General features: G+C 68.8%; 70 protein-coding genes, 3 pseudogenes and 1 riboswitch. Of the genes and pseudogenes, 26 read left to right on the plus strand and 47 right to left on the minus strand.

What is annotated here, in order from left to right; all coding sequences use genetic code 11:
* Positions 1-509 precede the first annotated feature (509 nt).
* From VQ042_RS10205 to VQ042_RS10225, 5 genes are all read left to right on the plus strand, one after another.
* A complete protein-coding gene (locus VQ042_RS10205; protein WP_331818798.1) occupies positions 510-854 on the plus strand; it encodes a DUF2147 domain-containing protein in 345 nt (114 codons plus the stop codon).
* A 175-nt stretch (positions 855-1,029) separates the two neighbouring features.
* The gene (locus tag VQ042_RS10210) at positions 1,030-1,368 is read left to right on the plus strand and encodes a DUF2147 domain-containing protein (RefSeq protein WP_331818800.1); all 339 of its coding nucleotides are present in this window, start codon (positions 1,030-1,032) and stop codon (positions 1,366-1,368) included.
* A 135-nt stretch (positions 1,369-1,503) separates the two neighbouring features.
* Positions 1,504-1,704 (plus strand): hypothetical protein, encoded by a 201-nt coding sequence (locus VQ042_RS10215; RefSeq protein ID WP_331818802.1) that lies wholly within the window; start codon positions 1,504-1,506, stop codon positions 1,702-1,704.
* A gap of 45 nt (positions 1,705-1,749) precedes the next feature.
* Positions 1,750-3,252, plus strand: a complete 1,503-nt coding sequence (locus tag VQ042_RS10220; protein WP_331818804.1) for an AMP nucleosidase — start codon at positions 1,750-1,752, stop codon at positions 3,250-3,252.
* Between the two features lie 9 nt (positions 3,253-3,261).
* Positions 3,262-4,263 carry an endonuclease/exonuclease/phosphatase family protein gene (locus tag VQ042_RS10225; protein ID WP_331818806.1) on the plus strand — a complete coding sequence of 334 codons (1,002 nt, stop codon included), beginning with the start codon at positions 3,262-3,264 and terminating at the stop codon, positions 4,261-4,263.
* 81 nt (positions 4,264-4,344) lie between these two features.
* On the opposite strand, the gene VQ042_RS10230 is transcribed toward VQ042_RS10225, so the two are convergent.
* The 3 genes from VQ042_RS10230 to VQ042_RS10240 all read right to left on the minus strand — a co-directional run bounded on the left by VQ042_RS10230 (position 4,345) and on the right by VQ042_RS10240 (position 7,602).
* Complete coding sequence (locus VQ042_RS10230; protein WP_331818808.1) at positions 4,345-5,313, minus strand: calcium-binding protein; 969 nt, start codon at positions 5,311-5,313, stop codon at positions 4,345-4,347.
* Positions 5,314-5,477: 164 nt separating this feature from the next.
* Positions 5,478-5,870 carry a lysozyme inhibitor LprI family protein gene (locus VQ042_RS10235; protein WP_331818810.1) on the minus strand — a complete coding sequence of 131 codons (393 nt, stop codon included), beginning with the start codon at positions 5,868-5,870 and terminating at the stop codon, positions 5,478-5,480.
* Positions 5,871-5,928: 58 nt separating this feature from the next.
* Positions 5,929-7,602: an electron transfer flavoprotein-ubiquinone oxidoreductase gene (locus tag VQ042_RS10240; RefSeq protein ID WP_331818812.1), complete on the minus strand. Its 1,674-nt coding sequence runs from the start codon at positions 7,600-7,602 to the stop codon at positions 5,929-5,931.
* Positions 7,603-7,831: 229 nt separating this feature from the next.
* Here VQ042_RS10240 and VQ042_RS10245 point away from each other — a divergent pair, with 229 nt between their 5' ends.
* From VQ042_RS10245 to VQ042_RS10255, 3 genes are all read left to right on the plus strand, one after another.
* Entirely contained in the window at positions 7,832-8,161 is a 330-nt protein-coding gene (locus VQ042_RS10245; RefSeq protein ID WP_331818814.1) for a DMT family transporter, read from the plus strand.
* A gap of 49 nt (positions 8,162-8,210) precedes the next feature.
* The gene (locus VQ042_RS10250) at positions 8,211-9,131 is read left to right on the plus strand and encodes a uracil-DNA glycosylase (RefSeq protein ID WP_331818816.1); all 921 of its coding nucleotides are present in this window, start codon (positions 8,211-8,213) and stop codon (positions 9,129-9,131) included.
* 124 nt (positions 9,132-9,255) lie between these two features.
* On the plus strand, positions 9,256-10,665 hold the full coding sequence (locus VQ042_RS10255) for an MFS transporter (RefSeq protein WP_331818818.1): 1,410 nt from the start codon (positions 9,256-9,258) through the stop codon (positions 10,663-10,665).
* A gap of 149 nt (positions 10,666-10,814) precedes the next feature.
* On the opposite strand, the gene VQ042_RS10260 is transcribed toward VQ042_RS10255, so the two are convergent.
* A complete protein-coding gene (locus VQ042_RS10260; RefSeq protein WP_331818820.1) occupies positions 10,815-12,803 on the minus strand; it encodes a PhoX family protein in 1,989 nt (662 codons plus the stop codon).
* A gap of 262 nt (positions 12,804-13,065) precedes the next feature.
* Here VQ042_RS10260 and VQ042_RS10265 point away from each other — a divergent pair, with 262 nt between their 5' ends.
* Together VQ042_RS10265 and VQ042_RS10270 are read left to right on the plus strand one after the other, a co-directional pair.
* The gene (locus tag VQ042_RS10265; protein WP_331818821.1) at positions 13,066-13,992 is read left to right on the plus strand and encodes a class I SAM-dependent methyltransferase; all 927 of its coding nucleotides are present in this window, start codon (positions 13,066-13,068) and stop codon (positions 13,990-13,992) included.
* A complete protein-coding gene (locus VQ042_RS10270; protein ID WP_331818823.1) occupies positions 13,989-14,738 on the plus strand; it encodes a pseudouridine synthase in 750 nt (249 codons plus the stop codon). The genes VQ042_RS10265 and VQ042_RS10270 overlap by 4 nt, the downstream gene beginning before the upstream one ends.
* Positions 14,739-14,789: 51 nt before the next feature.
* On the opposite strand, the gene VQ042_RS10275 is transcribed toward VQ042_RS10270, so the two are convergent.
* Both VQ042_RS10275 and VQ042_RS10280 read right to left on the minus strand, forming a co-directional pair.
* Positions 14,790-15,743: a DMT family transporter gene (locus VQ042_RS10275; protein ID WP_331818825.1), complete on the minus strand. Its 954-nt coding sequence runs from the start codon at positions 15,741-15,743 to the stop codon at positions 14,790-14,792.
* A gap of 61 nt (positions 15,744-15,804) precedes the next feature.
* Complete coding sequence (locus VQ042_RS10280) at positions 15,805-18,105, minus strand: xanthine dehydrogenase family protein molybdopterin-binding subunit (RefSeq protein ID WP_331818826.1); 2,301 nt, start codon at positions 18,103-18,105, stop codon at positions 15,805-15,807.
* 220 nt (positions 18,106-18,325) lie between these two features.
* Here VQ042_RS10280 and pepN point away from each other — a divergent pair, with 220 nt between their 5' ends.
* Positions 18,326-20,971, plus strand: a complete 2,646-nt coding sequence (pepN, locus tag VQ042_RS10285) for an aminopeptidase N (protein WP_331818923.1) — start codon at positions 18,326-18,328, stop codon at positions 20,969-20,971.
* A 227-nt stretch (positions 20,972-21,198) separates the two neighbouring features.
* Positions 21,199-23,454 carry a PAS domain-containing sensor histidine kinase gene (locus tag VQ042_RS10290; protein ID WP_331818827.1) on the plus strand — a complete coding sequence of 752 codons (2,256 nt, stop codon included), beginning with the start codon at positions 21,199-21,201 and terminating at the stop codon, positions 23,452-23,454.
* An 85-nt stretch (positions 23,455-23,539) separates the two neighbouring features.
* Here VQ042_RS10290 and VQ042_RS10295 read toward each other — a convergent pair whose 3' ends face one another.
* The 25 genes and pseudogenes from VQ042_RS10295 to VQ042_RS10415 all read right to left on the minus strand — a co-directional run bounded on the left by VQ042_RS10295 (position 23,540) and on the right by VQ042_RS10415 (position 46,612).
* Positions 23,540-26,557, minus strand: a complete 3,018-nt coding sequence (locus VQ042_RS10295; RefSeq protein ID WP_331818828.1) for a bifunctional [glutamine synthetase] adenylyltransferase/[glutamine synthetase]-adenylyl-L-tyrosine phosphorylase — start codon at positions 26,555-26,557, stop codon at positions 23,540-23,542.
* Positions 26,526-27,959, minus strand: a complete 1,434-nt coding sequence (locus VQ042_RS10300; RefSeq protein WP_331818830.1) for a sensor histidine kinase — start codon at positions 27,957-27,959, stop codon at positions 26,526-26,528. Before VQ042_RS10300 ends, VQ042_RS10295 begins: the two co-directional genes overlap by 32 nt.
* Positions 27,960-27,965: 6 nt before the next feature.
* A complete protein-coding gene (locus VQ042_RS10305; RefSeq protein WP_331818925.1) occupies positions 27,966-28,643 on the minus strand; it encodes a response regulator transcription factor in 678 nt (225 codons plus the stop codon).
* 176 nt (positions 28,644-28,819) lie between these two features.
* Positions 28,820-30,325, minus strand: coding sequence for a Do family serine endopeptidase (locus VQ042_RS10310; protein ID WP_331818832.1), 1,506 nt, complete (start codon positions 30,323-30,325; stop codon positions 28,820-28,822).
* 150 nt (positions 30,326-30,475) lie between these two features.
* A complete protein-coding gene (locus VQ042_RS10315) occupies positions 30,476-30,964 on the minus strand; it encodes a cytochrome c-type biogenesis protein (protein ID WP_331818834.1) in 489 nt (162 codons plus the stop codon).
* The gene (locus tag VQ042_RS10320) at positions 30,961-32,952 is read right to left on the minus strand and encodes a heme lyase CcmF/NrfE family subunit (protein ID WP_331818836.1); all 1,992 of its coding nucleotides are present in this window, start codon (positions 32,950-32,952) and stop codon (positions 30,961-30,963) included. Before VQ042_RS10320 ends, VQ042_RS10315 begins: the two co-directional genes overlap by 4 nt.
* Positions 32,949-33,446 carry a cytochrome c maturation protein CcmE gene (gene ccmE, locus VQ042_RS10325; RefSeq protein WP_331818838.1) on the minus strand — a complete coding sequence of 166 codons (498 nt, stop codon included), beginning with the start codon at positions 33,444-33,446 and terminating at the stop codon, positions 32,949-32,951. The genes VQ042_RS10320 and ccmE overlap by 4 nt, the downstream gene beginning before the upstream one ends.
* A complete protein-coding gene (gene ccmI, locus VQ042_RS10330) occupies positions 33,443-34,630 on the minus strand; it encodes a c-type cytochrome biogenesis protein CcmI (protein ID WP_331818840.1) in 1,188 nt (395 codons plus the stop codon). Before ccmI ends, ccmE begins: the two co-directional genes overlap by 4 nt.
* A gap of 133 nt (positions 34,631-34,763) precedes the next feature.
* Positions 34,764-35,168: a hypothetical protein gene (locus VQ042_RS10335; protein ID WP_331818842.1), complete on the minus strand. Its 405-nt coding sequence runs from the start codon at positions 35,166-35,168 to the stop codon at positions 34,764-34,766.
* An 81-nt stretch (positions 35,169-35,249) separates the two neighbouring features.
* Positions 35,250-36,638: an ATP-binding protein gene (locus VQ042_RS10340; protein ID WP_331818844.1), complete on the minus strand. Its 1,389-nt coding sequence runs from the start codon at positions 36,636-36,638 to the stop codon at positions 35,250-35,252.
* Complete coding sequence (locus VQ042_RS10345; protein WP_331818846.1) at positions 36,616-37,290, minus strand: response regulator transcription factor; 675 nt, start codon at positions 37,288-37,290, stop codon at positions 36,616-36,618. Before VQ042_RS10345 ends, VQ042_RS10340 begins: the two co-directional genes overlap by 23 nt.
* Positions 37,291-37,374: 84 nt before the next feature.
* Positions 37,375-37,692 carry a hypothetical protein gene (locus VQ042_RS10350; RefSeq protein ID WP_331818848.1) on the minus strand — a complete coding sequence of 106 codons (318 nt, stop codon included), beginning with the start codon at positions 37,690-37,692 and terminating at the stop codon, positions 37,375-37,377.
* A gap of 340 nt (positions 37,693-38,032) precedes the next feature.
* Positions 38,033-38,242 (minus strand): hypothetical protein, encoded by a 210-nt coding sequence (locus tag VQ042_RS10355; protein ID WP_331818927.1) that lies wholly within the window; start codon positions 38,240-38,242, stop codon positions 38,033-38,035.
* Between the two features lie 53 nt (positions 38,243-38,295).
* Positions 38,296-38,642 (minus strand): annotated as a pseudogene (locus tag VQ042_RS10360) (gene transfer agent family protein).
* A gap of 2 nt (positions 38,643-38,644) precedes the next feature.
* Positions 38,645-39,058, minus strand: coding sequence for a phage major tail protein, TP901-1 family (locus VQ042_RS10365; RefSeq protein WP_331818850.1), 414 nt, complete (start codon positions 39,056-39,058; stop codon positions 38,645-38,647).
* Positions 39,059-39,173: 115 nt separating this feature from the next.
* Complete coding sequence (locus VQ042_RS10370) at positions 39,174-39,584, minus strand: DUF3168 domain-containing protein (protein WP_331818852.1); 411 nt, start codon at positions 39,582-39,584, stop codon at positions 39,174-39,176.
* A gap of 417 nt (positions 39,585-40,001) precedes the next feature.
* A complete protein-coding gene (locus VQ042_RS10375) occupies positions 40,002-40,334 on the minus strand; it encodes a phage head closure protein (protein WP_331818854.1) in 333 nt (110 codons plus the stop codon).
* A gap of 28 nt (positions 40,335-40,362) precedes the next feature.
* Complete coding sequence (locus tag VQ042_RS10380) at positions 40,363-40,614, minus strand: hypothetical protein (RefSeq protein WP_331818856.1); 252 nt, start codon at positions 40,612-40,614, stop codon at positions 40,363-40,365.
* A 25-nt stretch (positions 40,615-40,639) separates the two neighbouring features.
* On the minus strand, positions 40,640-40,906 hold the full coding sequence (locus VQ042_RS10385; protein WP_331818858.1) for a head-tail connector protein: 267 nt from the start codon (positions 40,904-40,906) through the stop codon (positions 40,640-40,642).
* Between the two features lie 71 nt (positions 40,907-40,977).
* A pseudogene (locus VQ042_RS10390) lies at positions 40,978-42,220 on the minus strand (phage major capsid protein).
* 218 nt (positions 42,221-42,438) lie between these two features.
* A complete protein-coding gene (locus tag VQ042_RS10395) occupies positions 42,439-42,768 on the minus strand; it encodes a DUF6107 family protein (RefSeq protein WP_331818860.1) in 330 nt (109 codons plus the stop codon).
* A 557-nt stretch (positions 42,769-43,325) separates the two neighbouring features.
* A pseudogene (locus tag VQ042_RS10400) lies at positions 43,326-44,363 on the minus strand (phage portal protein).
* A 167-nt stretch (positions 44,364-44,530) separates the two neighbouring features.
* Positions 44,531-45,451, minus strand: coding sequence for a terminase large subunit domain-containing protein (locus tag VQ042_RS10405; RefSeq protein ID WP_331818862.1), 921 nt, complete (start codon positions 45,449-45,451; stop codon positions 44,531-44,533).
* On the minus strand, positions 45,439-45,942 hold the full coding sequence (locus VQ042_RS10410; protein WP_331818864.1) for a hypothetical protein: 504 nt from the start codon (positions 45,940-45,942) through the stop codon (positions 45,439-45,441). The genes VQ042_RS10405 and VQ042_RS10410 overlap by 13 nt, the downstream gene beginning before the upstream one ends.
* Before the next feature lie 193 nt (positions 45,943-46,135).
* Positions 46,136-46,612 (minus strand): YcgN family cysteine cluster protein, encoded by a 477-nt coding sequence (locus tag VQ042_RS10415; RefSeq protein WP_331818865.1) that lies wholly within the window; start codon positions 46,610-46,612, stop codon positions 46,136-46,138.
* 140 nt (positions 46,613-46,752) lie between these two features.
* Between VQ042_RS10415 and VQ042_RS10420 the strand changes: the two genes are divergently transcribed.
* The 3 genes from VQ042_RS10420 to VQ042_RS10430 are packed head-to-tail and all read left to right on the plus strand — an operon-like array spanning position 46,753 to position 50,142.
* Positions 46,753-48,906, plus strand: a complete 2,154-nt coding sequence (locus VQ042_RS10420) for a transglycosylase domain-containing protein (RefSeq protein WP_442880065.1) — start codon at positions 46,753-46,755, stop codon at positions 48,904-48,906.
* Positions 48,907-48,938: 32 nt separating this feature from the next.
* Positions 48,939-49,523 carry a DUF1214 domain-containing protein gene (locus VQ042_RS10425; RefSeq protein WP_331818867.1) on the plus strand — a complete coding sequence of 195 codons (585 nt, stop codon included), beginning with the start codon at positions 48,939-48,941 and terminating at the stop codon, positions 49,521-49,523.
* Positions 49,513-50,142, plus strand: coding sequence for a DUF1254 domain-containing protein (locus VQ042_RS10430; protein ID WP_331818869.1), 630 nt, complete (start codon positions 49,513-49,515; stop codon positions 50,140-50,142). The genes VQ042_RS10425 and VQ042_RS10430 overlap by 11 nt, the downstream gene beginning before the upstream one ends.
* Positions 50,143-50,214: 72 nt before the next feature.
* Here VQ042_RS10430 and VQ042_RS10435 read toward each other — a convergent pair whose 3' ends face one another.
* Positions 50,215-50,382 (minus strand): hypothetical protein, encoded by a 168-nt coding sequence (locus VQ042_RS10435; RefSeq protein ID WP_331818871.1) that lies wholly within the window; start codon positions 50,380-50,382, stop codon positions 50,215-50,217.
* A 227-nt stretch (positions 50,383-50,609) separates the two neighbouring features.
* Here VQ042_RS10435 and VQ042_RS10440 point away from each other — a divergent pair, with 227 nt between their 5' ends.
* Positions 50,610-51,629, plus strand: a complete 1,020-nt coding sequence (locus VQ042_RS10440) for a hypothetical protein (RefSeq protein ID WP_331818873.1) — start codon at positions 50,610-50,612, stop codon at positions 51,627-51,629.
* Between the two features lie 17 nt (positions 51,630-51,646).
* Here VQ042_RS10440 and VQ042_RS10445 read toward each other — a convergent pair whose 3' ends face one another.
* From VQ042_RS10445 to VQ042_RS10455, 3 genes are read right to left on the minus strand one after another with little or no spacing between them, the layout of a single operon-like run.
* Entirely contained in the window at positions 51,647-51,979 is a 333-nt protein-coding gene (locus VQ042_RS10445) for a DUF1491 family protein (protein ID WP_331818875.1), read from the minus strand.
* 16 nt (positions 51,980-51,995) lie between these two features.
* On the minus strand, positions 51,996-52,745 hold the full coding sequence (locus VQ042_RS10450) for a peptidoglycan-binding domain-containing protein (protein WP_331818877.1): 750 nt from the start codon (positions 52,743-52,745) through the stop codon (positions 51,996-51,998).
* Position 52,746: 1 nt separating this feature from the next.
* Positions 52,747-54,498 (minus strand): sensor histidine kinase, encoded by a 1,752-nt coding sequence (locus VQ042_RS10455; RefSeq protein ID WP_331818879.1) that lies wholly within the window; start codon positions 54,496-54,498, stop codon positions 52,747-52,749.
* A 429-nt stretch (positions 54,499-54,927) separates the two neighbouring features.
* Here VQ042_RS10455 and VQ042_RS10460 point away from each other — a divergent pair, with 429 nt between their 5' ends.
* Both VQ042_RS10460 and VQ042_RS10465 read left to right on the plus strand, forming a co-directional pair.
* The gene (locus VQ042_RS10460; RefSeq protein WP_331818881.1) at positions 54,928-55,500 is read left to right on the plus strand and encodes a DUF5330 domain-containing protein; all 573 of its coding nucleotides are present in this window, start codon (positions 54,928-54,930) and stop codon (positions 55,498-55,500) included.
* 110 nt (positions 55,501-55,610) lie between these two features.
* Positions 55,611-56,033, plus strand: coding sequence for a SufE family protein (locus VQ042_RS10465; protein ID WP_331818883.1), 423 nt, complete (start codon positions 55,611-55,613; stop codon positions 56,031-56,033).
* A 77-nt stretch (positions 56,034-56,110) separates the two neighbouring features.
* On the opposite strand, the gene VQ042_RS10470 is transcribed toward VQ042_RS10465, so the two are convergent.
* The gene (locus tag VQ042_RS10470) at positions 56,111-56,641 is read right to left on the minus strand and encodes a DUF6456 domain-containing protein (protein ID WP_331818885.1); all 531 of its coding nucleotides are present in this window, start codon (positions 56,639-56,641) and stop codon (positions 56,111-56,113) included.
* Entirely contained in the window at positions 56,638-57,099 is a 462-nt protein-coding gene (locus tag VQ042_RS10475) for a helix-turn-helix domain-containing protein (RefSeq protein WP_331818887.1), read from the minus strand. Before VQ042_RS10475 ends, VQ042_RS10470 begins: the two co-directional genes overlap by 4 nt.
* A 212-nt stretch (positions 57,100-57,311) precedes the next feature.
* On the opposite strand from VQ042_RS10475, the gene VQ042_RS10480 reads away from it, so the two are divergent.
* From VQ042_RS10480 to VQ042_RS10510, 7 genes are all read left to right on the plus strand, one after another.
* Positions 57,312-57,815 carry a hypothetical protein gene (locus VQ042_RS10480; RefSeq protein ID WP_331818889.1) on the plus strand — a complete coding sequence of 168 codons (504 nt, stop codon included), beginning with the start codon at positions 57,312-57,314 and terminating at the stop codon, positions 57,813-57,815.
* A gap of 116 nt (positions 57,816-57,931) precedes the next feature.
* Complete coding sequence (locus VQ042_RS10485; RefSeq protein ID WP_331818891.1) at positions 57,932-59,158, plus strand: ABC transporter substrate-binding protein; 1,227 nt, start codon at positions 57,932-57,934, stop codon at positions 59,156-59,158.
* Positions 59,159-59,353: 195 nt separating this feature from the next.
* Positions 59,354-60,577, plus strand: a complete 1,224-nt coding sequence (locus VQ042_RS10490) for an ABC transporter substrate-binding protein (RefSeq protein WP_331818931.1) — start codon at positions 59,354-59,356, stop codon at positions 60,575-60,577.
* 86 nt (positions 60,578-60,663) lie between these two features.
* Complete coding sequence (locus VQ042_RS10495; RefSeq protein WP_331818893.1) at positions 60,664-61,428, plus strand: ABC transporter ATP-binding protein; 765 nt, start codon at positions 60,664-60,666, stop codon at positions 61,426-61,428.
* Positions 61,421-62,149, plus strand: a complete 729-nt coding sequence (locus tag VQ042_RS10500; RefSeq protein WP_331818895.1) for an ABC transporter ATP-binding protein — start codon at positions 61,421-61,423, stop codon at positions 62,147-62,149. Before VQ042_RS10495 ends, VQ042_RS10500 begins: the two co-directional genes overlap by 8 nt.
* A 5-nt stretch (positions 62,150-62,154) precedes the next feature.
* Positions 62,155-63,042 carry a branched-chain amino acid ABC transporter permease gene (locus VQ042_RS10505; RefSeq protein WP_331818898.1) on the plus strand — a complete coding sequence of 296 codons (888 nt, stop codon included), beginning with the start codon at positions 62,155-62,157 and terminating at the stop codon, positions 63,040-63,042.
* A 1-nt stretch (position 63,043) separates the two neighbouring features.
* Positions 63,044-64,051 carry a branched-chain amino acid ABC transporter permease gene (locus VQ042_RS10510; protein ID WP_331818900.1) on the plus strand — a complete coding sequence of 336 codons (1,008 nt, stop codon included), beginning with the start codon at positions 63,044-63,046 and terminating at the stop codon, positions 64,049-64,051.
* Between the two features lie 125 nt (positions 64,052-64,176).
* Here VQ042_RS10510 and pbpC read toward each other — a convergent pair whose 3' ends face one another.
* The 4 genes from pbpC to VQ042_RS10530 form a co-directional block, all read right to left on the minus strand.
* The gene (gene pbpC / locus VQ042_RS10515; protein WP_331818902.1) at positions 64,177-66,246 is read right to left on the minus strand and encodes a penicillin-binding protein 1C; all 2,070 of its coding nucleotides are present in this window, start codon (positions 66,244-66,246) and stop codon (positions 64,177-64,179) included.
* A 44-nt stretch (positions 66,247-66,290) separates the two neighbouring features.
* The gene (locus VQ042_RS10520) at positions 66,291-71,777 is read right to left on the minus strand and encodes an alpha-2-macroglobulin family protein (RefSeq protein WP_331818904.1); all 5,487 of its coding nucleotides are present in this window, start codon (positions 71,775-71,777) and stop codon (positions 66,291-66,293) included.
* 216 nt (positions 71,778-71,993) lie between these two features.
* A complete protein-coding gene (locus VQ042_RS10525) occupies positions 71,994-72,653 on the minus strand; it encodes an alpha/beta hydrolase (protein ID WP_331818906.1) in 660 nt (219 codons plus the stop codon).
* A gap of 9 nt (positions 72,654-72,662) precedes the next feature.
* Complete coding sequence (locus tag VQ042_RS10530; RefSeq protein ID WP_331818908.1) at positions 72,663-73,613, minus strand: ring-cleaving dioxygenase; 951 nt, start codon at positions 73,611-73,613, stop codon at positions 72,663-72,665.
* A gap of 200 nt (positions 73,614-73,813) precedes the next feature.
* On the opposite strand from VQ042_RS10530, the gene VQ042_RS10535 reads away from it, so the two are divergent.
* A complete protein-coding gene (locus VQ042_RS10535) occupies positions 73,814-74,446 on the plus strand; it encodes a nucleoside/nucleotide kinase family protein (RefSeq protein ID WP_331818911.1) in 633 nt (210 codons plus the stop codon).
* Positions 74,447-74,504: 58 nt separating this feature from the next.
* Here VQ042_RS10535 and cobO read toward each other — a convergent pair whose 3' ends face one another.
* From cobO to VQ042_RS10565, 6 genes are read right to left on the minus strand one after another with little or no spacing between them, the layout of a single operon-like run.
* Entirely contained in the window at positions 74,505-75,113 is a 609-nt protein-coding gene (gene cobO, locus VQ042_RS10540) for a cob(I)yrinic acid a,c-diamide adenosyltransferase (protein ID WP_331818933.1), read from the minus strand.
* 41 nt (positions 75,114-75,154) lie between these two features.
* Positions 75,155-75,622: a GNAT family N-acetyltransferase gene (locus tag VQ042_RS10545; protein ID WP_331818913.1), complete on the minus strand. Its 468-nt coding sequence runs from the start codon at positions 75,620-75,622 to the stop codon at positions 75,155-75,157.
* Between the two features lie 31 nt (positions 75,623-75,653).
* Complete coding sequence (cobN, locus tag VQ042_RS10550) at positions 75,654-79,679, minus strand: cobaltochelatase subunit CobN (RefSeq protein WP_331818915.1); 4,026 nt, start codon at positions 79,677-79,679, stop codon at positions 75,654-75,656.
* A gap of 11 nt (positions 79,680-79,690) precedes the next feature.
* The gene (cobW, locus tag VQ042_RS10555; protein ID WP_331818917.1) at positions 79,691-80,776 is read right to left on the minus strand and encodes a cobalamin biosynthesis protein CobW; all 1,086 of its coding nucleotides are present in this window, start codon (positions 80,774-80,776) and stop codon (positions 79,691-79,693) included.
* Positions 80,777-80,780: 4 nt separating this feature from the next.
* Complete coding sequence (gene cobU, locus VQ042_RS10560) at positions 80,781-81,317, minus strand: bifunctional adenosylcobinamide kinase/adenosylcobinamide-phosphate guanylyltransferase (RefSeq protein WP_331818919.1); 537 nt, start codon at positions 81,315-81,317, stop codon at positions 80,781-80,783.
* Positions 81,307-81,948: a HupE/UreJ family protein gene (locus tag VQ042_RS10565; RefSeq protein ID WP_331818921.1), complete on the minus strand. Its 642-nt coding sequence runs from the start codon at positions 81,946-81,948 to the stop codon at positions 81,307-81,309. Before VQ042_RS10565 ends, cobU begins: the two co-directional genes overlap by 11 nt.
* Positions 81,949-82,075: 127 nt before the next feature.
* Positions 82,076-82,331, minus strand: a riboswitch (cobalamin riboswitch).
* Positions 82,332-82,596: the final 265 nt, after the last annotated feature.

Consider the following 82,596-nt stretch of genomic DNA (forward strand, 5'->3'; position numbering starts at 1 on the left):
ATGCAGAAGGACGGCTCAAAGGAATCCTTGAAGGGGAAATTCCAAAGGGCAGGCTGGGACAATGCATTCCTCTCTCGCCTGCTCAGCCTGTTCTGAAATGCGATTGCCCTGGGATGTCGATGTGAGCCATTGTCTTTCGCGTCCCTGTCGCTGTTGATCGGTTGCTGTCCGATGGCCCGAGAATGGCGCCTTCGACTGAAGGCCTGCTTAAAGTTCTCGCTTAATTTGCATTAAATGCGAACGATCTCCCGCCGGGCCGGAGATCCGGCATGGCATTGATCCCAAAAGCAGAAATCGGATTTCTTCAGGACTTGACGCTTCGGCAGATTCAGGTCCCGCTAACCGCGAATTCGCATTGCCTGCCCCATGGGTAGCGTCGCGTGCCTTCCCGCCCCCTGGTCGGCCCGGCCACCGGGCATTGCCATTTCCCGCGGCTCGTTTACTCTTACGTGAAGGGAAGCATCACGGCGCCGAGGAGAGCGTCGGCTGGCCCTGATGGGAGCGAGAACATGAAACGACTGATACTGGCCATGGCACTCGGCCTCGGCATGGGCGGCGTCGCGCAGGCCGATCCGATCGAGGGCAACTGGAAAATGCCGTCCGGCTACAATGCGAAGATCGCCGGCTGCGGCGGCGCATTCTGCCTGACCTACACGACCGGCCCCCACCAGGGAAAAACCTTCGGGCAGCTGCAGCCCTCCGGCAACGGCCGCTATGCCGGCACGGTCACCGACTATACCAAGGGCGGCAAGGAATATTCCGGCAAGGGCAGCCTGTCCGGCAACACGCTGTCGGTCTCGGGCTGCGTCCTCGGCGGCCTGATCTGCCGCTCGCAGAGCCTCACCCGGCTCTGATCCGCCCCCGCGGGCAGGTGCCAGTCCCTGCCCGCACGCCCCGAGAGGTGCGAAATCCGCGCGCCCGGTCACCGGCGCTCAAGCAATCGTCAACGTTGGCCCCGGACATGCGGCAACCTTGCCGTGGGCCGCGCGTTCGCTCTGTTTGACCCGAAACAGACGATTGGAGCCTTCCATGAAGACGATCCTGCTGGCGGCCGCGGCCGCCGTAGCCCTCGGAACCTCCGCAATGGCCGCCGAGCCGATCGTCGGCAAGTGGCGTGCGCCCGGCGGCGGGATCGTGCAGGTGTCCGACTGCGGCGGCGCCTATTGCGCCGAGGTCATCTCCGGCCAGCACAAGGGCAAGTCGGTCGGTCGGATGTCGGGAAGTGGCGCCCAGTATGATGGCGAGGTCACCGATCCGCGCGACGACCGCACCTATAGCGGCCGTGCCGTTATCCAGGGCGACCGGCTGGAACTGACCGGTTGCGCCCTGAAGATCTTCTGCAAGACCCAGGTCTGGGTGAAGATCTGACCCGGCAGCCTTCGCCGCCCGCAGCAGGGCGGCGCCTCGCCGGTAGGCCCTGTCACGGCCCGGCCCGCCAAGTGTCACATAAGGTTCAAACCAGCGCCCTGTGCAATTATGGCGAAAATGCTGTAGGGCGTAACCATGATGACACGATTGACCGCGCTGACGGTCCTGATCGCCGGTATCGGCGCCGTCCTGAGCCTCCTCGCGCATGATGCGGGTGATCGTCCGGGCAGTGCCTTCGGCACGGTTTCCGGCGGCGACTGCAATTATCGGACCGGCATCGTCTGCACGCTCGTCCGCGACCCCCTCGTGGTCGAGGACACGACCAGCGGTTTTTGATCGCCGCCGTCTTCTCCCTGCCTTGGCGGGAAGCTAGACAGGGGCATGACCGAGTTCGCTCCCAAGCCGGCCGAGAGCCGCATCCTCACCCCCGAGCCCGCCGAGCGTCGTCCCTTCTGGGACGCCAAGGACGCCGTGGCGGAACTCATCCGCCTGTATGGCCGCTCCGTCGCCTTCCTGTCCGACAGCTTCGATGCCGTCCTGAAGGATGGCGAGCTCGACCATCGCTACCGCGCCTATTATCCGGAGATCTCGCTGGCGACGACGACCCATGCGCGGGTCGATTCGCGGCTGGCCTTCGGCCATGTTCCGCGTCCCGGCCGCTATGCTGCGACGGTCACGCGGCCCGATCTCTTCGAGCGCTATCTGGTTGACCAGATCACCCTGCTCATCCGCAATCACGGCCAGCCGGTCTCGATCGGTGATTCCACCACGCCGATCCCGCTGCATTTCGCCTTCGGCGAAGGCACCTATGTGGACGGCAGCATGGCCGACCGGCTCGACAGGCCGCTGCGGGACGTCTTCGACGTGCCGGACCTGGAGGCGACGGACGACCGCATCGTCAACGGCAATCACGAGACGCCGCCCGGCGAGGACATGCCGCTGGCCCCCTTCACGGCCCAGCGCGTCGACTATTCATTGCACCGGCTGTCCCACTACACGGCGACCCATCCGGAGCATTTCCAGAACTTCGTCCTGTTCACCAACTACCAGTTCTACATCGACGAATTCTGCATGATGGCCCGCGAGACGATGATGCGCGGCGGCGAGGGCTATGCCGAATTCGTCGAGCCGGGCAATGTCGTCACCAGCCCCGGCGAGGCCAAGCCGCATCACGGCATCGCGCCGCTGCGCCTGCCCCAGATGCCGGCCTATCACCTGAAGCGCGCTGACGGCCACGGCATCACCATGGTCAATATCGGCGTCGGCCCGTCCAACGCCAAGACGATCACCGACCATATCGCGGTGCTGCGCCCCCATGCCTGGCTGATGCTCGGCCATTGCGCCGGCCTCCGGAACAGCCAGGAACTGGGCGACTACGTCCTGGCCCATGCCTATGTCCGCGAGGACCACGTCCTCGACGCCGACCTGCCGGTCTGGGTGCCCATCCCGGCGCTCGCCGAAGTGCAGGTGGCGCTCGAGAAGGCCGTGGAGGAAGTCACCGGCCTGTCCGGCTACGAGCTGAAGAAGATCATGCGCACCGGCACCGTGGCGACCATCGACAACCGCAACTGGGAACTGCGCGACCATCGCGAGCCGGTCGAGCGCTTGTCCCAGTCGCGGGCGATCGCGCTGGACATGGAATCGGCGACCATCGCGGCCAACGGCTTCCGCTTCCGCGTGCCCTACGGCACGCTGCTCTGTGTCTCCGACAAGCCGCTGCATGGCGAATTGAAGCTGCCCGGCATGGCGACGGAATTCTACAAGCGCCAGGTCGCCCAGCATTTGCGCATCGGCATGCGGGCGCTGGAGCTGATGTCCGAGCTGCCCTTCGAACGGGTGCATTCGCGCAAGCTGCGCTCCTTCTTCGAGACGGCGTTCCAGTAGGCGATGGCCGTGGGCGAGCATCCGACGTCACGCGGCCGCATCGCCTGCACGCTTCTTGTTGCCGTCAGCCTGCTGGCGGGTCTGGCGCTGGTCGCGGGTTTCTTCGGCGAGATCGTGCCGTTCTTCGATTCGGTGGCGCATTTCCGCGCCCATCTGGCGGGTGTGCTCCTGCTGGCCGGGGTGCTGCTGCTCGCGGCCCGCCCGGTCGCGGTCGGGCTCCTGGCCGCAGCTCTCGGCGGGATCGCCCTCGTGACCGTCGCCCCCCACATGCTGCCGCAGACCGCGCCGCAGACGGAAAAGCCTGCGGCCACCTACACGCTGCTGCAGATGAACCTGCGCTGGAACGCCGAGGACAGGGCGGCGGCGATCCGCCTCATCGGCCGTCTGCAGCCGGACGTCGTCGCACTCGAGGAGGCCAGCGCAGAGTGGCGCCCGATGCTCGCGTCGCTGGAGGGTCGCTACCCGTACCGCGTCGACTGCGGCGGGCCGGACACTTTCGGCAAGCTGACATTGCTGTCGCGGCGCAACTTCCTGCCAGGCGACGCCGGCACGTGCGACGCCGACAACGGCTTCCTCAGCCGGGCCGTGAGCTTCAATGGCAGCCCCGTGACCATCGCCGTCCAGCATCTGCGCTGGCCGTGGCCGGGGCCGCAGTGGCGGCAGATCCGGCGCCTGGAAAGCCGGCTCGAGGCCCTCGCCGCGCCGACCCTGATCGCCGGCGACTTCAACGCCGCACCGTGGAGCGCGGCCCTGCAACGCTACGCCATGCTCTCCGGCACGACCATCGTCCCTCAGGTCGGCCCGACCTGGCTGCCACGCCCGCTGACGGCATGGCTCGCAGCCTATGCCGGCCTGCCGATCGACCATTTTCTCGTCGGCGACGGCGTCGAGATCGTCGACGTCGCCCGGCAAGAGGCCACCGGTTCGGACCATCTCCCGGTGCTCCTGACCTTCGCCGTCCCTGCCGCCGAAACGATCGACCCGGCGTTGGAGACGGCGGGGCGCGACTAGGTGTCCATTCGGCGATGCCTCTGGTCGTCGACGTCTTGCGCCGGCATCCGCATCTGGATCAGTTCTTGACGAGCCCGCATTCTAGTAAAAGATGAAGTCGGAGGCATCGAGGTTTCCCGAGTTGAAGTTCACAAGCACGATGATGTCGCCATTGCCTGCGTCGATGAACGTGTTGGCACCCTGCTGTGTTGTCGCCGCCTGGATTTCGGCAAAGTTCGAAAAGACGCCGCGCGAGATGACAAAGCGATCGATGCCGTTTGTGAAATCGAAGATGGCGTCCTGCTGAAACCCGGTCGTGTCGAAGAGAAAGGAGTCGGCACCCGCGCCGCCCATCATGTAGTCGAAGCCGGACTCGGCCTTGAGCGTGTCGTTGCCATCGTCTCCCTGAAGGTAGTCGCCGCCCGCCCCGCCAAAGATGACGTCGTCGCCACCGTTGCCGATCAGGATGTCGTCGCCGTCGCCTCCGTCGATCGCGTCATTTCCACCGACGCCGGGATTGCCGTCGTCGCAGTAGATGGTGTCGTTGCCTTCCTCCCCAGAAATCACGTCGTTGTCGGCGCCGCCGGTGACAGCGTCATTCCCGTCGCCGGCCTTGATGGTGTCGTTTCCTGCGTTGCCGGAAATCTGGTCGTTGCCCTCGCCGCCGGTCGCCGCATCGTTGCCAGTGCCAAGGACGAAGTAATCTTCCCCGCGACCGCCATCGGCAAAATCGTTCCCGGAACCGCCGAAAATGGAATCGTTGCCCTCGCCGCCAATCAGGACGTCATTGTCGCTGCCGCCGTCCAGCAGATCGTCGCCACGCCCGCCGTCGAGATAGTCGTCACCACTGCCGCCGCGCAGCCCGCCGGTCGATGACGTCAGGAAAATGCCGCCGGCTGAAATATTGACGCTGTTGTGGTCATTGCCATCACCACCATAGATGATGTCGTTGCCGGCGCCACCATTGAGCGAGTCAGAATCCTGACCTCCCTCAATATAGAGGTAATCCGCGCCTTCAAGTGGGAGCGATCGACGCCAGGGTTCGATGGAGAGCCGCGGGAGGTTTCGCATGGCACGGCCGTCATGCTTGTGTGCCCCGCATAACGGATGGCGGACTCCGAGGATTCCAACAGCATCGAGGATCCGCGGGGAGCGGCTCCTCTCCCCCCGTTCCGGCCGTCGAGAAGGGCATCCCGTCCCACGACGTCCCGAACGGGACAGCCTTGGTCTTGCCCCTACATCGGGGCGACCGACGCCAGGATCTCGTTCAGCGCCTGGGTGCGCTGGGCGATGATGAAGGCGCGGCAGGACGGATACGACAGGTGCCGTCCGATCTGGCCGTATTCGACCGGATCCAGGTAGAACAGGCAGGTCTGGTCCCGATAGGTCAGCCACGCCCGCTGCTCGTCGCGCAGCATCGGCTGGCTGTCCTCCGGAAGTTCCGCCAGCAGCGCCTGCCAGGCGTCGTTGAGGCGCGCATCCTCGCGCTCCACCCACGCACCGCCGCACGCGCCCATGTCCTGCATGCTGGCATCGGCCTCGCGCAGGCAGGCATCATAGGCGTCATCGGCGCGCGCCGGCAGCGCCAGCAGCGGCAGGACGAGGATCAGCGGCAAGGCCAGGCGCATGGCGGACTCCCTTCACGGCACGACGGGCAACACCGCGCTCTCCGGCGCGGCGCCGGGGTCACATCACCTGATAGACCGGCCCCTCGCCGCCCTGCGGCGGCACCCAGTTGATGTTCTGGTTCGGGTCCTTGATGTCGCAGGTCTTGCAGTGGACGCAGTTCTGGGCGTTGATGACGAACTTCTCCTCGCCGCCCTCCTGCACCCATTCATAGACCCCGGCCGGGCAATAGCGCTGGGACGGGCCGGCATAGACCGCGAATTCGGAATCGTGCTGCAGCTGCGGGTCCTTGACCTGCAGATGCACCGGCTGGTCTTCGTCGTGATTGGTGTTCGACAGGTATACCGAGGACACCTTGTCGAAGGTCAGCACGCGGTCCGGCCTCGGATAGTCGATCGCCGTGTGCCGGGCCGCCGGCTCCAGGCAGGCATGGTCCGGCTTGCCGTGCTTCTGGGTGCCGAAGAAGGAGAAGCCGAACAGCGAGTTCGTCCACATGTCGAGGCCGCCCAGACCGATGCCCAGCAGTGTGCCGTATTTCGACCAGAGCGGCTTGACGTTGCGCACCGGCTTCAGGTCCCGGCCGATCGGCGAGGCCCGCCATTCGTCGTCATAGGCCGACAGGACGTCGTGGGCGCGTCCGGCCTTGATCGCCTCGGCGGCCTTTTCCGCCGCCAGCATGCCCGACGTCATGGCGTTGTGGACGCCCTTGATCCGCGGCACGTTGACGAAGCCGGCCGAGCAGCCGATCAGCGCGCCGCCGGGGAAGACCAGCTTGGGCACCGACTGCCAGCCGCCCTCGGTGATGGCGCGCGCGCCATAGGCGATGCGCTTGCCGCCCTCCAGCAGTTCGGCGATGTCCGGATGGGTCTTGAAGCGCTGGAATTCCTCGAAGGGCGACAGATACGGGTTCTTGTAGTTCAGGTGGACGACATAGCCGACATAGACCTGGTTCTCGGCCAGGTGATAGACGAAGGAGCCGCCGCCGGTGCCGCTGTCGAGCGGCCAGCCGAAGGAGTGCTGGACGCGCCCCGGCTTCGACTTGGCCGGGTCGATCTCCCACAATTCCTTCAGGCCGAGGCCGAACTTGGGTGGCTCGCGGCCCGCATCGAGGCCGTAGCCGCGGATCAGCTGCTTGGCCAGCGAGCCGCGCACCCCCTCGCCGATCATCACGTATTTGCCCATCAGCGCCATGCCGCGCTGGTACATCGTGCCGGGCTCGCCGCCGCGCGTGACGCCCATGTCGCCGGTGGCCACGCCGATCACCGCATTGCTCTCGTCGTAGAGGATCTCGGACGCCGCGAAGCCGGGATAGATCTCGACGCCCAGCGCCTCTGCCTTCTCCGCCATCCACTTGCAGACGAGGCCGAGGGACACGACGAAATTGCCGTGATTGTTCATCAGCTTCGGCATCAGCATGTTGGGCAGCCGGAACGAACCGCCGGAGCCGTAGAGATAGAAGCGGTCCTCCGTCACCTTGGTCTTGATCGGCGTCTCCTCCTCGCGCCATTCCGGCAGCAGCCGGTCGAGCGCCGAGGGATCGAGGACATTGCCGGACAGGACGTGGGCGCCGACCTCGGCGCCCTTTTCCAGCACCACGACCGACAATTCGGGGTCGATCTGCTTCAGGCGGATCGCCGCCGACAGCCCGGCAGGCCCCGCGCCGACGATCACCACGTCGAATTCCATCGACTCGCGTTCGGGCAGGGCTTCGGTCTGGCTGGCGGTATCGCTCATCGTCACGGGGTCCTTTCGCTGGCGCAGGCACATGCCGCGCGCGCTCGATCCTGTTTGCGCGCCGTGCCGTCGTCCCAAAGACTAGGGCACGGGCCTGTCTGGACGAGTTCTAACCGGATTGACGTGTCCGTCAAACAGCGCGCATCGGGCCGATCGTCTCGGGGGCGCGCCCTTGACGGGTGGCCCTGCCGGGGATCAGACAGGCGCGGCTCGAAACGGGGAGACCGGCTTGAACGCGCTCTATCTCGGTATCGCGATTCTCTGCGAGATCGTCGGTACCACGGCTCTCAAATCCACCATGGGCTTCACCAGGCTGCTGCCGTCGCTGGTGACCGTGGTGTCCTACGTGCTGGCCTTCTATTTCCTGTCGCTGCCGCTGCGCACCATGCCGGTCGGCATCATCTACGCCATCTGGTCGGGCACCGGCATCGTGCTGCTGGCACTAATCGACCTGTTCTGGTTCCGCATCGCCATCGATCTTCCCGGCTTTCTGGGGTTGGCGCTGATCGTCGCCGGCGTTCTCGTGATCAATCTCTACTCCCAGTCGCTGGGCCATTGACGCTCTGACCGCCGTCGCGCGGCGCGCGAAAATCGGCTAGGGAAAGGCCATGAACGCCGAGCCCAATCCCATCGACCGCGAGGCGGCGATCGTCCTCCTCGAATGGTATCGCGCCGCCGGCGTCGATGCGGTGATCGGCGACGTTCCGCGCGACCGGTTTGCCGAGACCAGGGCCGAGACCGCCGCCCGCAAGGCAAGGCGCGGCCAGCCCGAGGCAGCACCGCCGCCCGCAGCCGTTCCGGCGCGCCCGGCATCGCGTCCCGCCGCCACCGCCGCCCCGAGTTCCGCACCTGCGGAACTGGCCGGCGAAGGCAGCTTCCCGGCGCCGCGCATCGCGGTTCCCGACGACATCGCCGTCGCCGATGCCCGCGAACGCGCCCGCTCGGCGGCGACCCTTGCCGAACTGCGTGCCGCGCTCGACGATTTCGACGGCTGCAATTTGCGCATCTCGGCCCGCTCGACGGTCTTCGGGGACGGCAGCGAGACCGCCGACCTGATGCTGGTCGGCGAGGCCCCCGGCCGCGAGGAGGACACCGCCGGCGTGCCCTTCGTCGGGCGGTCCGGGCAGCTCCTCAACCGGATGCTGGAATCCATAGGGCTGGAGCGCGAGGCGGTGCGGGTGACGAACACCGTGCCCTGGCGCCCGCCCGGCAACCGCCCGCCGACGCCGGCCGAAACGCAGATCTGCCTGCCCTTCGTCCAGCGTCATATCGAGCTGGTGCGCCCGAAGATCCTGGTCTGCCTCGGCTCGCCGTCGACCAAGGCGATCCTCGGTGCGCAGGAGGGGATCCTGCGCGTTCGCGGCCGCTGGACCACCTACAGCTTCGGGCTGGAGGAAGGCGATGCCATCGACGCGGTGGCGATGCTGCATCCGGCCTATCTGCTGCGCCAGCCGGCGCAGAAGCGCCTCGCCTGGCGCGATCTGATCGCCCTGCGCGAGCGGCTGGTGGAAAAAACCACATCAGGCTGAGGTCTCGTCCGATCCGCGCCGGAATCGGACCGTAAAAGACCCTCGCCAAATCAGTCCGGAACGCCTAGCTCTGCGCGCGAGTCGGCGCGACCGCGCATCGACCACACTATCCCAAGGCCGTCCCATGCCGCTGCCCCTGCAGATCCTTCCGATCGCCGCGCTTCTCGCGTCGACCTTCTTCCTGATGGCCGGCGCCGGCCTGATGGGCATCCTCATGCCGGTGCGCGGCTCGATCGAGGGCTGGTCGAGCTACCAGATCGGCGCCTTCGGCACGTCCTATGCCGTCGCCTTCACCATCGGCTGCTTCGTGATGCCGATGCTGGTGCGCAGCGCCGGCCACGTGCGCACCTTCTCCAGCCTTGCGGCGCTCCTGGCGATCGCCGTCCTGCTCAGCGGCGTCCTCGTCGACCCGCTGGCGTGGATCGTCTTCCGCGCCATGGCCGGCTTCGCGCTGGCCGGCACCTACATGGTCGTGGAAAGCTGGCTCAACGAGCGGGTGACCAACGAGAGCCGCGGCCGCATCTTCTCGGTCTACATGGTGGTCACCATGGCCGCCATGATGGGCGGCCAGTACGTGATGCCGCTCAGCCAGCCCGAACTGACGATTCCCTTCATGCTCTGCGCGATCCTGTTCGCGCTGGCGGTGATCCCGACGGCGCTGTCGCGCGCCGCCTCGCCGAAACCGCTGACCAGCGTCAAGATCGACGTCGGCCTGATCTTCCGCAACTCGCCCGTCGCAGCCATCGGCGTCGTGCTTGCCGGCGTCATGTCCGGCGGCTGGAACAACATGGCGCCGGTGTTCGGCCAGAAGATCGGCCTGTCGACCACCGAGATCGCCACCCTTGTCGTCGTCGCCATGGGCGGCGGCATCGTCTTCCAGGTGCCGCTCGGGCGCATCTCCGACCGGATGGACCGACGCTACGTGATGACCGCGGCCGGGCTGATCGGTTTCGTCGCCGCCGTTCTCGGCGTCTATGTCGATGACATGCCCTGGGGCTCGACCGTCTATTTCGTCGTCGCCTTCATCCTCGGCGGCATCGTCTATCCGTCCTATTCGCTGGCCGTGGCCCATGCCAACGACTACGCCGCCGACGAGGATTTCGTGAAGATCTCCAGCGGCCTGCTCATTCTCTATGGCGTCGGCACGATGGTCGGACCGATCTATGCGGCATTCCTGATGGAGACCTTCGGCCCCGAGGGCATGTTCCAGGCGGTCGGCACCGCCGCGGTGGCCTATGCCGCCTATTCCTACTACCGGACCTATCGCCGCGAGGCGCGGCCGGTCGACGAGCGGGCGGATTTCCAGACGGTGCCGCTGGCCAGGACCCAGACCCCGACGAGCTTCACGCTGGATCCGCGCGCCGAAGCCGCCATCGCCGCCGAGGAGGAGGAGACCATCGCCACAGCGGAGGCCGCAGCAGCCGAGGAGACGGCCCGGGTCGCCGAGGAAGACGAAGCCCGCCGCCTGGACGAGGAGGCCTCCCCCGCCGATGCGCCGTCCACCCTGCCCCAGGACAAGGGCGCCGGCATCTGACCGCAGGGCTCAAGCGCCGGCCGGTGCGCCGGGCTTGTCGCCGCCCACGGGGATCGGCGCGGCCTCGCCAGCCTTCGTGGCTGACGATCATCTGGAACGAAACGGGCGGCCATCATGGCCGCCCGTTTCGCATGTCAGGTGTTCAGCGATCAGCCGATCCGGCCGCCGCCCTGCTTGGTGATCGCCAGAACTGACGGACGAACCGGCATGTCGTCCTGGAAGTCCGGCCAGCGGGTCGACGGATCCTCGTAATAGGACGGACGGCCGAAGCCTTCCCAGTCTTCGCCACCATCGCCCGGATGCTGCACCGCCAGGAAGGCGGTCTGCATGTCGGGCAGGATCAGCGGACCGCACATCTCGGCGCCGACCGGCACCCGGAAGAACAGCTTCGACGTGCCGCGCGCTTCGCCGTCCGTGTCGACGGCCCACAGGCCGTCCGTACGGCCGGTCGCCTTCGGCGAGTTGCCGTCGGTGGAGACCCACAGGCGACCGTCGGAATCGACGGCGCAATTGTCGGGCATGCCAAACCAGCCGTTCTTGGTGGTCTCGGTCGAGAAGGTTGCACCGACCTCGGCGATCGACGGATCGCCGCATTTTAGCAGGACTTCCCAGGTGCCCGTCGTGGCGGCGAAGTCGCCACCCTCTTCGGCGATCTCAATGATGTGGCCGAACTTGTTGTCGACGCGCGGATTGGCGGCGTTCGCCTCCTCGCGGCGGGTGTTGTTGGTCAGCATGACATAGACGCGGCCGTTTGTGCCGTTCGGCTCGATGTCCTCCGGACGGTCCATCTTGGTCGCCTCGAGCAGGTCGCCGGCCTTCCGGGTCTCGATCAGCACGTCGGCCTGGCTGTTGAAGCCGTTCTCGGCGGTCAGCGGACCCTCGCCATGGACCAGCGGCAGCCAGACCATCGTCCCGTCTTCGTCGAAGCGCGCGACATACAGCGTGCCCTCGTCGAGAAGGTCCATGTTGGCCGCCCGGTCGGTCTCGTTGTAAGTGCCGGCCGTGACGAACTTGTAGACATAGTCGAAGCGCTCGTCGTCACCGAGATAGAAGACGACGCGGCCGTCGCTGTTGACGATAGACTCGGCACCCTCGTGCTTGAAACGGCCGAGCGCGGTCCGCTTCTTCGGGGTGGAGTTCGGGTCCATCGCGTCGACCTCGACGATCCAGCCGAAGCGGTTCGGCTCGTTGGGCTCCTTCGAGACGTCGAAGCGGTCGTGGAAATTGCCCCAGGCATAGCTGCCATCCGGCACGCCGTAACGCTCGTAATTCGCGGCCTCTTCATTGCCCTCCGGCAGTTCGCCGAGAAAGTAGCCGTGGAAATTCTCCTCGGCCATGATGTAGGTACCCCAGGGCGTCACGCCGCCGGCGCAGTTGTTGATCGTGCCCAGCACCTTGCGGCCGGTCGTATCGGCAGCGGTCTTCAGGCGGTCGTGGCCGGCCGCCGGGCCGGTCAGCTCCATCTCCGTGTCGGCGGTGATCCGCCGGTTCTTGGCGCCGTCGCGCACCAGCTGCCACTTGCCGTCAATCTTGCGGATCTCGATGATCGTGCCGCCATGGGCCGCCATCTCGATGTCGACCCGCTTCTGGTCGGCGTCGGCAATGGTGATTTCGTCGCCATTGACCGTGACGATGCCCGGGAACATCAGATGTTCGTTGGTGTATTCGTGGTTGACCACGAGCAGCCCGTGCTCGGACGAGCCATCCTCAAGCGGGATGAAGCCGACATAGTCGTTGTTGTAGCCGAACTGGCGCGCCTGGGCTTCCGGCGTCTGGTTCGTCGGATCGAATTCCGGCGAATCCGGGAAGATCGCGTCGCCCCAGCGGATGAGCACGTCGGCGTCATAGCCTTCGGCCACGTGATGCGTGGCGTCCACGCCGGCCTCGACCTCGGTGAAGTCGAACTGCGAGCCCGCCCCGGTCTGGGCATGGGCTTCGTCGGCAGCCAGCAGCGCCAGCGGGCTCACCGTGGCGGCGATCGCCGTCGCGGCCATCGAGCCGCGCAGGAAGTCGCGGCGCGAGAAGCGCGCGGCGATGATTTCGCCCATGGTGCGGTTGTCGGTGGGGTTGGTGCCCTCGCCGTCGGCCTCTTCGAGCTGGCTGGTACGGAAGACGGTGCGTCTGGTGTGTTCGTTCATCGTTGACCCCTGTCGCAGAAGAGATTGCGAACCCTCGAACGGCCCGGCAGGTGCCGGACTGGAATGGTTCCAGACTGATGTAATCAGCCGAGGTCACAGCCGGATGACGGTTGGGTGTCGATGGTGATGGGGCAGCATGTCGCAGCTGACGGGGTTGCCGCGCATACGCGCTCCGTCCGGTTCCGCCCAGCCGGTCTCCGGCCCCGAGTTCGCGGCCTGCAGGCGCTTTCGGCAACGCAGCCAAAGCTGCTATGGCAGGTGCGTGACGAATATTGATCCTCCCCCCTCGCTGCGCAGCGCCGTCTACGGCGCGCCGCCCGCCAATCTCGTGGACGTGCCCGACGGGGCCGTGCAGCTGTCGCCGCTGCGGCCCGGCGCCGAAGCACTGGAGACCCTGCCCGATGCCGCCTTCGACGCGATCGTCGTCGCCGCGCCGCCCGGTGCGATCGAACGGCGCTTCGTGCTGGCCCACGCGCTGCGCGTTCTGGCGCCCGGCGGCGCGCTGACGGTCCTGGCGGCCAAGGACAAGGGCGGCCAGCGCCTGCGCGCCGAGCTGGAAGGTTTCGGCTGCGACGTCGCCGAGCACTTCAAGGCCCGCCAGCGCATCTGCGCTGTCCGCCGGCCGGATTCACCACATGGGCTCACCGAGGCGATCGCGGCGGGCGCCCCCGTCACGGTCGAGGCCATCGGCCTGCGCTCGCAGCCGGGCATCTTCTCGTGGAACCGGGTGGATCCGGGAACCTCCCTGCTGCTTCGCCACCTCCCGCCCCTCGTGGGAAACGGCGCCGATCTCGGCGCCGGGCTCGGCATCCTGGCCATCGGCGTCCTGGCATCCCCGAAGGTCGAGGCCCTGACGCTGGTCGAGATCGATCGCCGCGCCGTCGAGGCGGCGAAGGTGAATGTCGCCGACCCCAGGGCCCGCTTCCTGTGGGCCGACGCCCGCGAAAGCGCGCTGGCCGATCTCGATTTCGTCGTGTCGAACCCGCCCTTCCATGCGGAAGGGATCGAGGATCGCGGGCTCGGCCAGGCCTTCATCACCGCCGCAGGCCGGATGCTGCGCCGGTCCGGCATGCTCTATCTCGTCGCCAACCGCCACATGCCCTACGAGGCGGTGCTGCGCACGAGTTTCCGGACCGTGAACACGGTGGCGGACGAGGCCGGCTACAAGATCTTCGAGGCGCGCAAGTGACGAAGACGCCGACCTCCCGGCTCGACAGGCTACTGGCCAATCTGGGCTATGCCTCGCGGCGCGAGATCCAGCTTCTGGCGCGAAACGGCCGCATCCGGCTCGACGGCGCCCCGTTCCTGCAGGCCGACACGCGGATCGCGCTGACACACGATCTCGAAGCACGGCTGGTGGTCGACGGCGAGGCGCTCGATCCCCTGCCCGGTTTCGCCCTGATGCTGAACAAGCCGCTCGGCGTCACCTGCTCGCGCAAGGAGGCGGGGCCGCTGGTCTACGATCTCCTGCCGCCGCGCTGGCGCCGGCGCGACCCCGCCATCTCGACGGTCGGCCGCCTCGACAAGGACACCTCCGGGCTGCTGCTGATGACCGACGACGGGGCGCTGCTCCATCGCATCATCTCGCCGAAGCATCATGTGGCGAAGCGTTATCGCGTGGGTCTGGCCCGGCCGATGACGGGCGGCGAGGCCGAACTCTTCGCCGCGGGCACCCTGATGCTGGAGGGCGAGGACAAGCCGCTGGCCCCGGCAGAGCTGGAGATCGTCGGCCCGCAGGAAGCGATCCTGCAGGTTCACGAGGGCCGCTACCATCAGGTCCGCCGGATGTTTGCCGCGACAGGCAACCATGTCGAGACGCTGCACCGGCAACACATCGGCGGCTTGGCACTCCCGGCCGACCTCGCACCCGGCGCAATCCGCCGCCTGACCGACGCCGACCTCGCCGCGATCTTCGCCGATGGAAGCGGCGGCTGAGCGCGTCGCGCGGATACGAACGTGCCGCCGTCTGAAGTCTCGTCCTTGGACTCACCCGCCCGGCGGCGACACCCGTCGGGCCTTGCTGCGCTCGATGCCCAGGCGGTGCTCGCGCCAGATGATGAAGATGCCGGCCGACACGACGATGCCGCCGCCGATCAGCGTCGCGGCGCCGACGGCCTCGCCGAACAGGAAATAGCCGATGGCGATGGCCAGGATCATCGAGGTGTATTCGAACGGCGCGACGGTCGAGGCGTCGGCATAGCGATAGGCCGAGGTCAGGAGCAGCTGGCCGACGCCGCCGCACAGCCCCGCCACCACGAGAAACGCCGCCTGCTCGGGGCTCGGCATCACCCAGCCGAAGAAGAATGCCGACAGCGCCGAGATCACCGAACAGGTCAGCGAGAAATAGACCACGATCGTCGCCGTCGCCTCGGTGCGCACCAGCCGGCGGATCTGGATCATCGCGACGGCCGCGACCGTGGCCGAGATCAGCGCCGCGCCGATGCCGATCAGCTCCGCGTCATCGAGCGGCTTGGCCGTCACCGACAGGCTCGGCAGCGTCACCACGCCGATGCCGAAGAGCCCGACGATCGCCGCGCTCCAGCGATAGAGCCGCACCACTTCCTTCAGGAACACCGCGGCGAAGACGACGGTGAGCAGCGGCGCCGCATAGGAGATGGTGATCCATTCGGGATAGGGCAGCCGCGTCAGCGCGAAGAAGCCGAAGCCCATCGAGGTGACGCCGACGAGGCCGCGCAAGACATGCCCGGGCAAATCGTCGGTCTTCAGCGCGGTGCCGAGGTCGCCGAGCCAGGCGAGATAGATCGCCACCGGGATCAGCGCGAAGAACGAGCGGAAGAACACGATCTCGCCCGGCGGAATGCCGTCGCCGCCCGACTTGATCGCCGTCTGCATGCCGACGAAGATCACCACGGAAATGCATTTCAGCAAGATTCCGAGCATCGGGCGGGAGATCCGCCCGTCCTCCGTCGAACTGTTCATGCCGGCTGTCCCCTTCGCGGCGGCACCTGCCGCCGGGCCGTGCGATCCCCCGCCGCGTGTCTCAGCGCGCTGCCTGCAGCGCCTCCCAGACGCGCAGCGGCGTCGCCGGCATGTCGATATGGGACACGCCCGCCGGCCGCAGCGCGTCGACGACGGCGTTCATCACCGCCGGCGCTGCCCCGATCGTGCCCGCCTCGCCGGCGCCCTTGATGCCGAGCGCGTTGGTCGTCGAAGGCACGTTGCGGGTCTGGAAGTCGAAGAACGGAAAGTCCCAGGCCCGCGGCATGGCGTAGTCCATGAAGCTGGCGGTCACCAGCTGACCGGTCTCGTCGTATACGGCGTTCTCGATCAGCGCCTGGCCGATCCCCTGGGCGACGCCGCCATGGATCTGGCCGGCCAGCAGGATCGGGTTCACCGTCACACCGAAATCGTCGACGATCGTATAGGCGAGAAGCTCGGTGGTGCCGGTCTGCGGGTCGATCTCGACCTCGCAGACATGGGTGCCGTTCGGATAGGTCGCCTCGTCCTGCTTGAACTCGCCGACCGCCTTGCGGTCGTCGTCGGATTTCGCCGCCGCGGCCAGCGCGGCAAAGCCGATGGCCCGGTCGGTGCCGACGATCCGCGCCTCGCCGCCCTCCAGCTCGATGTCGACGGCCGCCGCTTCCAGCTCGTTGGCGGCCAGCTTCTTCAGCTTCTCGGCCAGCGACTGACTCGCCCGGCGCACGGAGACCGCGCCCAGCGGGATCGACCGCGACCCGCCGGTGCCGCCACCGGTCGGCGTGTCGTTGGTGTCGCCCTGGCGCACGTCGATCAGGTCGTAGTCGAGCTTCAGCGCCTCGGCGACGAACTGCGCATAGGCCGTGGCATGGCCCTGCCCGTTGGTCTGGGTGCCGATCTTCAGCTCGATCCGTCCCTCATGGGTCAGCTCGACATAGGCCGGCTCCGAGCCGGGGAAGGCGCAGGCTTCCACATAGGTCGCAAAGCCGATGCCGCGCAGCTTGCCCTCGGCCTTGGCCGCCGCGCGCCGCGTCTCGAAGCTGCCCCAGCCGGCCTTCCGCAGGGCGGCGTCGAGATGGCCGGCGAAATCGCCGGTGTCGTAGAGACGGCCGATCGGGGTGCGGTACGGCAACTGGTCGGGGCGGATGAAGTTGCGCTTGCGGATCTCGTCGCGCGCCAGCCCCAGCGCGATGGCGCATTCGTCGACCAGCCGCTCGATCAGATAGGCCGCTTCCGGCCGTCCCGCGCCGCGATAGGCGTCGACGGGCACGGTGTTCGAGTAATACATGTGGCAATCCACGTCGATCGCCGGAATGTCGTAGAGGCCCGTCGCCATCGACATGCCGAACCACGGGATCATCGGCCCGAACTGCGAGGCATAGGCGCCCAGATTGGCGTGCAGATCGACCTTCAGCGCCAGGAAGCGGCCGTCCGCATCCATGGCCATGGTGCCGGTCACCAGATTGTCGCGGCCATGGGCGTCGGTGACGAAATGCTCGGTGCGGTCGGCGGTCCACTTGACCGGCCGGCCCAGCCGCTGCGCCGCGACCAGCACGAGAACATGCTCGCGATACAGGAACGCCTTGGTGCCGAAGCCGCCGCCGACGTCCCGCGTGATCACCCGGACCTTGTCCTTGCCGACCTTCAGGACGCGCGCCGCCAGCGTGTCGCGCATGCCGTGAACGCCCTGGCTGCCGGTGATCAGCGTGTAGTGCTCGGTGTCCGCATCGTATTCGCCCACCGAGGAACGCACTTCCATGTAGTTGCAGACGAGACGGTTCTGGACGAGGTCGATGGTGGTCACATGCGCCGCTTCGGTGAAGGCTGCCTCGGTCTTGGCCCGGTCGCCCTCGTGCATGTGGCCGGCGATGTTCGCCGCGCGGTCGTTCCAGACCAGTGCCCCGTCGCCGGACTTGGCGGCGACCAGGTCGCTGACGGCGTCGAGCACCGTGTAGTCCACCTCGACCAGCTCGGCCGCGTCGCGCGCCTGGATCGCCGTGTCAGCCACCACGAAGGCCACCGCGTCGCCCACATGGCGTACCACGTCGCGGCACAGCACCGGCGCGTCATGGGGCTGGAACGGGCTGCCGTCGGCCTGCTTGGGGGTGGCCAGGCACGGCACCTCGCCGAGCTCGGCGATGTCGGCATGGGTCAGCACCATCTGCACGCCGGGCGCGGCGCGCGCGGTCTCCAGGTCGGTGATGGTGAAGCTGGCATGGGCATGCGGCGAGCGCACCACGGCGGCATGCAGCAGGCCCTCGCGGGTCTCGTCGTCGGTATAGTGGCCCTCGCCGCGCAGGAACGCGTCATCTTCCTTGCGCAGCACCGACGCGCCGAGGCCAAACTTGGGGGTCATGACGTTCATGGGAGAGCTCCTTCGACGCGAACCGATCGTCGTGGACGCGACGGCCCGCGCGGGGCGGGAGGATCGGCCACGATGTTCTTAAACACCACTTATTGCTTCCGGTGCAGCCCGTCGAGTGCGCGGCGCGGCGCGATCCTGCCCGCGCCGGCCCGGGCCCGGCGATTGGCAATATGCCGTTTGCGGTCTAACTGCCCGGGAATTCAGGAAAGGGAAGCCAATGCTGCGCAGTGAAGATGGCCAGACGATCCGGCTCGAAGATTATCGGCCGACCGATTTCATCCTCCATTCGATGGACATGACGGTCCGCCTGTTCGAGGGCAGCGCCGAGATCGACACGCGGCTGGTGCTGGAGCGCCGCGACGGCGTGGCCGAAGATGTGCCGCTGGTGCTGGACGGCGACGAACTGACGCTGACCGGCCTCGTCCTCGACGGCACCGCGCTGGCGGCCGACGCCTACGAGGCGGCGCCCGAGCGGCTCACGGTTCGCAGCGTGCCGGCCCGCGACCGCTTCCTCCTCGACATCGCCACGCGGATCGTGCCCGAGGACAATACCAAGCTGATGGGCCTTTATCGCTCCAACGGCATCTGGTGCACCCAGTGCGAGGCCGAGGGCTTCCGCCGCATCACCTATTTCCTCGATCGTCCCGACGTGCTGGCGCCCTACAAGGTCCGCATCGAGGCCGACAAGGCGGCAGCCCCGGTGCTCCTGTCCAACGGCAACCCGGCCGAGAGCGGCGACCTGCCCGACGGCCGTCACTTCGCCGTCTGGGACGACCCGTTCAACAAACCGGCCTATCTCTTCGCCCTGGTCGCCGGCGATCTCGATTCCATCCGCGAGCCCTTCACCACGGCCAGCGGCCGGCAGGTGGATCTCGTCGTCCATACCGAGAAGGGCCGGGCCGGACAGGCCGGCTACGCCATGGACGCGCTGCGGCGCTCGATGGTCTGGGACGAGCGCCGCTTCGGCCGCGAATACGACCTCGACGTCTTCAACATCGTCGCCATCGCCGACTTCAACATGGGCGCGATGGAGAACAAGGGCCTCAACGTCTTCAACCACAAATACGTGCTGCTCGACCCGCAGACGGCGACGGATGGCGACTATGCCGGCGTCGAGACGGTGATCGCCCACGAATATTTCCACAACTGGACCGGCAACCGCATCACCTGCCGCGACTGGTTCCAGCTCTGCCTGAAGGAGGGCCTGACGGTCTATCGCGACCAGGAGTTCAGCGCCGACGAGCGCTCCGCCACGGTCCAGCGCATCGGCGAGGTCCGCAAGCTGAAGGCCCACCAGTTTCCCGAGGATCAGGGTCCGCTGCAGCATCCGGTCCGGCCGACCGAATACCGCGAGATCAACAATTTCTACACGGCGACCGTCTACGACAAGGGCGCCGAGATCGTCCGGATGATCGCCACCATCCTCGGCCAGGACGGCTTTCGCCAGGGAATGGACCTCTATTTCGAGCGCCATGACGGCGATGCGGCGACGATCGAGGATTTCCTCGCCTGCTTCGAGGCGGCCACCCGCGCCGAGCTCTCGCATCTGGCGGTCTGGTACAATCAGGCCGGCACGCCGACCCTGTCGGTCCGCGAGGAGTACGACGCGGCGGCCGACCGGCTGACCGTGACGCTCCGCCAGTCGCTGGCCAGGGGCGCCGCCGGTACCCGCACCGATCCCGTCCACATCCCGGTCCGCTTCGGCCTCGTCGGCTCCAACGGCCAGGACAAGGAGGCCACGCCCACCCACGGCGCCGATGTCGAGGGCGACGTCATCCATCTCACCGAGGCCGAGGAGGTCCTGGTCTTCGAGAATCTCGGCGAGAAACCCTATCTCTCCGTTCTGAGGGATTTTTCGGCGCCGGTGAATCTCGACTTCCCCCAGAGCGAGGCCGACCGGCTGGCGCTGGCACGGCTCGATCCGAACCTGTTCAACCGCTGGAGCGCCCTCAACGACCTGACGGGCGAGGCGCTGCTGCGCGCCTGCCGCGAAGGTGGCGCCACGGCCGCGGCCCCGCTGCCCCCGGAGATCGTGGACGCGGTTCTCGCCACCGCCGCCGACGCCGCTCTGGAGCCCGCCTTCCGAGCCCAGGCCCTGGCCCTGCCCGCCGAACCGGACATCGCGCGCATGCTCGGCCGCGACGTCGACCCGCAGATCGTCCACGAGGTGGTGCAGGCCGCCCGCAAGGCGATCGGCACCAGGGGCGTGCAGGTCTTCGAGCGTCTGGCCGCCGAGATGGCGACGCCAAAGGCGTTCTCACCGGACGCCGAGAGCGCCGGCCGACGGTCCCTTGCCAATGCGGCGCTCGCCTATCTGACGGCCGCGACGGGCGATCCGGCCGCAGCCGAGGCACAATATGCCAGTGCCTCGAACATGACCGACCGCCTCGCCGCGCTTGCTATTCTGGTCCATCGCTTCCCGGACGCGCCCGCCTCGCAGGAAGCGCTGGCGGATTTCTACCAGCGCTTCGAGACCGACGAACTGGTGCTCGACAAATGGTTCGCCCTTCAGGCGACGATCCCGCGCGTCGAGGCGTTGGACACGGCGATCACCCTCACCGGCCATCCGAAGTTCTCGCTGCGCAATCCCAACCGCGTGCGGGCCGTCCTCGGCACCTTCGCGGCGGCAAACCAGCTCGCCTTCCACCGGCAGGACGGGGCGGGCTACCGCTGGATCGCCGGGAAGCTGGTCGAGCTCGACCGCCTGAACCCCCAGATCGCGGCCCGGATTGCCACCGCTTTCCGGTCCTGGCGCAGCTTCGACGAGGCCCGCCGCGACCAGGCCGAGACGACCCTGCGTCAACTGGTTGAGACTCAAGGCCTTTCGACAGATCTTCGCGATATCTTGGGGAGGTCTTTGAAATGACTCGTCAATTCGTTGACTCCCTGATTTTGCCGCAATTGCGCGCTGGACAAGGTGATTCGCTTTTGCTCAATTGGTAATGATTCGGATCGGCGGCGTTTCGGATCGTTAAGATGCGGTTACGAGGGGTGAGCATGCGAGCGGACGCGTCCAACGCGCCGGCAGGCGGACTATTGTCTCGATTCGAGACCCTGCTGAATGCGCGAACCGAAATCGCAGGACATGCCAAGATGCTGGCGGCTCCGGCCTATCAGCAGCTTCTGCGGTCCGAGAAAATCCTCCGCCGCTCGATCCCCGTCCTGATCGTCTCCTTCCTGGCCCTGGCCGCGATCATCCGCCTTGCGACCCTGGTCGAGGAACGGATGACGCTGGAGGAATCGGCGGTCCGCGACCTGACCATCGCCACCGCCCTGATGCGCGCCGAGAGCTACGTCGCCGAGGCCAGTGGCGACGGTGTCTCGCTCGCCGAGGACCTCCTGGCCAGCGCCCTGCCCGACGAACTCCTGCGCCACGGCCGCTTCGCCGTGGTCAGCGACACTGACGGGATGATCGTCGCCGCCATGCCCGGCTACGAGAACCTCGTCGGCGCCGATCTCAAGCGCCTGATCGGAGAGCATCAGGAACTCCTGATGTTCGGCGAGCGGGCCGGCGTACAGGACACGCGCTTCGGCACCGAACCGGCCCTGGTCGCCAGTGCCCGCCTCGCCGACAATCAGGGCATCCTGACCTTCGTCCAGCGCGAGAGCGACCTGTTGTCCGAATGGCGGCATTCTGTCTCGGTGAACGTCACCCTCTTCGCGCTGACCTCGACCATCATGCTGGTCGTCCTCTACGCCTATTTCCGCCAGGCGACGCGGGCGCAGGACGCCGACGCGCTGTATCTGGAGACCCATCAGCGGGTCGACACCGCCCTGTCGCGGGGCCATTGCGGCCTGTGGGACTGGGACATCGCCCGCGGCCGCATGTACTGGTCGCGCTCGATGTACGAGATCCTCGACCTCTGCCCCAAGGACAGCGTCCTGGCCTTCGGCGACATCGCGCCGCTGCTGCATCCCGACGATGGCAGCCTGTTCGAGGTCGCCCGCCAGGTCGCCGCCGGCAAGATCACCAGCCTCGACCGCGTCTTCCGCATGCGCCATCGCAGCGGCAGCTATGTCTGGCTGCGCGCCCGCGCCGAGGTGTCTCGCACCGCCGAGAACGAGGTCCACCTGATCGGCATCGCCGTCGACGTCTCCGATCAGCAGGAACTGGCCCGGCGCACCGACGAGGCCAACACCCAGCTCAACAACGCCATCGAGAACATCTCCGAGACCTTCGTCCTGTGCGACAGCCAGGACCGTCTGGTGCTCTGCAACTCGAAATACCGCGAGACCTTCGGCCTGAGCGAGGCCGACGTCGCCCGCGGCACGCCGCTGGCCACCGTCATGGCCAAGGCCCGCAAGCCGATCGACAGCCATGCCGTGACCAGCCCGACCTTCGCCAGCGGCGAGCGGGCATCCGAGGCGCTGCTGCCCGACGGCCGCTGGCTGCTCCTGTCGGAGCGCCGCACCGGCGACGAGGGCTTCGTCTCGATCGGCACGGACGTGACCCAGCTCAAGCTGCATCAGGCGCGCCTGTCGGATTCCGAGCGCCGGCTGATGGCGGTCATCGACGATCTGTCGATCGCCCGGCGCGACGCCGAGCGCAAGGCGGTGCAGCTCACCGACCTGAACAAGAACTATGCCGTCGAGAAGGAACGCGCCGAGACCGCCTCGAGCGCCAAGACCACCTTCCTCGCCAACATGTCCCACGAACTGCGCACGCCCCTCAACGCCATCCTCGGCTTCTCCGAGATCATGCGCCAGGGCACCTTCGGCCCGATCGGCTGCCCGAAATACGGTGAATATGCCGAGGACATCCACCAGAGCGGCCATTACCTTCTCAAACTGATCAACGACATCCTCGACATGGCCAAGATCGAGGCCGGGCGTCTGGTCCTCAACCCCGAGACCATCAACCTCAGCGAGATCGCCACGGAGACCGGCAAGATCATCGAGGTGCAGGCCGACCAGAAGGCGATCCGCCTCGACACCGTAGTCCCGGAGCGCATGGAACTGACGGTGGATCGCCGGGCGACCAAGCAGATCGTGCTCAACCTGCTCTCCAACGCGGTGAAGTTCACCGACTCCGGCGGGACCGTGCGGATGAAGCTGCGCACGGTCGGCGACCATGCGCTGATCACCATCGCCGACAACGGCATGGGCATCCCCCGCTCCGCCCTGAAGAGCCTCGGCAAGCCCTTCGAGCAGATCGAGAACGAGCTGACACGCACCAACAAGGGCACCGGCCTCGGCCTCGCCATCGCCCGCTCGCTGGTCGCCCTCCAGGGCGGACGCATGCGGATCAGTTCGCAGGTCGGCCAGGGCACCATCGTCGCGATCCGACTACCGCTCGTACCCGACCCGGCACACGCGAACGCCCTGCACCAGGCAGCGGCCGTCGCCTGACGTCGTGCAAGGCAACGTCCTCGGGTGTCGCCCGCCTGGAATGCGCGCCGCGCCTCTCCTCCAGCCCGCCTTGGCGCCCGGCGCGCTATCCGGCCCGGGTCTTCGGATCCGCAGATGCCGCGTCCGTGTCGCCTGATGGCGGCAGCAGCGCGTTGAAGGCAAGCCGGACGCGCGCGGCAGTCTCGGCCAGGAGCGGCGCCACCGCGTCCGCTGCATCCAGATCGAGGGCCCGCGTCAGCCGGTCCGCGAGGCCCGGCGGCAGATCCTCGATGCGTTCCACCCCGCTCGGACCGAGCCGCAGGATCTGGATCACCGACGTATAGGTCCGCATCGCGCCGGGAAGGTCGATCGGCGCCCCCTCGGCATCGGTCGCGGCCAGGTCGGCGGCATCCAGCACCGTGACGGTCGGGCTGCCGAGGAGGACCGGATCGGCGCGGCCGGTCAGCAGCGCCCATTGGGCCAAGAACTCCAGGTCGATCAGCCCGCCGGGCACGAGCTTCAGGTCCAGCGGCCCCTTCGGCGGCTTCTCGCGATCGAGGCGTGCGCGCATGTCGGCCACGTCGCGGCTGGTGGTCGCCTCGTCCCGCGCCTCGCCCAGCACGTCGCAGATGGTCTGCGCGATCTCGCCGCGGAAATCCGCGTCGCCGGCGATCGGCCGGGAGCGGGTCAGTGCCATGCGCTCCCATGTCCAGGCATCCGTCGCCTGGTAGCGCCGGAACGAGTCGATGCGGGTGGCCAGCGGCCCCATGTTGCCCGATGGTCGCAGGCGGAAATCCACCTCGTAGAGGATGCCCTCGCGCATCTGCACGGTCAGCGCTGCGATCAGCCGCTGGGTGAGACGGGCAAAGTAAAGCCCGGTCGTAAGCGGCTTCTCGCCATCCGATTCCTCCACCGCGTCGGCATGGTCGTAGAGGAGGATGAGGTCGACGTCGGAGCCGGCCGTCAGCTCGCGACTGCCCAGCCGTCCCATGCCCAGCAGCGCCAGCCGCGCGCCGGCGACGCGGCCATGCCTCTCGGCGAAGGCATCGCCGACGGCTTTCAGCGTCGCGTCGAGCACGACATCGGCGATGCTGGAGAAGGCCGGCCCCGCCTCGGCCACGTCGACGACGCCGCTGAGCAGCCGCGCGCCAACGAGAAAGCGCTGTTCGGAGGCGAAGATGCGCAGCCGCGCCAGGATGTCCTCGTAGCCGTTCGCCTCCGACAGGAAGGTCGTTAGCCGCTCTGCCATTAGCTCGCTGTCGGGCACCTCGTCGAAGAAGGCCGGGTCGAGCAGCGCGTCGAAGACGTGCGGGCGGGCCGCGATCGTCTCGCGCAGCGCCGGCGCCGAGGTAATGATCAGCGCCAGAAGGTCGAGGATGCGGGGATTGGAGGCGATCAGCGAGAAGAACTGGATGCCTGCCGGCAGCCCCGCCAGGAAGGTGTCGAAGGCCGCGATCGCCCCGTCGGGATCCTTGGCGTTGGAAAAGGCCGCCAGCAGCATGGGCAGGCCCGAGGCGAGGCGTTCGCGCGCCGTCTCCGAGCGGGTCGAACGGTAGCGCCCGAACCCCCAGCCGCGCACGATGCGCGCGACGTCCTCGGGCCGGGAAAAGCCCAGCTCCGTCAGCCGGGCCAGCGCCTCGGGATCGTCCTCGCTAGACAGGAGCCGCTTGGACACAGCGTCCTCGCCGTCCCCGGCGTCGCGTTCGCGGCCGTCATTGAACAGGCTCGAATAATGCCGGTCGACCCGGCGCAGATGCGACAGAAGCGCCTCGGCGAAGGCCTCGCGGCTCTCGAAGCCGGCCAGTCGCGCGATCCTCTCCAGCCCCTCCTCGTCCTCCGGCAGGGTATGGGTCTGCTCGTCCGCCACCATCTGGATGCAGTGCTCGATGCGCCGCAGGAACCAGTAATCCTGAAGGAGGTCGCGCGCCGTGTCGGCGGTGATCCAGCTGCCCTCGGCGAGTCCCTGCAGCGCCTCGTCGGTGCGCCGGCTGCGCAATTGCGGCGCCCGGCCGCCGGCGATGAGCTGCTGGGCCTGGACAAAGAACTCGACCTCGCGAATGCCGCCGCGGCCCAGCTTGACGTTGTGGCCGCCCACCGCGATGTCGTCGAATCCGCGATGGCGGTCGATCCGGGTCTTCATCGCCTGGATGTCGGCGATCGCCGCGAAGTCGAGATATTTGCGCCAGACGAAGGGCGTCAGCTCCTGCAGGAACGCTTCGCCCGCTTCCCGGTCCCCGGCGACGGTGCGCGCCTTGATCATCGCGGCGCGTTCCCAGTTGCGCCCGCTTCCCTCGTAATAGCTCATCGCCGCGTCGGTGGAGATCGCCAGCGGCATGGCGCCCGGATCCGGGCGCAGCCTGAGATCTGTGCGGAAGACGTAGCCGTCGGCGGTGCGCTCGCCGACGATTCGCACCAGCCGCCGCACCAGGCGCGAGAAGGTGTCGACGGCTTCCGTCGGATCGGCGGCGACCGACTGCTCGGGATCGAAGAAGACGATGAGATCGACGTCGCTGGAATAGTTCAGCTCGTGCGCGCCGAGCTTGCCCATGCCGAGGACGAACAGGCCGCAGCCCGTCTCCGGGTCGGCCGGGTCGGGCAGGACGATCTTGCCGCTGCCGTGAGCAGACAGCAGGCAGAAGCGCAGCGCCGTCCCGATCGCCGCCTCCGCGAGGCTGGACAGGTCGGCGGTCGTCTCCGCCACGCTGGCCGCGCCGAACAGGTCGCGCAGCGCGATCAGCAGCGAGACCTCGCGCTTGATCAGGCGGATCGCGCTCATCAGCGCCGTCTCGCCCTGATCCTCCAGCTCCATCTCGCGCAGTTCGACGATCCGGGCCGCGATCCGCTCGCGCGCGGGCTGGTCGGACAGCGCGTCCAGCCATTCGGGATGCTGGAGCATCTGCGTGTTGAGATAGCTGGACAGGTCGAGCAGCGCGCCGAGCCGCGCGACATCGGGGCCGCCGCCTGCCAGGAATCCGCCCAGGCGCGTCAGCTCCTGCCCTGCCGCCGCCTTGGCCAGATCGGCAAGCCAGGCCTCGGCCTTGCCGGGATCGAGCGGCGACGGCGCGATGTCGCCGCCTATGCCGAGATCGGTCTCATGGTCTTGGGCCGTGTCCTGCTTCGCCATCGGCGATCGTCTTTCCATCCTGAGGAAACTCCAGGACCACTCTAAGGCCCGGGCCGGCATCCTCAAGCACGAGGCGGCCGCCATGGACCCGCGCGATCGCCTGGACCAGCGACAGGCCGAGGCCCGAGCCGGGGCGGGAGCGGCTCTGGTCGAGGCGGTAGAAACGCTCCAGCACGCGGAGGCGCTTGTCGGCCGGCACGCCCGGCCCGTCATCGGATACCGACAGCCGGCAGACGCCATCATGCAGGTCCAGGCCGACGGAGATCGTCGCCTCGCGGCCTGGCTCGACGCCATATTTGAGGGCGTTGTCGATCAGGTTCGACAGCGCCTGGGCGATCAGTTCGCGGCTCACCGAGGCCTCGACCGGCGGGCTCGGCGAAAAGACCAGTGCCGCGCCAACCTCCTCGGCGAGGGGCTCGTAGAGTTCGCACACATCGGCGACGATTTCGGCAACGTCGACCCGTGTCTTCAGCACCGGATGGGAGCCCGCCTCGACCCGCGAGATCATCAGCAGCGCGTCGAAGGTGCGGATCATCTGGTCCGCCTCGGCGATCATTCCCTCCAGCACGACGCGCGTGCCCGCTGCATCGACATCGGCGGACAAGGCCGCCTCGGCGCGGTTGCGCAGCCGCGTCAGCGGCGTCTTCAGATCATGGGCGATATTGTCCGAGACCTGCCGCAGCCCTTCCTGCAGGAGCGCGACGCGGGCCAGCAGCGTGTTGAGATTGTCCGACAGCCGGTCGAATTCGTCGCCGGTGCCGGTCACCGGCAGCCGCTCGGTCAGGTCGCCGGCGAGGATGCGCGCGCTGGCACCCGACATGCGGTCCAGGCGCTGCAGCGCCTGCCGCCCGACGAGGAACCAGGCGAACAGCGCCGCCCCGCCCATCAGGGCAAAGGCCAGGATCAGCGCACTGCGCACGATCTGGCGGAAGCGCTCCTGCTCGGTCTGGTCGCGGCCGACCAGGACGCGCATGCCATTGGGCATGCGGACGACCTGGGCGATCGCCAGATGATAGCGGTCGCCAGGATCGTCGGCGAACCGTTCGTAGCCGAAGGGCTGTTCGGTGAAGCCGCCCTCGTCGAGAACCCCAGCCTGCAGGCTTTCCACGTTGCCGGCGAGTATCCGCCCCGTGGCGTCGGTGACGAGATAGAGCGAGGCGCCCGGCTGCCGCGCACGGCGGTCGATGGTGCGCACCAGCCCGGCGATTCCCGCGGCGTCGTAGATCTGCGCGATCTCGCCGATTTCCTCGTTGATCGCCGCCCGGCTCTGGTTCTGCAGGATGCTCGACGCGGTGGCGGTGACGTAGAAGACCAGAATCACCGCGGCGATCGAGAAGAGCAGGAAATACACCGCCGACAATCGGACGGCGGTCATGCGCATCAGGGCCTTCAACCGCTCCATGGCGGCTTACGCGTCGCTGCGCATGATGTAGCCCGAGCCCCGCACGGTATGGAGCAGCGGCGTGTCGAAGTCGCGCTCGATCTTGGAGCGCAGGCGCGAGATATGCACGTCGATGACGTTGGTCTGGGGGTCGAAGTGATAGTCCCAGACGTTCTCCAGCAGCATCGTGCGGGTCACGACCTGGTTGGCGTGCTTCATCAGATATTCCAGCAACCGGAATTCGCGCGGCTGCAGGACGATCGTCTTGCCATTGCGCCGCACCTCGTGGGACAGGCGGTCGAGTTCCAGGTCGCCCACCTTGTAGGCGGTCTCGACGTCCTTGCCGCCGCGCCGCCGCCCCAGCACCTCAATCCGCGCCAGCAGCTCCGAGATCGCGAAGGGCTTGGCCAGATAGTCGTCGCCGCCGGCCCGCAGCCCGGTGACGCGGTCGTCCACCTGCCCCAGCGCCGACAGGATCAGCGCCGGCGTCTCGTTGCCCTTTTCGCGCAGGCCGGAAATGATCGACAGCCCGTCGCGCCGCGGCAGCATGCGGTCGACGATCAGCACGTCGTAGCTGCGGCTGTCGGCCATGTGGAACCCGTCGTCGCCGTCGGCTGCGTGCTCGGCGACATGACCGGCCTCGCGCAGTGCCTTGACCAGGTAGGCCGCAGCTTCGCTGTCGTCTTCGATGATCAGGATGCGCATGGGGTTCGACGACGTCGCAGGGCTCGGGGAGAGGGACATGGCGATTTCTTCTATGTGAACCAGTCGGCGCAAAAGAAAAGCGGCGGGACCGGACGTGCCGGACGAAAGCCGGGCGCGTCGGTCAGCCGCCGCCGATGAGAGTGGCGGGGGCGAAAGGCCCCGCCGTCAGGTTGTGATCAGCTCTTGGCGATCGGCAGTGCGACGAAGCGGTTTTGGCCTTCGGTCTCAAGCTGGAACAGCGCTGCCTTGCGGCCGGACTCGGCCGCCGCATCGATGGCCGCCTGCACGTCCTTCTGGGACTCGACCGTCTTGCCGTTCACCGCAATGATGACGTCGCCTGCCTTGATGCCCTTCTCGGAGGCCGAGGAATCGGGCGTCACGTCGGTGACCACGACACCCTCGCCATCCTCGGACGGGGTCAGGGTCAGGCCGTAGCCCGAAAGCGATGACGGATCGACCGGAACGCTGGAGCCGCGGGCCGAGGCAGCTTCGTCGAGGTTGGACAGATTGCCCAGTTCGACCGAGATGTCCTGCGACTCGTTATCCCGCCAGACGGTGACCTCGACCGTGGTGTCCGGACGATAATTGCCGATCATGCGGGCGAGTTCGCGCGGGCCCTCGACTTCCGTGCCGTTCACCGCTGTGATCACGTCGCCGGTCTTGATGCCGGCCTTGGTCGCCGGCGTGTCGGTGTCCGGCAGGGTGACGATCGCGCCCTGCTCCTTGTCCAGGCCGACCGCCTCGGCGATGTCGTCGGTCACCGGCGCGATCTGCACGCCCAGCCAGCCACGCTCGACATTGCCATCCTCGCGCAGCGACTGGATCACGTCCTTTGCCACCGAGGCCGGGATCGCGAAGGCGATGCCGACATTGCCGCCCGACGGGGAGAAGATCGCCGTGTTGACGCCGATCACCCTGCCGTTGAGGTCGAAGGCCGGACCGCCGGAATTGCCGCGGTTCACCGCGGCGTCGATCTGCAGGAAGTCGTCATAGGGGCCGGCGCCAATGTCACGGCCGCGCGCCGAGACGATGCCCGCCGTCACCGAGCCGCCGAGGCCGAACGGATTGCCGACCGCCACGACCCATTCGCCGATGCGCACGGCGTCATCGTCGCCGAACTCGACATAGGTGAACGTGGTGTCGTCCTCGTCGACCTTGAGCAGCGCGAGGTCGGTGCGCGGATCGGTGCCGATCAGCTCGGCGTCGTATTCCGTGCCGTCATCCATGACGACCGTGTACTCGCTGCCGCCCTCGACCACGTGGTTGTTGGTTACAACAAACCCGTCGTCGGAGATGAAGAAGCCCGAGCCCTGGCCCATGCGGCTCCGCGGCTCGCTGTCCGGGCGCATTCCGTTCGGCATGCCGTCGCGGCCGGGCACGTCGAAGAAGCGGCGGAGCGGATGGTCTTCCGGCAGGCTCTCGAAGGGGCTGGCCATACCGCGACCATTCGACATGGCCGGCATCACTTCCTGGGTCACGCGGACCGAGACGACGGCCGGGGAGACCTTCTCCACCACGTCGGCGAACCCGAAATTCTGCACCGGTGCGTCGACCTTCACCGGCTCGGCGAACACCGGCACCGTGTTGCCGACGACGCCGGTCAGCGCGACGCTGGCCACGCCTGCGGCCAGGACGCCGGCGATCAGGCCGCTGCGCTTCGTCTTGTTTGCATCGTTCCGCATTGGAAACCCTCTTCGATTGGTCTTCGATCCCTATGACGCCGGACCGAATCCGGCGCCATCGATACGAGCCAATCTAGGGGTCGCCAGATTACGGGACCTTTTCTGGCGCGTGACATCTTCGTAAGGTTCGAAGATCGCACCGGCGCGCGATCAGTCGCGGGCGCGCACCACGTCGGCGATCGCCGCTTCCTCTTCCGGCGAAAGCGCCGTCGGGGTCGTGGCCTTGCGCCGGCCGCGCACGGTGACGATCGCAAATCCCACCCCGGCCAGCAGCACCACGATCGGCGTTCCCCACAGCGCCAGCGTCGCCCAGTCGAAGCGCGGCTTCAGCAGCACGAACTCGCCGTAGCGCGAGACCAGATAGTTGATGACCTCGTCGTTGGTGTCGCCGGCGACCAGGCGCTCGCGCACCAGAAGCCGCAGATCCTTGGCGAGATCGGCGTCGGAATCGTCGATCGACTGGTTCTGGCAGACCAGGCAGCGCAGCCCCGCCGACAGGTCGCGCGCGCGCGATTCCAGCGCCGGATCGCTCAGCACCTCGTCGGGCGTGACCGCCAGGACCGGACCAGTCGCGGGGCCCCCAGCCATGACGAGGACGGCCAGGGCCAGGCTCGCGGCAAGAGACCGCCAGCCCCTCATGCCCCGGCTCCCGCACCCGAGGCCAGGCGCTTGCGGCTGCGGGCCGGTGCGCCGACGCGCAGGCGCCGGTCGAACAGCGAGACCGTGCCGCCGGCCGCCATGAAGATCGTGCCGATCCAGATCAGCGTGATCAGCGGCTTGTACCAGATGCGCACCACGATCGAACTGCCGTCCGGCGACGGGTCGCCAAGCGATATGTAGAGCTGCGAGAACCAGCGCGTATGGATGCCGGCCTCCGTCGTCGGCATCTGCCGCGCCGGATAGAACCGCTTGGAGCTTTCCATCGTGCCGGCATCGAGGCCGTCGCGGCGCAGGGTGAAGGTGCCCACCTGCTCCTCGAAATTGGGGCCCTGGCGCTGCTGCACCCCGTCGTAGCGGATCTCGTAGCCGCCGGCCTCAGCCGTCTGCCCGGCCCGCATCGTCGTCACCGTCTCGGTCTCGAAGGCCGAGGCCGTGATCACGCCCAGCACAGTGACGCCGAGCCCGAAATGGGCGAGCACCGTGCCGAAGGCCGACCGCGGCAGGCCGCGCAGCCGCGAAAGGCCGGTGCGCCAGCCGACCTTGGCGAAATTCGCCCGCACGAAGAGATCGGTCAGGCTGCCGGCCATCAGCCACACCGCCAGGCCGAAGCCCAGGGCCGCCAGGATGCGCGTGCCCGAGGTCAGCGCCACGGCCACCAGGATGGTCAGCATTGCCGCGCCGATGGCGAAATACAGCCGCTGGGCCGCCGCCAGCAGGTCGCCGCGCTTCCACGCCAGCAGCGGGCCGAAGGGCACGGCGAACAGCAGCGGCACCATCAGCGGGCCGAAGGTCAGGTTGAAGAACGGCTCGCCGACCGAGATCTTGGCGCCGCCCACCACTTCCAGCAGCAGCGGATAGAGCGTGCCCACCAGCACCGTCGCGGCCGCCGTGGTCAGGAAGAGATTGTTGACGACCAGCGCCCCCTCGCGGCTGATCGGAGCGAACAGGCCACCTGCCTCCAGCGACGAGGCCCGCAGCGCGAACAGCGCCAGCGACCCGCCGATGAACAGGCAGAGGATGGCCAGGATGAAGACGCCGCGCTCCGGGTCGACGGCGAAAGCGTGCACCGACGTCAGGACGCCGGAGCGCACCAGGAACGTGCCCAGCAGCGACAGCGAGAAGGTCAGGATCGCCAGAAGGATCGTCCAGATCTTCAGCGCCGATCGCTTCTCCATGACCAGCGCCGAATGCAAGAGCGCGGTGCCCGACAGCCAGGGCATGAAGGAGGCGTTCTCCACCGGGTCCCAGAACCACCAGCCGCCCCAGCCGAGCTCGTAATAGGCCCAGTAGGAGCCCATCGCGATGCCGGCGGTCAGGAACACCCAGGCCACCAGCGTCCACGGCCGCACCCAGCGCGCCCAGGCGGCGTCGATCCGCCCGTCGATGAGGGCGGCAACGGCGAAGGAAAAGGAGATCGAGAAGCCGACATAGCCGAGATAGAGCAGCGGCGGATGGATCGCGAGGCCGATGTCCTGCAGGATCGGATTGAGGTCCTGCCCCTCCATCGGCGCCGGGATCACCCGGGTGAACGGGTTCGACGTGATCAGGATGAACAAGAGGAAGCAGACCGTGATCCAGGCCTGCACCGACAGGACGTTGGCCTTGAGGCTGGCCGGAAGGTCGCGGCCGAACAGGGCGACCAGCGCGCTGAAGAGGCTGAGGATCAGCACCCACAGCAGCATCGAGCCCTCGTGGTTCCCCCACACGCCGGTGACCTTGTAGAGCATCGGCTTTTGCGAATGGGAGTTCTCGAAGACGTTGAGAACCGAGAAGTCCGAGGTGACATAGGCCGCCGTCAGCGCCGAGAAGGCGATCATCAGCAGGACGAAGCCGCCGGTCGCGGCGATGGGGCCGGTCTCCATCAGGCGGGCGTCGCCGGTGCGCGCGCCGATCGCCGGCAGCACCGACTGCACCATCGCCAGAGCCAGCGACAGGATCAGCGCGTAATGGCCGATTTCGACGATCACGAGCCGGCCTCCGGAGTCGCCGTCATGGACACGGGCGTCGTGTCGCCGCCGACCATGCCCTTGCCGTCTTCCCACAGGCCGCGGGCCTTGAGGTCGTCGACGACCTCCTTCGGCATGTAGTTCTCGTCATGCTTGGCCAGCACGGTGTCGGCCATGAAGATCCGGTCCGGACCCAGCGTCCCTTCGGTGACCACGCCCTGTCCTTCGCGGAAGAGGTCGGGCAGCAGGCCCGTATAGGCGACCTCGACGCTCTGCAGCGTGTCCGTGACCTTGAAGCTGACATGCTGCGAGCCGTCGCGCACGACCGAGCCGGCCTCCACGAGGCCGCCGAGCCGGATGCGCTGGCTGGCCGCCGGCGCCTTGGCGACGATGTCGCTGGGCGAGTGGAAATAGGCCACGCTGTCGGACAGCGCCGTCAGGACGAGGGCCGCCGCGCCGCCGATGACGACGAGGATCGTGGCGATCGAGGCGAGGCGTTTGTTCTTGCGGGTCATTGTGTCTGCGTCTTTCCCTCGGCGGTCAGCCCAAGCTCGTCGCCGAAAGCGGCGATTTCCCGGCCGGCGGCGGATTCGGGGGCGAAGGTTTGGGTCGCCGTACGATAGGCCGCTCCCGCGGCGTCCGCGTCACCCAGAACCGTATAGGATCGGATCAGCCGCTTCCATCCTTCCACATCGTCGGGGTTGCTTTCCAGCCGGCTCGCAAGCTGCGACACCATGCCCTCGATCATCGCCCGGCGATCGTCCGCCGCCATCTCGGCGGCCGCGGCGATATCGGCCCCGTCCGGACCCTGGGCCGGCGCCGTCTGCGCCAGGGGCGCCGTGCCGGCGGCCGGCGCCGCGTCTCCGCGCGCATCGGCGATCGCCGCATTGGCGATTTCAAGCCAGGGCGCGTCGGGCGGGCTCATCTCCACCAGCCGAGTCCAGGCGGTCGCGGCCTCGTCCCGGCGCCCTTCCTGCGACAGGTTCAGGGCGAGGAAGAACCGCGCCGGCAGATGATCGGGATTCTGCGCCAGGGCGCGCTCGAACGCCGCCGCCGCCTCGTCCGTCACGTCGCCCCCGGCGATCTGGGTCAGCGCCTCGCCAAGCCCGCTTTCGCGCGCGGCCGAGGCTCCGTTCAGGCGAATGGCATTGCGGAAGGCTGTCGCCGCGTCCTCGGTGCGGCCGATCCGCAGATAGATCGGCGCCAAGACGTCCCAGCCGCGACCGTCCTCGGGCTCGGCGCGCAGCCGCTCCTCGGCGCCGGCGATCAGGGTCTGGATGTCGCCGGGTGCGCTCGCCGGGGCGCGCCGCTCGGCCAGCGGCAGGTCGGGACGCCCGCCCCCGCCGAATTCGGCATACAGCGCGACCGATACGAGCGGCACCAGGATCGCCACCGCCGCCATGGTGGCCAGCATCATCGGCCGTTTCCAGGGCGCGGCACCCGCCTCGCCCTGGGCCTTGCCGCGATCGGCCGCCCGCAGCAGGCGCCGGCCGATCTCGGCCCGCGCCGTTTCGGCCTCCGCCGGCGCCATGGCGCCGCGCGCCACGTCGGCGTCGAGTTCGCGCAGCTGCGCCGCATAGACTTCGACGTCGTGCTCGGCCCGGCTGGCGAGGTGGACGGGCCTGGACCGCAGCAGCGGCCACAGGGCGAGAAGCGTGACGGCAGCCGTCATGACGGCTGCGATAAACCAGAAGATCATGCCATCCTTATACAAACGGCGGCTGCGAAACGAAACGCGGCCCAAGGTCTCGCCGGCGCCCGCTTCGAACGTCGGCCTGCGGCTCGTGTCAGGCCCCGGCCGCTCGGTTCAACGACGGCCACGCGGGCAGACATCATACGACCGGCTTCCACAAGCCATCGGCTGTCCGGCAGGCGGTGCCGACAGCCTTGATCGCCGGCGACTCGCCCTGGAACACATGTGAATAGCCGCGGCAGTCCTGCGAGCCGACGCGGTAGAGTTGGGTCGGCACGACCTCGCCGCTGTAGCCATCGGCCTTCCACGCTACCGGCTGCCCGGCCATGGCGAAGTTCAGCGCCTGGAATTCCGCCTCCAGCGCCCGCGCGCGCGCATCGTCCGGCAGCGTCCGGCCCACCGGGTCCTGCCCGATCAGACCGCCTTCCATGGCGGCCACGCCGGCGGTCGGCGGCAACAGCGTGCCGCCCCCCAGCCCCGCACTCAGGCAGCCCGATACGGGCAGCGCCAGAACGGGAATCAGGAGCTTCAAGACAATGCGCATATGATCCATCCGAATACCGCAGGCCCGCCGCAAGACTGCGCCAGGGAAGCCCGCCGGAGATCATGGGTCTTGGCCGGCATGTCAAGCGTCGATCCCGCCCAGGGCGCGGGGAAGCGTCACCGTCGCCTTCAGCCCGCCCAGGTCCGAACGGCCGAGATCGAGCGCGCCGCGATATTCGCGCACCATGTCCAGGACGATGGAAAGGCCGAGCCCGCTGCCCGGCGTCGCCTCGTCGAGGCGGGTGCCGCGCTTCTTGGCCTCGACGATCTCCTGGGCGGTCAGCCCCGGCCCGTCATCCTCAATGATCATGCAGAAGCGGTCGACGCCCAGCGGCTCGACCGAGACGCGAATGCGGGCCTTGGCCCACTTGCCGGCATTGTCGAAGAGATTGCCGGCGATCTCCTCCAGGTCCTGCCGCTCGCCGGCAAATACCAGATTTGCCGCATCGTCCGGATCGAATGCCAGGTCGATGCCCGGATTCAGCTTGGCGACCACCCGCACCAGTCGCTCCAGGGTCGGGGCGACCGGCGTGCGGAACACGCCGCCCTCGCTCTGGGCTGCGACCCGTGCCCTATCGAGATAGTGCTGCACCTGCCTGCGCATGCGTTCGGCCTGGTCGCCGATCACCCGGCCGCGTTCGCTGCCCATCCCGCCCGCCTCATTGACGAGAACGGCGATCGGCGTCTTCAGCGAATGCGCCAGATTGCCCACCTGCGTGCGCGAGCGTTCGACGATGCGGCGATTGTTGTCGATCAGTGCGTTCATCTCGACGGCCAGCGGCTCGAGCTCGATCGGGAATCGCCCCTCCAGCCGCTCGGCCCGGCCCGTCCGCACGTCGCTCAGCGCCCGGCGCACCGCGCGCAGCGGCCCCAGGCCGAACAGGATGGCGAGACCATTGACCAGCACCGTCCCGACGCCGACGGCGCCCAGGTACAGCGTGAGCGTGCGGTCGAACTGGTCGATCTCCGCGGCCACCACGCTGGCATTGCCCATCACCCGGAAGCGCGCCGCGTGATTCTCGCTGTCGAGCACGACTTCGGTCTCGATCACACGCAAGAGTTCCCCGTCGAGCCCGCCCGCATCGTAGCTGCGCCGGTAGGCCGCGTCGAAGGGCACCTCGGCAGTGGCGGCCGGCGGAACCGCCAGGATTCCCAGCGAGCCGGAACTCAGGCGTCCCTGCGTATTGGCGCTGGCCGGCACGACTTCCCAGTACCAGCCTGACAGCGGCTGCAGGTAGCGCAGGTCGCCGAGGTCGGGCGAGCCGGACAGATAGCCGGAATCGCTGACGCTGACGCTGTTGACGAGATTGTAGAGTTGCGCCGTCAGGAGGTCCTCGAAGCCCTTGCGCGCCGTGCCCTCGTAGAGCGTCGAGATCAATCCGCCGGCCACCGCGAAGGCGACGATCGCCCAGAGGCTGGAAAGGACGATGACCCGTGCGGTGAGGGATCTAACCGCCGGAGCCGCCATCATGCATCCTGTAGCCCTGCCCGCGGACGGTTTCGATCAGCTCGGCGCCGCCGAGCTTCTTGCGCAACCGTCCCACGAAGACCTCGATCGTGTTGGAATCGCGGTCGAAATCCTGGTCGTAGAGATGTTCGATCAGCTCGGTGCGCGAGACGATCTGGTCCTGGTGGTGCATCAGATAGTCGAGCAGGCGATATTCGTGCGAGGTCAGCTTCAGCGCCGTGCCGTCGAGCGTCACCCGCGCCGCGCGGGTATTCAGCCGCAGCGGGCCGCAATGGATCTCCGAGGAGGCATGGCCCGCGGCCCGGCGGATCAGGGCGCGCAGGCGTGCCAGCACCTCCTCCACATGGAACGGCTTGGTGACGTAGTCGTCGGCCCCTGCGTCGATGCCGGCGACCTTGTCGCTCCATCGGTCCCGCGCCGTCAGGATCAGCACCGGCATCGTGCGGCCGTCGCGCCGCCAGCGCTCCAGGACGCTGATGCCGTCCATCACCGGCAGGCCGACATCCAGCACCACCGCATCATAGGGTTCGGTATCGCCGAGAAAATGCCCCTCCTCGCCGTCCATCGCCTTGTCGACCACGTAGCCGGCGCCATTCAGCGCCTCCACCAGCTGGCGATTCAGCGTCTGGTCGTCCTCCACGACGAGTATCCGCATGCGGGTCGTCCCCTCTCTGCACTGTACAGGCCCCGTGCGAGCCCGACGTCGGCCTGCGTCGGCCGGACGCAGCGCCACTTAATATCACGGACGGATCGTCACCGTCGTCTTGCGCGGCCGGCCACCGTCCGTTCCCGGCACCAGCACCGTCACCACGCAGACCGTCTGGCCATTCTCGGTGCGCGTCGACACCGACAGCACGTCGCCGCCGGTCTGGGCCGCGGCCTTGGCACCGGCGCCCGAGCAATCGGCCTGGGCCAGGTGGATGAGGCCCTCCGCGACCGGCGCGGCCCGCCGGACCTCCTGCGACCGGTCACCCGGCCCGTCCCGCGCGACGACCGGCCCACCAGCAAAGGTAAGGGCAGCAAGGGAGACGAGGATGATGGTACCAATTCGGGTCATGGATTGCCCAGCTAGACAAAGACGCCACCGGCGATGGACATGGCAGCCGGCCCCTTCCTAGCAAGGTCTGGCTGAACCGCCCATGAATGATCCGATGCAAGACGCTGATTTTGTCACCGTCTTCGTTCCCAAAGACACGCCGCCATGCGCCCGTCGGGACGCATGGCGGTCCTGACAGATCCGCTTTGCTTAGCGCAAGGTCTTCTGCGCGGCCAGCCGGACGAGGATCGCGATCACCGCGCCGATCGCGGCGGCGCCGTTGGTCAGCGATAGGATCAGCGTCTCGCTGGTCCCCTCGTCGATCTCCACCCCCGCTCGTGTCGGCGACGATCGCGACATTTCATAGTCTCGTCCGGCTCCATCGTCTCACCTCGTCAGCGTCGCGCCAGGGCGGTCGGGAAAGCGGTGCATCAGCGCGGCCAGCGCCGCGCGCTTCGGTGGTTCGCCGGCAGCTGCACCGAAGGACGCGAGGGCGGCGGCCAGTTAGCGCGGCTGTCGCCGCCCAGAAGGCGCGCGGCGACAGCCGCAGCAGGCCGAGCCCCGCCTGCATCGCTTCGGTCCAGGGAAAGGCCGTGCCGGGCGCCGGGCGATCCGGCACGGCGCTCAAGGGTTTGGCGGCAGCGGCTCCGTGTCGCGGTCCGGCGCGCCAAAGGCCGCCGCCAGAAGCGCCGCGGCCACCGCCGCCGCGCCAGCCGCCCCGCCCTCGATCCGCATCGCCGCCACCTCGGCCTGGCTGGCGTCGCTGCCGCCGCCACGCAGGCCCGCGGCCAGGATCCGCGACAGGTCGCGGGCCGACAGCCGTCCGCTGCCGAAGCGTTCCACGAGCCCGGCCAGGCTGTCCGCGGCGAAGGCGTCTTCCAGTTCGGCCAGCGCCCCAGCGTCAGGCAGAGCGTGCGCTCCCGGCCGTCGATGACCGCCGGCACCTCGCCGCGATGGCGATTGACGGCCACCGTCAGACCGCCGCGAAGATTAGCGCGCCGGCCGATTCCAGCGTCGCCTCGAAGGTGATCTCGCCGTCGTGCTCCCCGGCATATTCCAGCGCGGTCAGCTGGAACGGCCCGGTGATGGTGCCGAATTCCGGGATCGCCACTTGGAAGGGCACGATCTCGCCGCCGAAGAACACCTGCCGGAGGCTGGCGTCCGAGGCAGCATCCTTGAAGATCCCCGATCCCGACAGCGAGGCCCGCTGCACGCCGGCGCCGCCCAGCAGTTCCCGCCAGCGCCCGGCGCTCTCGGCATCGGTGATCTCCACCGTCTCGGCGTTGAAGGCGATCCGCCGGGTTCGCAGCCCCGCCACGGTGACGAAGCTGCCGTCGCGGTTCTCGTCCATCTTCAGGAGAAGGTCCTTGCCTCTCTGCGCAACCATTGGCGTCGTCCTTTCCGCCCGGATGCCGGATGCACCGGCCAAAGAAAAAGGCGGCCCGTCAGGACCGCCCTTGGCGATGTCTTATTGGTGCCGGCGCGCGCGGCGCCGAAAGCCGTCAGGCCATGGGTTCGGTCACGGCCCGGAACCGCAGGATGCCGTGATAGGTCGCCGAATCCGGCTCCTGCCGCGCCTCGGCGAACTGCAGCTGCAAATTGACCAGATGGTGGCCTTCCATGGGCAGATGCGCGTCATTCAGCCGCCCGGCCACCTTGTCCATGATCTCGTAGGTCTCGGCCTTGCCGCCGCCCTTGGCCCAGACATGCAGCGTCAGGATGTGCTCGGAGCCATCCTCGGTACCGGTGGACCAGTCGACTACCGCCGACCGCCCCAGCGTCAGATAGGGAAAGCTCGCATGGTCCGGCCGCCGGTCGAATACCTTCGGCCCGCCCAGCAGCGAGGTCAGCGAAGGGTCGGACGTCAGCGTCTGGAAGATCGTCGTCTGGAGTTCGGCACTGGGATGCGGCATCTCACCCTCCGGGCTCACGGGATCCTACAGTTCGATATATGGCGTGCGTTCGCTACCGCCAGCGGTTGTGACCCCGTATTTCGCTCTTCGCGCACACGTGATCGCAGCACCCCGCCGGATCAGCCCGCCGAGTGCGTCGGTCCAGCTTACCGTGTGTCGTCGCCCTCGCCCCGATCGAGACGCTCGTCCCAGCCGACATGCAGCGGAATGCGCGAGGTCGACGGCCAGTGACCGCCCTGCACCGCAGAGGGCCGACGGCGCCGCGCATGCGCGGCGCGCACCAGCCGTTCGAGCGGCAGGCGGCTGCGCAGCCGCCGGCCGCTCGAACGGCTGGTGCGCGCCGCGCCTGCGCGGCGCGCCCCCGCCGTGGGCGCGGCCGGGGGCCGCGCCGCCGCCGGATCTGCACCGAGACGCGCATCAGGCCTCCTCCTCGCAGCGGCATATCTGGAAGCGCATCATCTCGTCCGGATCGTGCACGGAGCGGATGACGAGGCGCCGCCCTGCAAGGCTGAAGGCGCGCCCGCGCTGCACGTCCGCGCTCCAGCGGCAGATCACCCGGTGGGTTATCGTCGCCTCCTGCCGGTCGAAGCGCTCCCGGGCCGTCACAGAGACCGGCTCCACATGCACCGACAATTCCCGTACTTCGTTCCACACCGTCGCGGCACCGCCGGCCCCATCCGGCACCGGCGCGGGCACCTGCAGCACGGCCCGCTTGCGCAGCAGCCCGGGATCGAGGAACAGCGGCGCCATCAGATCCGCACCCGGCGATAGGGCGCGATCAGCGACCGCGCCAGGTCGGCAGCACCGCCGGCTGCTGCCCCGGATCGACCGCCGCCCGCGTCTCGTAGGACGCCGCCACGATCACCAGCAGCCCGGTCAGCAGTGCCTGCGGCACCGTGCCGGCCGCAAAGCCGACCTCGAACTCCACCTCGACACCATTGACCGCGGCCGCCCGCACCGCGGGCGAGACCCGGATCGCCTCCACGCCCAGCGCCCGCTCGACGATCGCGTCGGCCGCGTCGAACATCACCGGCACGCCGCCTAGGCGTAGGCGGTCACCACGGTGATCGGGCCCAACGGCCGGCGCGCGATCTCCACCGGCCGTCGGCCGGCACCGGATCGAGCGCCAGGCGGAAGGCACGCTGCACCAGCACCAGCCCGGTCAGCGCCTCGATCGTCTCGCGGGCCGCCCGGATCAGCCCGCCGATCAGGCCATCCTCGTCGTCGCGGTCGATCCGCGCCCAGGCCTTGGCCTCGGCCTCGGCCTCGGCCACGCTCGCCGGTTCCCCGGCATCGCCGAGCCCGAGATCGATGATCGTCATGGTTTCCCTCCGCCAAGGCGAAACGGCCGGGCGCTTGCCCGGCCGTGATCCGTCCCGTCACAGCCCGCTGGTCAGGCGGCGAAGTCGAGGAATTTGGCGGCGTCGAAGTCCTGGATGCCGCCGCCCACCCGCTTGGTGGCGTAGAACAGGACGTAGGGCTTGGCCGAATAGGGATCGCGCAGCACCCGCACGCCCTACCGGTCGACCACGAGGTAGAAGCGCGCGTAATCGCCGAAGGCGATCGCCTTGGCATCGGTCGCGATGTCCGGCATGTCCTCAGCCTCCACCGTCGGAAAGCCCATTACCGTCGCGCGCGCACCCGCCCCGGCCGGCGGCTGCCACAGATAATTGCCGTCGCCGTCCTTCAGCTTGCACGCTCGCCTGCGTCCTGCGGTTCATCACGAAGCTGGCGTTCTGCCGATAGCCCGCCTTCAGCGCATAGACCAGGTCGAGGAGGCTGTCGGCTGCCTCGCCGGGCGCAAAGCCGCCGTCGGCGCCGGTGCCTACAGTGCCCACCGAGCCCCAGGACCAGGCGCTCTCGTCCACCGTGGGATAGGTCATGAAGCCCTTCGGCTTGGCAATGCCGTCGCCATTGACGAAGGCGGCGCCCTCCTGCGCGGCGAAGGCCTGCTCGACCTCGTCGCCGATCCAGCGGTCGATATCGACGGCCGCGTCGTCGAGCAGCGCGTTGGTCGCGGCCGGCATGGCGTAGAGTTCCATCGTCGGGAAGGCGAGTTTGGCAAGCTGCGGCGCATTGGTCTGCGGCCGCGCATCGGTCTCGCCCACCCAGCCGGTCTGGGCGCCGTCGATGGCGAAGGGCTTCTTCAAGATCGCAGGGGATACGGTGCGCACCGTCGCGATCGCGCGGATCGGCGAGATCGCCGCCAGCCGCCGGCCGATCTCCGTTTCGGTCTCGTCCGGCACCAGGAAGCCGCCATCGGCGCCCGTCAGGCTCGACATCGCCTTCGCCTCGAGCCGGCGCAGGCCCTGCTCGTCGCCGCCGCGCACATAGCGCTCGAAGGCGCTTCTGTGCTCGCTCGGCCCGGCGGCGGGCCGGCGGTCGCCCAGGGCCGGCCGGGCCTCCTTCAGGAGCAGCCGCTCCACCCGCCGCTCCTGCTCGTCGAGGGTCTTCGAGATCCGGTCGACCTTCTCCTCGGTCAGGACGTCGGCGCTCATGCGCGTCTCGATCTCGCTCAGGCGTTCGTCATTGGCCTCGCGAAAGCTCTCGAACGCCTGCATGAACTCCTGGAAGGCCGCTGCGGCCTCCGGCGCAGGCGCCTTGGTTTCGAGGGACGGTTGAAAATGGTCGCTCATGCGTCGTTCTCCGTTGGTCTGCTCGAGGGATCGATGGTCAGGCGGTGGCCGGACGCCGGTGGCGCAACAGGGCGCCGCGGTCGGCTGCGGCATGCGCGGCCGGGTTGGCGCGCCCGGCTCGATGATGTCGCCGGCCAGGTCCGTGTCGCCGAAGATCGCCGCATAGCCGCGGATCAGCCCGTCTTCGCGGGGCGCCAGCCGGGCGGCCACCGCGCCGCTCATCGCTTGCTCCACGGCCGCGCCCCGCCGCCGCGAAACAGGCCGTCGGCAAAGCGCGACAGCACGCCGAGCGCCCACCAGGCAGACAGGCTCGCCGACGCCGATCCCATCAGCGCCAGTTCCAGCGCGCTCAACGTCTGGTCGAGATCGAGATGGTCGGCCAGCATCAGCCCGGCCGGCGGGCCGAACACCACGCCGGTCACCATCCCGATGAGAAAGCGCGACGCCGCCTCGCGCCGGCCGCGCGGCAGCAGATAGGCGACCGAGATCGCCGACCCGGCCACCGCGCCGAGGATGAGCGCCAGAACGGATACGGGTTCGACGTTCATCGGGCACCTCCACGGCGTGTGCGCACCGGCCCGCTCCCGCGGACCCGTGTCATGTCGTTCGAATGCAGGAAGGCGCACGCCGGCGATCACCGGACCACGTTCCGGCATCGCTCGGCGCCGCCGCTGCAGCGCGAAAACGCAGGTGGCGGGCAGCACGGGATCGCTGGGCGGCACGCGAGCGCCGATGGGCGGGGCGACAGCATCTGCCCGAAAACCGGACGCGATGACCGGACCGCCCGATGCGCGGATTCAATGGGTCAAAGTCTGCCTTGTGCCCCTGTCAGACGCTCTATCCGATCCACCAGAGCAAGGCGCCCCAGAACACGAGGCACAGGAGCAGGAGGATCAGCCCGGCTCTGGCACAGCCGATGGCTCCATCGTCGTCGTCCACCGTCGTCTCCTCTCGCGGTCGTCGCACAGGGACACTGCAACGGCGAAGCGGCGCGAGAAGGATGCCGGGATGGTGTCCCCGGTCATTCCTCTCCCGGTGGTTAGGAGGGCGTTAACGCAATGTGACGGATTCGTGGGATCGCGCCCCACGCTCACCCCTCGGCGCCCTACCCCACCGCCTCGCGCTTTTCCGACCGGGACAGGAAGTCCGCCGCGCCGACGCGCGCCCACAGCGCCTCGCGCTCGGCGCTCAGCCCCTCCACCCGGTCGAGATCCTGCGCCAGCCGTAGCCCAGGGGCGGCGAAGTGGCCGCCCAGCCACGCGCCGAGCGCCCCGGCCAGGCGGCTCGCCAGCGGCAGCACCGTCAGGCGGAAGAAGGCGCGGTTGGCCTCGGCATAATTGGCATAGGTCAGGTCGCCCGGGATCCCGAGCAGCATCGGCGGCACGCCGAAGGCCAGCGCGATGTCCCGCGCCGCGCCGTTGCGCGCCTCGATGAAATCCATGTCCTTCGGCGACAGCGCCATCGCCTTCCAGTCGAGCCCGCCTTCCAGCAGCATCGGCCGCCCGGCCCAGCGCTACGCCGCATTGTGCAGGTCGAGCGCCGTCTACGCCGCGGCCAGCGGCGAATAGCCGGCCGTCTCGGCCAGCGGATGAAACAGCCGCACGTGCAAAAGCGTCGCCGGCCGCTCGCCGATCCCCTCGGCGGCAATCCGGCGCACGGCGTGCCCGGCCCGGTAGTCATAGGCCTCCGGCCAGTCGTCGCCGGCCTCCACGATACGCACCCGGTCGGGCCTCAGCGCGTGCAGCGCCCGGATCTCGCCGTCGATGCCGCTCGCCTCCAGATAGGCGTTGCCCGACAGCAGCAGATTCCCGCACAGGGTCTCCACCAGGCTCTGCCCGTCGCTGGCCGGGTTCGGCCGGCGCAAGAGGTCGAGGATCGGGTGCGCCGCCACCTCGCGGTTGCCCTCTTAGAGCAGCATCGGGATCGCCGCCGCGGTCTCGGAAATCAGCCGGACCGAGCGATAGACCACCGGGTTCTGCATGAAGCCGGCCCGCGCCAGCCCATCGTAGCTGCGCTCGCTCCACTCGCCCGGACCGCCGCCGGAAAACACCAGTGCGCCACCCGCATACCCGACGTCCTTGCGCTCTCCCGGGGCCGCCGGACGTGCATCGCCGTCCGCGCCACCGAACCAGCCGGCGATCACAGCTTTCAAGCTCATGATGGTCTCCGAAGCGTCGTTCACGACCGACCAGGCGCAACGTGCGCCATGCAAGAAACCCCGCCGAAGCGAGGTCAGGGAAGGATCTCGATGGATTGTCTGCTGTCAGCCCGCCATGGATGCCAGGATGTCCTGTGTCGGCAGGATCAGCTTCAACGGGCTGATCTTGGTCGGCTCGGTCCGCCGCCTTGCCCGCCGCGATGATGCCGCAGGCCTCCGAGCGCGCCGTCGCCGTCGCCGGCGGATCCACCGCCACGAACACCCGGCGCAGTTCCGGCGCCACCCGCACCCGCGCCGCGTCGATCGCCGCCACGTCGAACAGCGCGTCCTCGCGCGCCTCCAGCATCAGCCCTTCCAGCTCCTGCCGGCCGAGGCGCGACCCGCCATAGCGCGCCTCCATCGCCGCCAGGAATCCCGGCGCCAGATTTCGTCGCGTTCTCGGCCGTGGGCATGTGCGTCGTCACGGTCCCGGCCTCGGCGATCAGCCGCTTCAGCAGCGGGATCGGCCGCGGCGTCGTGGTGAACAGCGCCCGCGGCCGCGTTCCCAGACGCAGGCCGAATTGCAGATTGCCGAAACACGCCTCGCCATGCACCCATTTGGGGAATTCATCGCCCCAGGCGGCGTCGAACTGGTCGCCGCGCAGCGCCTCGGGATCATCCGACGAGAACAGCTGCGCGATCGCCCCGTTGGGAAACACCAGCCGCCGCCGGCTCACCTCGTAGACCGGCCGCGGCCCCACCGAGGCCGCCACGATGCCGCTCTCTCCCGCGATCATCACCTCGCGCGCATCGCCCAGCGTCTCGGCGATCAGCGCGATGCGTCCGTGCGGGCGCCTGGCGATCGGCCAGGCGCCGGCCGCCATCGCCCGCACCCATTCGGCGCCCGCCCGCGTCTTGCCCGAGCCGCGCCCGCCGATCAGCAGCCATTGCCGCCAGTCGCCCGGCGGCGGCAATGGCGCCGGCCGCGCCAACGACGCCCAGACCGGCGAAGCCCCGGCCAGCACCGGCCCCGGATAGACCTGCGTCAGCGCGTCGAGCTCGCCCCAGAATTCCGTTTCCGTCAGCGGCGCCAACGCCTCGCCGCATCCGCAAATGCTCCGGCCGCGCCGCGCCCGTCATCGGCGCCCGCCTCGCCTGCATAGGCGCCGGTCTGCGCGTCGAACAAGGTCGCCCCGGCCCGCCGCCGCGCATCCAAGCTGCGCAGCCGGGACAGAAATTCCTCCCGCAGCCGGGCGGTCTCGGCCGCGTCCTCGCCGCCGCCCTGCCCGGCCAGGGTTTCCAGCCGCTTGAGTTCCAGAAGCTTCTCCAGCGTGCGCGCCGCCTGGCCGATGCTCTCGACCCGCTCCTTGGCCGACACCCGCCGCACCGCCACTGGCGCGACGTCCACGGCCTTGGCCGGCGCCCGCCGCTTCACCGCGCCCGCCGCCTTGCCGCCCGCCGTCTTCGCGGCACCGGCCGCTCTCGCGGCCCGCGAAACAGGAATATTGTCCGCCAATTCGGCCTGCAGGCATTCGACCTCGTGCCGCAACAGTGCGAGAAGGCGTTCCGACAACAGCTCCGCCATCCGCGCCGGCCTCCCCGCGGACCGCGCCCGCCGCACCGCCCAACAAAAAGGGCGCCGGGGTCACCCCCGCCGCCCGCAAAATCTCGACTGTGCCTGAACCCTACCCGACCACCGTCACGGTGTCAAGGATTATTTTCCTGACTTGAGTGTGGTTGCAACCGAACGCTGATGGCGAGCCATCGAAGGCTTTGCCTCACGCCGCGTCGTCCATCGGGTTCTCGCCCGGCCAGGCCGCCAGATGATCCTCGTAGTCCTCCAGCGCCATGCCGGCTTCGCTGACCGTGCGGCCGCGCACCGAGATGCCGGCCTGGTGCACCGTGTCGGCATCGCCGGAGATCAGGTGGTGCCACCAGTAGAGGTCGCTGCCTTCGGCCACCAGCCGGTAGGCGCAGCTCGGCGGCAGCCAGCCGATCGCGCGCACCGTCGCCACGTCCAGCGACACGCAGTCGGGCACGGTGGCCTGGCGGTTGGCGTAATCGCTGCAGCGGCAGCTGTCCCCGTCGAGGAGCTGGCAACCGACATTGGTCCAGGCGATCTCGCCCGTGTCCCAGTCCTCCAGCTTGTTGAGGCAGCACCGGCCGCAGCCGTCGCACAGGGACTCCCACTCGGCCGGGGTCAGGTCGTCGAGGCTCTTGGCCTGCCAGAAGGGCTTGTTGCCGGAATCACGCATGGTTGAAATGTCTGCACTTCCTCGCGACTTTTTCATGATCTGGACGTATAGGGTACGAGCATTGCGAAACGAAGGGACGTCGCGCCGCAGCCGCTTGCCGGTCGCGGGTGCACAATCTGCCCGAGAGTGAACCATTGACGTTGAACGACACGCCCGAAAAGCCCCGGCGGCGCAGGCAGCCCTCGCGTCTGATCGAAATCGACGCCTGGATCGACTCCAGCCTGTGGCGATCCTCCCATGCCTTCGGGGCGTGGTGGGAGAGCGTCACCGTGTTCTCGCGGAAGTTCCGCGTGCGCGGCTTCAACCGCGTCCTGTTCGAGGTGATGGGCGAAGGCCTGACGCTGGGTCTGGCCGGCTTCGTGCTGCTGCTGGCGCTGGCCCAGCCCGCGATGCAGGTCACCGCCGGCGGCCTGCCCCAGGAAACCGACTATTCCGTCCAGTTCCTCGACCGCCATGGCGACGAGATCGGCCGCCGCGGCGTGCTGCGCGCCGCCGCCGTGCCCATCGACGAGATGCCCGATTCCTTCATCAAGGCCGTGCTGGCCACCGAGGACCGGCGCTTCTTCGAGCATTGGGGCATCGACTTCTACGGCCTGGCCCGCGCCATGACGGAGAACGCCCGCGCCGGTGGTGTCGTTCAGGGCGGCTCGACCCTCACCCAGCAGCTCGCCAAGAACCTCTTTCTGTCCAACGAGCGGACCATCGACCGCAAGATCAAGGAAGCCTTCATCTCGCTCTGGCTGGAATCCCACCTGACCAAGCGCGAAATTCTCGCCATGTATCTCGACCGCGCCTATATGGGCGGCGGCACCTTCGGCGCGGCCGCCGCGTCGGAATTCTATTTCGACAAGAACATCCGCGACGTCTCCATGGCCGAGTCGGCCATGCTGGCCGGCCTGTTCAAGGCCCCGGCCCGCTACGCGCCGCACATCAACCTGCCGGCGGCGCGCGCCCGCGCCAACGAGGTCCTGACCAACATGGTCCAGGCCAATTTCGTCACCGAGGGCCAGGTCGTGGCCTCCCGCCGCCAGCCCGCCGTGGCGGTCGACCGCTCCGCCACCCAGTCGCCGGACTATTTCCTCGATTTCGCCTTCGAGGAGGTGCAGCGCGTCGCCCGCGAGGCCGGTCTTCAGCAGCGCAGCTTCGTCGCCCGCACGACCATCGACATGCGCCTGCAGCAGCTGGCCGACGAATCCGTCGAGTATCACCTGCGCCAGTTCGGCACCCAGTACGACGTCGAGCAGGGCGCCATGGTCGTCATCAGCGAGGATGGCGGGGTGCGCGCCATCGTCGGCGGGCGCGATTACGGCCTCTCCCAGTTCAACCGCGCCACCAATGCGCTGCGCCAGCCCGGCTCGTCCTTCAAGGTGTTCGTCTACGCCGCCGCCATGCAGGCCGGCATGACCCCTGCCGACACCATCGTCGACAGCCCGATCACCATCGGCCGCTGGTCGCCGCAGAATTACGGCCGCTCCTTTGCCGGCCGGGTGACGCTGGCCAATGCCCTGGCCCGTTCGCTGAACGTTCCGGCCGTCAAGCTCGGCCAGAAGGTCGGCATGGACAATGTCACCACGCTGGCCAATGCGATGGGCGTCGAATCCCCCCTGCGCGGCGACAAGACCATGGCGCTGGGCACCAGCGAAGTCACCGTCCTCGACCAGGCCACCGCCTATGGCGTCTTCGTCAATGGCGGCATGGATTCCCACCGCCACGCCGTCATGCAGCTCATGGACGCCACCGGCAAGACGCTGTGGGACGCGCGCCGCGACATGGCACCGCGCCAGCGCATCCTGACCGAAGAGGCGGCGAAATCCATGAACGATATGCTGGTCGGCGTCACCGAGAGCGGCACCGCCCGCCGCGCCCAGCTCTCCATGACCCGCGTCGCCGGCAAGACCGGCACCACCCAGAGCTACCGCGACGGCTGGTTCGTCGGCTACACCGGCAATTTCAGTTCCGCCGTCTGGTACGGCAACGACAGCTTCCAGCCGACCCGCAACCTCACCGGCGGCTCGCTCCCGGCCATGACCTGGCAGCGTTTCATGGAAGCGGCGCATCAGAACATCGAGCTGAAGCCGATCCCCTTCATCGAGGATCCCTTCCCGGCCGAAAAGCGCGAGGTCGTCACCGCCGAGGGCGACACGCCCCCCGCCCCGGCGCCCCCGATGCTGTCGCGCGCCGCGCAGGGCGTGCTCGACGACATCGTCGAGCAGCTGGAGGCGCTGCCGCCGCTCGAGCAGGAGCAGCTCGCCGCCGCCCGTCCGGCGGGCGCGTCCGCGCCGGCGCAGCGCTAGACCACCATCGGCCTCTTCGGATCCCATAGCCAATGCGTCTTGCGCTTCTCGTCCTGATAGCCCTGTCGATCGCCCTCGGCCTCGGTGGCTGGTCCGCGAACTGGGCGCTCGACAGGTCGACCGAGATCGACACCGTCACGGTCGGCCCGTGGCAGGCCAACCCCTTCGCCGGCGCGCCCGATGCCGATCCCTATTCCAAGGCCCGCCTCGCCCGGCTCGGCAATCTCACCCTGGGCATCGGCGAGGGCATCCTGTTCACCGCCGAGCGGGACGGCGCCGGCAATGCGCTGCGTCGCCAGTGCAATTACCGCCTCGTCGGCCAGACGCCGCCGGCCCGCATCTGGACTCTCGTGCCGTTCACGCCGGAAGGCAGCCTGATCCCGCCGGGCGCTGGTCGCAACGGCTGGCTGACCTCCAACAGCCTGATGCGCGAGGAGGACAATTCCTTCGCCATCGCCCTGGGCCCCTCGGCCCGCTCCGGCAACTGGCTGGCGACCTCCGGCACGGGCCCCTACACGCTGGCCCTGGCGCTCTACGATACGCCGGCCAGCGCCTCGACCGGCGTCGGCAGCCTGGCGCTGCCCGGCATCACCCTCGAGACCTGCTATGATCGCTAGGCTGTTGTACGCCATCGTCGTCGGCCTTGTCGGCGCGGCCCTCGTCCACATTCTGGTGATCTTCGCGATGCCGCATCTGGCCGAGAACAATGCCTGGGGTCGGTTCGCCCGGCTGGGGCCGCTGAACGAGACGGTCCGCGTCGAGGCGTTGCGCAGCGCCGGGCCCGACACAATCGCCGGGACGCCCGGGTCCGATCGTCACGACTTCGCCTTCGTCGATCCTGCCTTCGTCAATGCCAGCTGCCGCTTCTCGCTGGCCGACGGTCCGGTGCGGATGATCGCCAGCTACGGTCCCACCACCTTCTGGTCGGCCTCGATCTACGATCGCAACGGCGACAATCTCTACAGCATCAACGACCGCTCCGCCGTCGACGGCATCTTCGACCTTCTGGTCGGCACCCATGACCAGATCGTCGACGCCAATGCCGTCGTCGAGACCGGCGACGACACGACCATCCCGGTCGAGGTCGATCTGACCGAGGGCTACATGACGATCCGGGTGCTGGTGGACGAGGAGAGCAAGCGACCCTCCGTCGAGGATTTCGTCGCGTCCCTTGCGTGCCGGCCGCTCGGTCCGATCAGCGCCAACCAGCAGCCGGAGACCCGCCGCGACGGTTGACATCGGCCGACGGCGCCCGGCCGTCCCGGCTCACGGTATCCGCGAGGCGATCCCGGCCCTGCTCTGCCAGGTCTAGGCCTGGCGCTTCAGCACCGTCCCGCCCTTCGCCAGGTCCGGCAACGGCTCCCGGCGCACGCAGGGCAACAGGACGATCTCCGCCGATCCGGTCACGCAGGGCGCGGACGGCTTGGCGCGTTGGTGTCTGTCGATCCTGCTGTTCAGCTTCAATATGACTGCCATGGCACGATTCCTCGTCCGATGGAGCACGGCAACATCCAGTCTCTGGCGCTGTCGACCCAGGGGCGAACCATCGCGCATCGACATGATCCGGATGGTCCAGTTTCCGGCACGTTCGTCATTCGCGCCGTCCGCAGGGCAGCAAACCCCACGACAGTTAACAGCTTGCTAATGTTTCTTAGCTAATCCTTCCTCCCGTCGAAACCAAAGGTCAACCATACGGGAGCCCCATGAAGGACGTCCTGCCGCGCATCTACCGTTCCCTCGAGAAGGACATCCGGCGCGGCGGCTTCGACACCATCGTGACGGCTGCAACCATGAGTTTTCTCACGCTGCGCACGCCCGGTGACCGCCAGTTGCGCGAATTCGGCGATCTCGTTTCCCCGGCCTGGCCGAGCCTCGATTCCGCCACCCAGCGCGCGCTCGCCGAAGCTCTCGCCCATTCCGCCCGCCTGCCCGCCTGCGTCGTTGCGCGGATCGTCTCCGCCCCGCTGGATGTCGCGGCCCCCTTCCTGCACACCAGCCCCTGCCTGACCCATGCGGATCTCGAGGCGCTGCAACTGCGTGCCGACGCGCCGCTGCGCGCCGTCCTTGCCGAGCGTGAGGCGACGCTTGCCGTGACCGTCGGGCCGATGGCCGATCCGGCCCCGGTTGCCGCGCCCGCGGCGCTGTCACCCGCCGAGTCGGTGCGCCCGGCCCCCGTCCACCAGGGCGCCGCCGCTGCGGCGCGCGCCGAACTGTTCCGGCTCGCGCGCCCCGGCCGCACCCCGGCGAAGCCGGCGCCATCGGCGCCGCAGCCCCCCCTCGCCCGCACTGTCGCGGGCCTCGTTGCCGACGCCCGCGCCGGCCGGTCCGGCCGCTTCCACGCCGCCCTCGGCGCGATGCTGGACCTCGATTCCAAAGTGCTGGAGAAGATCGCCGACGACGCCAGCGGCGAATGGCTCGCCGCGGCGCTCAAGGTGCTGCGGGCCGGACCGACCGATGCCCTCACCGCGATCATGCTGCTCAAGCCGCGCATCGGCGCCGACGTCGCCGCCTTCGAGACCATGAAGACGACCTATCGCGGCCTCGACATCGATGCCTGCCGGTCGCGCCTCGGCCTCCCCGCCGCGCGCATCGCCGTCAGGGCGCCGTCGCTGCAGCCGCAATCGGCCGATCTGGTGATCCGCCCCGTCGCCGGTGCTCCGCGGCGCGCCTTCGGCCGCCGGTCCCTGCCACCCGCCGTCGAACGATCCATCGGCAAGCGCTGAGCAGCGACCGTCGCGGTCTATTCCGCGGCGATGTCCACGAACTGTTCGGGGTTTCGGGACTCGATCTCCACCACCCAGAAATCGGGATCGAACCGCGCCTCGCTGGCCAGCCGCGCCGCGAGCGCCTCCTCGTCCTGTGCCGGCTCCAGGATGAACCGGCGTTCGCCGCTCTCCTCGCTCAGGCTCTGCGGCGCCGGCCCGTACAGCTGGAACGCGCCCGACGGCTGCCGCGCGACGATGAAGATCGCGCCCGCCTGATCGGCGCCGCGACGCGCGACGACGGCAAAGTCGCCGGCCGCAAACAGCCGCCGGACGAGCTGGGCGACGTGGAGTTCGCTGGTTATCCGCATCGACGTTCGCCGCGCGTCACTGGATCGCGCCGATCTCGATCAGCCGCTCCAGGATCCGCGGGTCCGGCGTACCGGTCACCTCGAGCCCTTCCAACGCCTCGAAGGTGCGGATCGCCTCGCGGGTGCGCTCGCCGGGGATCCCGTCGGCGGAGAGTTCGGCCACCTGCGCCGAGGTCAGCCCGGCCTGGATCCGGCGCACCAGCTCGCTGTCGCTGAGCTTGCCGATCTCGGCCTGCAGGGCGTCGTCCGGCGCGTCGGTGGAATAGTCGTCGACGTTCTGCGGAATGCCCTGCATCCGCTCCTCGATGCTGGCAATGACGTTCGGCCGCGGCGAGGGGTTGGGCGCCTGCGCCGTCACCTGCCGGATCTGCGCCAGGAGCAGCGGTGTCGCCGCCCCGTCGGTCGGCAGGCCCTGGTCCTTCTGGAAGGCCGTGATCGCGGCTTGCGTCGCCGGTCCCGGCCGCCCGTCCACATTCGCCTGGTAGAAGCCCGCCTCGGCGAGCGCCGCCTGGACCTCGCGCACCAGCGGCACGGGCATCAGCGCGGGGTTGTTGCTGGCGACCTGCGTGTCGCCGCCCTCGCCCAGGTCGCGCGTCGCCAGGAACGGGCTCGGATGCGGTCCCGGCTGGTGCAGGGCGTTGATCGCCACGCCGCCGAACAGGATGGCGAAGCCGGTCACGCCAGCCGACAGCGCCGGCCGGCGCGCCAGCGCACGCGCCGCGTTCGCCGCGCCGCGACGGGTCAGGGCCAGAAGCGTCGCGCCCATGCTAGGCCGAGCGGCGCGCTTCGAGGATCTGCGGGGGGGTGTTCGTTTGGGTGCGGGCATCGCTCAGAGCTACGACATTTTCCTTGAGGTGTGGTGAGGATTCGGCGTCCAGGACGAGCACCGCCGGCAGGCGGACGGTGACCATGGTCCCGACCCCCGGCTGGCTGCGGATGGTCATGTCGCCGCCGTGCAGTTCGGCCAGTCCCTTGACCAGCGACAGGCCGAGGCCCGTCCCCTGGTAGCGCCGCGTGGTGCCGGAGGAGAGCTGCACGAAGGGACGGCCGAGACGTTCGATATCGCTCTCGGCGATGCCGATGCCCGTGTCGCTCACCGAAAATTCGACCATCGGTCCGATCCGCCGGCTTTCCAGCGTCACGACGCCGACTTCGGTGAACTTGATGGCGTTGGACAGAAGGTTGAGCAGGATCTGGTGGCAGGCGCGGCGGTCGGCGACGATCTCCTCGTCGCGGCAGCCCGGGCGCAGGTCGAGGCGCAGGTTCTTGCGCCGTGCCCCGTCGCGCACGACGTCGGCGGCCAGGTCCATGGCCTCGCCCAGTCCGAAGGCTTCCGGTGACAGTTCGTAGCGGCCGGCTTCGATCTTCGAGACGTCGAGCAGGCTGTTGACCACCGACAGCAGATGCTGGCCCGACTGCCGGATAAGCCCGACATATTCCTTCTGGCGATCGCTTTCGAAGCCGCCGAAGAATTCCTGGTCCAGGATGTCCGAAAACCCGATGATCGCGTTGAGCGGCGTGCGCAACTCGTGGCTGACGGCAGCCAGGAACTGGCTCTTGGCCGCCGACGACTGGTTGGCCGCGTCCAGCGCGGTCTTCAGCGTCAGCGACTCGCCGTTCGCCTCGGTGTGGAACGCGATCGCCACGTGCAGGGTGCCGGCCGCGCCGCCGCCGAAACGCAGGCTGGCCGCGACATGGGTCCCGTCGTCCCGGCGCAGCCGCGCCGTGGCGCTCGTCACGGCACCCGTCCGGCGGGCATCGGCCAGCGCCTGCAGGTAAGTCACCCGGTCGCCGACATGGACGAGTTCCAGCAGGCTGCGGCCGGTCACCGTGTCGCGCTCCTGGCCCAGGCCGCCGGTCGCGGCGGCGGACGCGGCCAGCACGGTGCCGCGGCTGTCCAGCAAAACCAGCGCGGTGTCGAACAGGGCCGCCGCATCGTCGATCGACGGGGCAGCAACGGTCGCCGCCACCGGAGTGGCAGGAGCCCCGCGCCGGGACAGCCGCAGGACCAGTGTCGCGCCGTAGCACAGGATCAGGGCCGCCGAGGCGGGGTCGAGGCCGGCCGTGAAGACCGGCGGGCCGACGAGAAGCAGGCACGCGCCGAAGATCGCGGTCGATCCGGCGACCGCAGCCGCCAGTCCGCGCCGTCCGGCGATCAGCAATTCAGCCGGCAGGATCGCCAGGAGGATCAACCAGGCTGCCGAGGACGATTGCGCGAACAGCGCAGCCCAGCCGATCAGGCCGGCGACCAGCGTTCCAGCCAGCCAGGCAGCATGATCGATGGCACCGGTCGAGGAGAGATAGGCCGCGGCTGCCAGCGCCATGCCGGCGACGATCAGCGGCGCTGCGACCGCGAGGATGCCGGACTGCAGCAATGCCAGGATGGGCGATGCGATGGCGGCCAGCAGGCCGGCGCCGATCAGGCCGCCGATCGCCAGCGCCTGCACCCGGCGCTCGCGCAGATCATCGACGGAATTCGGAACCAGGACGTCGAGCCGTTCGCCGATGAGAGACAGCATTCCACCGGTAGGTGCTCCTGTCTGTCGCTCGTCCAACGCCTCGGTCATACAAGTACTCGCACTCACATTCGGGCTGCCGGTCGTCGGGGGGCAATGCGACGTCTGGCAGCGGTCGACCGTGATAATGCGACCGACGGTTTAAGGAAGCCATAAACCACGGCTTTTCGCGCTGGCCACAAGCGCACGACACCCGGCGCGCTACCGATTTCGGACGAAGCCGGTCTGTGCGTATGGTTAACGCTTCGTTCGTGCCGCCGGGGCCCACCGCACACGGCCTTCCCGGCCGCGCCGCTGTGGAAAACCGACAATTTGAATCAAACACGCCTCGCAGTTTCAACGTCCCCTTGGAACGGCCGTGCCATGGTGGTGCTTATCGAAATGCCGGTCGGGACAGGACCGGATGCATGCTCTGCCACTCCGGTGATTTTCATGATCCGCTTCCTCATCAAGACAGCCTTCCTGCTCGGCCTCGTCGCCCTGCTGCTGCCCGGCAGGCCGGACTCCGTAGAGACCGCCGATGCCGGCATCGACCCGTTCATCGCGCTGATGGGGGCCCAGGCCGCCGTCGCCGACATCTGGGGCTTCTGCGACCGGGCGCCCGCCGCCTGCGCCGCCGGCAGCGATCTGGCGCATTTCGCCGGCGACCGCATCGGCGACGGACTGGCGCTGGCCTATCGGACCATCCAGGGCGGCCAGGCCAGCCAGCCGGTCACGACAGAGGTTGCCACTGCGCCGGCCACCACGCCGCGTCAGCCCGCCGCCGCAAACGCCAACCCCGCCGCCGCTCGCCCGGACTCCATCGTCACCGGCGCGGTCGCACAGGTTCTGGAACTTGCCCGTCCCTTGCCTGCTGCTGCAACGAAGCCGGCCGGCCGCAACTTCGCCATGCCCGGCATCGAAACGACGCGTAAGTCCGCCAGCCAGCCACGCCCCGAGGCCTCCGTACCGACCGCGGCCGCCCCGGCCCGCCTGCCAGTCCCGCGCCCGGCCCCGCGCGCCTGACGACCCCAGGCAGGATCGTCGCGGCCCATCGGGCCTGACATCGCCGTCCCCCGACCTTATATCTGGCACCTTGCGGTCCGACAGCCGTAACGGGCCAGACCGGAGGCGGAATGCAGACGATCGAAGACATCACGGCGGATTTCGAATATCTCGACGATTGGGAAGACCGCTACCGCTACCTCATCGAACTCGGCCGTGCCCTACCGCCGATGCCCGAGGGCTCCCAGACCGACGAGACCAAGGTTCGCGGCTGCGCCAGCCAGGTCTGGCTGGTCAGCAGTTCCGACGATGCCAACCCGCCGCATCTGACGTTCCTCGGCGATTCCGACGCCCACATCGTGCGCGGCCTCGTTGCCGTGGCGCTGGCGCTGTTTTCCGGCCGTACCGCCCCCGAAATCTTGGAAGCCGACGCCGAAGCCGCCTTCCTGCGGCTCGGCCTGAAGGACCATCTCAGCCCGCAGCGCTCCAACGGCCTGCGTTCGATGGTCGCGCGGATCAAGGACGACGCCCGCCAGGCCCTCGCCGCCGCCTGATCGCGTCACGATGCACTGGATGCGCCGCGCGTCCGACAGGACACACAGGGGCGCTCCACTGATCAGACCTCTGCGCCCTACCTGCGATCCTCGCCCGCCGACCGGTCGCTGTCCGGGGCAAGGCCGCCAATCGTCGGGCGGGAGTCCTCCGTGCCCCAGCGGCGGATGCGCCCGGTCTGCCGGCTGGCCTGCCGGTCCAGCCCGTAATGGCGCGCCAGAACGCCCACCCCGGCCTTCAGCAGGATCTTGGCCGAGCGCACCGGCCATTGGCGCTCCCGCTCGATCGTCTCCATCCCTTTCAGAATGCAGCAGAAGTCGAGGAGCACGCCGGAGAGCTCCGGCCCGACCGCGCCGATCGCGTCATCGACCCGCCGCCTCGCATCGATCGCGGAATCGGACAGATCGCCGGCGCCCCGCCCGCCCTTGGCCCGCGGCTGCGCATCCCAGCGCTGGCTGATCCCCGGCATCATCTGTCCGCGGGTGAAGTCGCGGCGCAGCCGCTCGCCCGCCTCGACCTCTTCGGCGGTCAGAAACGGCGCGCCGCCCCGGTCCCGGCGTTTGGCCAGCCGCGCCAGGGGCGATTCCTCGTCGTTGAACCGCACCGTCACGCCTTGCCCCCGCCATCTTGGGGCCCACCGCCGCCGAGCGCTGCCCGGATCGCTGCGCTCAGCCGTTCCAGCCGCTCGATCACCGCGTCGAAATTCGCATCGTCGCGCCGGTCCTCGATTCGCCGCACCGCATGGGCGACCGTCGTGCGGTCGCGGCCGAACTCCCCGGCCATGGCGGTCAGCGGCACCTGAAACACCACATGGGCGAGATACATCGACACGTGCCGCGCCTCGCAGATCGGCGCGATCGCCCGCGTCGGCCGGTCGATGTCGTGCACCGGCACGTTCAGGAACGCGCTGGCGATCTCCCGTGCCAGCCGGCATGCGCTGCGAATGTCGACCGCCGGCATCACATTGGCGCCCTGCTCGTCGCTGCTGGACAGATCGCGAATCGCCCCCCGCTCGGAGCGGCTTGGCGTCGTCGCGGTCTCGCTTCGGGTCGTGGATGGGTCCTGCATCACGCTCTGCCTCCGGTGTCTGCATCCCTCATCCATAGGGCAAGTTCGGCCCAGTGTGGAAATTATTCCTATCTCACGAGAATGCGGCAAGCGGCTGGAAACCAACGAAGTCACCGCAACGACAGGAATACTCCGAAACGCTGACAAGGAATGTTTTCCCCATACGGGCCGTTGGAAGCAGGCTCGTGCGGCAACCGTCCAGGGATATCCGCATGACCGCCCATTTCGACTGCCATCCGGCAGATTCGCGCCTCCGCGCCGCAGCCCGAAACTATGTCGAGGCCCGCAGGCGCGATGCAACGCGAGACCTGTCCAGGCTCGAACTCGCGGCGCTGCTGCGACGCTTCGACCTAGAACCCGGCAGCTGCGATGGCGCCATCGCGGCCGACGACGCGGCCCTCATTCCGCAGCGGCAGCGCCGCGCGCTCCAGTCCCGCCTGGCCGTCCACCTGCGCCTTCAGGCTCGGCTCGCGCGGCGCGGTGATCCAGGCTACGACATCGGCAGGCACATGGCGCTGAAACGCCTCGCCCGCTGGCTCGATGGCACTGCGCCCTGGTACGCCGAGCCCGCCCCGATAGGATCCGGCCGGGCGGCCAATGCCCGTTTCCGCCGCTCCATCCATCCTCGGCGGATGCCCCAGAGGAAGTCCGCAACAGTCGAAAACCGCAATGAACGCAACACAGACGCCGATGATACTAAGGGTGCCATAGTATAGCTTGACACCCTTCCGATGGCTGGCCACAACATCGGTCCTGTTCTTGATCGGGTGACTCCCAGGCCATCGGCCCGGCGGCCCGATCGAATGCGAACGATCTGGGAGGATCACCAAACATGCAGAATTTCACACGCCTGCTGCTCGCCGGCACCGCTGCGGCTGCCGTTCTCGTACCGGCGGCGGTCAGCGCACAGGAAATCTCGAACGACGTCGTCAAGATCGGCATCCTGAACGACCAGTCGGGCGTCTACGCCGATTTCGGCGGCCAGTCGTCCGTCGAGGCCGCCAGGATGGCGATTGAGGATTTCGGCGGCACGGTGCTCGACAAGCCGATCGAGATGGTCTCGGCCGACCATCAGAACAAGGCCGACATCGCGTCCAACATTGCCCGCGAGTGGTACGACGTCGACAATGTCGACGCGATCATGGAACTGACCACCTCGTCGGTGGCGCTCGCAGTCCAGGGACTGTCCCGCGAGAAAGAGAAGATCACCATCACCACCGGCGCGGCGACGACCGAGCTGACCGGCGCGCAGTGCAGCCCCTACGGCTTCCATTGGGCCTATGACACCCATGCCCTGGCGGTCGGCACCGGCGGCGCGCTGGTCAAGGCCGGCGGCGACAGCTGGTTCTTCCTCACCGCCGACTACGCCTTCGGCTACTCCCTCGAGGAGCAGACCGGCAACTTCGTCAAGGAGAATGGCGGCGAGGTCCTCGGCGCGGTCCGCCATCCGCTCGGCACCACCGACTTCTCCTCCTTCCTCCTGCAGGCCCAGAGCTCCGGCGCCAAGGTCATCGGCCTCGCCAATGCCGGCCTCGACACCGCCAGTGCCATCAAGGGCGCCGCAGAATTCGGCATCGTCCAGGCCGGCCAGCAGCTCGCCGGCCTGCTCTTCACCCTCGCCGAGGTCAACGGTCTCGGCCTCCAGGCAGCGCAGGGCCTGAACCTGACCGAGGGCTGGTACTGGGATCAGAGCGACGAGAACCGTGAGTTCGCCGAGCGCTTCATGGAGCGCACCCAGCGCATGCCGAACATGATCCACGCCGGCACCTATTCGGCCGTCACCCAGTATCTCAAGGCGGTCGAGGCGGCCGGCACCGATGCCACCGACGCCGTCGCCGAGAAGCTGCACGAGCTGCCCGTCGAGGACGTCTTCGCCAAGAGCGGCACGGTCCAGGAAAATGGCCGCATGGTCTACGACATGTACCTCTTCCAGGTGAAGTCGCCGGAAGAGTCGACCGGCCCCTGGGATTTCTACAACGAGGTCTCCACGGTGCCGGGCAGCGATGCCTTCCTCTCGGTCGAGAATTCGGGCTGCGACGTCGCCAGCTTCGACAAGTAATCTGCACATGAGGACGGGGGCGGCGCCGACGGCATCCGCCCCCGTTTCGTTTCGTGGCCGGCTGCCCGATTCGAGGCCAGATGCCTGAAGAATCGGCTTGCAGTCCCCGGATTTGGCCGATCCAATGCAGTTGCGCGACAGCCGTCACGGGGAGGTGACGAACCGCGCATCAAGGGAGGAAATGATCGTATGACCATGAAGACCAGCCTCGCGGCCCTGTGTGCCGCCGGCGTCGCGGCCACTGCCGCCCTGCCCGCCGCCGCCCAGGAGATTTCCGACGGAATCGTCAAGATCGGCATCCTGAACGACCGCTCCGGCGTCTATGCCGACACGGCCGGCGAAGGCTCCGTCGTCGCCGCGCGCCTCGCGGTCGAGGATTTCGGCGAAACCGTCCTGGGCGCCAGCATCGAGATCATCTCGGCCGACCACCAGAACAAGGCCGACATCGGCTCCAACATCGCCCGCGAATGGTACGACACCCAGAATGTCGACGCGATCATGGACCTGACGACGTCCTCCGTGGCCCTGGCGGTCCAGGGTCTGTCGCGCGAGAAGAAGAAGATCACCATCACCACCGGCGGCGGCTCCACGGAGATCCCCGGCGCCCAGTGCAGCCCCTACGGCTTCCACTGGGCCTACGACACCCGCGCCCTGTCCCAGGGCACGGCCGGCTCGCTGGTCAAGAACGGCGACGACAGCTGGTTCTTCGTCACCGCCGACTACACCTTCGGCGATTCGCTCCAGGGCGAGGCGACCAAGGTGATCGAGGCGAATGGCGGTCAGGTCTCGGGCGCCGTGCGCCATCCCCTCTCCACCACCGACTATTCCTCCTACATGCTGCAGGCCCAGAGCTCCGGCGCCAAGGTCGTCGGCTTCGCCAATGCCGGCCTCGACACGGCAAACGCCGTCAAGGCCGCCACCGAGTTCGGCCTCGTCCAGTCCGGACAGAAGCTGGCCGCGCTGCTCTTCACCCTCGCCGAGGTCAACGGTCTGGGCATCGAGCAGGCCCAGGGCCTGAACCTCACCGAGGGCTGGTACTGGGACCAGAGCGACGAGAACCGGGCCTTCGCCGAACGCTACATGGCGGCCTTCGGCAAGATGCCCAACATGATCCATGTCGGCACCTATTCGGCGGTCCTGCAGTATCTGAAGGCCATCGAGGCCGCCGGCACCGACGCCACCGAGCCGGTCGCTGCCAAGCTGCACGAAATGCCGGTCGAGGACCTGTTCGCCAAGAACGGCAAGGTCCAGGAGAACGGCCGCATGGTCTATGACATGTACCTGTTCGAGGTGAAGACGCCGGAAGAATCCACCGGCCCCTGGGACCTCTACAAGGAGATCGCCACCGTTCCCGGCGACGTGGCCTATGCCAGCGTCGAGGAAAGCGGCTGCGACACCTCGTCCTTCCCGACGAACTGATCTGACATCGGAAAGCCGGCTGGCCGTGCCGGCCGGCTTTCCATCCCGGTAATGCGTTACGACGCCGACAGGAGAACACCGCGCCGATGAGCGTATCCCCGCAAGAGGCGATTCTGTCCGCCCGCGGCCTGACCAAGGAATTCTTTGGCTTTACCGCCGTGAATGCCGTCGACCTCGACATCCGCGAAAACACCATCCACGCCCTCATCGGTCCCAACGGGGCCGGCAAGACGACCGTCTTCAACCTTCTGACCAAGTTCCTGACGCCGACCGCGGGAACCATCACCTTCCGCGGCAAGGACATCACCAAGGTCAAGCCGGCCGATGTTGCCCGGCTCGGGCTGGTGCGCTCGTTCCAGATCTCGGCGGTCTTCCCGCATCTGACGGTGCTGGACAATGTCCGCGTCGCCCTGCAGCGCAAGGCCGGGCTCGGCACGCAGTTCTGGCGCTCCAACCGGGCGCTCGACACGCTCGATGCCCGCGCCCACGAGCTGATCGAGGCCGTCGGCCTGGCCGAATACGCCAATCTCGATGCGGCGGAACTCTCCTATGGCCGCAAGCGCGCCCTGGAAATCGCCACCACCCTCGCCCTCGACCCGCCCGTCCTCCTGTTCGACGAGCCGATGGCCGGCATGGGCATCGAGGACATCGGGCGCATTTCGGCGCTCATCCGGCGCATCGCCAAGGACCGCACCGTGGTGATGGTCGAACACAATCTCAACGTCGTGGCGGATCTCTGCGATTATGTCACCGTCCTGGCGCGCGGCGAGATTCTCGCCGAAGGCGACTACGAGACGGTGAGTTCGGATCCACGCGTGCGTGAAGCCTATATGGGAAGCGAAGATGATTGAGGCCCCGGGCCGCCCGCAGGGCCCTGCCCTTCTTGAAGTGCGCGATCTGCACGGGTGGTATGGCGAAAGCCACGTCCTGCACGGCGTGTCGCTCGATCTGCATGAAGGCGAGACGATCACGCTGGTCGGCCGCAATGGCGCCGGCAAGACGACCACCTTGCGCGCCATCATGAACCTCCTGCCCCGGCGCGAGGGTTCGATCCGCATCGCCGGCGCCGACATGATGAAGGTGCCGATCCACCGCACCGCCTATTCGGGCATCGGCTACGTGCCGGAAGAGCGCGGCATCTTCGCAACGCTCACCGTCTCCGAGAACCTCATGTTGCCGCCCACCGTGGCGCCTGGCGGCATGACCATCGAGGAGATCTACGACCTCTTTCCCAACCTGGCCGAGCGCCGCAACTCGCCGGGCACCAAGCTGTCCGGCGGCGAGCAGCAGATGCTGGCCATCGCCCGCATCCTGCGCACCGGGGTGAAGATCATTCTTCTCGACGAGCCGACCGAAGGGCTCGCCCCCGTCATCATCCAGCGCATCGGCGACGTCCTGATGGAGCTCAAGAAAAAGGGCATGACGCTGCTTCTCGTCGAACAGAACTTCCGCTTCGCCCGCAAGGTCGCCGACCGCTTCTTCCTGATGGAGGACGGCCACATCCTGGAAAGCTTTCCGACCTCCGAGCTCGACGCCCGGATGGACCGGCTGCATGAAGTGGTGGGAGTGTAACGGCCATGACCATGATCCTCGGCATCCCGCTTCCGGCGCTGCTCGGCCAGCTCCTTATCGGCTTCATCAACGGCTCCTTCTACGCCCTGCTGAGCCTCGGCCTGGCGGTCATCTTCGGCCTCCTGCGCGTCATCAACTTCGCCCATGGCGCCCAGTACATGCTCGGCGCCTTCACGGCCTATCTGGTGCTGGCCTACACCGGCCTCGGCTTCTGGCCGGCCCTCATCGTCGCGCCGCTCATCGTCGCCATGCTGTCGGCGGTGATCGAGCGCACCATGCTGTCGCGGCTCTACGACCTCGACCATCTCTATGGCCTGCTCTTCACCTTCGGCCTGGCGCTGATCATCGAGGGCACCTTCCGCTACTATTTCGGCGCGGCGGGCAATCCCTATCCGACACCGGCCCTGCTGGCGGGCGGCACCAACTTGGGCTTCATGTTCCTGCCCAACTATCGCGGCTTCGTCGTCGTCGCCTCGCTGGTCATCTGCCTGTCCACCTGGCTGCTGATCGAGAAGACCCGGCTCGGCGCCTATCTGCGCGCCGCGACCGAGAACCCGCAGCTGGTCCAGGCGTTCGGCGTCAACGTGCCGCTGCTCCTGACCCTGACCTACGGGCTGGGCGCTGGTCTCGCCGGTCTCGCAGGCGTCCTTGCCGCACCGATCTACCAGGTCAGTCCGCTGATGGGCTCCAACCTCATCATCATCGTCTTCGCCGTGGTGGTGATCGGCGGCATGGGCTCGATCCTCGGCGCCATCATCTCGGGCTACATGCTCGGCATTCTCGAGGGGCTCACCAAGGTGTTCTATCCCGAAGCCTCCAACATCGTCGTCTTCGTCATCATGGCGATCGTGCTCATGATCCGGCCCGCCGGCCTGTTCGGAAAGGAGGCCTGAGATGACCAGCCTGGATCACAGCGGCGACGTCCGCACGGACGCGGCCGGCGACACCGCCGCCGCCCCCACACCGAAGTCCGGCCAGCGCGACCTGTCGACCCTCGGCCTCGTCCTGGCCGCCATCGCACTCGTCGGCCTCGTCCTCGCGCCCTTCTACGTCTATCCGGTCTTCATCATGAGCGTGCTGTGCTTCGCGCTCTTCGCCACCGCCTTCAACCTCCTGCTCGGCTATGTCGGGCTCCTGTCCTTCGGCCATGCGGCCTTCTTCGGCGGCGCCGCCTATTTCACCGCCCATGCCGCCAAGGTCTGGGGCTGGGAGCCGCTCTCGGCGATCCTGCTCGGGGCCACCGGCGCCGGCCTGATCGGTCTCGTCGTCGGCTATCTCGCCATTCGCCGCCAGGGCATCTACTTCGCCATGGTCACGCTGGCCCTGTCGCAGATGATCTTCTTCATCTTCCTGCAGGCGCCCTTCACCCATGGCGAGGACGGCATCCAAGGCGTGCCGCGTGGCTATCTGCTCGGCATCGTCAATCTCAACGACCCGCTGAACATCTACTATTTCGTCCTGGCGATCTTCCTCGCCGGCTTCTACGCCGTCTGGCGCATCGTCCATTCGCCCTTCGGCCACATCCTCAAGGCGATCCGCGAGAACGAGAACCGCGCCATCTCGCTGGGCTACCGGGTGGAGCGCTACAAGCTGGGCGCCTTCGTCATGTCGGCGACCATCGCGGGCCTGGCCGGCTCGACCAAGGCCATCGTCTTCCAGATCGCGACGCTGACGGACGTGGCGTGGCAGATGTCCGGCGAGGTCGTCCTGATGACGCTGCTCGGCGGCATGGGCACGATCTTCGGCCCGGCGCTGGGTGCCGCCCTCGTCGTCACCATGCAGCATTATTTCGCGTCGCTGGATTTCCCGGTCACCGTGATGATCGGCATCATCTTCGTGCTCTGCGTGCTGCTCTTCCGCCGCGGCATCGTCGGCGAAGCGATCCGGCTGATGAAACGGTAGAACCAGGACCAGCGGGAGCGGCCATCGCGCCGCATCCCGCTGCCCGCCCACGTCGGTCAGGCCTCCCGTACGGCGCTTCCGCGCTTCGGCCAGCACATTCCGGCCGTACGCGCCCCTCACCCCCGTCAGTCGAGAAACACCCGCGACCGCGCGGCTGCCCCCAGCGCGTCCACCACCGAGATGTCGACGAAGCCCGGCTCCTGCGGCCGCCAGCGGGCCTGGCGCTGCAGCGCGTCGCGCGCCACCGGGCGCCCGTCGACGTACCAGGTGAAGGGCGGCCGGCCGTTGCGCACCTTGAGGAACAGGTCGCTCGCCGCCCCCGAGACGAGGCCGAGCTCCACCTTCGCCGAATCCGGCGGAAACACGATCTCCGGCTTCAGCCCGCTCTGGGTCAGATCGGCGGCCCGCCCGACCCGGCGCATCGGCGGTGGCAGGCCACTGCCCGCCGAGGCGAGGATCCCCGGCGGCGGTCCGGCCAGCCGCCTCACCGGCCCGATCCGCGCAAACACGTCGCGCATCACCGGCACGGCCGAATCCTGGCCCACCAGCCCCGCCACAGGCGCCCCGTCCGGCCGCCCCAGCCACACCCCGACCACGTGGCGGCCGTCATAGCCGATCGTCCAGGCGTCCCGGTAGCCGTATGAGGTGCCGGTCTTGTAGGCGATCTCGCCGGGCGAGCCCTTGGTCGTCGTCGAGGCGCCGGCCAGGATCGAGGTCACGTACCAGGCCGCCTGGGGCGACAGCATGCGCCGGCCGGTCGCCGGTTCGGCGCTGCGCTCCACATGCAGCGGCATGGCCACGCCGCCATTGGCGAGCCCGCCATAGATCCGCACCAGGTCCTCCAGCGTCAGCCCCAGCCCGCCGAGGCCGATGGCCAGACCCGGCAGCGACCGGTCGCCGAGTTCGGGCTCCGCTCCCGCCCGGCGCATGCGATGGACCAGCCGCGAGGGCCCGACCGCGCCCAGCAACTCCACCGCCGGCAGGTTGCGCGACAGCTGCAGCGCCCGGCGCGCCGTGATGACGCCTTCGAACTCATGGTCGAAATTCTGCGGCGTATAGCCGGCAAAGCCGCCCGGCGAATCGTCCACCAGGCTTTCGGGATGGGCGATGCCGCGTTCGAAGGCGAGCCCGTAGATCAGCGGCTTCAGCGTCGAGCCCGGCGAGCGCGTCGCCCGCGTCAGATCGACGAAGCCCTGGCGCTCGCGGTCGAAGAGGTCGGGCGAGCCAACCTGCGCCAGCACCTCCCCCGTGCTGGCGTCCGACACCAGGAGGGCAAGGCTCATCGGCTTCTTCAGGCTGCGCGCCTTGTCCCGCGCATAATCCTCCAGCCGGGCCTGCAGCCCCTTGTCGATGGTCAGGTCGATCCGCGACGCCTCGGGATGGGCCTCATGCAGCCGCACCGCGGCATGGGCGGCGAGCATGGGCAGCGCCCGGCGCCCGGCCGGCATCGCCTCGCGCACGGCCCGTCCCGCCTCGGCCTCGCTAAGAAACCCCAGCGTCGCCATGCGCGCGATCACCCTGTCGCGTGCCGCCTTGGCCCGCGCGGGAAACCGGTCCGGCCGGGTGCGCTCCGGCGATTGCGGCAGGGCAACCAGCAGGGCCGCCTCGGCTGCCGTCAACCGCTTCGGCTCCTTGCCGTAGAAGCTGAGGGACGCCGCGCGAACGCCTTCCAGATTGCCGCCATAGGGCGCGAGCTGGAGATAGAGCGACAGGATCTCGGCCTTGCTGCGGCTGCGCTCCAGCGCGATCGCGACCAGGACCTGCTCGATCTTCGCAGCGAGACTGCCCGTCGGCAGCCGGCCCAAAAGCCGCGCCACCTGCATGGTCAGCGTCGAGCCGCCCGATACGATGCGCCCCTCGCTCAGCGACTGCCACGCCGCCCGCGCAACGGCCGCCGGGTCGACGCCGCCATGCTCGGCAAAGCGCTTGTCCTCCCAGGCGACCAGCATGTCGACAAAGCGCGGATCGACGTCGCCCGCACCGGCGGCCAGCCGCCAGCGCCCGTCGGAATTGGCGAAGGCCCGCAGCAGCGTGCCGTCACGGCCGCGCACCTCGACCCCCGTCGCCGGCGTCGCGATGGCCGCGACCCGTGCCGCAATGGCGCGCTCGAAGGCCGAGTAACCAGCCCCCAGGCTCGCGATCGCCAGCAACAGGCAGAGCAGCCCGATCTGCGCCAGTCGGCGCCGTGCCGACACGGATCAGCCCGCCGTCGCGCAGGCCCGGTGGATAGGGCGGGTCCTCACCGCAGCGGGCCGATGACCGAGACGCGCGCCTCGTCGGTGCGCCCGCGGCGGCTCGGATCGTACATGTTCTCGACCAGCGCCGCCGGGTGGACGAATTCGCCCGGCGAGACGGCGCGCACGATATAGGCGAAGCGCCGCGTCGCCGTGTCGCCGTCGCCCTGGTCGACCGCCGCCAGGAAGCGCTCGGCGCGAAACTCCGTATGCGCCGCCTCACCGGTCAGTTGCAGCCAGTCCAGCGCCGCCACGTCGCCACCGCGCAGGATCGCCGGATTGTCGATCTCGAAGCCCGCCGGCAGCGGATCGTCGATCATCAGCCGCGCCGGCCCGGAATCGAGCGGCGTCACCTCCAGCACCGCCACCAGCCGGTCGCCCTGGCCGATCTGCGCGGGATCGGCCGGATCGCCATCCAGCGTGTAATAGCGCCGGTCGATCGCATAGCCGTCGGAGCCCGCCGCCGGCGCGATCTCCGGCACGCCGCGCAGGGTGATCTCCGCCCGCACCGGCGTCGGCGCACGGTTGGCGATGTCGAGCCCGCCGGCCAGGTCCGCTTGCGTGAAGGCCGCCGCATACGGCCCCTCCACGTCGCGCCCGGCCACCGTCAGTTGCGGCGGGCTGCGTTCGAGCAGCGCATGGGCGGCCAGCAGCGACCAGGAATCCTCCTGGGTGCTGGTGAAGCGCTGGGTGCGCCGCGCATTGTTCACCTGTTGCACCAGCCCGTCGAAGGAGACCCCGTCGATGGCCGTTTCCAGTCCCAGCGTCAAGATCGCCGCGTCGTCGCGCAACGGCGTGCCGTAGTCGCTGCGCTGCGAATTGGGCACCGGCGAACCGATGGCGTCGTCGACCGCGGCGCGGAACACCCGCTCGGCCCGCACCCGGTCGCCATAGAGCGCCAGCGCCGCGCCGATCTGGGCCTTGGCGAGCGGCGTGCGGAAATTGGCCAGCTCGTTGTCGGCGTAGTAGCGCAGATCCCCGATCGCCGCCCGGCCATTGCGGGCCAGGACGTAGCTCGCATAGGCCACCGGCCCGAAATCCGGGGCCTCCGGGAGGTAGGAGAGGCTGTTGCGCAGATTGTCGACGGCCAGGGTGAAGGCCTCGTCCGGCACGTTGTAGCCGGCCTCCCGGGCCCGGGTGAGGAAGTCCGTGACATAGGCATCCAGCCAGAGGTCGCCGTAATCGGGCCGCCACAGGCCGAAGCTGCCGCTGGACGACTGGTTGGCCAGCACCCCGGCGATGGCGCCGTCGACGCGCGCCTTCACGTCCTCGACGCGGTTCAGCCCGGCCGCCAGGATGGTCGGCTCCAGATAGACCAGCGGCATCGCCCGGCTGGTGATCTGCTCGGTGCAGCCATAGGGATAGACGTCGAGCGCCCGCACCACCCCCGCCACGTCGAATGCGGCAGCGCCGGTCACGCTCAGCGTCGCCGACGCCGTTCCCGACAGGAAATCGGCAAAGAGGTCGCGGTCGAAGGCGAATCGGCCGCCATTCGCCGCCAGGGTCACCGCGGACTTGTCCACCGTCTCCGGCGCAATCGAGCGCACCGGCAGGACGACGCGCTTCGACAGCACGTCGCCGCCCGGCAGCGTCAGCGCGACCTCCAGCCGGCCATCTCCCACCGCCTCGCCGGTCACCGGCACGAGGAAGCTCTCGCGCCGTCCCTCCGCCAGTTCGAAGCGGCGCGGCGCAGTGTCGCCCAGCGCCAGGATCCCGTCCGCGCCCGACAGCGCCAGGCTGGCTTCTCCGAGCGGGCCCTCCACATGGGTCACGTCGATGGCGATGCGCGAGCGGTCGGCCGGCGCCAGGAAGCGCGGCTGGCTCACCGCGATGACCACCGGGTCGCGCACGACCATCGTCGCATCGGCCTCGCCCACCCCGGTCTTCGACCAGGCCAGCGCCATCAGCTTCAGCGTGCCGTTGAAGTCGGGAATGTCGAGCGGCACGGCGGCGGTCCCGTCGGCGCCGACCGTGACGACGCCGGAAAACAGCGCGACGAGGTCCTCCATCGGCGGCGGGCTCTCGTAGCTGGCGCCAGCGTCGCCGCCCGAGCGCACGCTGCCGGGCGCGCCCTGCATCCGGTCGATCAGCTTGGAATAGAGGTCGCGGATCTCCACGCCGAGCCGGCGCTTGCCGAAATAATGGTCGCTGAGCGACGGCGGCTGGAAACCGGTGATGTTGAGGATGCCCTGGTCCACGGCGGCCAGCGTCAGATAGGCGGTTTCGCCGGCCACGATGCCACCCACGGACACGTCCACCGTCACCCGCCGGCGCGGTTCGATCTTCTCCGGCGCGCTGATGGCGACCTCGAGCGCCCGCTCGCCCGGCGCGACGGCGGCGTGGGCCAGCCCGATCGCCCGGCCCGGCATCCGCTTCTGGTCGAGATCCATTGGCCGATAGACGATTGCCGCGATATAGGCGCCCGGTCCCCAGTCGCGGGTCACCGGCAATTCCACCGTGCCGCCCTCGGCTCCGATCTCGGCGGTCTGCCGCGCGATCACGCGCTCGTCCATCACCAGCACTTCCGCCGAGCCGGCAAAGCGCGGCTCGATCCGCACGACCGCCGTGTCGCCGATCGCGTAGCGTGGCTTGTCCAGCGACACGCGGGCCATGTCCGGCGTGTCGATGGCCGAAGCCGACACGTACCAGCCGGCCTCGAAGATGGCGCTCGCCGGCACCGCCGCGCCGGACGGATCGGACAGGGCCAGCTCGTATTCGCCCCATTCCACCGGCAGCGACAGGGCCGCCGGCCCGTCCGCCGCGATGTCGACCGTGCCGCTGGCGACGCGCTCGGTGCTGCGGATCGGCTCGTAATTCCAGTTGCCGCCCGTCGCGTACCACTGGAAGCGGGTGTTCACCTTGTTGAGGACCCAGTCGATGCCGCCGCGCGCCACGCGCGTCCCCGCCGCGTCGATGGCGATCAGGTCGAAGCCGGCCTCGGCGCCCTCGCCCACCGTCCCGTCGAAGCGCGGCTTGATGCCCAGGCGCGGCGCCGAGCCGGCCAGCGGCAGGTCCAGCGTGCGCTCCACCGGGCGTCCGCCGGCATCGATCACGCGCACCTGCAGGGTCGCCTTGACCGGCTTGGTGGTCGCCGGCGCGGCAAACGGATCGAGCCCGATCGTGGCCTCGCCATTCGCGTCGGTCGTGGCGCCGTTGAAGGGCTGCCGCAGCGCCGTCGTCTCGTCGCCCGCCAGGCCGAAGCGATAGCCGGGATGATCGTCCAGGCTGTAGGTCGCCGTCAGCACCGCCTCGCCGCCGACCTCCAGCCCGCCGGCTGGCGCGCCGAACAGGTAGCGCGCCGCGACGGCGATCGCCGGCGGCGCGTCGGGGTCGAGCGCCTGCGCCTCGGTCGTCAGCGCGACATCGATCTTCTCCGGCTCGAAATCCTCCACGATCACCGTCGTCTCGGCCAGTGCCGGCTGCTTGGGGTCGATGTGCAGCGCCACCTTCCAGACGCCGCGCATGGCATTGCCCGCCAGGTCGAGCCCAAAGGCGAAGCCGCCGGCCCCCGCGTCGGCCACCTGCCGCCGCCGATGCTCGACGCCGTCGGGCCGCGTGACGATCTCAGACAGCGACAGGCCCTCGACCGCCGCGCCCTTGGCGTCGCGCAGGGTGCCGGTGAAGAAGGCGGTCTCGCCGGTGCGGTAGATGCCGCGCTCCGACGTCAGGAACACGTCCAACGGTCCCGCCGGCGCCCGGCCGTCGACGCCCCGGTCGGTCAGGTCGAAGGGCGTCTGCGTCAGGTCGAGAAAGACGAAATCGTCAGCCGTGCCCGCCGCGGTCAGCAGCGCCGGACGGTCGCCGCCCGTGCCGCGCAGCAGGCCTGCGGGCAGCCGGGCATGGCCCGCCGCGTCGGTCTCCGCCGTGCCCAGCACCTGGTTGTTGGCGGCCACGAGGTCGAGCCGGATCCCCGCCATCGGCGCGGCGCTGCCCAGCGACCGCGCGAAGACGTGGAACCCGTCCTCGGCAGCCAGGCTGGTCAGCCCGATGTCGCTGACGACGAACCATTGGGTGGCGAAGCTGTCCTGATATTGCGGGCCGTTCCGCGCCTTGGCCGTCAGCACGTAGACCCCGGGCTCGATCTCCGGCACGATCTGCGCGACCGGGATCGCGGTCGTCACCTCGCGATTGGTCTCGCGCGTGACGCCCACCGTGCCCGTCCACACATCCTCGCCGGTCTGCGTCGCCACCTCGGCGATCTGCCATTCGGACAATTGCTGCAGCAGCCGCCCGTCGGCGATCGCCCGCGACAGCGCCCGGTCACCGATCCGCTGCAGCCGCGCCTCGATCTCGTCGGTGTTGATCGTCGTCACCGGGATCGTCGCCGCGCCGCCGGCCGGCAGCACATAGGCGTTGGTGGTGAACCGCACCGAGGGGTCGCGGTCGCGCACATAGACGCTCACCTCCACGGCCCGCGCCAGCGTCTCGCCATCCGCCGAGCGGATGCCGGGGCGGGCGACGATGCGGTAGCGCTCGCCGTGCCGCACGCCGTCGATGCAGATCTGCGACCCGCTCGCGGTCACCGGCAGGGTCTGCCCGCCGTCGACCTGCACGAAGTCGCCGGCATTCTCCGAACTGGTCAGCTGGCTGGCCAGCGGGTCCGAGAAATTCAGGCAGATGCGCGGGCTGGCCGCGTTGTTGTCGACGCTGTTGTCGACGATCCGGAAGCCATGGGCAGCGACCACCGCGTCGAGGCTAGACCGGACGTCGGACGCTTCCGCCAGGTCGAGGCTCTTGCGATAGGTCGCGATCGCCCGCTTCCAGTTCTGGGCGGCCTCGAAGGCGCGGGCGAGCGTCGCCAGCGCCGCGGCCCGTTCGTCGTCGCCGCCCGCGGTCAGATAGGCGTTGATCGCGCCGGCCTCGCGCAGCCGGTTGTTGGCCGGCTGCTCGCCATATTGCTCGGGATTGTAGGCCAGCGCCGCCTCGGCCAGGCCCTGCCAGGCGAACTGCGCCAGAGGCGCACGCTTGACCGCCTCCCGCCAGGCGCGGATCGCCTGCGGATAGGTCAGGGCCGAGCGCGCCTCGTCCGCAAGCTGCCGCGCGCTCACATCGCCGAAGCTTGCGCTGGGAGCCTCGTCCGCGATCTCCAGTCGCAGCCGCTTGGCGTCGTCCAGCATGGCGGCCGGCAGGAAGGCGAGTTCAGCGCTTCGCGCCGCAATGCTGTCGGCATCGATCGCAGCCTCGGCCACGACCCGTCCGGAAACGGCCCCGGCCACCGTCCGCAATTCGCCCACCGCCTCCTTCAGGAAGCACCACCGGCTGTTGGTGTTCAGCGTGAAGGCCTGGCAGCGATCGTCGGCAAGGCACGTCGCCGTGCACTGGTCGAGTTCGACATCCTTCAGGATCTCGTAGTCGCGACCGAAATAGTCGGCACCCTCGGTGGTGATCACCCGGCGCGCGCCGGCTTCTTGCGCAAGGGAAGGCGCATCAACCGATGCGAGACACAGCATTGCGGCCGCCGCCACAAAGAAGAGCCTGCCGAAACCGCGCATCGAATGCTTCCCCCGACAAGCCTGAAATCGGGATCATCCTATGCCGAAGCCTTTTGCCGCGCCAGAGGATTCCGGCGGGCCGGACCCGCGCGGTGCCTCGCCTAGGCCCGGCCCTGTCCTGATGCATCGGCCCGAATAGCGGGACAAACTTCGGACGATACGCTGTGCGCTTGCAGTGCGTCGGAGCGCCGTGTGTCCCGTCGGACCGACGGCTTTCTAGGCGTCCAGGCCCTCCAGGAGCGCCCGCGCCTTGCCGATCTCGTCCATGTTGATCGTATGGCCCGGCTCCGGATACAGCACCGAGATCACCCTTGCGCCGCGCCGCTCGTAATGGGCCACGGTCTCGCGCACCCTGGGCGCCGGAATGAACGGATCGCGCTCGCTGCAGCCGATGAACACCGGCAGGCCGTCGAGCCGGGCGGTCTCGTCGCGGCCCTCCACCGACGGGCCGATCAGGCCACCGCTGAAACCGAGCACGCCGCCGACGCGGCCGGGCTGGCGCGCGGCAAATTCCAGCGACAGGCAGGCGCCCTGGGAGAAGCCGGCGATCACCACCTGCTCCCCCCCGAAGCCCTTGATGGCGAGATCGGCCAGGATCGCCGCGATCCGGTCGAGCGCGGCGTCCAGATACGGCGCATTGGCCGACAGCGGCTCCATGAAGGGGCGCGGATACCACGCCCCATCATCGGCCTGCGGCGCCAGATAGGCGACGTCGACGAGGCCGATCGCCCCGGCAATGCCCAGTATGTCGGCCGCCGACGCGCCGCGCCCGTGCAGGCACACAACGACCCGGCGGGCACTGTCCAGCGGCGCTCCGGCATGGACGAGGCGGTGGGCGGTCATCAGTGCCTTGGCATCTTCAGCATTCATGGTCATGTCGTCTCCTCAGCGATCCAGCGGCTTCAGGCCAGCCTCGATCTGCGCGCGCTTGGGCTCCAGGAAGGGCGGCAGCGACAGGCTTTCGCCGAGGCTCTCCATCGGCTCGTCCACCGCAAATCCCGGCCCGTCCGTGGCGATCTCGAAGAGCACGCCGTTCGGCTCGCGGAAATACAGCGAGCGGAAATAATAGCGCTCTACCTCGCCGCTCGACGGCACGCGGAAGCCCCGCACCCGCTCGGTCCATGCGCGCAGCTCTTCCACATCCGCGGCGCGGAAGGCGACATGATGCACGCCGCCAGCGCCCTGTCCGGCCGGCGTCAAGTGCGGCTCCACCGCCACGTGCAGCTCCGCCGCCGGGCCGCCCTCGCCCATCTCGAAGACGTGGACCACCGCGCCGTCAGCCTCGTAGGTCCGGGCCTTGCGCATGTTCATCACCTCGGTCAGCACCGGCGCCGTGCGGGCGAGATCGGGCACCGACATGACGATCGGGCCCAGCCCGCGGATCTGGTGCTCGGCCGGCACGCTGCTGGCGTCCCAAGGATTGGCGTCGCCAGCGCCGCCATCATCGACGAGCCGCAGCCGCTGGCCTTCCGGGTCCTCGAAGTCGAGCGTGGCGCGGCCGTCCAGCTCGGCAATCTCGCCGACCGCGACACCCGCCGCCGTCAGCCGCGTGCGCCAATAGTCGAGGCTGGCCCGGCCGGCGACCCTGAGGCCGGTGCGCGAGACCGAATGGTTGCCCCGCGTCTCGCGCGGCGCCGGCCAGTCGAAGAAGGTGATGTCGGTGCCGGGGGTCGCCTTCCCGTCGGCATAGAACAGATGGTAGGCGCTGGTATCGTCCTGGTTGACCGTCTTCTTGACCAGCCGCAGGCCCAGCACGTCCGTGTAGAAACGCAGGTTGCCGGGCGCGTCGGCGGTGATCGCGGTCAGATGGTGGATGCCTTTGAGGGCGAGGGGCATGGCGTGGCTCCGTGGCAGGATGTGGCATGGTCCCAGATAAGCGGGCTCGCCAGAACAATTGAAAGGGCGCCATTCGTGACGAATCGTTTCTCTTTGCTGAACAGCCGTCGTCCGGAAACGAACCGGCCGTATCCTGCGAACTGCCGATCCCGCCGCCCGCGCGCGTCGTCCCGTTCCCTCTGTTCGCGGTGCCAGTTCCCATGAACCAGACAGATCTTTCGGGCCTTGTCGACGCCATTCGTGCCCGCGCCGGCGCCCGTCGCTTCATCGTCGCGCTGGCCGGCGCGCCTGGCTCCGGCAAGAGCATGATCGCCGAGCATCTGCGCGCCCGGCTGGCCGACGGCTCGCCGCCGACGGCGGAGATCCTGCCGATGGACGGCTTCCATTACGACGACATGGTGCTGGAGGCCCGCGGCCACCGCCCCCGCAAAGGCGCGCCCCACACCTTCGATGTCGACGGCCTCGCCGTCACCCTCGACCGCCTGGCGGCCGACGACGGCCGCGACGTGGCGGTGCCGGTCTTCGACCGCACCATCGAGATCGCCCGCGCCGGTGCCCGCATCATCACGCCCTCGGCCCGCATCATCCTCGTCGAGGGCAATTATCTCCTCCTCGACGACCCCGCCTGGGCGCCCCTGCGCCAGCGTTTCGACCTCACCGTGATGCTCGCCGTGCCCGAACCCGTCCTGCGGCACCGCCTGGCGGAGCGCTGGCAGGGCTTCGGCCTTCAGGGTGACGCACTGTCCGCCAAGCTCGACGGCAACGACCTGCCCAACATGCAGCTGGTACTGGAACGCAGCGTGCCGGCGGATTACGTCGTGGAGAACGGCTGACCGGCGGCCGAACGGCTGTCACCCGACAGGAACGCTGCGAACTGGCGAGACGACCGGGTCAGAACTCGATCCCCAGCTGCGCCTTCACGCCCGAGCGGAACGGGTGCTTGATCATCTCCATCTCGGTGACGAGATCGGCAAAGTCGATCAGCTCGTCCTTGGCGTTGCGGCCGGTGATGACGACATGCTTCATCTCCGGCTTGCCCTTCAGGAAATCGAGCACCTCGGCCAGGTCGAGATAGTCGTAGCGCAGGACGATGTTCAACTCGTCCAGAAGCACGAGCTTGTGCTCGTCGTCCATGATCAGCGCCTTGGCCCGCTCCCAGGCGGCCTTCGCCGCGGCGATGTCGCGCTGGCGGTCCTGGGTCTCCCAGGTGAAGCCGTCGCCCATGGCGGTCATCGTCACCTGGTCGGGAAACTTCTCCAGCACCTTGCGCTCGCCGGTCTCCCACTTGCCCTTCACGAACTGCACGACGGCGACCTTCATGCCGTTGCCCAGCGCCCGGAAGACCAGGCCGAAGCCGGCCGTCGACTTGCCCTTGCCCTTGCCCGTATGGACGATGACGAGCCCCTTCTCGATCGTCTTGGTGGCGAGGATCTTGTCGCGGGCCGCCTTCTTCTTCTTCATCTTCTCGGCATGCCGCGCATCGAGCTCGGCGTCGCTCATGCCGTCGGTGATCTTCGTGCGCTCGGGGGTCGGCTGATCGGTCATGCGGCATTCTCCGGTTCGGCGGGCGGGACGGCTGCGAGGGTCTTCTGGAAGAAGATGCGCTCCTGGCCCCGCGGATAGTCCGGCAGCCGGCCGAAGGACCGGTAGCCGATCGCTTCGTAGAAACCCGGCGACTGGAAGGAATAGGTGTCCACCCAGGCGCCGTGGCAGCCGGCTTCGACCGCGATCGCCTCGGCCTGGCGCACCAGCTGGCGGCCGAGGCCCAGGCCCCGCCAGCGTTCCGGCACGGCGAGGATCTCGATGTGCATCCAGTCCCAGTAGAGCTGGGCGATAAGGCCGCCGTCGACGCCATCCTCGCCCGTCAGGGCAAGGGTCACGAAACGCGGCGAGAAGGTAAAATCCTTCCGGGTCGAGAATTCGGCGAGCGGCGCGACGATGCGGTCCCGCAGGTCGTTCCTCGGCAGGTCCAGGCGCTCGATGGCCGGCGGTTTCGCGGATGGCGTCATGCCGATGACATGACCCGAACACCCCCCTGCTTCAAGCCCCGGCATGATGCGGCCCCCGGGATTGAAGCTCGGCCCGCGCGGAATTGGAGCGCGGCGTCCAAAGGCCCCGCGAAATCGCCTCGGCGAAGCGGTCGCGGATTTCGGCGAGCGCCGCCGGATTGTTCGCGTCGAGAAAGTCGCGCACCGGCTCGTCCATCAGGAAGGCATTGTAGGCGGCCTCGAAGTGATGGTCGCGCACGGCCCCCGTCGTCGCGGCGAAGGCGAACATGTAGTCCACCGTCGCGGCGATCTCGAAGGCGCCCTTGTAGCCGTGGCGCATGACGCCGGCGATCCATTTCGGATTGACCACGCGGGCCCGCACCACCCGGCCGATCTCCTCTTCCAGCGTACGCACGACCGGGCGCTCGGGCCGGGAATGGTCGTTGTGATAGACCACCGGCCGCGCGCCGGACAGATGCTCGGCCGCAGCCGTCATGCCGCCCTCGAACTGGTAGTAATCGTCGGAATCCAGCAGGTCGTGCTCGCGATTGTCCTGGTTCTGGACCACGGCCTCGATGCCGCCGAGCCGCGCCTCGAAGGCGCCGCGTTCGGCCTCACCTTCCGCGTCGGCGCCATAGGCATAGCTGCCCCAGACGAGATAGCTCTCGGCCAGATCGGCCTTGTCGCCCCAGCCCTTCTCGTCGATCAGCGCCTGCAGCCCTGCGCCATAGGCACCCGGTTTGGAGCCGAAGATGCGGAAGCCGGCGCGCCGCGCCGCCTCGCCGGCCTCGACGCCGTCGGCGACCAGCGCCTCCCGCTCGGCCCGCATCCGCGCCGCGATCGGATTGTCTGCCTCGTCCTCCTCCAGCGCGCCGACGGCGCGGATCGCCCGGTCGAACAGCGCGATCTGGTCGGGAAAGGCGTCGCGGAAGAAGCCCGATATCCGTAACGTCACGTCGACCCGCGGCCGGCCGAGCTCGGCCAGCGTGACGATCGCGTAGCCGGTGACCCGCCGCGAGGCCCGGTCCCAGACCGGCCGCGCCCCGATCAGCGCGAAGGCCTGGGCGATGTCGTCGCCGCCGGTGCGCATGTTCGCGGTGCCCCAGACCGTCAGCCCGATCGATCGCGGCCAGTCGCCCTCGTCCTGCAGATGCCGCGTCACCAGGAGCTCCGCCGAGCGCCGGCCGAGATCGTAGGCGGCCTCGGTCGGCACGGCGCGGGTGTCGACGGAAAAGAAGTTCCGCCCGGTCGGCAAAACGTCCGGCCGCCCGCGCGTCGGCGCGCCGGACGGTCCCGGCGCCACGAACCGGCCCGCCAGCCCGGCCAGCAGCCCGGCGATCTCCGCCGGCCCGGAACTTGTGACGGCGGGCCGCAGCCGCGCGTCGATCTCGGCAAGGACGGCGGTGGTGGCGGTCCAGCGTGTCGGTGCGGTGGTTTCTCCGGCGACGAGGCGTGCGGCGAGGATTTCGAGGCGCTCGACAGTGTCGCCGTTGCTGCGCCAGGGGTCGGCGGAGAGGGATTGCAGGAGATGTGGGCGCGGGCCAGCCCACGGCGCCGCCATGTCGCAGTCGAGGGGGTCGAAGGGGGCTCGATCTTGATCGGAAGTGGAGGATGCGGAGTAGGACGATAGACTCTCAGCCGACGCAGGATCCGCCAATACATCCGCCGCGATCACCCGGTGCAGCGAACCGTCCCCCGGCGCGCTGCCGCGCGGCAGCCGGGCCAGCGCCACCACCAGGTCCGTCAGGAGCCGCCCCTCGGGCGCCGCGCCGAAGACATGCAGCCCGTCGCGGATCTGCATTTCCTTCAGGTCGCACAGATAGGCGTCGAGCTTTTCCAGCGCCGTCTCCTCGGCCTCGCCCGGGCCGATGCCGGCATCCTGGTCGAGGCCGATGTCGCGCACCAGTTCCAGGATCTGGCCCTTCAGGAGGTCGAGGCGCCGCGGGTCGGTCCCCGCCGCCTCGTAATATTCGTCGACCAGCGCTTCCAGGTCGCGCAGCGGCCCGTAGCTCTCGGCCCGCGTCAGCGGGGGCGTCAGATGGTCGATGATCACCGCACTGGTGCGGCGCTTGGCCTGGGTCCCCTCGCCCGGATCGTTGACGATGAACGGATAGAGATGCGGCAGCGGCCCGAACACCGCCTCGGGAAGACACGCCCCGGACAGCGCCAGCGCCTTGCCCGGTAGCCATTCCAGATTGCCGTGCTTGCCCATGTGGATCACCGCGTCGGCGTCGTAGTCGGTCCGCAGGAAAGCGTAGAGCGCCAGGTAATTGTGCGGCGGCACGAGGTCGGGCGAGTGATAGGTCTCCTTGGGGTCGATATTGTAGCCCCGCGCCGGCTGGATCCCGACCAGCATCTTGCCGAACCGCGCCAGCGGCAGCGCGAAGGCGCCCCGTCCGGACAGGAAGAACGGATCGTCCTGCGGCGCGCCCCAGCGCGCCGTCACCGCCCGGCGCACCGCCTCCGGCAAGCCCGCGAAGAACGCCGCATAGGTCTCGAGCGGCAGGGTCTCGCGGATCTCGCGCGCGGTCGTTCCGGCATTTGTCGGTCCGGCCATCAGATGGTCGATCAGGCCGTTGCCGGTCTCCGGCACGCCCGTGACCTCGTAGCCTGCCGCCCGCATGGCATTGAGGACGGTGATCGTTCCAGCCGGCGTGTCCAGCCCGACGCCGTTGCCCAGCCGTCCGTCCCGGTTGGGATAATTGGCAAGGAGGATCGCCACGCGGCGCGCGCCAGCGGCCTTGCCCCGCAGCCGGGCCCAGCGCGCCGCGAGGTCTGCGACGAACGCCACCCGGTCCGGCACGGAGCGGTGCGCGACGATGTCGGTCTGCGTCAGCCCGTCCCACTCGCCCGCCGACTTGAAGGCGATCGCCCGACCGAGCACCCGCCCGTCCACCTCGGGCAGCGCCACGTTCATCGCCAGGTCCCGCGCCGACAGGCCCTGCGCGGACGCCTCCCAGGTCTCGCGCGAACCGCTCGCCAGCACCGCCTGCAGGACGATGGCGCCGCCTTCCTCCAGCACGGTCGGCACCCGCACCCCGCCCGGAGAGGAGACGGCGAACCCCGTCAAATTGACCACCACCGCCGGCGCCCGGTGCGCAAACAGCGCGCGCAGGGTCTCGATCGACACCGGATCCTTCAGGCTGGAGACATAGACCGGCAACACGTCGAGACCGCGCTCGCCCAGCGCCCTGGCCAGCGCCTCCACCGGCTCGGTCTGCCCGCTCTGGGCCAATGCTCGGTAGCAGACGATGGCGGCGAGGGGTTTGTCAGGTGCAGCTTTTTGCGCCGAGGCGTGACGCGCATCCGGCGCCGCGTCGCCGGCGCTGTCAGTCCTACCCCCCTCTGTCCTGCCGGACATCTCCCCCACAAGGGGGGAGATCGGCTGAACGCCGGCCCCCGCGCTTCGAGACTCGGCGGCGGAGGCAAGGTCGCCGTCAGTGCCGCTATCGATCTCCCCCCTTGTGGGGGAGATGCCGGCAGGCAGAGGGGGGTGTTCGTCGCTGACGTTGGCTTGGCGAGAACCGGCACCCCCGAGGTCCAGCACCCCGGCCTTCAGCAGCGGCTGCGCCTCCGGCGGCCATTCGCCGCCCGCCACGATCGCCGTCAGCGACTGCAGGAAGTTGTCCGCATTCGCCGGCCCGCCCTCGACCAGGTAGCGCCACAGCCGGTCGCGCACCTCGGGCACCATCGTGTTGTAGCGATCGAGCCCGGGATCGGGCTTGTCGTCGCCGGGCAGCACCACGAGCTGGCCGCCACTCGCCTGGGCATTGGCCAGCAGCGCATCGAGTCCATAGGGCCAGTAGGCCGCGCCGCCGAGCAGCCGCACCACCACCAGCTTCGCATGGCGCAGCGTGCGCGACACATAGGCGTCGACCGACATCGGATGCTTGAGCCGCAGGACATTGGCCAGCCGCAGCGACGAAGCCGCAGCGCCGAGCCGTCCGGCCGCCGCCGCGAGCCCCGCGATCTCCGTGTCGGCGGCCGACAGCACGACGATGTCGGCGGGCGTCTGGCCGAGATCCACCGCCTCGCCGCCGTCGTCGATCGTGCCCTTCTGGGCGAGAAGGAGATGCACGGCCCGGCGCCCTACTCCGCCGCCGCCTGCGCCGTCCCGTCGGTCAGCGCGCGGATCGTCGCCTGGATCGCCCCGCAGGTGGCCGCATCCAGCCCGTCATGCAGGCCGATGACCACGAGCCGCGTGGCGCGGGCCTCGCCCGGCTGCCAGGCCCGGTCAAAATAGGTCTCGATCCGCTGGCCGACGGCCTGCACGACCAGCCGCATCGGCTTGCCCGGCACGTCGGCAAACCCTTTCAGCCGCAGGATGTCGTGGCTCGCGATCACCGCCGACAGCCCGTCGGCGAAGGCCTTGGGGTCGCCGACCTGTCCGGCCTCCACCACGAAGCTCTCGAACTCGTCATGGTCGTGATCGTGGCCCTCGCCTTCATGCGCCAGTTCGTGGTGCGACTTGCGCTCGGCGATCAGATCCTCGGTGCCCGCGGCCAGCCCCAGCAGCACGTCGGTCGGCAGCTTGCCGCCTTCCGAGGTGACGATCTTCACGCCTGCCGCGCATTGCGCACCGATCTCGCCGCGCACCCGCTCCAGCGTCGCCGCATCGACGAGGTCGGCCTTGTTCAGGACGATCAGGTCGGCCGCCCGGATCTGGTCCTCGAACAGCTCCTCCAGCGGGTTGTCGTGGTCGAGGCTCGCATCCGCTTCCCGTGCGGCGGCAACCTTCGCCTCGTCGTCGGCGAAACGGCCTTCGGCGACGGCTGCCGTGTCGATAACCGTCACCACGCCGTCGACGGTCACACGGGTCTTCACCTCGGGCCAGTTGAACGCAGCGACCAGCGGCTGCGGCAGCGCCAGGCCCGAGGTCTCGATGACGACGTGGTCGGGCAGCCGGTCGCGGGCGAGCAGCTTGGTCATGGTCGGGATGAAATCGTCGGCGACCGTGCAGCAGATGCAGCCATTGGTCAGCTCGACCACGTCGTCCTCGGTGCAGGTCTCGATGCCGCAGCCGGTCAGGATGTCGCCATCGACCCCCAGATCGCCGAATTCGTTGATGATCAGGGCGATCTTCCGGCCGCCGGCATTCTGCAGCATGTTGCGGATCAGCGTCGTCTTGCCCGCACCGAGAAAGCCGGTGACGACGGTGGCTGGTATCTTCTGCAAGGCTTCAACCTTTCAGGGTGAGCGGCAGGCCGGCGGCGACGAAGATCGCCTCGTCGCACGCGGCCGCGACAATTTGGTGGAGACGCCCGGCGTGGTCGCGGAAGCGCCGCGCCATGGCATTTTCGGGCACGATCGACAGCCCGACTTCATTGGTGACCAGGACGACCAGCCCCGGCGGCCGGGCCGCCAGGCAGGTGGACAGCCGGTTCGCCTCCGCATCGACGTCGTGGTCGGCGAGCATCAGGTTCGACACCCACAGGGTCAGGCAGTCGACGAGCAGTGCCGTCTCCGGCGCCGCCTCGCGCTCGATGGCGGCCACGAGATCGAGCGGCGCCTCGACGGTGCGCCACGGCGCCGGCCGACGCGCTTTGTGCGCGTCGATCCGGTCGGTCATCTCGGCGTCGAAGGCCTGCCCCGTCGCGATGTAGACGGGGGCGAGACCGGAGCCGCCGACGCGGCGCTCGGCGAGCGCGCTCTTGCCCGAGCGCGCGCCGCCGAGGACGAAGACGAGGCGGCCGGCTGCGCCGGCCTCAGGCGGCAAGACCGACGATCGCCATGAGCTGCTCGCCGAGGACTACCGCCCCGGCGCCCGCGACGACGCCGCCCGACACCCGCAGGCCGAAATTCTCGCGCGCCGAGCGGCCGCTGCCCAGAAGCGTGACCGCAACATGGCCCGCCGCCACAGCGACGGCGTACTGGATCGCCGCAAAGCCGATCAGATAGGCGGCCACGACCCCGGACTCCGAGCCGACCACGGCCTCGCCATAGGCATAGCCGTGGAACAGGCCGGCAATGGCGAAGAGCCCGCCGGTCACCACCATGCCGTAGGCCCGGCCGGACAGCGCCAGCACGCCGATGGCCGCCACCGACAGGGCGATGACGAATTCCGCCGCCGGCAGGTCGAAGGCCATCAGGTGCAGCAGCGTGCCGGCGATGGTGGCGCCGATGAACAGGAGCGGCGCGGTGAAGCGGTGGGCGGTCAGCGCCGCCAGCAGGCCGACACCGATGATGAAGGCCAGGTGGTCGAGGCCGATCACCGGGTGCGCAAGGCCCGAGAGCAGGCCGTCGGCCATGCTCTGGGGCGCCATGCCGCCGGTCGGGTGATGGGCAAAGGCCGCGGTGGGCAGAAGGGCCAGAAGCGCCGTGACGGCGAAACGGTTGCGGAAAGGCATGAAGACAACTCCCGTGTCCTGTTGGAACGGACGCGGATATGCCCGGGAACCGGCGTTTCCCCCATAGCTCCATGGCCCGAGGGCCGATGGATCGAAACACAGGTCCGCCAGGAACATCCCGTCCCGTAGACGTCGCACGTGGATGGCAGGTCTCCTGGCTCGCGGGTCGTCGGGCTTCGCCTGGCCTTCCCGGAGAGATCTCCAGTGGCTGTTGCCGGCGCCCCCGGGCCTTTCGGGCCCGATGATCGCCGGTGGTGAAGACCTCGCCGCTCTACAGTCGCGGGGTCGGCTGCGATATGGGCCCCCTGCTTGGGTCGGCCCGTCGCATTCCCTCTTCGCCCCTGCCGCGTGGCGACGGGGGAACCATCCTTCGACGGACCCGGCGCAGGCGCCGAATCCGAACCTTCGCAGACTAGCGATCGGCCCGCCCGACGCAAGCCATTTCGCCGCACCATGCAGGGCAATCGCATTTCAGAACAGGCTGAGCAGGCGAGAGAGGAATGCGTTGTCCCAGCCTGCCCTTTGGAATTTCCCTTTCAAGGATTCCTTTGAGCCGTCCTTCTGCATGACGTTGAGCGCCATGTGGCGCAGCACGGCGAGGTTTTGGGGGCCGTTGCCGAGGCGGGTTCGATCCTGGTCCTCGTTCAT

Origin of the sequence: Aurantimonas sp. A2-1-M11, assembly GCF_036549475.1 — a bacterium.
Taxonomy (GTDB): Bacteria; Pseudomonadota; Alphaproteobacteria; order Rhizobiales; family Rhizobiaceae; genus Aurantimonas.

What these genes read in the sequence shown, in the direction of transcription:
- VQ042_RS10205 (WP_331818798.1), top strand. Translation starts at nt 510, where the DNA reads ATGAAACGACTGATACTGGCCATGGCACTCGGCCTCGGCATGGGCGGC.
- VQ042_RS10210 (WP_331818800.1), top strand. Translation starts at nt 1,030, where the DNA reads ATGAAGACGATCCTGCTGGCGGCCGCGGCCGCCGTAGCCCTCGGAACC.
- VQ042_RS10215 (WP_331818802.1), top strand. Translation starts at nt 1,504, where the DNA reads ATGATGACACGATTGACCGCGCTGACGGTCCTGATCGCCGGTATCGGC.
- VQ042_RS10220 (WP_331818804.1), top strand. Translation starts at nt 1,750, where the DNA reads ATGACCGAGTTCGCTCCCAAGCCGGCCGAGAGCCGCATCCTCACCCCC.
- VQ042_RS10230 (WP_331818808.1), bottom strand. Translation starts at nt 5,313, where the DNA reads ATGCGAAACCTCCCGCGGCTCTCCATCGAACCCTGGCGTCGATCGCTC.
- VQ042_RS10235 (WP_331818810.1), bottom strand. Translation starts at nt 5,870, where the DNA reads ATGCGCCTGGCCTTGCCGCTGATCCTCGTCCTGCCGCTGCTGGCGCTG.
- VQ042_RS10240 (WP_331818812.1), bottom strand. Translation starts at nt 7,602, where the DNA reads ATGAGCGATACCGCCAGCCAGACCGAAGCCCTGCCCGAACGCGAGTCG.
- VQ042_RS10250 (WP_331818816.1), top strand. Translation starts at nt 8,211, where the DNA reads ATGAACGCCGAGCCCAATCCCATCGACCGCGAGGCGGCGATCGTCCTC.
- VQ042_RS10255 (WP_331818818.1), top strand. Translation starts at nt 9,256, where the DNA reads ATGCCGCTGCCCCTGCAGATCCTTCCGATCGCCGCGCTTCTCGCGTCG.
- VQ042_RS10260 (WP_331818820.1), bottom strand. Translation starts at nt 12,803, where the DNA reads ATGAACGAACACACCAGACGCACCGTCTTCCGTACCAGCCAGCTCGAA.
- VQ042_RS10275 (WP_331818825.1), bottom strand. Translation starts at nt 15,743, where the DNA reads ATGAACAGTTCGACGGAGGACGGGCGGATCTCCCGCCCGATGCTCGGA.
- VQ042_RS10280 (WP_331818826.1), bottom strand. Translation starts at nt 18,105, where the DNA reads ATGAACGTCATGACCCCCAAGTTTGGCCTCGGCGCGTCGGTGCTGCGC.
- VQ042_RS10290 (WP_331818827.1), top strand. Translation starts at nt 21,199, where the DNA reads ATGCTGGCGGCTCCGGCCTATCAGCAGCTTCTGCGGTCCGAGAAAATC.
- VQ042_RS10295 (WP_331818828.1), bottom strand. Translation starts at nt 26,557, where the DNA reads ATGGCGAAGCAGGACACGGCCCAAGACCATGAGACCGATCTCGGCATA.
- VQ042_RS10300 (WP_331818830.1), bottom strand. Translation starts at nt 27,959, where the DNA reads ATGGAGCGGTTGAAGGCCCTGATGCGCATGACCGCCGTCCGATTGTCG.
- VQ042_RS10305 (WP_331818925.1), bottom strand. Translation starts at nt 28,643, where the DNA reads ATGCGCATCCTGATCATCGAAGACGACAGCGAAGCTGCGGCCTACCTG.
- VQ042_RS10310 (WP_331818832.1), bottom strand. Translation starts at nt 30,325, where the DNA reads ATGCGGAACGATGCAAACAAGACGAAGCGCAGCGGCCTGATCGCCGGC.
- VQ042_RS10315 (WP_331818834.1), bottom strand. Translation starts at nt 30,964, where the DNA reads ATGAGGGGCTGGCGGTCTCTTGCCGCGAGCCTGGCCCTGGCCGTCCTC.
- ccmE (WP_331818838.1), bottom strand. Translation starts at nt 33,446, where the DNA reads ATGACCCGCAAGAACAAACGCCTCGCCTCGATCGCCACGATCCTCGTC.
- ccmI (WP_331818840.1), bottom strand. Translation starts at nt 34,630, where the DNA reads ATGATCTTCTGGTTTATCGCAGCCGTCATGACGGCTGCCGTCACGCTT.
- VQ042_RS10335 (WP_331818842.1), bottom strand. Translation starts at nt 35,168, where the DNA reads ATGCGCATTGTCTTGAAGCTCCTGATTCCCGTTCTGGCGCTGCCCGTA.
- VQ042_RS10340 (WP_331818844.1), bottom strand. Translation starts at nt 36,638, where the DNA reads ATGATGGCGGCTCCGGCGGTTAGATCCCTCACCGCACGGGTCATCGTC.
- VQ042_RS10345 (WP_331818846.1), bottom strand. Translation starts at nt 37,290, where the DNA reads ATGCGGATACTCGTCGTGGAGGACGACCAGACGCTGAATCGCCAGCTG.
- VQ042_RS10350 (WP_331818848.1), bottom strand. Translation starts at nt 37,692, where the DNA reads ATGACCCGAATTGGTACCATCATCCTCGTCTCCCTTGCTGCCCTTACC.
- VQ042_RS10355 (WP_331818927.1), bottom strand. Translation starts at nt 38,242, where the DNA reads ATGCAGGCGGGGCTCGGCCTGCTGCGGCTGTCGCCGCGCGCCTTCTGG.
- VQ042_RS10365 (WP_331818850.1), bottom strand. Translation starts at nt 39,058, where the DNA reads ATGGTTGCGCAGAGAGGCAAGGACCTTCTCCTGAAGATGGACGAGAAC.
- VQ042_RS10370 (WP_331818852.1), bottom strand. Translation starts at nt 39,584, where the DNA reads ATGCCGCATCCCAGTGCCGAACTCCAGACGACGATCTTCCAGACGCTG.
- VQ042_RS10375 (WP_331818854.1), bottom strand. Translation starts at nt 40,334, where the DNA reads ATGGCGCCGCTGTTCCTCGATCCCGGGCTGCTGCGCAAGCGGGCCGTG.
- VQ042_RS10385 (WP_331818858.1), bottom strand. Translation starts at nt 40,906, where the DNA reads ATGACGATCATCGATCTCGGGCTCGGCGATGCCGGGGAACCGGCGAGC.
- VQ042_RS10395 (WP_331818860.1), bottom strand. Translation starts at nt 42,768, where the DNA reads ATGAACGTCGAACCCGTATCCGTTCTGGCGCTCATCCTCGGCGCGGTG.
- VQ042_RS10410 (WP_331818864.1), bottom strand. Translation starts at nt 45,942, where the DNA reads ATGGCGGAGCTGTTGTCGGAACGCCTTCTCGCACTGTTGCGGCACGAG.
- VQ042_RS10415 (WP_331818865.1), bottom strand. Translation starts at nt 46,612, where the DNA reads ATGCGTGATTCCGGCAACAAGCCCTTCTGGCAGGCCAAGAGCCTCGAC.
- VQ042_RS10425 (WP_331818867.1), top strand. Translation starts at nt 48,939, where the DNA reads ATGCGTCTTGCGCTTCTCGTCCTGATAGCCCTGTCGATCGCCCTCGGC.
- VQ042_RS10430 (WP_331818869.1), top strand. Translation starts at nt 49,513, where the DNA reads ATGATCGCTAGGCTGTTGTACGCCATCGTCGTCGGCCTTGTCGGCGCG.
- VQ042_RS10435 (WP_331818871.1), bottom strand. Translation starts at nt 50,382, where the DNA reads ATGGCAGTCATATTGAAGCTGAACAGCAGGATCGACAGACACCAACGC.
- VQ042_RS10440 (WP_331818873.1), top strand. Translation starts at nt 50,610, where the DNA reads ATGAAGGACGTCCTGCCGCGCATCTACCGTTCCCTCGAGAAGGACATC.
- VQ042_RS10445 (WP_331818875.1), bottom strand. Translation starts at nt 51,979, where the DNA reads ATGCGGATAACCAGCGAACTCCACGTCGCCCAGCTCGTCCGGCGGCTG.
- VQ042_RS10450 (WP_331818877.1), bottom strand. Translation starts at nt 52,745, where the DNA reads ATGGGCGCGACGCTTCTGGCCCTGACCCGTCGCGGCGCGGCGAACGCG.
- VQ042_RS10455 (WP_331818879.1), bottom strand. Translation starts at nt 54,498, where the DNA reads ATGCTGTCTCTCATCGGCGAACGGCTCGACGTCCTGGTTCCGAATTCC.
- VQ042_RS10460 (WP_331818881.1), top strand. Translation starts at nt 54,928, where the DNA reads ATGATCCGCTTCCTCATCAAGACAGCCTTCCTGCTCGGCCTCGTCGCC.
- VQ042_RS10465 (WP_331818883.1), top strand. Translation starts at nt 55,611, where the DNA reads ATGCAGACGATCGAAGACATCACGGCGGATTTCGAATATCTCGACGAT.
- VQ042_RS10475 (WP_331818887.1), bottom strand. Translation starts at nt 57,099, where the DNA reads ATGCAGGACCCATCCACGACCCGAAGCGAGACCGCGACGACGCCAAGC.
- VQ042_RS10480 (WP_331818889.1), top strand. Translation starts at nt 57,312, where the DNA reads ATGACCGCCCATTTCGACTGCCATCCGGCAGATTCGCGCCTCCGCGCC.
- VQ042_RS10485 (WP_331818891.1), top strand. Translation starts at nt 57,932, where the DNA reads ATGCAGAATTTCACACGCCTGCTGCTCGCCGGCACCGCTGCGGCTGCC.
- VQ042_RS10490 (WP_331818931.1), top strand. Translation starts at nt 59,354, where the DNA reads ATGAAGACCAGCCTCGCGGCCCTGTGTGCCGCCGGCGTCGCGGCCACT.
- VQ042_RS10495 (WP_331818893.1), top strand. Translation starts at nt 60,664, where the DNA reads ATGAGCGTATCCCCGCAAGAGGCGATTCTGTCCGCCCGCGGCCTGACC.
- VQ042_RS10500 (WP_331818895.1), top strand. Translation starts at nt 61,421, where the DNA reads ATGATTGAGGCCCCGGGCCGCCCGCAGGGCCCTGCCCTTCTTGAAGTG.
- VQ042_RS10505 (WP_331818898.1), top strand. Translation starts at nt 62,155, where the DNA reads ATGACCATGATCCTCGGCATCCCGCTTCCGGCGCTGCTCGGCCAGCTC.
- VQ042_RS10510 (WP_331818900.1), top strand. Translation starts at nt 63,044, where the DNA reads ATGACCAGCCTGGATCACAGCGGCGACGTCCGCACGGACGCGGCCGGC.
- VQ042_RS10520 (WP_331818904.1), bottom strand. Translation starts at nt 71,777, where the DNA reads ATGCGCGGTTTCGGCAGGCTCTTCTTTGTGGCGGCGGCCGCAATGCTG.
- VQ042_RS10525 (WP_331818906.1), bottom strand. Translation starts at nt 72,653, where the DNA reads ATGACCATGAATGCTGAAGATGCCAAGGCACTGATGACCGCCCACCGC.
- VQ042_RS10530 (WP_331818908.1), bottom strand. Translation starts at nt 73,613, where the DNA reads ATGCCCCTCGCCCTCAAAGGCATCCACCATCTGACCGCGATCACCGCC.
- VQ042_RS10535 (WP_331818911.1), top strand. Translation starts at nt 73,814, where the DNA reads ATGAACCAGACAGATCTTTCGGGCCTTGTCGACGCCATTCGTGCCCGC.
- cobO (WP_331818933.1), bottom strand. Translation starts at nt 75,113, where the DNA reads ATGAGCGACGCCGAGCTCGATGCGCGGCATGCCGAGAAGATGAAGAAG.
- VQ042_RS10545 (WP_331818913.1), bottom strand. Translation starts at nt 75,622, where the DNA reads ATGACGCCATCCGCGAAACCGCCGGCCATCGAGCGCCTGGACCTGCCG.
- VQ042_RS10565 (WP_331818921.1), bottom strand. Translation starts at nt 81,948, where the DNA reads ATGCCTTTCCGCAACCGTTTCGCCGTCACGGCGCTTCTGGCCCTTCTG.